Origin of the sequence: Anaerorudis cellulosivorans, assembly GCF_025943985.1 — a bacterium.
GTDB lineage: Bacteria > Bacteroidota > Bacteroidia > Bacteroidales > Dysgonomonadaceae > Anaerorudis > Anaerorudis cellulosivorans.
In genome coordinates, this window is record NZ_JAPCWE010000006.1 from 1 (window position 1) to 115,343 (window position 115,343).

The 115,343-nt window shown below is 39.7% G+C and carries 107 protein-coding genes, 3 tRNA genes, 1 pseudogene and 1 riboswitch (1 of these 112 running past the window's edge); of the genes and pseudogenes, 43 read left to right on the top strand and 68 right to left on the bottom strand.

Going from position 1 to position 115,343, the window contains the following annotated elements; translation table 11 throughout:
* Positions 1-74 precede the first annotated feature (74 nt).
* Positions 75-833 (bottom strand): hypothetical protein, encoded by a 759-nt coding sequence (locus tag OLM34_RS04425; RefSeq protein WP_264405510.1) that lies wholly within the window; start codon positions 831-833, stop codon positions 75-77.
* A 74-nt stretch (positions 834-907) separates the two neighbouring features.
* Positions 908-980, bottom strand: a tRNA-Gly gene (locus tag OLM34_RS04430).
* Positions 981-1,087: 107 nt separating this feature from the next.
* On the opposite strand from OLM34_RS04430, the gene OLM34_RS04435 reads away from it, so the two are divergent.
* Positions 1,088-1,161: transfer RNA gene (locus OLM34_RS04435), tRNA-Pro, on the top strand.
* Positions 1,162-1,217: 56 nt separating this feature from the next.
* Here OLM34_RS04435 and OLM34_RS04440 read toward each other — a convergent pair.
* The 8 genes from OLM34_RS04440 to OLM34_RS04475 form a co-directional block, all read right to left on the bottom strand.
* Positions 1,218-1,682, bottom strand: a complete 465-nt coding sequence (locus OLM34_RS04440) for an Lrp/AsnC family transcriptional regulator (RefSeq protein WP_264405512.1) — start codon at positions 1,680-1,682, stop codon at positions 1,218-1,220.
* 145 nt (positions 1,683-1,827) lie between these two features.
* Positions 1,828-2,514, bottom strand: a complete 687-nt coding sequence (locus OLM34_RS04445) for a 2-C-methyl-D-erythritol 4-phosphate cytidylyltransferase (RefSeq protein WP_264405514.1) — start codon at positions 2,512-2,514, stop codon at positions 1,828-1,830.
* An 11-nt stretch (positions 2,515-2,525) separates the two neighbouring features.
* Entirely contained in the window at positions 2,526-2,717 is a 192-nt protein-coding gene (gene xseB / locus OLM34_RS04450; protein WP_264405515.1) for an exodeoxyribonuclease VII small subunit, read from the bottom strand.
* Positions 2,717-4,030 carry an exodeoxyribonuclease VII large subunit gene (gene xseA / locus OLM34_RS04455; RefSeq protein WP_264405516.1) on the bottom strand — a complete coding sequence of 438 codons (1,314 nt, stop codon included), beginning with the start codon at positions 4,028-4,030 and terminating at the stop codon, positions 2,717-2,719. The genes xseB and xseA overlap by 1 nt, the downstream gene beginning before the upstream one ends.
* Before the next feature lie 5 nt (positions 4,031-4,035).
* Complete coding sequence (locus OLM34_RS04460; RefSeq protein WP_264405517.1) at positions 4,036-5,682, bottom strand: S8 family serine peptidase; 1,647 nt, start codon at positions 5,680-5,682, stop codon at positions 4,036-4,038.
* A gap of 26 nt (positions 5,683-5,708) precedes the next feature.
* A complete protein-coding gene (locus OLM34_RS04465; RefSeq protein ID WP_264405518.1) occupies positions 5,709-5,915 on the bottom strand; it encodes a DUF3309 family protein in 207 nt (68 codons plus the stop codon).
* 49 nt (positions 5,916-5,964) lie between these two features.
* Positions 5,965-7,458, bottom strand: coding sequence for an aminoacyl-histidine dipeptidase (locus tag OLM34_RS04470; RefSeq protein WP_264405519.1), 1,494 nt, complete (start codon positions 7,456-7,458; stop codon positions 5,965-5,967).
* 9 nt (positions 7,459-7,467) lie between these two features.
* A complete protein-coding gene (locus OLM34_RS04475; protein WP_264405520.1) occupies positions 7,468-8,484 on the bottom strand; it encodes a lysylphosphatidylglycerol synthase transmembrane domain-containing protein in 1,017 nt (338 codons plus the stop codon).
* 185 nt (positions 8,485-8,669) lie between these two features.
* On the opposite strand from OLM34_RS04475, the gene rsmA reads away from it, so the two are divergent.
* Together rsmA and corA are read left to right on the top strand one after the other, a co-directional pair.
* On the top strand, positions 8,670-9,473 hold the full coding sequence (gene rsmA / locus OLM34_RS04480; RefSeq protein ID WP_264405521.1) for a 16S rRNA (adenine(1518)-N(6)/adenine(1519)-N(6))-dimethyltransferase RsmA: 804 nt from the start codon (positions 8,670-8,672) through the stop codon (positions 9,471-9,473).
* A 34-nt stretch (positions 9,474-9,507) separates the two neighbouring features.
* Positions 9,508-10,452: a magnesium/cobalt transporter CorA gene (gene corA / locus OLM34_RS04485; protein ID WP_264405523.1), complete on the top strand. Its 945-nt coding sequence runs from the start codon at positions 9,508-9,510 to the stop codon at positions 10,450-10,452.
* Between the two features lie 9 nt (positions 10,453-10,461).
* Here the strand turns inward: corA and OLM34_RS04490 are convergent, their stop codons facing one another.
* From OLM34_RS04490 to trpS, 3 genes are all read right to left on the bottom strand, one after another.
* Complete coding sequence (locus tag OLM34_RS04490) at positions 10,462-11,337, bottom strand: GNAT family N-acetyltransferase (protein ID WP_264405524.1); 876 nt, start codon at positions 11,335-11,337, stop codon at positions 10,462-10,464.
* Between the two features lie 64 nt (positions 11,338-11,401).
* Complete coding sequence (locus OLM34_RS04495) at positions 11,402-12,307, bottom strand: DUF2156 domain-containing protein (RefSeq protein ID WP_264405526.1); 906 nt, start codon at positions 12,305-12,307, stop codon at positions 11,402-11,404.
* A gap of 96 nt (positions 12,308-12,403) precedes the next feature.
* Positions 12,404-13,393, bottom strand: coding sequence for a tryptophan--tRNA ligase (trpS, locus tag OLM34_RS04500; protein ID WP_264405527.1), 990 nt, complete (start codon positions 13,391-13,393; stop codon positions 12,404-12,406).
* A gap of 636 nt (positions 13,394-14,029) precedes the next feature.
* Here trpS and OLM34_RS04505 point away from each other — a divergent pair.
* The 5 genes from OLM34_RS04505 (at position 14,030) to priA (ending at position 20,710) form a co-directional block, all read left to right on the top strand.
* Positions 14,030-14,686, top strand: a complete 657-nt coding sequence (locus OLM34_RS04505; protein WP_264405528.1) for a succinate dehydrogenase cytochrome b subunit — start codon at positions 14,030-14,032, stop codon at positions 14,684-14,686.
* A gap of 54 nt (positions 14,687-14,740) precedes the next feature.
* A complete protein-coding gene (locus tag OLM34_RS04510) occupies positions 14,741-16,684 on the top strand; it encodes a fumarate reductase/succinate dehydrogenase flavoprotein subunit (protein ID WP_264405530.1) in 1,944 nt (647 codons plus the stop codon).
* An 18-nt stretch (positions 16,685-16,702) separates the two neighbouring features.
* Entirely contained in the window at positions 16,703-17,458 is a 756-nt protein-coding gene (locus tag OLM34_RS04515; protein ID WP_264405532.1) for a succinate dehydrogenase/fumarate reductase iron-sulfur subunit, read from the top strand.
* 189 nt (positions 17,459-17,647) lie between these two features.
* The gene (locus OLM34_RS04520) at positions 17,648-18,271 is read left to right on the top strand and encodes a porin family protein (RefSeq protein ID WP_264405533.1); all 624 of its coding nucleotides are present in this window, start codon (positions 17,648-17,650) and stop codon (positions 18,269-18,271) included.
* Positions 18,272-18,277: 6 nt separating this feature from the next.
* A complete protein-coding gene (priA, locus tag OLM34_RS04525; protein WP_264405535.1) occupies positions 18,278-20,710 on the top strand; it encodes a replication restart helicase PriA in 2,433 nt (810 codons plus the stop codon).
* An 87-nt stretch (positions 20,711-20,797) separates the two neighbouring features.
* On the opposite strand, the gene OLM34_RS04530 is transcribed toward priA, so the two are convergent.
* Together OLM34_RS04530 and OLM34_RS04535 are read right to left on the bottom strand one after the other, a co-directional pair.
* Positions 20,798-22,366, bottom strand: coding sequence for an Rne/Rng family ribonuclease (locus OLM34_RS04530; protein ID WP_264405536.1), 1,569 nt, complete (start codon positions 22,364-22,366; stop codon positions 20,798-20,800).
* A 285-nt stretch (positions 22,367-22,651) separates the two neighbouring features.
* Complete coding sequence (locus OLM34_RS04535) at positions 22,652-22,939, bottom strand: HU family DNA-binding protein (RefSeq protein WP_264405537.1); 288 nt, start codon at positions 22,937-22,939, stop codon at positions 22,652-22,654.
* Positions 22,940-23,271: 332 nt separating this feature from the next.
* Here OLM34_RS04535 and mutY point away from each other — a divergent pair, with 332 nt between their 5' ends.
* The 7 genes and pseudogenes from mutY to rplI all read left to right on the top strand — a co-directional run bounded on the left by mutY (position 23,272) and on the right by rplI (position 28,210).
* Positions 23,272-24,342 (top strand): A/G-specific adenine glycosylase, encoded by a 1,071-nt coding sequence (gene mutY / locus OLM34_RS04540; RefSeq protein WP_264405539.1) that lies wholly within the window; start codon positions 23,272-23,274, stop codon positions 24,340-24,342.
* 81 nt (positions 24,343-24,423) lie between these two features.
* Positions 24,424-24,861, top strand: coding sequence for a single-stranded DNA-binding protein (locus tag OLM34_RS04545; protein ID WP_264405540.1), 438 nt, complete (start codon positions 24,424-24,426; stop codon positions 24,859-24,861).
* Between the two features lie 141 nt (positions 24,862-25,002).
* Entirely contained in the window at positions 25,003-26,295 is a 1,293-nt protein-coding gene (gene gldE, locus OLM34_RS04550) for a gliding motility-associated protein GldE (RefSeq protein WP_264405541.1), read from the top strand.
* Positions 26,285-26,914, top strand: a complete 630-nt coding sequence (locus tag OLM34_RS04555) for a 4'-phosphopantetheinyl transferase family protein (RefSeq protein ID WP_264405542.1) — start codon at positions 26,285-26,287, stop codon at positions 26,912-26,914. The genes gldE and OLM34_RS04555 overlap by 11 nt, the downstream gene beginning before the upstream one ends.
* Positions 26,915-27,057: 143 nt before the next feature.
* Positions 27,058-27,399 (top strand): annotated as a pseudogene (rpsF, locus tag OLM34_RS04560) (30S ribosomal protein S6); the annotation flags it as partial.
* An 83-nt stretch (positions 27,400-27,482) separates the two neighbouring features.
* Positions 27,483-27,749, top strand: a complete 267-nt coding sequence (rpsR, locus tag OLM34_RS04565; protein ID WP_264405543.1) for a 30S ribosomal protein S18 — start codon at positions 27,483-27,485, stop codon at positions 27,747-27,749.
* A gap of 17 nt (positions 27,750-27,766) precedes the next feature.
* Positions 27,767-28,210, top strand: a complete 444-nt coding sequence (gene rplI / locus OLM34_RS04570; protein ID WP_264405545.1) for a 50S ribosomal protein L9 — start codon at positions 27,767-27,769, stop codon at positions 28,208-28,210.
* 78 nt (positions 28,211-28,288) lie between these two features.
* Here rplI and OLM34_RS04575 read toward each other — a convergent pair whose 3' ends face one another.
* The 3 genes from OLM34_RS04575 to pta form a co-directional block, all read right to left on the bottom strand.
* The gene (locus tag OLM34_RS04575; protein WP_264405546.1) at positions 28,289-29,497 is read right to left on the bottom strand and encodes an acetate kinase; all 1,209 of its coding nucleotides are present in this window, start codon (positions 29,495-29,497) and stop codon (positions 28,289-28,291) included.
* A 139-nt stretch (positions 29,498-29,636) separates the two neighbouring features.
* Positions 29,637-30,611 (bottom strand): 3-hydroxyacyl-CoA dehydrogenase family protein, encoded by a 975-nt coding sequence (locus tag OLM34_RS04580; RefSeq protein ID WP_264405547.1) that lies wholly within the window; start codon positions 30,609-30,611, stop codon positions 29,637-29,639.
* A gap of 60 nt (positions 30,612-30,671) precedes the next feature.
* Positions 30,672-31,688, bottom strand: a complete 1,017-nt coding sequence (pta, locus tag OLM34_RS04585) for a phosphate acetyltransferase (RefSeq protein ID WP_264405548.1) — start codon at positions 31,686-31,688, stop codon at positions 30,672-30,674.
* A gap of 178 nt (positions 31,689-31,866) precedes the next feature.
* Here pta and mnmA point away from each other — a divergent pair, with 178 nt between their 5' ends.
* Positions 31,867-32,931, top strand: coding sequence for a tRNA 2-thiouridine(34) synthase MnmA (gene mnmA / locus OLM34_RS04590; RefSeq protein WP_264405551.1), 1,065 nt, complete (start codon positions 31,867-31,869; stop codon positions 32,929-32,931).
* Between the two features lie 62 nt (positions 32,932-32,993).
* On the top strand, positions 32,994-34,214 hold the full coding sequence (gene hflX / locus OLM34_RS04595) for a GTPase HflX (RefSeq protein WP_264405553.1): 1,221 nt from the start codon (positions 32,994-32,996) through the stop codon (positions 34,212-34,214).
* 11 nt (positions 34,215-34,225) lie between these two features.
* Here hflX and OLM34_RS04600 read toward each other — a convergent pair whose 3' ends face one another.
* The 3 genes from OLM34_RS04600 to kdsA form a co-directional block, all read right to left on the bottom strand.
* Positions 34,226-35,626, bottom strand: coding sequence for an aspartate kinase (locus OLM34_RS04600; protein ID WP_264405554.1), 1,401 nt, complete (start codon positions 35,624-35,626; stop codon positions 34,226-34,228).
* A gap of 65 nt (positions 35,627-35,691) precedes the next feature.
* Positions 35,692-36,267 (bottom strand): Maf-like protein, encoded by a 576-nt coding sequence (locus tag OLM34_RS04605; RefSeq protein WP_264405555.1) that lies wholly within the window; start codon positions 36,265-36,267, stop codon positions 35,692-35,694.
* A complete protein-coding gene (gene kdsA, locus OLM34_RS04610; protein ID WP_264405557.1) occupies positions 36,264-37,058 on the bottom strand; it encodes a 3-deoxy-8-phosphooctulonate synthase in 795 nt (264 codons plus the stop codon). The genes OLM34_RS04605 and kdsA overlap by 4 nt, the downstream gene beginning before the upstream one ends.
* 189 nt (positions 37,059-37,247) lie before the next feature.
* On the opposite strand from kdsA, the gene OLM34_RS04615 reads away from it, so the two are divergent.
* On the top strand, positions 37,248-37,961 hold the full coding sequence (locus OLM34_RS04615; protein ID WP_264405558.1) for a 2-phosphosulfolactate phosphatase: 714 nt from the start codon (positions 37,248-37,250) through the stop codon (positions 37,959-37,961).
* On the opposite strand, the gene OLM34_RS04620 is transcribed toward OLM34_RS04615, so the two are convergent.
* The 3 genes from OLM34_RS04620 to OLM34_RS04630 are packed head-to-tail and all read right to left on the bottom strand — an operon-like array spanning position 37,962 to position 39,554.
* Positions 37,962-38,366: an RNA-binding S4 domain-containing protein gene (locus OLM34_RS04620; RefSeq protein ID WP_264405560.1), complete on the bottom strand. Its 405-nt coding sequence runs from the start codon at positions 38,364-38,366 to the stop codon at positions 37,962-37,964.
* 27 nt (positions 38,367-38,393) lie between these two features.
* Positions 38,394-38,957 (bottom strand): aminoacyl-tRNA hydrolase, encoded by a 564-nt coding sequence (gene pth, locus OLM34_RS04625; RefSeq protein ID WP_264405562.1) that lies wholly within the window; start codon positions 38,955-38,957, stop codon positions 38,394-38,396.
* Positions 38,958-38,978: 21 nt separating this feature from the next.
* The gene (locus OLM34_RS04630; RefSeq protein ID WP_264405563.1) at positions 38,979-39,554 is read right to left on the bottom strand and encodes a 50S ribosomal protein L25/general stress protein Ctc; all 576 of its coding nucleotides are present in this window, start codon (positions 39,552-39,554) and stop codon (positions 38,979-38,981) included.
* 230 nt (positions 39,555-39,784) lie between these two features.
* On the opposite strand from OLM34_RS04630, the gene nusB reads away from it, so the two are divergent.
* The 8 genes from nusB to argS all read left to right on the top strand — a co-directional run bounded on the left by nusB (position 39,785) and on the right by argS (position 49,144).
* Positions 39,785-40,711: a transcription antitermination factor NusB gene (gene nusB, locus OLM34_RS04635; RefSeq protein WP_264405564.1), complete on the top strand. Its 927-nt coding sequence runs from the start codon at positions 39,785-39,787 to the stop codon at positions 40,709-40,711.
* A gap of 25 nt (positions 40,712-40,736) precedes the next feature.
* Positions 40,737-41,051, top strand: coding sequence for a preprotein translocase subunit YajC (yajC, locus tag OLM34_RS04640; RefSeq protein WP_264405565.1), 315 nt, complete (start codon positions 40,737-40,739; stop codon positions 41,049-41,051).
* Between the two features lie 21 nt (positions 41,052-41,072).
* Positions 41,073-42,059 (top strand): YbbR-like domain-containing protein, encoded by a 987-nt coding sequence (locus OLM34_RS04645; RefSeq protein ID WP_264405567.1) that lies wholly within the window; start codon positions 41,073-41,075, stop codon positions 42,057-42,059.
* 12 nt (positions 42,060-42,071) lie between these two features.
* Complete coding sequence (gene coaE / locus OLM34_RS04650; protein WP_264405568.1) at positions 42,072-42,662, top strand: dephospho-CoA kinase; 591 nt, start codon at positions 42,072-42,074, stop codon at positions 42,660-42,662.
* 217 nt (positions 42,663-42,879) lie between these two features.
* Positions 42,880-43,083, top strand: coding sequence for a winged helix-turn-helix domain-containing protein (locus OLM34_RS04655; protein WP_264405569.1), 204 nt, complete (start codon positions 42,880-42,882; stop codon positions 43,081-43,083).
* A 155-nt stretch (positions 43,084-43,238) separates the two neighbouring features.
* Positions 43,239-44,462 carry a C45 family peptidase gene (locus OLM34_RS04660; protein ID WP_264405570.1) on the top strand — a complete coding sequence of 408 codons (1,224 nt, stop codon included), beginning with the start codon at positions 43,239-43,241 and terminating at the stop codon, positions 44,460-44,462.
* Complete coding sequence (locus OLM34_RS04665; RefSeq protein WP_264405571.1) at positions 44,459-47,290, top strand: FAD-binding and (Fe-S)-binding domain-containing protein; 2,832 nt, start codon at positions 44,459-44,461, stop codon at positions 47,288-47,290. Before OLM34_RS04660 ends, OLM34_RS04665 begins: the two co-directional genes overlap by 4 nt.
* A gap of 60 nt (positions 47,291-47,350) precedes the next feature.
* Positions 47,351-49,144, top strand: coding sequence for an arginine--tRNA ligase (argS, locus tag OLM34_RS04670; RefSeq protein WP_264405572.1), 1,794 nt, complete (start codon positions 47,351-47,353; stop codon positions 49,142-49,144).
* A gap of 123 nt (positions 49,145-49,267) precedes the next feature.
* On the opposite strand, the gene OLM34_RS04675 is transcribed toward argS, so the two are convergent.
* From OLM34_RS04675 to OLM34_RS04720, 10 genes are all read right to left on the bottom strand, one after another.
* On the bottom strand, positions 49,268-51,598 hold the full coding sequence (locus OLM34_RS04675; RefSeq protein ID WP_413777190.1) for a glycoside hydrolase family 3 N-terminal domain-containing protein: 2,331 nt from the start codon (positions 51,596-51,598) through the stop codon (positions 49,268-49,270).
* A gap of 39 nt (positions 51,599-51,637) precedes the next feature.
* A complete protein-coding gene (locus OLM34_RS04680) occupies positions 51,638-52,888 on the bottom strand; it encodes a glycoside hydrolase family 5 protein (RefSeq protein WP_264405573.1) in 1,251 nt (416 codons plus the stop codon).
* Between the two features lie 20 nt (positions 52,889-52,908).
* Positions 52,909-54,090: a glycoside hydrolase family 16 protein gene (locus OLM34_RS04685; protein WP_264405574.1), complete on the bottom strand. Its 1,182-nt coding sequence runs from the start codon at positions 54,088-54,090 to the stop codon at positions 52,909-52,911.
* Between the two features lie 51 nt (positions 54,091-54,141).
* Positions 54,142-55,257 (bottom strand): family 16 glycosylhydrolase, encoded by a 1,116-nt coding sequence (locus OLM34_RS04690; RefSeq protein WP_264405575.1) that lies wholly within the window; start codon positions 55,255-55,257, stop codon positions 54,142-54,144.
* Positions 55,258-55,326: 69 nt separating this feature from the next.
* Entirely contained in the window at positions 55,327-56,829 is a 1,503-nt protein-coding gene (locus OLM34_RS04695; RefSeq protein ID WP_264405577.1) for a PKD domain-containing protein, read from the bottom strand.
* A 31-nt stretch (positions 56,830-56,860) separates the two neighbouring features.
* Positions 56,861-58,393 (bottom strand): RagB/SusD family nutrient uptake outer membrane protein, encoded by a 1,533-nt coding sequence (locus tag OLM34_RS04700; RefSeq protein ID WP_264405579.1) that lies wholly within the window; start codon positions 58,391-58,393, stop codon positions 56,861-56,863.
* A 19-nt stretch (positions 58,394-58,412) separates the two neighbouring features.
* On the bottom strand, positions 58,413-60,185 hold the full coding sequence (locus OLM34_RS04705; protein ID WP_264405581.1) for a SusC/RagA family TonB-linked outer membrane protein: 1,773 nt from the start codon (positions 60,183-60,185) through the stop codon (positions 58,413-58,415).
* A complete protein-coding gene (locus tag OLM34_RS04710) occupies positions 60,175-61,920 on the bottom strand; it encodes a SusC/RagA family TonB-linked outer membrane protein (protein ID WP_264405583.1) in 1,746 nt (581 codons plus the stop codon). The genes OLM34_RS04705 and OLM34_RS04710 overlap by 11 nt, the downstream gene beginning before the upstream one ends.
* A gap of 222 nt (positions 61,921-62,142) precedes the next feature.
* Positions 62,143-63,138, bottom strand: a complete 996-nt coding sequence (locus tag OLM34_RS04715) for a FecR family protein (protein ID WP_264405585.1) — start codon at positions 63,136-63,138, stop codon at positions 62,143-62,145.
* 66 nt (positions 63,139-63,204) lie between these two features.
* The gene (locus tag OLM34_RS04720) at positions 63,205-63,780 is read right to left on the bottom strand and encodes an RNA polymerase sigma factor (RefSeq protein WP_264405587.1); all 576 of its coding nucleotides are present in this window, start codon (positions 63,778-63,780) and stop codon (positions 63,205-63,207) included.
* Positions 63,781-64,011: 231 nt separating this feature from the next.
* On the opposite strand from OLM34_RS04720, the gene OLM34_RS04725 reads away from it, so the two are divergent.
* Positions 64,012-65,067, top strand: a complete 1,056-nt coding sequence (locus tag OLM34_RS04725) for a substrate-binding domain-containing protein (RefSeq protein WP_264405589.1) — start codon at positions 64,012-64,014, stop codon at positions 65,065-65,067.
* Between the two features lie 46 nt (positions 65,068-65,113).
* On the opposite strand, the gene cbiB is transcribed toward OLM34_RS04725, so the two are convergent.
* From cbiB to OLM34_RS04795, 14 genes are all read right to left on the bottom strand, one after another.
* Positions 65,114-66,064: an adenosylcobinamide-phosphate synthase CbiB gene (gene cbiB / locus OLM34_RS04730; protein WP_264405591.1), complete on the bottom strand. Its 951-nt coding sequence runs from the start codon at positions 66,062-66,064 to the stop codon at positions 65,114-65,116.
* On the bottom strand, positions 66,064-67,083 hold the full coding sequence (locus tag OLM34_RS04735; protein WP_264405593.1) for a pyridoxal phosphate-dependent aminotransferase: 1,020 nt from the start codon (positions 67,081-67,083) through the stop codon (positions 66,064-66,066). The genes cbiB and OLM34_RS04735 overlap by 1 nt, the downstream gene beginning before the upstream one ends.
* Positions 67,080-68,540 (bottom strand): cobyric acid synthase, encoded by a 1,461-nt coding sequence (locus tag OLM34_RS04740; RefSeq protein ID WP_264405594.1) that lies wholly within the window; start codon positions 68,538-68,540, stop codon positions 67,080-67,082. The genes OLM34_RS04735 and OLM34_RS04740 overlap by 4 nt, the downstream gene beginning before the upstream one ends.
* Before the next feature lie 6 nt (positions 68,541-68,546).
* Positions 68,547-69,089, bottom strand: coding sequence for an alpha-ribazole phosphatase (gene cobC, locus OLM34_RS04745; RefSeq protein ID WP_264405595.1), 543 nt, complete (start codon positions 69,087-69,089; stop codon positions 68,547-68,549).
* Complete coding sequence (gene cobS, locus OLM34_RS04750) at positions 69,055-69,819, bottom strand: adenosylcobinamide-GDP ribazoletransferase (RefSeq protein WP_264405597.1); 765 nt, start codon at positions 69,817-69,819, stop codon at positions 69,055-69,057. Before cobS ends, cobC begins: the two co-directional genes overlap by 35 nt.
* Positions 69,816-70,826: a nicotinate-nucleotide--dimethylbenzimidazole phosphoribosyltransferase gene (gene cobT, locus OLM34_RS04755; protein WP_264405598.1), complete on the bottom strand. Its 1,011-nt coding sequence runs from the start codon at positions 70,824-70,826 to the stop codon at positions 69,816-69,818. Before cobT ends, cobS begins: the two co-directional genes overlap by 4 nt.
* A 22-nt stretch (positions 70,827-70,848) precedes the next feature.
* Positions 70,849-71,364, bottom strand: coding sequence for a bifunctional adenosylcobinamide kinase/adenosylcobinamide-phosphate guanylyltransferase (cobU, locus tag OLM34_RS04760; RefSeq protein ID WP_264405600.1), 516 nt, complete (start codon positions 71,362-71,364; stop codon positions 70,849-70,851).
* On the bottom strand, positions 71,352-71,741 hold the full coding sequence (locus OLM34_RS04765) for a DUF4430 domain-containing protein (protein WP_264405602.1): 390 nt from the start codon (positions 71,739-71,741) through the stop codon (positions 71,352-71,354). Before OLM34_RS04765 ends, cobU begins: the two co-directional genes overlap by 13 nt.
* Positions 71,742-71,754: 13 nt before the next feature.
* Complete coding sequence (locus OLM34_RS04770) at positions 71,755-73,878, bottom strand: TonB-dependent receptor plug domain-containing protein (RefSeq protein WP_264405604.1); 2,124 nt, start codon at positions 73,876-73,878, stop codon at positions 71,755-71,757.
* A 142-nt stretch (positions 73,879-74,020) separates the two neighbouring features.
* Positions 74,021-74,212: riboswitch (cobalamin riboswitch) on the bottom strand.
* Positions 74,213-74,345: 133 nt separating this feature from the next.
* On the bottom strand, positions 74,346-75,164 hold the full coding sequence (locus OLM34_RS04775; RefSeq protein WP_264405605.1) for an ABC transporter ATP-binding protein: 819 nt from the start codon (positions 75,162-75,164) through the stop codon (positions 74,346-74,348).
* Complete coding sequence (locus tag OLM34_RS04780) at positions 75,161-76,177, bottom strand: FecCD family ABC transporter permease (protein ID WP_264405606.1); 1,017 nt, start codon at positions 76,175-76,177, stop codon at positions 75,161-75,163. The genes OLM34_RS04775 and OLM34_RS04780 overlap by 4 nt, the downstream gene beginning before the upstream one ends.
* 18 nt (positions 76,178-76,195) lie before the next feature.
* Positions 76,196-77,014 (bottom strand): ABC transporter substrate-binding protein, encoded by an 819-nt coding sequence (locus OLM34_RS04785; protein WP_264405607.1) that lies wholly within the window; start codon positions 77,012-77,014, stop codon positions 76,196-76,198.
* Positions 77,015-77,034: 20 nt separating this feature from the next.
* Positions 77,035-77,685 (bottom strand): Dph6-related ATP pyrophosphatase, encoded by a 651-nt coding sequence (locus tag OLM34_RS04790; RefSeq protein ID WP_264405609.1) that lies wholly within the window; start codon positions 77,683-77,685, stop codon positions 77,035-77,037.
* A 203-nt stretch (positions 77,686-77,888) separates the two neighbouring features.
* Positions 77,889-78,566 carry a Crp/Fnr family transcriptional regulator gene (locus tag OLM34_RS04795; RefSeq protein ID WP_264405610.1) on the bottom strand — a complete coding sequence of 226 codons (678 nt, stop codon included), beginning with the start codon at positions 78,564-78,566 and terminating at the stop codon, positions 77,889-77,891.
* Between the two features lie 127 nt (positions 78,567-78,693).
* Between OLM34_RS04795 and OLM34_RS04800 the strand changes: the two genes are divergently transcribed.
* The 7 genes from OLM34_RS04800 to OLM34_RS04830 all read left to right on the top strand — a co-directional run bounded on the left by OLM34_RS04800 (position 78,694) and on the right by OLM34_RS04830 (position 84,401).
* Entirely contained in the window at positions 78,694-79,260 is a 567-nt protein-coding gene (locus OLM34_RS04800) for a DsrE/DsrF/DrsH-like family protein (protein ID WP_264405612.1), read from the top strand.
* A 78-nt stretch (positions 79,261-79,338) separates the two neighbouring features.
* Positions 79,339-79,590 carry a sulfurtransferase TusA family protein gene (locus OLM34_RS04805; RefSeq protein ID WP_129593770.1) on the top strand — a complete coding sequence of 84 codons (252 nt, stop codon included), beginning with the start codon at positions 79,339-79,341 and terminating at the stop codon, positions 79,588-79,590.
* Positions 79,591-79,618: 28 nt separating this feature from the next.
* A complete protein-coding gene (locus OLM34_RS04810) occupies positions 79,619-80,035 on the top strand; it encodes a hydrogenase iron-sulfur subunit (RefSeq protein WP_264405614.1) in 417 nt (138 codons plus the stop codon).
* Positions 80,035-81,339 (top strand): CoB--CoM heterodisulfide reductase iron-sulfur subunit A family protein, encoded by a 1,305-nt coding sequence (locus OLM34_RS04815; protein ID WP_264405616.1) that lies wholly within the window; start codon positions 80,035-80,037, stop codon positions 81,337-81,339. The genes OLM34_RS04810 and OLM34_RS04815 overlap by 1 nt, the downstream gene beginning before the upstream one ends.
* On the top strand, positions 81,336-83,060 hold the full coding sequence (locus OLM34_RS04820; RefSeq protein WP_264405617.1) for a CoB--CoM heterodisulfide reductase iron-sulfur subunit A family protein: 1,725 nt from the start codon (positions 81,336-81,338) through the stop codon (positions 83,058-83,060). Before OLM34_RS04815 ends, OLM34_RS04820 begins: the two co-directional genes overlap by 4 nt.
* Positions 83,061-83,067: 7 nt before the next feature.
* Positions 83,068-83,346 carry a winged helix-turn-helix domain-containing protein gene (locus tag OLM34_RS04825; protein ID WP_264405619.1) on the top strand — a complete coding sequence of 93 codons (279 nt, stop codon included), beginning with the start codon at positions 83,068-83,070 and terminating at the stop codon, positions 83,344-83,346.
* Positions 83,346-84,401 carry a 4Fe-4S dicluster domain-containing protein gene (locus OLM34_RS04830; protein WP_264405620.1) on the top strand — a complete coding sequence of 352 codons (1,056 nt, stop codon included), beginning with the start codon at positions 83,346-83,348 and terminating at the stop codon, positions 84,399-84,401. Before OLM34_RS04825 ends, OLM34_RS04830 begins: the two co-directional genes overlap by 1 nt.
* Before the next feature lie 367 nt (positions 84,402-84,768).
* On the opposite strand, the gene OLM34_RS04835 is transcribed toward OLM34_RS04830, so the two are convergent.
* The 3 genes from OLM34_RS04835 to OLM34_RS04845 form a co-directional block, all read right to left on the bottom strand.
* Positions 84,769-84,842 (bottom strand) — tRNA-Ile (locus OLM34_RS04835).
* 530 nt (positions 84,843-85,372) lie between these two features.
* Complete coding sequence (locus OLM34_RS04840) at positions 85,373-87,244, bottom strand: 4-hydroxy-3-methylbut-2-en-1-yl diphosphate synthase (RefSeq protein WP_264405621.1); 1,872 nt, start codon at positions 87,242-87,244, stop codon at positions 85,373-85,375.
* 38 nt (positions 87,245-87,282) lie between these two features.
* A complete protein-coding gene (locus OLM34_RS04845; RefSeq protein ID WP_264405623.1) occupies positions 87,283-88,011 on the bottom strand; it encodes an MBL fold metallo-hydrolase in 729 nt (242 codons plus the stop codon).
* A 269-nt stretch (positions 88,012-88,280) separates the two neighbouring features.
* Between OLM34_RS04845 and OLM34_RS04850 the strand changes: the two genes are divergently transcribed.
* The 4 genes from OLM34_RS04850 to OLM34_RS04865 are packed head-to-tail and all read left to right on the top strand — an operon-like array spanning position 88,281 to position 91,333.
* Complete coding sequence (locus OLM34_RS04850) at positions 88,281-89,141, top strand: enoyl-ACP reductase FabI (RefSeq protein ID WP_264405624.1); 861 nt, start codon at positions 88,281-88,283, stop codon at positions 89,139-89,141.
* 30 nt (positions 89,142-89,171) lie between these two features.
* Positions 89,172-89,780: an L-threonylcarbamoyladenylate synthase gene (locus tag OLM34_RS04855; protein ID WP_264405625.1), complete on the top strand. Its 609-nt coding sequence runs from the start codon at positions 89,172-89,174 to the stop codon at positions 89,778-89,780.
* 18 nt (positions 89,781-89,798) lie between these two features.
* Complete coding sequence (locus OLM34_RS04860) at positions 89,799-90,827, top strand: S41 family peptidase (RefSeq protein ID WP_264405626.1); 1,029 nt, start codon at positions 89,799-89,801, stop codon at positions 90,825-90,827.
* On the top strand, positions 90,824-91,333 hold the full coding sequence (locus OLM34_RS04865) for a S41 family peptidase (protein WP_264405627.1): 510 nt from the start codon (positions 90,824-90,826) through the stop codon (positions 91,331-91,333). Before OLM34_RS04860 ends, OLM34_RS04865 begins: the two co-directional genes overlap by 4 nt.
* A 9-nt stretch (positions 91,334-91,342) precedes the next feature.
* On the opposite strand, the gene OLM34_RS04870 is transcribed toward OLM34_RS04865, so the two are convergent.
* Complete coding sequence (locus tag OLM34_RS04870; RefSeq protein ID WP_264405628.1) at positions 91,343-91,708, bottom strand: hypothetical protein; 366 nt, start codon at positions 91,706-91,708, stop codon at positions 91,343-91,345.
* Positions 91,709-91,746: 38 nt separating this feature from the next.
* Positions 91,747-92,733: a tRNA dihydrouridine synthase DusB gene (dusB, locus tag OLM34_RS04875; RefSeq protein ID WP_264405629.1), complete on the bottom strand. Its 987-nt coding sequence runs from the start codon at positions 92,731-92,733 to the stop codon at positions 91,747-91,749.
* A 469-nt stretch (positions 92,734-93,202) separates the two neighbouring features.
* On the opposite strand from dusB, the gene nadA reads away from it, so the two are divergent.
* Positions 93,203-94,147 carry a quinolinate synthase NadA gene (gene nadA, locus OLM34_RS04880; protein WP_264405630.1) on the top strand — a complete coding sequence of 315 codons (945 nt, stop codon included), beginning with the start codon at positions 93,203-93,205 and terminating at the stop codon, positions 94,145-94,147.
* Between the two features lie 80 nt (positions 94,148-94,227).
* Positions 94,228-95,331, top strand: coding sequence for a redox-regulated ATPase YchF (ychF, locus tag OLM34_RS04885; RefSeq protein WP_264405631.1), 1,104 nt, complete (start codon positions 94,228-94,230; stop codon positions 95,329-95,331).
* 3 nt (positions 95,332-95,334) lie between these two features.
* On the opposite strand, the gene OLM34_RS04890 is transcribed toward ychF, so the two are convergent.
* The 3 genes from OLM34_RS04890 to polA all read right to left on the bottom strand — a co-directional run bounded on the left by OLM34_RS04890 (position 95,335) and on the right by polA (position 99,441).
* Positions 95,335-96,114: a radical SAM protein gene (locus tag OLM34_RS04890; RefSeq protein ID WP_264405632.1), complete on the bottom strand. Its 780-nt coding sequence runs from the start codon at positions 96,112-96,114 to the stop codon at positions 95,335-95,337.
* A gap of 11 nt (positions 96,115-96,125) precedes the next feature.
* Positions 96,126-96,575 (bottom strand): YqaA family protein, encoded by a 450-nt coding sequence (locus tag OLM34_RS04895; RefSeq protein ID WP_264405688.1) that lies wholly within the window; start codon positions 96,573-96,575, stop codon positions 96,126-96,128.
* Between the two features lie 73 nt (positions 96,576-96,648).
* The gene (gene polA / locus OLM34_RS04900) at positions 96,649-99,441 is read right to left on the bottom strand and encodes a DNA polymerase I (protein ID WP_264405633.1); all 2,793 of its coding nucleotides are present in this window, start codon (positions 99,439-99,441) and stop codon (positions 96,649-96,651) included.
* Positions 99,442-99,532: 91 nt separating this feature from the next.
* Between polA and OLM34_RS04905 the strand changes: the two genes are divergently transcribed.
* The gene (locus OLM34_RS04905; RefSeq protein ID WP_264405634.1) at positions 99,533-100,507 is read left to right on the top strand and encodes a polyprenyl synthetase family protein; all 975 of its coding nucleotides are present in this window, start codon (positions 99,533-99,535) and stop codon (positions 100,505-100,507) included.
* Between the two features lie 70 nt (positions 100,508-100,577).
* Here the strand turns inward: OLM34_RS04905 and OLM34_RS04910 are convergent, their stop codons facing one another.
* From OLM34_RS04910 to OLM34_RS04950, 9 genes are all read right to left on the bottom strand, one after another.
* Positions 100,578-101,018 (bottom strand): Hsp20/alpha crystallin family protein, encoded by a 441-nt coding sequence (locus OLM34_RS04910; RefSeq protein ID WP_264405689.1) that lies wholly within the window; start codon positions 101,016-101,018, stop codon positions 100,578-100,580.
* A 168-nt stretch (positions 101,019-101,186) separates the two neighbouring features.
* Positions 101,187-102,056, bottom strand: a complete 870-nt coding sequence (deoC, locus tag OLM34_RS04915) for a deoxyribose-phosphate aldolase (protein ID WP_264405635.1) — start codon at positions 102,054-102,056, stop codon at positions 101,187-101,189.
* 11 nt (positions 102,057-102,067) lie between these two features.
* Positions 102,068-102,421: a nucleotide pyrophosphohydrolase gene (locus tag OLM34_RS04920; protein WP_264405636.1), complete on the bottom strand. Its 354-nt coding sequence runs from the start codon at positions 102,419-102,421 to the stop codon at positions 102,068-102,070.
* 1 nt (position 102,422) lies between these two features.
* On the bottom strand, positions 102,423-102,875 hold the full coding sequence (gene dtd / locus OLM34_RS04925) for a D-aminoacyl-tRNA deacylase (RefSeq protein ID WP_264405637.1): 453 nt from the start codon (positions 102,873-102,875) through the stop codon (positions 102,423-102,425).
* Between the two features lies 1 nt (position 102,876).
* Positions 102,877-104,673, bottom strand: coding sequence for an excinuclease ABC subunit UvrC (gene uvrC / locus OLM34_RS04930; protein WP_264405638.1), 1,797 nt, complete (start codon positions 104,671-104,673; stop codon positions 102,877-102,879).
* A 49-nt stretch (positions 104,674-104,722) separates the two neighbouring features.
* Complete coding sequence (locus tag OLM34_RS04935) at positions 104,723-105,253, bottom strand: adenine phosphoribosyltransferase (RefSeq protein WP_264405640.1); 531 nt, start codon at positions 105,251-105,253, stop codon at positions 104,723-104,725.
* 54 nt (positions 105,254-105,307) lie between these two features.
* The gene (gene mnmG / locus OLM34_RS04940) at positions 105,308-107,182 is read right to left on the bottom strand and encodes a tRNA uridine-5-carboxymethylaminomethyl(34) synthesis enzyme MnmG (protein ID WP_264405641.1); all 1,875 of its coding nucleotides are present in this window, start codon (positions 107,180-107,182) and stop codon (positions 105,308-105,310) included.
* Positions 107,183-107,343: 161 nt separating this feature from the next.
* Positions 107,344-107,763: an rRNA maturation RNase YbeY gene (gene ybeY, locus OLM34_RS04945; RefSeq protein WP_264405643.1), complete on the bottom strand. Its 420-nt coding sequence runs from the start codon at positions 107,761-107,763 to the stop codon at positions 107,344-107,346.
* 44 nt (positions 107,764-107,807) lie between these two features.
* Entirely contained in the window at positions 107,808-109,040 is a 1,233-nt protein-coding gene (locus OLM34_RS04950; protein ID WP_264405644.1) for a nucleoside recognition domain-containing protein, read from the bottom strand.
* Positions 109,041-109,147: 107 nt separating this feature from the next.
* On the opposite strand from OLM34_RS04950, the gene OLM34_RS04955 reads away from it, so the two are divergent.
* Complete coding sequence (locus OLM34_RS04955; RefSeq protein ID WP_264405645.1) at positions 109,148-109,903, top strand: helix-hairpin-helix domain-containing protein; 756 nt, start codon at positions 109,148-109,150, stop codon at positions 109,901-109,903.
* 134 nt (positions 109,904-110,037) lie between these two features.
* On the opposite strand, the gene OLM34_RS04960 is transcribed toward OLM34_RS04955, so the two are convergent.
* The 3 genes from OLM34_RS04960 to OLM34_RS04970 form a co-directional block, all read right to left on the bottom strand.
* Entirely contained in the window at positions 110,038-112,671 is a 2,634-nt protein-coding gene (locus tag OLM34_RS04960; RefSeq protein ID WP_264405646.1) for a valine--tRNA ligase, read from the bottom strand.
* A gap of 83 nt (positions 112,672-112,754) precedes the next feature.
* Entirely contained in the window at positions 112,755-113,984 is a 1,230-nt protein-coding gene (locus OLM34_RS04965) for an exo-beta-N-acetylmuramidase NamZ family protein (RefSeq protein WP_264405647.1), read from the bottom strand.
* Positions 113,985-113,986: 2 nt separating this feature from the next.
* Positions 113,987-114,382 carry a MerR family transcriptional regulator gene (locus OLM34_RS04970; RefSeq protein ID WP_413777191.1) on the bottom strand — a complete coding sequence of 132 codons (396 nt, stop codon included), beginning with the start codon at positions 114,380-114,382 and terminating at the stop codon, positions 113,987-113,989.
* A gap of 144 nt (positions 114,383-114,526) precedes the next feature.
* Between OLM34_RS04970 and alaS the strand changes: the two genes are divergently transcribed.
* Positions 114,527-115,343: the start of an alanine--tRNA ligase gene (alaS, locus tag OLM34_RS04975; RefSeq protein WP_264405649.1), read on the top strand. It continues 1,802 nt past the right edge of the window; only the first 817 of its 2,619 coding nucleotides appear in the window; its start codon is at positions 114,527-114,529; the stop codon falls past the right edge of the window.

Consider the following 115,343-nt stretch of genomic DNA (forward strand, 5'->3'; position numbering starts at 1 on the left):
TATTTTTACAATATATAAGCTGTTTTCTTGGATATATGACAAAATGGTTGATTTTCGAAGAATTTGCTATCTTCTTAAATCACCGGATTTTGACCGGAAAGTGGGTGGACATGCTCCGGATTATCCAATGTAGAATGAAAAAGAGAATAACTCGTAAAATGAACTCTTCCATCATCGATGCGAAATTCCATTGCAAAATCCTGCACCTTATCAAAAACGGGTTCTGCAACAACTCCTCCCTGATTATTTATAACACGTTTACACCAATCTTGTTGTTTATCGGTGATACCTCCTTTAATCCACACAAGACCTTTACCACTTCCGGAGAAAGGCATTTTCAGCACTTTGTCTCCATTATCAGAAGAAAGAAATTTCAATACATCGTTTATTTCGGTAAAATAATGAGATTCTCCACAAAAGAATGGATGCTCTGCTTGTAAATCCGTTAACAATCGAACAGCATTCTGACGACTCGAATATTCTCGAATTCGTTCTAACTCATCCAATGATGGTAAAGATGCAACATCCATACCTGCATCGATCAACTTCTTTCGCAAAGAAGGATTCCATCCCCATGGAATTACATTCTCACGGGAGAAAGAAGAGAGGTCAGAAAAAGAAATTAAGGAAACATCGAGCGAGAACACCTCTTTTATTCGATCTAAGAAATCCCTATTATAACGATCCTCAGCAATAATTGTTGATCCATCCCCGGCATACCACATCGGCAAAATGGCCAAATCGTTTGCCATTTTCCATGCAGAAGCCGGTGGTGTGTAGAAAGGGTTAAAATTGGCTAGTGCAAGATCGTTTTCGGGATTAAAATAAAACATGAAAAGATTCTTTGTTGCAACTAAAAAAACCGCCGAACAGGAGATAAACCCGTAAGGCGGAAAAAAATTCATTGAGCGGCAAACGAGACTCGAACTCGCGACCCTTAGCTTGGGAAGCTAATGCTCTACCGACTGAGCTATTGCCGCATTTCATTGTGCAAATATAACAGATTTTATTATTCAATGGATAACTTCCGAGTAGTTTTTATCGTTTTTTCTACAAAAAAATAATTATCTTTGCATACTCAAAAGATCGGGATGTAGCACAGTTGGTTAGCGCGCCACGTTCGGGACGTGGAGGCCGGGTGTTCGAGTCACCTCATCCCGACAAAAAGCGAAAATCGGATTGACTTTCGCTTTTTTTTGAATATTTTATCGATCGGTTTACGCTTCTTTTATAATTGGTACTTCTCTTTTAATACTCTGACTCAACGAAATCATCGTTTCTGTTGCAACTACGCCGGGTATTTCCTGAATACGGTTATTGAGCAAATCCATCAAGTGCTCATTATCGCGAGCATAAAGCTTGATAAGCAACGTATAGGGCCCGGTGGTAAAATGGCATTCTGTCACTTCCGGAATTTTTTCAAACTCGGGTATGACATTTTTATACATTGAACCTTTTTCGAGTTTAACACCGATATATGCACTTGTGGCGTAACCCAGAACCTTAGGATTTACATTGTATCCCGATCCAGTAATCACATCGTTTTCAATCATCCGTTGAACACGCTGATGGATAGCTGCGCGTGAAACGCCACACTGTTCGGCTACATCGCGGAAAGGGATGCGGGCATTTTGAGAAATAATTTCTAAAATCTGCTTATCTAATTTATCGATTTTCCCCATAGGAATAAATTTTTACCATGAATAACTTTCAAAAATAATAAATTTCTTTCAGAGATTGACATTTTGAAAATAAATTTTCAAGAAAAATCGATTTTGTATATGAAAAAACGACGATTTAAGGGAATTTGAAAACAAAAAACAAAAATCATCGGCCTCTTTCCAAAAAGAAAGAAGCCCATTTCATATCAAAAGCGGTGGTTATTTTTATATTTTCTTCATTCCCATCTACTAAATGTATTTCGATGCCATATTCTTCTGCAACAGAGGCATCGTCTGTAAAATAAGACCGATAATCGACATTATAGGCTTGCTTCAATAGATGCGCCGGAAAAACTTGAGGCGTCTGAACCAATTTTATCGAATTACGATCGATAGGTTTACTACTCCCGTCTGGAGCAATAATTCGAACACTGTTTTTTTCATCTACCACCGGAATTGCACCGCACTCAAAAAGAGAAGATTCTCGAAAACAACGGTCAATAACCTCAGGTGAAACAAACGGCCTTGCAGCATCGTGAATGGCGACAATTTCATCATCAGAAACAATCGATAAACCGTTTCTTACCGAATGAAAACGGGTTTCCCCTCCTTCAACCGTGACTACCGGAATGGTAAAATGATATTTTTTGCATAGGTTGTCCCAAAGTGAATAATAATCGCGAGGAAGCACAACCACAATTTTCATTTGACGATTGCATGCATAAAAAACCTCGATAGTATGCATCAGCATGGGTTTATTCCCAATAAGCTGAAACTGTTTAGGCACCTCACCCCCCACACGTAACCCTTTACCACCGGCAACGATGATTGCACTATATTTTTCGAATGTCATTTTTAGTGCTGTTAATCAATATCATCCAATAATTTCTGCAACTCCTCGTCGGTTTTTGTCAATTTTTCTTTACAAAAAGCAATAAGTTCCGATGCACGCTTAACCTTTTCAGTCAATGCATCCACATCCAGTTCACCCGATTCGATAGCCGCTACTATAGCTTCGAGTTCTTTCTTAGCTTCTGAATACGTTAGTTTCTCCATTATTCCTTCAATTTTTTTACTTGTGATACTATTTTCCCATTCCAAAACAACGTTTCAATCAGCTCATCGATCTGTAATTTTTCAGCAGAGGTTATAATCTTTCCGGCTTTCATAGTGATGGTATAACCCCGCTTCAAAATATTTTCCGGGGAAACCATCCGAATATACTGTTCGCTAACCAAAAGCGTTTGCTTTTCGTTTTGTAATCGCTGTTCCAATGCATGTCGAAATCGCAGATTACGCTGTTGTTCTTGTTGTTGTAATAATTGGATCATCCGATTAACAAAATGTTTAAGTCTGAAAGCCGTTTGTCCGATTAAAGCCGATTGATCGCGCATGAATGCAGTGGAAAAATGATAAACTTCTTTCGACAATACAGACAACCTGAATTTTTCACGCTGTAAAAAATCCCTACTTACCGCTACCAATCGTTTTTCCAAATCTATCAATTCAGCGAAAGATTTGGCAACATGACCCACAAAAAACTCAGCAACCGCAGTTGGAGTTTTCGCACGCGTATGCGAGACAATATCCAACACAGTGACATCACGCTCATGCCCAATACCTGAAACTATAGGTAAAGGAAACTGAGCACAATGAGTTGCCAGTAAATATGAATCGAAACAATTTAATTCAGAAGTAGCCCCTCCACCACGTATTATAGCTACGGCATCAAATAAATGCCGGTATGCATATATCTTTTCTAATGCAGCAATGATAGAAACTTCACTTTTTTCTCCTTGCATGACGGCAGGAAAAAGTTTGGTATAAAAGACCAGTCCGTACGGATTTTTTGCCAACTGATCACAGAAATCCTCATAACCTGCCGCAGTGGGTGAAGAAATAACGGCAATACGATTGCATAATTCGGGCAGAGTCAACTCCTTGTTCAACGTCAGCACTCCTTCTTCTTCCAATCGCTTCAACACCAGCAAGCGATTTTTTGCCATTTCGCCCAAAGTAAAGGTAGGATCGATATCCACCACATTCAGAGAGAAGCCATAAATTTCATGAAAATCCACGCTCACACGTACCAGCACTTTTAATCCCGAAGTAAACGGTTGTCCTGTTTCTCCTTCGAAATAGGTTGACAACATTTGGAAAGTGTTTGCCCAAATCATTCCTCTGGCACGAGCAAGAATTACCTGCGTTACCGGATCTTTTTCAATGAATTCGAGATAACAATGCCCATTTTGATTTCGCCTCACATCACTCGTTTCTGCCCGTACCCAATAGGTATCGGGAAAATTCTTACGAATAGTATCACGAACAGAACGGTTGAGTTCAGACAAAGACAACGATGATTTTTGCATATAAATCATAATTTTATACGAACAACGTATTGATCTAATGGAGTATCGATGACAAAATGGATAAACTTGTTCCCTTTGCGAACTTTCTCGGGCAAATAAAACATAACTGAATAATTTTCATCAACCGGTAAGCCTGTAATTTTAATTCCATCTTCATCAAGCATATTCACTCGGTATGAATCGTTTCTGAACTGCGGATCTAAAAGCGTCAGCACATAATTTTTACCCCCTTGATCAGGTCCAACAGCAAAATACGCATTTATTACTTTTTTATCAAAAGCATTTACTGTTTTCAATACTTCTTTCATCGCTTTCCCGAAATCGAGAATACCATAACCGTAAATCGTATCGGGAAGTGCATATCGGCTGGACGAACGCTTCACAATATCCACCAACTCATTCCTGTTCAGCAGAGGATTAATAGACCATAACGATGCAATAAGTCCGGCAAGAAAAGGCGAAGAGAGAGAAGTACCGTTAGTCATTCCGATTATGCCGTCACTGCCAATAGTAATGGTCCCAGATCCCACAGAAACCAAATCGGGCTTGATTCGTCCGTCTGCTGTGGGTCCTGCAGAACTGAACGGAGCGATTACACTATCTGTTCTTATGGCACCAATAGCCAATATATTTTCAGCATCGGCCGGGACGGTAATTTTTCCCCAAGGTTTTTTTCCCTCATTACCCGCACTCGCAATCACCAACATGCCTTTCTCAAAGGCTTTATTGGCAGCCGATGTCATAAGCGATGTTTTCCCGTCGAGCTGAAGATGAGAATAACTTAACGTTTTGTCGTCGAAATCGTTATATCCGAGAGAAGTATTTATCAAATCCACACCCACACTGTCGGCATATTCAATAGCCGCAACCCAGAAATCTTCTTCCACAGGAAATTCGGTTTTACTGTCTTCCGAACGAAACAGCCAATAATTTGCCTTAGGAGCAGACCCCATCATCAGGTCAGGTTGATCAACGGCCATCGTGGAAAACACTTTTGTGCCATGATCATTAGCCGAAAAAATATTACCTGTAGGAACAAAATCGCGGTATCCGAAAAGGTTTACATCATCAAAATAAGGAATCACATCACAATTGGTGAAACCTGCATCAATTATGCCCACATGCATTCCCTTTCCCTGAAATCCGGCTTTTATCATTGCCTCGGCATTATGTACGCTGAATTGTTTTTCGGTAAAACCAAAATAATTATGAAAATCGGGTTCATCTTCACAACGAATTCTTCCAAGACGAGGTCGCATGAAATTAAAATGATGGGTTACTTGACCTCTCCACACATATTTCACGGAATCGACAAATGGCAACGATTTTATCCGATCGATGGATGCACTATCGCAAAGTTGAACCACGCAGGTATTAAACCATCTGCTTTTCGATACAATTTTTCCACCCTCTTTTTCTATGCTGCCGAGGTATTCGTTTGAAACCGGAAAATCCAAGGAGTCTACCGCTACGTTTTGACGGGATTTCCGTTCTAAAGATCGCTTCGATAAAAATTTTTCGGGTTGAAATACCGAAAAAGAGTGATCCCCTTTATCGGTAAGATAGACACGAAACATATATTCGAAAGAAGATTGCCCAAACAAAAAAGCGGAATAAATAAAAAATAAAATAGATATAAGCGTACGCGTCATAATTCACTCCTGATTCGAAAAGCAAGTTACTTGAAATTATCCCGAATTTTATGTTTCTTTTTTAAAACGAAATAGAGAATAACGGAAGCAATGAGAGATATCGCAATAATCAGCACATATTCACCCCAATTACCGCTACGCCGATAGCGGGGCAAACTAACAATTGCCATCACAACCGTATAAACAATCAGTATTACAGGCAATAACACATAAGACTTTACTTTATTTTTCACCGCCATCGAATTTTATAATTCTCCCCTCTTTTTTTAAACAACTTGCAAATTAACCGATTTGCTCCAAAACAGAAATCAAATAGTCATACGTGTTTTCTACCGACTCTATTTCAACCGATTCATCGGGAGAATGCGCTCCTTTTATGGTGGGTCCGAAAGAAACAATATCCACTTTATGCCCCATATTCGATTGAATAATCCCGCATTCCAATCCGGCATGAATAACGGATATGATCGGACGTCGTTCAAATTTTTCGAAATAAACTTTTTCCATTGTATGCAACAATTCCGAATCGATATTCGGTTGCCAACCGGGATAATCGCCGCTGATTTCCACTTTGGCTCCGGCCAGTAAAAATACACTCTCAACCGACGAGCAAACCCATTCTTTTCGACTTTCGCAAGAACTGCGAACCATTAATTTAACTTCAATTTTACCTTTTGCAGATGTCACTGCCGCCAAATTGACAGAACTCTCCACTACACCGGGAAAATCGGCCAACATGCTCATTACTCCATTGGGACATCCTTCTATAGCATTAACGATATCATCTTGAATTTCAACAGGTATAAGACTTTTGGGTAATTTCACTTTTTCTGCCTCGAAAATAATCCCTTCTTCAATCCCCCGATACTCCTCATTAAAAAGATCTTCGTATTCTTTCACTAAATCGATCAAATCTTCTGATAGTTGTTCGGGAATAGTGATCACGGCAAATGCTTCCCGCGGAATGGCATTTCGCAACGATCCCCCTTGTATGCTCGACAAACGAGCTTCGTAATTTCTTATCGCATCCTTAAGAAAACGATTTATCAGTTTAATGGCATTAGCCCTGCCTAAATGAATTTGAGCTCCCGAATGGCCACCTTTCAAACCCTTAAGGTTGACTCTGAAAGCAACATCGCCTGCCGCTATTTCCGTATCGTCTTTATATTGAATCGTTGCATTCACATCGGCTCCTCCGGCACAACCCACACATAATTCGCCTTCCTGTTCTGAATCGAGATTAAGCATGAGCGTCCCGTCAAGCAGACCTTTTTTTAAGGAAAAAGCACCATTCATACCCCCTTCTTCATCGACGGTGAAGAGAGCCTCGATAGGTGGGTGCTGCAACGATTTATCTTCAAGAACAGCCATAATCATGGCGACACCGATGCCGTTATCTGCTCCCAATGTTGTTGAACGAGCTCGTACATTTTCTCCATCTATATAAGCGTCAATGGGATCTTTTGTAAAATCATGAATGGTATCCGAATTTTTTTGAGGAACCATGTCCAAATGAGCCTGCAAGATTACCGTCTGTTTTCCTTCAAAACCTTTTGAAGCCGGTTTCCGAATAAGGACATTACCTGCCCTATCTTGAAAAGTCTCCAAATCAAGTGATTTACCGAAATCCATCAAAAATTTGGTCACTTCTTTCATATGTCCTGTTGGTCGTGGAATTAGCGTCAGTTCGTAAAAATGATGCCACACGTTTTGGGGCTTCAGATTCGATATTTCATTTTCAGCCATAAAAAAGTATTTAGTTCGTTCTCTCTCCATTCTGCTCTTCTATTTTTTTAATTCTACCTCAACTATTTGGTGTTGTACCGTTCTTTTCATATAAGGCAATGCCATAATACCAACTACTCCGCATAATATAATCCATACGGATTGAATCGTAAACACAGCCCCTGCAAAAGCCCCCGCTTCTTCGTAACCTACACCCAAAATAACCAACGAAGAAATTACCATAAAATGCCATGCACCTACTCCGCCCTGCACCGGTACTGCAACTCCTACATTACTCATCGTAAAAACAATCAACCCTGCAAGGGGCCCCAACCCTTTCGTAAAATCAAAAGCATAAAAGCAGATATAAAAATACAAATAAAATGAAAACCACACGAGTATAGTATAAAAAACAATCCGTTTTTTCTCTTTCATTTGAGCTACCATTTTTAAATCGCGGATCACACCTTTAAAAAAAATACTCATTTTCTTTACCGGTGAAGCATTTTTGAATACCTTGAATACAACAAAAAAAATAATAACCGAACCAATCAAAATGCCATAAAACCAAACCGAACTGAAAAAGTGTACAATGTTTTCGCCATAATCGGGATTATTCCGAAAATAAGAAATGAAAAAGTCGAGATATAGAATCATACTCAAGATAACAAGTAAAACAGACGCAAGCAGATCGAAAATCTTATCCACCAGATAGGTTTCGAATGCTTTGGAAAATGGCACTCCCTCATAACGGGTAAGTGCTGCACACCTCCAAACATCACCTGCGCGTGGCAACAAAAAATTTACGGCATAATTGCCGAGCGTAGCATAAATAACACTCAGTCGTTTGGGGTGATATCCCAACGAATTTATAAATACCTCCCATCGCAATCCACGAATAATGTTTCCGATAAGTCCGAATATAAGTGAAATGAGAATAAATTCAAGATGTGCATTTTTCACAATTCCCCAAAGCGTATTTATATCAGTATTCCGATACAGAAGCCAAACGATAAGAAGCCCCATAGCAAGCGAAAGAACTGTTTTTAGGATATCTTTCAGGGATTTCGAATTCATATCGTTTCAAATTTGACTTTTATTTTTACTATATATCACTAGAAGAAATTGGTCGTGAAAGCATAACAGCCTTTGAAATAAAACAAACCATCTTCATGTTTTTTAAACACATGGTTTATGCCTGTTTTTTTAATAAAATCCTTACCTTTGCGCCAACAAAGATAAGGATTTTAATTTAATAACGCATGTTGCCGGTAAAGCCGAAGAAAAATCTCGGGCAGCATTTTCTGAAAGACACGGAAATTGCAAAACATATAGCTGAAACGCTCGACGGATTCCCTTTGCTACCTATTCTGGAAGTAGGGCCGGGAACCGGCATGCTTACACGCTATCTCATTGAAAAAAAGCGCAATCTGACTGTCGTTGAGATTGATCGACAATCCACCGCCTACTTGCGCGAACACTTCCCGGAATTAGGAAACAAGATTATCGAGAACGATTTTTTGAAATTAGATCTTGGAAAACTCTATAATAACAGTGCATTTTGTTTAATCGGAAATTATCCATACAATATTTCGTCACAGATTTTCTTCAAAGTCCTCGACAATAAAAACATCATTCCCTGTTGCGCAGGTATGATACAAAAAGACGTGGCCGAACGCATAATTGCTCCTCCGGGAAACAAAACATATGGTATCCTCAGTGTTTTGCTGCAAACATGGTACAATATTGAGTATCTTTTCACGGTGAGTGAACAGGCGTTCATCCCTCCGCCTAAAGTCAAGTCGGCAGTTGTGCGACTCACACGCAACAAGCGAGAGAAGCTCGATTGCAACGAAAAATTGTTCAAATCGGTAGTGAAAACAGGCTTCAACCAGCGGCGCAAAATGCTGCGAAATTCCCTAAAATCGCTACTGCCCGATGAAAGTCGGTTGCCCGATGACCCTTTACTTAATCAACGTCCTGAGCAATTATCCATTGCACAGTTTGAAGAACTTACCAACTTATTGGAGCCACTGGCAAAAGACATCTCATCTAGAGAAAAATAACGGATTTATTCACCGATTAAAACTCAATTAAAAAATGGCCGAAATTAAACTTTTCTATCATAAAGACGGCGTTATCAGAGTAAGCCGCAGCCTTGATTTTTTAAAATCGACACCCATTCAAAATTTTTTGTGGATTGATCTTATCGACGTGGATGAAGAAATAGAAAACGAACTCGAAGACTTTCTTAAAATATATATCCAGGAAGAAGAAGAGATGATCGAGATCGAAATGTCGTCTCGTTACATCGAAACTAACGATACGTTAGTGGTAAATTCCAACTTTCTGTTATCGAATTTCGAAAGTGATCCCGTTTCTTTTATTCTTAAAAACAATATATTGGTAACAGTTCACAGCCAGGAACTCATTTCGTTTCATGAAACCATAAAAAAAATATCAGCCAATCCCAAAAGCTACACGTCCGGAGTCGACGTGCTGGTAGCTCTTTTCGAAACACGGGTCGAATTCGACGCCGATATGATTGAAGACATGACCCAAAAGATCACCCAGCTCAGTAATAGCATCAGCCTTCAAGAAGCGGATGAAGAGCTCCTATCTGAAATCAAAAACCTTCAAGAAAAAACCATGATGCTGCGCGAGAATATTATCGATAAGCAACGAACGGTTTCGAGCATGATTCGCAGCGAATTCATACCGCCCGATCATCAACCCAAACTCAATATGATCATTAAAGATATCAATTCGCTGATCGAACACGTAAAATTCAGTTTCGACCGTCTAGACTATCTGCAAGATACCTTTCTGGGTTATGTAAATGTGGAACAAAACAAAATCATCAAAATATTTACCATCGTTTCTGTTGTTTTCATGCCACCCACACTCATTGCCTCCATTTACGGTATGAATTTTCGTTATATGCCCGAACTCGACAAAAAATGGGGATACCCTTTCTCCATCATCATCATGGTTTTATCAGCCGTTTTTATTCTGCTTTTCTTCAAAAGAAAAAAATGGCTGTAATGCCGGCATTTATTCCAGCATGAAATTCATTTGGGGTTTCTTTTCCGGAAAAAACGATCGCAAAGGTTCATCTTTCAGCGAAGTATGATATCCCAATAAGAGCTGAACTAATTCTCCAACCCCAACTTGGAAAAGGGGATCACGTTCTTTGTAATGTCTTTTGCAGTCTCCTCCTTGAACAACAAAAGTATCGGCATTTTCGGGCAATATAGAATCTTTCACCGAAAGCGAGAAATTTTTGTCACGGTATTGTTGCGCAAAAAAACGCAACAAGGTTTCTGCGTCGATTATCCGAGCCATTCCCATAAGGTTTCGTTTAGGAGGAAATCCAAAAAGAGCAGCCTCCTCCACAATCGACCGAAAATCGTCGAACGATTTCTGCACCGTCACATCCTTTTCTCTGAACCATTCATCAAACTCGCAATAAGCTCCATATAAATCGTCGGGGTGACGAGCAAGCAATTCCTTCAACGAAGGCAACTCTTCCCTGCCCGCATCAAATGCCGGAGCAAAACCAAATCGAGCATAAAAATCCACCAATCCCGCTTCTTGAGGAACCAATAGACTAAGAGGGATATTTCTTTTTCTCATTTCATGAAAAGACTGCTTCAAAAGGGTAGACATATATCCTTTTCTACGGTATTCAGGCAACGTACAAGCTCCCGAAATATAGGCGATGGGAATTTCTCTTCCACAAAAAGAGAACATGTATGGCAACATTTGCAGTGATGCCACAGGTTTGCCGTCTTCAACATACACCAAGGTGTTTTCGTTACGATATTTATCACGGAAATAGATATCCATATATGCCTCAGGATCACCAAAAACAGTTTTCCACATTTGTCGTACCTGAGGCGCTATCGTATTATCGGCATATTTTATCATTTGTAACTCAATTGGCAATTGGGTGATCAGTTGAAAACAAATACTGATATTCAGCCAAGAAAAATTATTTGCTTTTCAACCTTAAAATGTATTTTTCCAACAAAATATCGGGTCGATAAGAAAGTTTCGCTTTACGTAACGATTTAAGTCCCATATCTTCTTCTCTATTGATATAAGTAAAATCACTCGCCTCGTGTTCCACGAATTGCTGATTAATAACAGCATATGCCTCAGGCACATCCTCACTCATCGCCTTCTCTACATGCACATCAAGCGTATCTTCGGTAAGTTTTGAACCAATGGAGAAAGCAATCATCTGCCCTTCAATGCAAATTACACCCCCTCGCAATTCCAAATATTCAAAATTATCGAGCATCATCCGTGTTGCATAATGATCAAACCTAAGCGATAAATCCTTATCTTCACCTTTCTCCTCCATCCATTTTTCCAACATTTGCTTGCACTCCTTCACCAAGTCAGGTCTCCCCGTCAATGATTTATACGACCAATCATACTTTTTTTTGAATCGGTTGACGTAATTTCGTTTACTCTGCAACTTTCGCCCTTTCAAATAGATAAGTTTATCTGAAGTGTAAATATAATCAAATAATTTTCTATCGGATGTTTTACGGAATGCTCCCGGCATCGCCATTTCAATTTCGTTCCACATTTGAGGGGTGACACTTCTTAACTGAAAAGGAGTATCAAATTGAGAAGAATCATCTATCAAGGTTGTTATGGCTCTTTTTAAATCACCCTTCCCAAGAGGTTTAAGATAAGATGTGTTATTTTCATCGTCTTTAAAACGAATCAATAACCAATCGTTATCTATTGTAAATTCAGTTTGATATTTTATTTCCCAACAACATAAATTAGTGAAACAAAATTCGGAAGCCCGATAATTTTGTTGATCCAAAAAAGGCTTAATAAGAGGCTTATCACTAAGTTCCACTTTTTTAAATGATAACATATATAATTTTTTTTGATTTGTTTATACAATAAAAAACAATCGGATATGAAATTTTTCTTTCCGACTGCGTTCCTTAAAATAATAAGTATTGTGTATTTAAAAAGGTTGGAACCCCATAATTTGCCGTACTTCTTTCAGTGTTTTCGATGCACTCTCTCGTGCTTTTTCTGCTCCTTCTGTAGTTACTTTGTGTAAATAAGTATCGTCTTTCTCTATTTCCAAAATGCGTTTACGAATAGGAGAGGTCACTTTGATAATATCCTCAGCAAGTTGCTTTTTCATGTCGCTGTAGCGAATCTCACATTTATTCCAAAGCTCTTCATAATGTTGCACTACTTCGGGCTCTGAAACCACGTTCATAATGGTGAAAAGATTTTCGATATAATCGGGCTTAGGTGAATTGAATTCTTTGGGTCCCGAGTCGGTAAGTGCTTGTTTTACCTTTTTTTCGATCACCTTGGGTTCATCGGAAAGATAAATGGCATTTCCTTCGGACTTTCCCATTTTCCCACTGCCATCCAAGCCGGGAATTTTAATTAATTCTTGCCCAAAATTATAAGCAACGGGTTCTTTAAAATATTCGACACCGTAAAAATTGTTGAACCTGCGGGCAAAACGACGCGTCATCTCCAGATGCTGTTCCTGATCCTTTCCTACCGGCACTTTATCGGCATGATGAATAATAATATCGGCAGCCATCAAGGTAGGATACGTCAGTAAACCGGCATTAATATTATCGGGTTGCTTGCGAGCTTTCTCTTTAAAAGAAGTCGTTTTGGCTAACTCACCCAAATAGGCATGCATGTTAAGATAAAGATACAACTCGGCTATTTCGGGGATATCGCTTTGTAAGTAAATAATCGACTTTTCGGGATCGATACCTGCTGCCAGATAATCGACCAATACATTTTTTACATTTGCATGTAACGATTTGGGGTCGGGATGCGTCGTGAGTGAATGAATATCGGCGATGAAGAAAAAACACTTGTTTTCGTCCTGCATCCGAATAAAATTGCGCAATGCACCAAAATAGTTTCCTAAATGTAAATTTCCCGTTGAGCGAATGCCGCTTACTACTATATCCATAATATCATATTTCGACCAAAGAAAGATCTGTTTTTAATTTCACCATGCAAAGTTACATGATAATTTCCAATTTACACAAAGACCACTAAAAATAACAGAGAGGTGTAAAGTCAACCGGCAAGTGTAAATTTACACTAAATGTTTGTAAAACTCATTTTTTAGTGAATTAAAATCGGATAATACCAAGTCCGTACCAAGGCTGCATCTTCCTCGCTCCAAGTCCGCTCCAAAATTTTGCTTTTTTTACTGCAAATATTCAAGAGGGTTTTATCAATAATCAACGGAATCCGACATTTTTTTCCTTACCTTGATGCAAGCATGAAGCGGACATGAAACATCCACTTAGCAGAATTATAGAATATCGTTCATGAACATAGTAAGCAAAATTCTTTTATCTTCATCCGAATTTTCTAACAGAAAAGGAACAAAATATGATCTTCATTCGCAAAACGCGTTTAACCATAGCTATTTTAACCCTCTTTATGCTCACAGAACACATGTACAATAGGTATAAAGAAAAATTTCTGCAAATAATCCTTTTTATGATGCTTAAAAATGTTTACTTTTGCACGACGATTGAAATCTGTAAAGATTAAAATAGAACAAATACGTACAAATACTTAATTATAAAACTTTATGAGTTGGTTAATAAAATCTTCCATTGGCCGCAAATTCATCATGAGCATTTCCGGCTTATTTATGATTCTTTTTTTGCTTTTCCACATGTCAATGAACTTGGCTTTGGTATTTTCATTGGAAGCCTATGACAAAATTTGTGAACTATTAGGAGCAAATTGGTATGCTATTATCGGGACACTTGTTTTAGCAGCAGGATTTGCCGTGCATATCATTTATGCCATTATGCTTACTTTACAGAACAGAAAAGCCCGTGGCAAAGAACGCTATGAATCCTCAAGCAAAACTCCTACCCAATGGTCGTCCAAAAACATGTTTATACTGGGGCTGAGCATCTTGCTTTTTTTAATTCTTCACTTGTATCAATTATGGTACAATATGCAGTTTAAGGAATTGATTGGTGACCCTACCGCTGTAAGCAAAGGGTCGGAGCTGGTAGTTGGCCTCTTTCAAAATAGTTGGGTAGTGCTCGTCTATCTTGCCGCTTTCGTGCTGTTATGGTTTCACTTGACTCATGGTTTTTGGAGTGCATTACACACCATCGGCTGGAGCAACAAAGTGTGGTTGAAACGCATAAAAGTAATCGGGAATATTTTTGCAACTCTCATCCTGATCGGGTTCTCGATTATACCCATTTACCTACATTTCGCTTATTAAAGTGGCTGTTACCCCGTAATTATCACAATAAGTCAATAACGAAAATTTTCAGATATGAATCAAATAAACTCAAAAATCCCCGAAGGGCCTCTTGCCGAGAAATGGGCAAATTATAAAAACCACCAAAAACTAGTGAATCCTGCCAACAAAAGACGACTCGATATCATTGTCGTAGGTACAGGTTTAGCAGGTGCTTCGGCAGCCTCATCGCTAGGTGAACTCGGATTTAATGTTCTCAATTTCTGTATTCAGGATTCCCCTCGTCGCGCACACTCTATTGCTGCGCAAGGAGGAATAAATGCCGCAAAAAATTATCAAAATGATGGCGACTCCGTTTATCGTTTATTTTACGATACCATAAAAGGAGGCGACTATCGTGCACGCGAAGCCAATGTTTATCGATTGGCCGAAGTTTCAAACAACATCATCGATCAGTGCGTTGCCCAAGGCGTACCGTTTGCTCGCGAATACGGAGGGTTGCTCGACAATCGCTCGTTTGGAGGTGCTCAGGTTTCGCGTACTTTTTATGCACGTGGACAAACAGGGCAACAATTGTTGGTTGGTGCTTATTCGGCATTGAGTCGTGCCATTCATAAAGGTCAGGTAAAACTGTACACCCGCCGTGAAATGCTCGATTTGGTTGTAATTGACGGCCGTGCTCGTGGCATTATCGTGCGCAATCTTGTTACCGGCAAAGTAGAACGTTACGCAGCTCATGCCGTTGTTATTGCAACCGGAGGTTACGGAAACACGTTTTTCCTCTCTACAAACGCCATGAATTCTAATGGATCAGCAGCATGGCAATGCTACAAGAAAGGAGCCTATTTCGCTAATCCGTGCATGACGCAAATCCATCCCACGTGTATTCCCGTTCACGGAGAATTTCAATCGAAACTGACCCTCATGTCAGAATCGCTCAGAAACGATGGGCGCATATGGGTACCGAAGAAAAAAGAAGATGCCGCGGCTATCCGTGCAGGTAAACTAAAACCGACCGACATTAAAGAAGAAGATCGTGACTACTATTTGGAACGCCGCTATCCGGCTTTCGGTAACCTTGTACCTCGCGATGTTGCATCACGCGCAGCCAAAGAGCGTTGCGATGCAGGTTATGGTGTAGGACCCACAGGGTATGCGGTTTATCTGGATTTTTCAGATGCAATTAAACGCTTGGGGAAAAGTGTTATTGAGGAAAAATACGGTAATCTTTTTCAGATGTATCAAAAAATTGTGGATGAAAATCCATACGAAACTCCAATGATGATTTATCCGGCCATTCATTATACGATGGGAGGAATCTGGGTAGATTACGAACTGATGACAACTATACCGGGTCTTTTTGCTATCGGCGAAGCTAATTTTTCAGATCATGGAGCAAATCGTTTAGGGGCTTCGGCACTGATGCAGGGATTGGCAGACGGATATTTTATCCTCCCTTACACCATTCAGAACTATCTCGCCGATCAGATTCAGGTACCACGATTCGATACCAATCGTCCCGAGTTCGATGAGGCAGAAAAAGGTGCCGAGGAACGCATTTCCAAACTCATGAATATCAAAGGGAAATATCCTGTTGACTATTTTCACAAGAAATTGGGACACATCATGTGGGAATACGTGGGCATGTCTCGCAATGCAGAAGGATTGAAATTTGCACTTAAAGAAATTAAAGCATTGAAAAAAGAATTTTGGACCGACGTTCGTATTCCCGGAACAGATGAAACGGTGAATCCCGAACTTGAAAAAGCCCTTCGTCTCGCCGATTTCTTTGAAATCGGGGAACTTATAGCTCTTGATGCTCTTTCACGTGAAGAATCGTGTGGCGGACATTTCCGTACAGAATATCAGACGCCTGACGGTGAAGCACTTCGCAATGACGAAAAATTCTCCTTCGTTTCCTGTTGGGAATATCAGGGCGAAGACAAAGAGCCTATTCTGCACAAAGAACCTCTAAATTATCAATTCGTGGTTCCTCAACAACGTAATTATAAGTCATAAAACAAAAATGATTGTCCTATGGATAAAAATATAAATATTAAACTGAGAATTTGGCGTCAAAAAGGCCCGAAAGAAAAAGGTGCTTTCGAAACCTATGAATTGGAAAATGTTTATCAGGGGAGCTCTTTTTTGGAAATGCTCGATATACTCAATAACAAACTTATATGCGAAGGTAAAGAACCGGTAGCTTTCGACCACGATTGCCGTGAAGGAATTTGCGGCATGTGCAGCCTTTATATAAATGGTCATCCTCATGGACCGGATGAAGATGTAACCACTTGCCAATTGCATATGCGCAAATTTAACGATGGAGATACCATTACTATTGAACCCTGGCGGTCCGCAGGATTCCCCATTATTAAAGACCTTATGGTCGATCGTTCTGCTTTCGATAAAATCATTCAGGCCGGAGGATATGTTTCCGTTAATACAGGTGGTGCTCCCGACGCCAACACCATCCCCATTGAGAAAGATAAAGCAGATGCTGCTATGGATGCAGCCGCCTGTATAGGATGTGGAGCTTGTGTTGCTGCTTGTAAAAACGGATCGGCAATGTTGTTTGTTGCGGCAAAAGTCAGCCATCTGGCACTGCTGCCTCAGGGACGAATTGAGGCAGCTAAACGAGCTAAAGCCATGGTAGCCAAAATGGATGAATTGGGATTCGGAAATTGCACCAATACCGGCGCATGCGAAATTGAATGTCCTAAAAATATTTCCATCACCAATATTGCACGCCTCAACCGTGAATTTTTGAAGGCAAAATTCAAAGATTAAAACTGATATATACCTCATCAAAGCATTTTGTTTCTTCTAAAAGGAGCGAAATGCTTTTTTTATAATAAACAATAGTCTCTATTAACATCCTTTTAGCCTTCTATTTTGTTATATAAGTGCGAATGGATTAAGTTTGACTTAATGAAACCGGTCAATAAAAGCATGTCTTATCAAATAAATTGAATGCATATGAAAAAAATAGTACGTAACACAACAATTATTATTCTGTCTCTGGTTGCTCTGCCGGCCTTTTCACAAATCAGATTTGGAGTAAGAGGGGAGGTGGGACTTAATAATCCTACTCTAAGCAGCGATGTATTGAAAGTTGAGAATATGACGAATTACAGTATCGGCCCCTCTTTCGAAGCCATGTTCCCTATGTTTGTTGCTGATATCGGTATAGATGCTTCACTTTTGTATACGAATAACCGAATGACTGTATCAACAATAGGGAATGAAAATGACTCGGAAAAAATTACCAATCAATACCTTAAATTACCGCTGAATTTGAAAGTCAAATTTGGCATCGGCTTACCTTTGATAAAAATGTATGCCTCAGCCGGTCCTTATGCTGCCTATCTGATTTCGGGAGATCCGATCGATCTCAACGATGCAGTCGAAAATATTAAAGCCAAATCTTTTGAAGCAGGAACCAATATCGGTTTGGGGTTTGAGGTGCTAAGAATACTTCAGGTGGGAGTGAATTATGGCATTAAACTTACCGATAATTATGCAACCGATAAACCCAATTGGGACGATCCGCTGAACGGAAAGACAACGTGCTGGTCGATCTGCGGCTCGATATATTTCTAAAATCGCATGTTTGCCGACGTAATTCTTCCTCTTCCACTCTCCAATACTTTTACGTATGCCGTTCCCGACGAGATGAACGATAAGATTGGTAAAGGATATCGAGTAATCGTACCTTTCGGGAGACGAAAATATTATACAGCTATTGTCGTCGCACTTCATGAAAATGAGCCAAAACATGTCGAAACTAAAGAAATTTGCTCCCTCATCGATTATCATCCCATCGTAAACGAATATCAGCTGAAATTATGGGAATGGATTTCTTTTTATTATCTATCGTCGCTTGGCGATATATACAAAGCGGCAACACCCTCAAAACTCAGAATGGAAAGTGAAACTTGTGTGGAGTTGAAAAAAACGGAAGATGAAAATTTTCCTCTTACTTCTACAGAGAATAATATTATAACCTATTTGCAAAACAAAGGAGCGGCAAAAATATCGGAAATTGAAAAAAACCTGAAAATAAAAAATATTTTTCCCCACATTTATGCACTGACGGGAAAGGGAATTATATCGACCTACGAAACCATAGAACACAAATTCAAACCCAAAACCGAAAAATTTATTTCCCTTAATCGTGAAATACCCGCCAATGATATTCCCGCTCTGATCGGCAAAGCAAAGAAACAACATGTGCTTTTCGAGCAAATCATTACGCTGCTTTCAGAGAAAAATGCTTCATGTATAAGTCGTGAAGAAATATTCAAAGAAACAGAAACAACAGCTTCTGTTCTCGATGGATTAATAAAAAAAAATATTTTATGCCAATTCACCAAAGAAGTAAGCCGCATTGCACCGAAGGTAAACACTACACGAAAACCTTTCCCATTAAGCGAACGTCAACAACAGGCATTTGACGAAATATGCACCTGTTTCGGCAATAAAAACACCTGCTTATTATTCGGGGTTACTTCGAGTGGAAAAACGGAGATTTATATCCATCTTATCGAAAAAATGCTCCTCGAAAAAAAACAAACCCTCTATCTCGTACCCGAAATTGCCCTTACTACCCAGCTCACTCAACGACTAAAAGTTGTATTCGGGGATAAATTGGGTATTTATCACTCGAAAATAAACGATAATGAACGCGCTGAAATTTGGCATAAAATGCTATCGGACAATCCGTACAAAATCGTTATCGGCGTACGTTCTTCCTTATTCCTGCCTTTTCGGCAATTAGGGTTGATCATTGTGGATGAAGAGCATGAAAACAGTTACAAACAACAGCAAGTTGCACCACGTTATCACGCTCGCGATACAGCTATTGTGCTTGCACAAATTTCGGGGGCCAACGTACTATTGGGATCGGCCACACCATCCATAGAATCGTTTTATAACACAAAAAGAGGAAAATACGGCCTTGTCATCCTCTCAAAACGTTTCGAAGAAGTGCTTATGCCGAAAATTATTATTGAAAACACCAAAGAATTGCGTCGAAAAAAGAAAATGAAATCCATTTTCTCTCCCACACTTATTAGCCATATTCAACAAGCGCTGGATAATGAAGAACAAGTCATTCTCTTTCGCAACCGACGAGGATTTGCTCCAAGAATAGAATGCAAACTTTGTGAATGGACACCCAAATGCAAACATTGCGACGTAACTCTCACCTATCACAAATATCGAAACGAGCTGGTATGCCACTACTGTAATAAAGCATATTCTATCCCCGTTGAATGCCCTGTGTGTCACGAAAAAAGTTTAAAATTCATTGGTCAAGGTACAGAACAAGTTGAAGAAGAAATTTCGCGTCTATTCCCGGGAACAAATGTAGCTCGCATGGACACCGATACTACTCATGGAAAATATGCATATGAACGAATCATCTCCGATTTTCAAAATAAAAAGATCCGGATATTGGTAGGTACCCAAATGGTTTCAAAAGGGTTGGATTTCGATAATGTAAGCGTAGTAGGTATTATAGCAGCGGATAGTCTGTTAAATTATCCTGATTTCCGCTCCCATGAGCGCGGATTTCAACTTATGATGCAGGCAAGTGGACGAGCAGGCCGACGAAACAAGCAAGGAACAGTCATTATACAAACCACTCAGCCTGAGCTACCTATTTACCAATTTATTGCCGAAAATAACTATGAAGGTTTTTTCCAAATGCAGCTAGCAGAACGAAAAATTTTCAAATACCCTCCTTTCAACCGATTGATTTCTATTGAATTGAAAGACAAAAACGAACAAAGAGCCGATGCCGCTTCCCTCTATTTTGCCGATATGTTACGCCGCTCTCTTAAAGAGAGTGTACTGGGGCCCAATAAACCGGTTATAAGCAGAATCCGATCGTATTATATCCGAGAAATTCTGCTCAAACCGGAAAATAAATTATCAGCCAAGTTTGTTAGAGACTGTATCCGTCAAACAGAACAACGTCTGCGAGAACAACCTGAATTTAGGTACGTGGTACTTAACTATAATGTGGATCCGGTATAAAATTACTTATTAAAATGCACAAAAAAAAACCGACATTACCATTAGTAATCCGGTTTTTTCCCAAATTTACTCCATTTCATTGGAGCATTATTTCATTTCAATTTCTTCTTTGAGGTCTATTTCGTTTCCGTCTTTATCGTAAAATACATATTCTAAAAATCCGAGACTTTGATCCGGAATTATTTTTAAGTTAACATTGTATTTCTTCTTCCATTGATACTTTAACGAAAATAGTCCTTTTTCAATATACGCTGCCACATAGGGATGAATGTGCAGACTGAATTTCTTCACTTGGAGTTTATTGGCCAAATAATCGATTTTCCCTTCCAGCGTGTCGGTAAACAAAAGGGATGATTTGATTTTTCCTTTACCAAAACAGGTAGGACAGACTTCACTGGTAGCAACTTCCATCTCGGGACGTACACGTTGACGAGTGATCTGCATTAATCCGAATTTACTTAGGGGCAATATGTTGTGTTTGGCTCTGTCGTGAGCCATAAAATCTTGCATCTTGGCCAGCAAGTTGTTTCGATGCTCGCTTTTGGTCATATCGATGAAATCGATCACGATAATTCCACCCATATCACGCAATCGCAATTGGCGTGCAATTTCTTCGGCTGCTGATACGTTTACTTCAAAGGCATTATCTTCTTGACCGAGCGATGATTTGTTTCGGTTTCCGCTATTTACATCGATAACATGAAGCGCTTCGGTATGCTCAATAATCAGATATGCGCCGTTTTTGAATGTGACCGTTTTCCCAAAAAGCTGCTTGATTTGTTTCGTAACGCCAAAATTGTCCATGATAGGCAACGCACCTGTATAAAGTTTGACAATATCTTTTTTGTCAGGTGCAATGACGCCAACATATTCAGCAATTTGTTTAGCTACGTCTTTATCATTAACATAAATATGTTCAAAAGAGGGATTAAAGATATCGCGAAGCAAAGCAACTGCTCGTGCAGTTTCTTCATAAAGAAGTGAGGGCGCTTTTGCCTTCGGCAACTTTTCGCACATATTTTCCCACTTCTGAATTAATAATTTAAGCTCCGCATCAAGTTCAGCAACACGTTTTCCCTCAGCATTGGTACGAATAATCACACCAAAATTTTTGGGTTTTATACTCTGTACAAGTTGTCGTAAACGGGCACGCTCTTCGCGTGATTTAATTTTTTGTGATACCGAAACTCTATCGATAAACGGTATCAGTACCATAAAACGTCCGGCAAAAGAAATTTCAGCGGTCAACCGTGGTCCTTTGGTAGAAATAGGTTCCTTGGCAATTTGCACAAGGATTTCCTGACCTACTTTCAAAACATCAGTTATACTGCCGTTTTTTTCGATATCGGGCTGCAGTTTCATTTTCTGAACCTGCGGTATTTTTTTCTTATTTTCGACAAACTTCTGAAAAGATAAAACCGAGTTAAATTCTGCCCCTAAATCCAAATAGTGAAGAAAAGCGTCCTTTTTGTGTCCTACATCCACAAATGCAGCATTTAGAGCGGGCATCAACTTTTTAACCCGCCCCAGATAGATGTTGCCAACCGTATAAGACTCATCCTGCTTTTCTTTTTGTAATTCTACCAATTTCTTATCCTCCAGAACAGCAATGGTGATCTCTTTGGGTTGAACATCCACAACAAGTTCGCTTACCACAATTTTATTATTTTAAAATGTTTTTTATAAACTTCTATCTCAGAAGAATTCGGTTCTCGCCAGAACCTATTTAAATACATACAAAGAACAAACTTAAGGCAAAAAAGTTTTTAAGTTTGTTCTTGTAATCTATAGAAAAAGTAACTTGGTTACTTTTTCTTCTTATGCCTGTTTTTTCTAAGTCTTTTTTTTCTTTTGTGAACAGCCATCTTATGCCTTTTTCTTTTCTTACCGCTTGGCATACCTTCTCCTTTTTTAAATGGTTATATATATGAATGATTTATATTATTTTTTTCCGCTATCTTTTACTTTAGATACAAAAGTCTTTGCCGGTTTAAACGCCGGAATATTATGCTCAGGAATAATGATAGTAGTGTTTTTGGAAATGTTACGGGCTGTTTTCTGTGCTCTTCTTTTAACAATGAAGCTGCCAAAACCCCTTAAATACACATTTTCATTATTAGCCAACGAATCTTTCACGACATCCATAAAAGATTCCACCGTTGCCAAAACCGACGCTTTATCTATTCCGGTATTTTTGGCAATTTCGTTTACAATATCTGCTTTGGTCATAATACAATTTTTTTTATTAAATTAAAAATAGCGATAGTAATTTTTTGGATTGCAAATATATAGCTTTTTTCCCAAGCTCAAAAATAAAACACAATCATTTTTGTTTTTTTTTGTAATTTGCCTCCATTCCTGCGTTTGAAAAACAGTTTGGCATTTATAATAAACTGAGAAATTAAAGAGATTGAAAATACCCATTATTTTCATCGATAAACTGAACATCAATTGAAGTTAATTCGCTACATTTGCATAAGACTTCACTATTTATTTCACTCTTTCTGAAATTACCAAGACATTTATATAATGCAAATTTCAAACCAATTTACAGATAACAAATGACAGAATCGTTCGACTATTTTGTGATAAGTAAAACGTTGCAATGCTGGTATGAACAAAATAAACGCGAGCTTCCTTGGAGGGAGACCAAAGATCCGTATGCTATTTGGATATCGGAAGTCATTTTACAACAAACTCGTGTGAATCAAGGCTACGATTATTATTTAAGATTTATCCGTCGATTCCCGAATGTAAAAGCGCTGGCGAAAGCATCTGAAGATGATGTGTTGAAACAATGGCAAGGATTGGGATATTATTCTCGGGCACACAATCTCCATGCAGCAGCAAAACAAATAGAAGAAATTTTTCATGGCGAATTTCCAAAAAAATATTCCGACATTCTTTCGCTTAAAGGCATCGGAGAATATACGGCGGCAGCAATCATGTCTATTGCCTATCGCGAACCTTTTGCTGTTATAGATGGCAATGTGTTGCGTGTGATATCCCGCTTGTTCATGATTGAAGAACCTGTCAATAGCGTACGAGGAAAGAAGAAAATCGCAGCGATTGCTCATGCAATTCTCGATCCGCAACATCCCGAAATCCACAATCAGGCCATCATGGATTTTGGGGCAACGCTTTGCAAACCGAAACAACCAAAATGTAACGATTGCCCTCTGCAAGTCCATTGCCTTGCTTTTGCAAAAAATGTTGTTTCGGAGTACCCTGTAAAAAATAAATCAACAAAAATAACAAACCGTTACTTTCACTATTTTCACATCATACACAACGATCATACCTATCTTTGCAAAAGAGAAGCAAATGATATTTGGAAAAATCTATACGAATTTCCGCTGATCGAAACCTCCAAGCCCTCTACTTTTATTGAGTTGCAAAATACAGCATCTTTTACCCGATTATTTGGAGCAAATCACGATATCCTATTCACTCACCAATCCCATGTAAAACATATCCTTTCTCATCAAATCATCTATGCCGATTTTTATAAAGTGGAGATACCGGATTCTGAAAATTTTTCATTACCTGATAAATTTCAAAAAATTCCAGCCGAGTATATCACCGATTTTCCTGTCTCTCGATTGATTCATAAATATATGGAAAATTATTAACGAGAAAGTGTTGCGATTTATGAAACTTTTACTACTTTTGTTTTTACAGGAAAACATTTTTAATTACAAAAATTTTTAGTTATGTCGGTAAACAAAGTTATTTTAATAGGAAACGTAGGTAAGGATCCTGACATTAAGTATTTTGATAATGACAGTGTAAAAGCTAATTTCCCGTTGGCTACGAGCGAAAGAGGTTACACTACTGCTAATGGGACACAAGTACCCGAAAGGACAGAATGGCATAACATCGTCTGTTGGAGAGGTTTAGCCCAAGTTGTTGAAAAATTTGTAAGAAAGGGGACACAAGTGTATATCGAAGGAAAAATCCGTTCCCGTTCATATGATGACCAAAACGGTATTAAACGATATATTACCGAAATCTATGCTGATAATTTGGAAATTTTGAGTCGAAGGAATTCGCCGACAGAAAATGCAAGCAGCACAACAACGGATACTACGTATGTCGAACATAGTGCTGATTTGGAAGAAAATTCAGAGGTAGATGATTTGCCATTTTAAATAAATCATCGTAAATTTGTGGAGAATGTTTTCGAGCTGTTCTTTCAGCTAAATGGCTTTAAAACATTCTCTTTTGTTTCATTTAATTCATTCCACTTGGAGCCTGACTCTTCATCATCTATTATTTCGAATATGTTGGCCATGCAGCCATCAGTATCCGACTATTTTTTGTTTGCTCTCCTTCTTCTGTTTATTTTTGTGAATGCGATTATTTCAGGTTCTGAAGCTGCTTTTTTTAAAGAAAAAAAAGCCGAAAACAAAAATATCCCCCGCCCTTCCCACCAAAACAACATTCGTATCAATTCGTCAGTAAACAAGCCTGAGGAATTACTCACTTCCATTCTTATTGCTTATAATTCACTGAACATAGTTATTTTAGTCCTTACCTTCTATTTGTTGAACAAGCTACCCTATTTTGCAAACCCTACTTTATGGAATTATATAGGAGAAATAGCCATTGCCGCCGGTATAATCCTCATATTTGTGGAGATTATGCCCAAACTTTATGCTTCATCAAACCCAAAAAAATTCTCTGAACGATATTCCTCTTTTATTCAGGCAGTAAATGATACACTATGGCCTATTTCCCATTTACTTGCCAAGTCGAATATCTATGATAAATCTACAATTCAACGAAAACACGAAATTTCGATGGATGAACTTTCCAAAGCACTCGAGATCACCTCGGATGAAAACACACACAAACAAGAAAAAGACATGTTGAAAGGAATCATCCGATTCAAAGATAAAACGGTAAACGATATTTTAGTTTCGCGTGCCGATTTGGTAGCACTTGACATAACCACACCCTTCAAAAAAGTTATCGATTTTATTATTGAAGCAGGGTTTTCGCGAATTCCGGTTTATGAAGGAAATCCCGACTATATTAAAGGCGTTTTATATGTAAAAGACTTGCTTCCTCATCTTAACAAACCGGAAGATTTTCATTGGCAATCGCTTATCAGACCGGCTTATTTTGTGCCGGAAACAAAACAAATAGATGATTTGTTGGAAGAGTTTCGCACCAATAAAAATCACATTGCGATTGTAGTAGACGAATACGGAGGTACAAGCGGCATAGTTACGCTTGAAGATATACTGGAAGAAATTGTAGGCAATATCAGCGATGAATACGATGAAGATAAACCCCTCTATACCATAGCTTCCGACGGTTCTTACATTTTTGACGGGAAAACGCCTTTAGAAGATTTTTTTAAAATCACAGGCATACCTCAAGCTGAATTCATAAATTATACAGAGGAAGCAGAAACACTTGCCGGCCTAATCTTAGAAATCAAAGGAAATTTTCCTAAACGAAAAGAAACGATCGTTTTTAAGAATTACAGATTTCAAGTGGAAGAAATGAATAAACGGCGAATTCTCAAAATACGGTTCATCCCAACCACAAAAAAGGAAAGTAAAGATGCTCATTAGAAATCAACATATCGATGAGAATTGCATTCTTGGTATTTGGGAGATAACGGAATCAAAAGAAGAGCTATTGGCATTGTATCCAAAAAATCTCCAACTGAAAGCCGCAAAACATATCACAAAAATGAAATCCGAAAAACGAATCATTGAGTGGTTATCGGTAAGGCTCATGCTTTTCCTTTTACTGAACGAAGAAAAAATGGTCTATCACAAACTCGACGGTAAACCCTATCTTATGGACAATTCGTATAATATAAGTATCTCCCATACAAACAAATACGCAGCAATTCTCCTTCACAGGTCTAAAAAGGTCGGCATCGATATTGAGGAAATATCGGAAAGAGTGCATAAAGTCGCTTCAAAGTTTATTTCGGAAAGCGAATTTATTGACGAATCTCAAAAATCGATTCACCGTCTTCTCCATTGGTCAGCAAAAGAGACCCTATTCAAACTTATGGATGTCAATGAAATCGATTTTAAGCAACATCTCCATTTAGACAAATTCATTCCCGCTGAACAAGGCATTATAACAGCATCTGAAACCAAAACAAACGAAAAAAAAAGATTCAACATTTTCTATGAAGTTTATCCGACATATGTACTCACATGGAGTATACAATAAAAAACCTAACGAAAACCCGATATAAATTGAATCACAAAAATAATTTAATCTGCACAAACCTTTGAATTTAAGAATTATTGTTATACCTTTGCAGCCTAAATTTCAAATAAAATTTTTTTGAACTAATTAAAAAAACAATTAGCATGAACAATTACGAAACCGTTTTCATTTTAACTCCCGTTTTATCTGATGCTCAGATGAAGGAAGCGGTTGAAAAATTCAAAAACCTCCTTACGGAATTAGGAGCTGAAATTATTAATGAAGAAGACTGGGGATTGCGCAAATTGGCATATCCCATACAAAAGAAAACAACCGGATTTTACCACTTCCTGGAGTTTAAAGCCGAACCGTCAGCGATAGAAAAACTGGAAGTAAATTTCCGTCGCGATGAACGTGTGATTCGTTTCTTGACAGTTAAACAAGACAAATTTGCGTTGGAATATGCCGAGAAAAGAAGAAGCAACAAACAACAGAAGAAACAGGAACCCTTTGCTGCATCAAAAAAAGCAACTCCTGTAATAGAAGAAGAAATAGAAATTGAAACCGAAGAACAAGAGGAGAATTAAAAATGGCTAAACAATCGGAAATCAGATATTTAACTCCACTTGCTGTGGATGTAAAAAAGAAAAAATATTGCCGCTTCAAAAAAAACGGGATCAAATATATCGATTATAAAGATCCCGAATTTCTAAAGAAATTCTTAAATGAGCAAGGCAAAATATTGCCACGCAGAATTACCGGCACATCACTTAAATTTCAGCGTCGGGTTGCACAAGCAGTGAAAAGAGCGCGTCACATTGCTTTGCTTCCGTACGTAACCGATTTAATGAAATAAAAAGGAGAAAATCAATTATGGAAGTAATATTAAAAGAAGATGTACCCAACTTAGGCTACAAGGACGATATTGTGAATGTGAAGGATGGCTATGCGCGCAACTATCTTATTCCACAAGGAAAAGCATACATTGCTACTGAATCGGCAAAAAAAATGCTGGCAGAAAATAAAAAACAGCGTGCACACAAATTGGAACAGCTTAAAGCAGAAGCTCAAGATATGGCCGATAAGATGCGCGATGTAACACTAACGATTGGAGCAAAGACCAGTTCTACCGGAACAATTTTTGGTTCGGTTACCAATATTCAGATTGCCGATGCACTTAAAGAAAAAGGTTTTGAAATAGACCGAAAAATTATTGTAATTAAAGGACCGGTAAAAGAAGTTGGCAACTACACAGCAATAGTGAAACTTCATAAAGAGATTGCCGTTGAAATTCCTTTTGAGGTAATTTCGGAATAATCTTTTCACATATACATAAAACCGCGAAACGATAATTCATAAAAAATCGAGTGGGAGGAAAATCAAATAGTTTTCCTCCTATTTTATTTTCCACCCTACGATTTCCAACGTATCATGAGCAATGGTTAATTCTTCATTTGTGGGAATTACCAGAACTTTCACCTTTGAGGTTGATTTACTGATCAATGCCTCTTTGGCACGAACCGAAGCATTTAATTCTTCATCGAGTTCCAGCCCTAAATATTCCATATTCTTGCAAACCTCGCTGCGGGTTGATGTCTGGTTTTCTCCTACTCCGCCAGTGAATACCAATATATCCAGTCCACCTAAAATGGCAGTATAAGAACCAATATATTTTTTTATACGATAGTTATACATCCGCATTGCCAATTTAGCCCGCTCATTCCCTTGTTCAATGGCCGCTTCTATTTCTCGCATATCCGAAGAAACACCGGAAATACCCAGTACACCCGAAAACTTATTCAATAATCGGGAAACACCTTGTGAACTAAGATGTTCTTTATCCATTATATAAGTAATTACCCCCGGATCTACATCTCCTGATCGTGTCCCCATAATAAGCCCTTCAACCGGAGTCATTCCCATACTTGTATCGATAGATTTTCCATTTTTAATAGCCGTCACCGACCCTCCGTTCCCAATATGCGCCGTAATAATGCGCTGCTCTTCGTAAGGTACATTCAAAAATTCACATGCTCTTCTCGAAACATAACGGTGACTTGTGCCATGAAATCCATAACGCCGGATACCATATTTTTCATAAAGAGAATACGGCAATCCATACATATATGCATAATCGGGCATCGTTTGATGAAAAGCAGTATCGAAAACGGCTACCTGCGGGGTTTTCGGCATAAACTCTGCAATAGCATTTATCCCTTTTAAATTGGGTGGATTGTGCAATGGCGCCAAATCAATACATTCTTTTACCATCTCAATCACTTCATCGGTGATGAGTACACTTTTGTTGAATTTCTCTCCTCCATGAACAACCCGATGTCCAACAGCATCAATCTCTTCAAGCGATCGGATGCAGCCATATTTGTCACTTAAGAGCACACCCAAAATGTATTCAATTCCTATTCTGTGTTCCAAAATCTCACCTTCGAGCATGACTTTTTGTCCATTGGGCAAAGTCAGTTTAAGAAAAGAACCTTTTAGGCCGATCTTTTCTATGCCACCTTGCGCCAGAACGGAATGATTTTCCATGTCAAAGAGTTTATATTTAATTGAAGAGCTTCCGCAGTTTAAAACTAATATTTTCATTTTGCTATTTTTATCCTTATAAACGTTCAAAGAAATGTATCTACTTGAAAGAAAAAGAAGTTTTTAAACAAATTCTTTATGTTGTTTGATTTTTTGTCGAAAAAACAAGAAATGATCAAAGCCCTAGAAACCTTAGCTATTAAAACAATATATTTTCGGCAATGGGCCTTTCCATTTCATCATAAATATAAAATCCTTTTCGTGTGCGAACTCCTAGCTGATGAGAGCGATAAAGTTTCCACAAAATAGGATTGGGTTTATATTTTTTATCTCCATAATCGTTGAACATGGTTTCCATAAGAACAACCAATCGTTCTATGCCAATAATATCCGACAAGCGGAAAATTCCATAACGCTGTCCATAAATAATAGTAAAGGTTTCTTCGATGCTTTTCATTGATGACACCCGTTCCAACAAAATCTCGCATGCTTCGTTGAGCATCGGGACCATCAATCGAAGGCTTACATTTCCATTATTCTCGTTAACTCGGTGAGGAATATAGCCAATTAATTTAGCAAAAATCTCCATTTTTTTGCATACTTCTTCAGAGGTATACATGCCGGTTACAATCTCCAAAATGCGCGCATCAGGATGCGAAACAGGAAAATACAGACTTACACATCTTTCCTTGTGAATTAATTCGGCCGCCAATTCACTAATGATCACCGTAAATCCATTTGTTGCAATAATAGCATCAGGTTCAAGTACCTCTTCCAGTTTTTTGAAAATATTTTTTCTCAACGGGATGCTGCGACGGCCGGTTTCTGAATAACGCGTGCATTCTATCACCAAATCACAGCCTTTGAAATCATCATAATGTAATGTAGGCGTAATTCGATTCAAGATTGCTCTTTTTTCCGATTGAGTCAATCCCCAATTCTCGATACGAGTGTCCATATTCTTGCTGAGCTGACCCATTACATATTCGATCCGCTCGTTGGATTCTTCCATAAAAACGACATCCATCCCTGCAGAAGCAGTAAGATTAATAATGTTTCGCCCTTCTTTTCCCGCACCAACTACCCCAATTTTCGAGAACAACGGTTTATTTTTACGTTGGGTAGTTATATGAAGTCCATATTTTTCAATGGAATCAATAATCAGTTCGCTCATGTTATATTAAAAAATTTTTTTTGTGATAATCAGGAAAGTATATTATTGAAACAATCATTCTTAAGAGGCTGGATTTTTCAATGCAATCGCTTGATTTGCAGTAATAACAACCATTTTGTAAATATCGTCGACCGAACAGCCACGCGACAAATCGTTAACCGGTGCGGCCATTCCTTGTAAAATAGGACCAATAGCTTCAGCATTACCCAAGCGCTGAACCAGTTTATAACCAATATTCCCCGCTTCCAGTGAGGGGAAAATCAGCACATTGGCCTTACCTGCTATAGGGCTTCCCGGAGCTTTTCTCTCGGCTACCGAAGGGACTAAAGCAGCATCCACTTGAAGTTCGCCGTCTATTAGCAGAGAAGGATCCATTTCTTTTGCCAAACGAGTAGCCTTCACCACTTTTTCAATCATCACATGCTGAGCACTTCCTTTAGTAGAAAAACTCAACATCGCAATACGCGGTTCCACCCCCAAAATGCCACGGACAGTTTGAGCCGAGGCAATGGCAATAGTTGCCAATTCTTCAAAAGAAGGATCGGGAATAACGGCACAATCGGCGAAAAGCAGCAATCCATTTTCGCCGCATTCAGGCGTTTGAGTAAACATGAGAAATGCGCCGGAAACCACACTCATCCCCGGTTGAGTTTTAATGATCTGCAACGCGGGGCGTAACACATCGCCTGTAAAATTCAGCGCACCGGCTATTTCACCATCGGCATCACCGTTTTTGATCATTAAACACGCTAAATACAGCGGATCTTCCACCAATTCTGCTGCTTTTTCTGGAGTCATCCCTTTTTTTTGACGAAGCTGGAAAAGAAGATTCGCATAGGCTTCTTTTTTATCGTGGTTTTTTGGGTCGATAATAGTTGCACTTTCAATCTGCTTAAGATTCAATTCCAAAGCTAATGAGTTGATTTCTTTAGGATTACCCAGTAAAATAATATGAGCCACTCCATCACCTATCAACCGATCTGCTGCCTGAATAGTACGTCTTTCGGTACCTTCGGGCAAAACAATACGCTGTTTGTTTGCCTTTGCTCGCGCAATAATGTTTTCCATCAAATTCATAATATATACTATACTTTTTCTAATGACGATTCTTTAAAATAGACGGATTTGCCGGTCTGAATTTCAGTTTACACATACTTTGTTGCAAAAATACGAAAAAAAGACCGAACAAGATTACAAAATGTAAGTGAAAAGATTTGATTCTTATTCGTAACTTTGCAGTGAAAAACAAGCAAAAATGGAAATCGCAGCATTGGTATCTGGAGGAGTAGATAGCTCGGTAGTTGTTTATCGCCTGAAAGAAATGGGTTACGATCCTACTCTTTTTTATATAAAAATCGGGATGGAAGATAAAAATGGATATATTGACTGTCCGGCGGAAGAAGATATTGAAATTGTTTCCTATATTGCAAAAAAATACGGCTGTCGCTTCGAGATTGTATCGCTACAAGACGAATATTGGAATAGCGTTGTTCGCTACACTATCGAATCGGTAAAGCGAGGTTTGACACCGAATCCTGACATGATGTGCAATAAACTGATCAAGTTTGGTTGCTTCGATGAAAAATGGGGGCACCATTTCGATAAAATTGCAACCGGTCATTACGCCACTACCACAGAGATCGATGGTCTCACTTGGCTCTCAACGGCAAAAGATCGTGTAAAAGATCAGACTTATTTTTTGGGTCAAATCAACTATTTGCAGGTTTCACGGCTAATGTTTCCCATAGGAAACTTGCTGAAATCGGAGGTACGTGCTATTGCCGCTCAAGAAAAATTGCCGTCGGCACAGCGAAAAGACAGCCAAGGTATTTGTTTTCTCGGCAAGATCAATTATAACGAATTTATCGAACGCTATTTAGGGAAAAAAGAGGGGTTAATTGTGGAGCTCGAAACCGGGAACATCCTCGGCAAACATCAGGGATATTGGTTTCACACCATCGGACAGCGAAAAGGGCTCGGTTTAAGCGGAGGACCATGGTTTGTAATCAAAAAAGACACTAATCGCAACATTATTTACGTGTCTAAAGGATACAACACACAATATCAATACGGTGATGTGATCGATCTGCAAGGATTTTCTTTTATTACGAAAGATATATGGGGCGATTCTGAAGACGAAAAGGAAATTATGTTCAAAATTCGCCATACCCCTGAATTCACTCCCGGAAAAATTTCTAAAATAGGAGATATCTATCACATTCAATCCGAAAAACCCGTGCAGGGAATTGCAGCGGGACAATTTGGTGTGGTGTATGATAAAGAATGCCGGCTGTGCCTAGGAAGTGGAATGATTATTTGAATAACCGATTTGGCTTTGGTCTAATTTTTGCTTATAATTACCAGGTGAATTTTATGAACCAAATGAAAGATCTTATAATAAACGAAGAAAAGAAACAAAATGCCGTTTTGGTCGGACTTATCACACCCGAACAAAATGAAGAAAAAGTACATGATTATCTCGACGAGTTGGCTTTTCTTGCCGAAACAGCAGGGATAGTTCCGGGAAAACGTTTTATCCAACGATTAGAAATACCCAATTCGGTAACATTCGTAGGGGCAGGTAAGCTTCAAGAAATAAAAGAATATGTTACCAATGAGAATAACAACATCGATACCATCATTTTCGATGATGAGCTTTCTCCCCGACAAATACGAAATATCGAAAAAGAGCTCAAGATTCAGATTATGGATAGAACCGGTCTCATCTTGGATATCTTTGCCATGCGGGCAAAAACAGCTCATGCCAAAGCACAAGTTGAACTAGCGCAATATCAGTATTTATTGCCCCGACTGACACGTATGTGGACTCACCTTGAACGTCAATACGGTGGTGGAGGGACCATTATGCGTGGGCCGGGTGAAACACAATTGGAAACCGACCGACGCATCATTCTCGATAAAATTTCCCGCCTGAAGAAAGAATTGAAAAACATCGATATGCAGAAATCGGTACAACGCAAAAATCGCGGGAAATTGGTACGTGTAGCACTTGTGGGTTATACCAACGTAGGCAAATCCACCCTTATGAATCTGCTTAGCAAATCGGATGTCTTTGCGGAAGATAAACTTTTTGCCACATTGGATACAACCGTTCGAAAAGTAACCATCGAAAACCTGCCTTTCCTTTTATCGGATACCGTTGGTTTTATCCGAAAATTACCTACCGACCTCATCGAATCGTTCAAATCCACCCTCGATGAAGTTCGCGAAGCCGATATCCTCATACACATGGTGGACATCTCGCACCCCGCCTTTGAAGAACAAATGGAAGTAGTAGAAAAAACACTTTTTGATATCGATAACACAGAAAAACCCACCATTATTGTTTTCAACAAAATCGACGCTTTTACGCATGTTCCGCAAAATTCTTACGACCTAACACCAAAAAAAAGAGAAAATTATACGCTCGATGAACTAAAACAAACATGGATGGGTAAATTAAAAGAAAATTGTGTTTTTATTTCTGCCAAAGAAAAAGAAAACATTGAGGAACTAAAATCGATTTTATACAAAAAAGTAAGGGAAATTCACATTACGCGATTCCCCTACAATGATTTTCTTTATCCTGACCCGGAAGAATGAGAGTAAAAAGGCTATTCCAGCGTATGATTGGGTTTTTTGCATAACTCCTCATTCAACGCGATAACGGCTTCTTCATATTTATCGCGAGCGATAATAAACTGCATATTGACCTGCCTGAGCGACTGAGCAAAGCTTTCGATATTAATTCCTCTTTCGTACAATGCTTTTGCAGCTTTATGTAAAAAGCCGGGAATAGCAATGTTGCTCCCCATAGCGCAAACGATAGCCACCGGCACCGCCCTTACTTGATAAAATGAAGCCTTCAACGCCTTTACCAATTCGCGAGACTTTTCATTATCCCAAACAACCATTGTAATTGAATTAGCATCGGTAGATTTCATAATGTAGCTCACATTGAATTTGACAAAATATTCCATTATACGCCCATCGAAACCAACTTCGCCTACCATCATGGGGTCGTGAACTTCAATGGCAACTACTCTTCGGGAGCCGGAGACGATTTCCACCCGCGGTTCGGGCGAAACATAATCGCGCGAAATCAATGTTCCCGGATGTTCAGGGTCAAAGGTATTTTTTATACGAATATTTATTCCGGCCAATTCCAACGGTTTTGCGGCTTTGGGATGAATGGCTTCCATCCCTATATCGGCCAACTGATCTGCAATAATATAGTTGGTATGACCTACAGGAACACTATTCTCAACTCCCACAATTTGGGGGTCGGCACTCGACAAGTGAAATTCTTTGTGAATAACTGCTTCGTCGGCATTTACTTCCACGGCAATTTTACTGAAGGTAACCTCGGAATAGCCACGATCAAAAGCACGCATAATACCCTCAGTGCCTTTGGTATATCCTGTGGCAACACAAATTACTTTACTAAAATCGATTCCGCAAAACTCTTTATGAATGCGTTCGTCGATCGTCAACGGTTCATTATCGTTAAAACCACAGAGATCAATAAAACGTGCATTTATACCGTTGTTATTCAAAATATTAACCGTATTCCACCCAGAATGAGCTTCTCCTATCGATGCTAAAATTTCGCGCGCAGCCAAATAAATATCAGTTCTGTTTACATATCCCGATGCTAGAACTTTGCTGAGACTGAATAAAATCGTTTTTGCCTGATCCACCCGAAAACGAATGAAATCACGAGCCTCTTTCAAATCAAGCCCAATATCGGCAAAACCGTCATTTATCAATAACAACCGCTGACAAAATGCATCCAACGCACTGCTGTAGTCTTCGCCATTAAGAAACTTGTTGTAAATACCCGGCTCACCTGTTTTTTTGTGTTCCAGTAGCCAATTGGTAACATTGTTGTAAGCTGAAACCACAAAAATACGGTTGTACAGCTCATCGCCTTTACGATTCCCTTTTATTATATTTTGCAGCACATCCTGAAATTGCGACATGGATGTTCCGCCTATTTTTTCCACTGTCAACATAGAACTGAATTATCAATTACAAATTAAACGTTATAAAAACCACAAAGATACGGTTTTTTTATTTTTTAGAATTGTTTCAATTCGCGATATAATTTAAAAATGGGCAACCCCATCACATTAAAATACGAACCCTCAATTGTTTCCACTCCAACGTACCCGATCCATTCTTGCACACCGTACGCTCCTGCTTTGTCCAAAGGACTATATTTTTCAACATAATATTCGATTTCTCTGTCTGTAAGGTTGCCAAAAGTCACCCGAGTTTTATCCGAAAAACTAACTTGTTTTTGTTTCGATGTTAAACAAACGCCGGTAATTACCAAATGCGTTTGCCCGGAAAGTTCTCGCAACATGTTCTTGGCATCCTCTTTATCTACGGGTTTACCAAGAATTTTATCATGCAACAAAACGAGAGTATCTGCTGTAATCAGCAATGCGTTTTCATTGAGAAAATCCACGTAAGCATCCGCTTTTTTTCGGGCAAGAAATTCGGCGACTTGTTCCTTAGGAAGATTGCCAGGATACGATTCATCGATATCGGGCAGTGTGTGAATTTCATAATCCACATCGATGCCCGAAAGCAATTCCTTTCGACGAGGCGAATTGGAAGCAAGGATAATGCGATAGTTTGTCAGTTTCATATTGCCTTGCGTATCCTGACCAACTTTGTCAACAAATCTTCTAATTGGTGCAGCGGCAACATGTTTGCTCCATCCGATTTAGCATTTTCCGGTTCGGGATGTGTTTCAATGAACAACCCATCCACACCCGCCGCAATAGCAGCTTTTGCAATGGTTTCAATGAGATGAGGCAGGCCACCCGATACCCCTGATGACCGGTTGGGTTGTTGCAAGCTATGTGTAGCATCCATTACGACAGGGAAACCAAAATTTTTCATTATAGGTATTCCCCTAAAATCAACGACCAAATCGCTATATCCGAACATGGTCCCTCTTTCCGTGAGAATAACATGGTTATTTCCGCTATCAACTACTTTCTGCGCGGCAAACTGCATAGCCTCAGGCGATAAAAACTGTCCTTTTTTGATATTGACAACTCTCCCTGTCTTGGCAGCAGCAATCAGCAATTCGGTCTGACGACACAAAAAGGCAGGAATCTGCAATATATCCACATATTCAGCAGCCATTTGTGCCTCATGCGACTCGTGAATATCGGTAATGACAGGAATATTGAATGTTTCGCGCACGTTACGCAAAATTTTCAACGCCTTCTCATCGCCGATTCCCGTAAATGAATCTACCCTGGAACGATTAGCTTTCCTGTACGAACCCTTAAAGACATATGGTATTGCCAACTTATCGGTAATCGTTTTTATTTTTTCGGCAATCTGCATTGCCATTTCATCGCCTTCAATCACACAGGGACCGGCTAAAAGAAAAAAATTATCGGATTTTAAATACGAAAGATCCATTTTTTGTTTCTATTTAATTTGGACGAAAGATACGAAAAAACGCTTTGTTTTTGTACATTTGCGCCAAGGTCAGTTGTTTTTTCTTGTTCATTATAACACAAAATTAAAACTTTTAACCCAATCATAACGGGATATGTACCTCTATGATTATTTTTGCTTCGTATAGCATTTACTAATTGGATTTTCATCATGATATTGGATATTTGTCTTTCACCTGCTCTTTATCCTTTTTATAAAAAAGAAAACGATACCGTAATCGTTGTCGACATTTTTCGTGCATCCACCACCATGTGTGCAACCTTTGCAAATGGAGCATCGGCCATTATTCCGGTAGCCGACATTGAAGAAGCCAAACGATACAAATCGCAAGGATATCCGGTTGGAGCCGAGCGCAATACCCGAAAGTGCGACTTTGCCGATTTCGGAAATTCACCTTTCGATTATACCCGAGAAAAAGTTGAAGGAAAAGAAATAGTTTTTACCACAACCAATGGCACACACGCCATTAAACTGGCACACGGATGCAAAACTCTGCTTATCGGTGCTTTCTCGAACATTGATGTACTGGCAAAAAAATGCATAGAAATTGGTAATCGGATAGTGGTAATTTGTGCCGGATGGAACAACAGGGTAAATATCGAAGATACCCTTTTCGGGGGAGCTTTTGCCGAAAAACTTTCCGGCGAACATCACATAAAGTGGGATTCGGATGCAGTGAAAATAGCATGGCAACTATGGCAATCTGCCAAACACGATCCGTTGAACTACATAAAAGATTCTGAACACTATCAACGGCTCATCGACAACAAAGCCGAGGGGGATGCTTCTTTCTGCTTACAGCCAAACACCATCAATCTTGTTCCCTATTATGATGGTGTAGAGAAGAAACTAAAAATTTATTAATCATTCCCAAAAATCAAAATCATCAAAATCGAACGATTCGGTAAATTGTTCCAAATCCCGCCGTTCTTTTTTTGTGGGTCGTCCTGTACCTCGCTGTCTGTCTATAAATCCGCTGATTTTGTTAAGCTCCAAAATTTCGTATTGATCGGGAGATGTTATGTTTTCCATATATTGCGGCACAAGTTTGGCCCCCATCCGCTTATCGGTTAAATCAAGCACCTTAAACGAAAATATAACAGGTGGTTTACGTACCTGCACAATATCACCTCTCCTGATTGTACGTGAAGGCTTCACCGTAACGTTCCCAATCATTACACGACCTTTTTTGCATGCTTCCGATGCAATGGAACGGGTTTTAAAAATCCGAACCGCCCACAACCATTTATCGATTCTTACCTCATCCATCGTTTAAATCGAAAACAAAGATAGGCATTATTTATTATTATACAGATTCATGGCAATATCTATTCCGGAAAGACAAAAAGTGCGAATCGCTTCGCACGCTGTTTCTATACGTTCGGGCAGCAATTTCTTCTCTTCATCGGTAAAATCGCTCAACACATAATCAATTTGAGCTCCACGCGGGAACCCATTGCCGATTCCAAAACGAAGCCGGGCATATTGCTGCGTACCCAGCACTTCCTGTATGTGTTTTAAGCCGTTATGTCCACCATCACTTCCTTTGGATTTCAATCGAATGGTGCCAAACGGCAACGCCAAATCATCAACAATAACCAACAAATTATCAATAGGAATTTTCTCCTTTTTCAGCCAATATCGCACTGCATTTCCACTCAAATTCATAAAAGTAGACGGCTTTAAAAGAAGAAGGGATTTATTTTTCAAACGCGTTTCCGCAACAAAGCCATATCGCTTATCCTGAAAAAAAGTATTGGACGCCTTTGCGAAAGCGTCCAATATCATAAATCCTATATTGTGGCGGGTGTTTTCATATTCGGGACCGATGTTCCCTAATCCCACTATCAAATATTTCATTGCACTACATCCTTAAAGGGCCTATTCAGCTTTGGTCGCAGCTTTTGCAGCACGTGTCAGTTGCACACGACAAACCACGGCATTTTTCGCATTCAGGAGTTCTATGCCTTCAAATTCGAGTTCGCCAACCTGTATACTTTTGCCCAATCCTAAATTCTCAACATTAACAACCAGTTCTTCCGGTAATTTGGCAGGTAGCGCTCTCACTTTGAGCTTCCGCATATCGAGTGACAACTTGCCTCCGGCTCTGACACCTTCTGCAAGTCCCTCCAGACGAATAGGAATCTCAATTTCTACAGGAACATTTTCAAATACATGCAAGAAATCAATATGAAGGATGCTATCTTTCACCGGATGAAATTGAATCTCTCTGAGTATAGCCTGCATTTTCTTTTCTCCCAAATCGAGATTTACTAAATAAATCTCAGAAGTATAAATTAAATTGCGGACATCACTGTTTTTTACGACGAAATTCACATTCTCTTCATTGTGCCCACCGTAAACCACACATGGAATAAGTCCTTCGCGACGATATGCCCGCGCAGCTTTTTTCCCAAAATCATCTCTGATTTCACCTTTTAAATCAAATGTTTTCATTTCTAATGTTTGTGTTACTCAAAATAAAGTTTGTTTTTCCTCTTTATTCCCCATCACACGGGATCGTATAAAAAGTGGCGCAAAGGTAGTGATTATCTTTTGATTCCGCAAATTATATTTTGTGTAATTTTTTGAGCTTCTTTATGAAATAATACGGATTACTTTCATCTTTTCTCTTTAGAATACCAAAAAAATATGTATTTTTGCAACGTAAAAAGTTCATTTCAACAATGATTAATCGAGATTTAATTCGTATCCGAATAGTGCAGATTGTATATGCCTGGTATCAGAATTCGAATAACAATCTGAAAAATGCAGAAAAAGAGCTCTTGTTTGGTTTTCAGAAGTCATACGATCTTTATTATTACCTGCTCCTGTTAATGGTAAAACTTACGGATATGTATGAAAGCCGAATCGAAACCAAAAAAAATAAATTTTTGCCATCGGAAGAAGATTTACATCCAAATACTCATCTGATTGATAATAAATTCATTCGTCAGCTCAAAACCAACAATCATTTCATCCATTATCTTAACAATCGCCCGATGTCGTGGAAAGAAAATGAGAATTTTGTTAAAACCCTGCTTGACAATATATTAGAATCGGAAACATATAAAACCTATTCTGAGCTGGAAAATCCGACGTATGATGATGACCGGGATTTTTGGCGGAAAACGTTCAAACAATTCATTTACAATAATGAGGAATTAGATGAAATTCTGGAAGATGAAAGCATTTATTGGAACGATGATGTAGAAATTGTACAAACCTTCGTTTTAAAAACCATTAAACAATTTTCAGAAGAAAATGGAGCAGACCAACCCCTATTGCCCATGTTTAAAGATGAGGAAGACAAACGATATGCCTTAAAATTGCTGGACGAAACCATCTTGAACGAAAAGAAATATCGAAGTTTAATCGAAAAACACATCGATAAATGGGATCTGGACCGTATTGCTTTCATGGATATGATTATTATGCAAGTAGCTGTTGCCGAGATATTATCATTTGAGTCTATTCCAACCCGAGTAACACTAAACGAATATATTGAGATTGCAAAAGCATACAGTACGCCCAAAAGTGGAAGTTTTGTAAACGGGATTCTGGATGCTATAGTAAATGAAATAAAAAAAGACAACCTGATTTTCAAACATTAATATAAACCATTAAATTTTTATTCGTATGAATAGTTTATTACAAGCCGCTCCGGCTGCAAACGGCGGAGGGGGGATGGGGATGACCCTGATTATGATGATAGCCATCATCGCCGTTTTTTATTTTTTCATGATTCGCCCGCAACAGAAAAAACAAAAGGAACTCCAAAAAACACGCGAAGCGTTAAAACCGGGAGATAAAGTGGTTACTGCAGGAGGAATTCACGGACGCATTAAAGAAGTAGGTGATACTTATTTTTTGGTAGAGGTTGCCGATGGTGTTAAAATAAAAGTTGAAAAAGGATCGGTATATGCCAGCCCTTCGGATGTGAATGCCAATTGATTGTTTTTTCCCTAAACCGATATGGATTTTAAAACAGTCATCAATAATTGGAAACAAAAAGTGCGAACATTTTTTTCTACGTTCCCGTGGAAAAATTTGTTCACATTTTTGTTTTTTTTGGTGCTTTCCTTCATCTTTTGGCTGATGCTCTTTTCACAGCGCCATGTCGAGGGTAGTTATCGCATCCCTCTTAAATACACGCATATACCTGAAGACATTGTTTTCGATAATCCTCTGCCGGCATATATCGAAATCAGGGTTGCCGACAATGGCTACCAAATCTTCAAATACGACCTGTCGAAAAAAGATTCCTTAGAAATCAATGTAAGCGAATTTAAAGAAAACAATGTAGATGCCATCCAAGGCAATCAACTTATTCAGCTCATTCGTAATGAATTATCGCCTACTACGCAGCTATTGAGTTATTCTCCGGCCATAATTTCACTAGGTGCATCAAAACTCGAAAGCAAAAAATTACCTGTGGTTTTCGACGGAGAAATTACCACTGCCGGTGGCAACTTGGTTATCGACAGTGTCACTTTTATTCCTGAAACCGTAACAGCCTATGCCTCAAAAAAACAATTGGCACAATTAAATAAGGCCGTTACCGAATATACAGTTTTCGAAAATCTAAAAGCTACTTCACAATTTAAAGTGAAGATTAAAGAAGTCGAAGGCGTCAAATTTGTTCCTAAAGAAATTGATATTGTAATCCTTATCAAGGAATATACAGAGAAAAGTTTCGAAATTCCCATTACCTGTTCCAATTTGCCCAAAAATCTTGACGTCAAGTTCTTCCCTTCTCATGTTAATGTTATTTTTTCGGTAACATTAGAAGAATACAAAAAAATTGCCCCTGAAGATTTTGAAATAAATCTTGACTATAATGAGCTCAAATCTAATCAAGAAGGGAAAATTGAAGTAAAACTCACAAAAAGCCCCGACTCCATCCTGAATCCTCGTTTATCTCCATCGATAGTGGAATTTCTTTTCGAAAAAAAAGAATAACACCTTGCAATCATGATAAAAATCGGAGTCACAGGAAATATCGGCAGTGGTAAATCGGTAGTATGCGAATTGCTCAAAATTCATGGGATTCCGGTTTACAATGCCGACAAAGAAGCTAAAAGATTAAACGATTCTTCTCCGGTAATTCGCGAAAAACTCATCCAACATTTCGGAAAAGAAATTTACGTGGGGGATAAACTCGATAAAAACAAGTTTGCCCAACTCATTTTTAATAACCCCGAAAAACTATCCTTGGCCAATTCAATCATCCACCCCGAAGTAGCAAAGGACTTTGCCGCATGGGTGAAATCGAAAAACAATTACCCGATAGTAGCCTTGGAGGCTGCTATACTCTTCGAAGGAAATTTTCACCACTATGTCGATAAAACCATTACGGTTTTTGCCCCGCTTGAACTCAGAATCGCACGAGCATCGCAACGAGACAACGTTACGATAGAAAAAATAAACGAACGCGAGAAAAATCAAATCCCCGATGAAGAAAAAATAAAAATGGCGGATTTCGTTATTTATAATGATGACAAACATGCATTGATACCTCAGGTTTCAAATTTGCTGAAACAACTCGATCTCAACGAGAAATAATCATGCCTGTGTTATGGTTGTTAATCCCTCTTGGGTGGTGCATATGGATCCTCTTAATACCGGTTATGTCTATTTTTTACGAGCCCTTATATCCCCACTTGCTTTTAGCAAAATGTGCAACAAGCAAATAATAGAAATTATTTTTATTTTTAGATTTAAAATGTAACTTTGCATTCATAGTATTCGAAAAAAATAGCACTTATAATTGATTAAAATTATGGAAGAAATAATTGGAATGAATGCCGGCAAAGTATGGACTCAACTTGACATAGCCGGACGTCAAAACGTGAAAGATTTAAAAAAAGCAACAAAACTGAGAGAAAAAGACTTGTATGCCGCTTTAGGTTGGCTGGCAAGAGAAGGCAAATTATGCTTCGAAGAAGAAGAAAATGGAAAGGAATTATTTGTTAGTCTGAAATAAACCTGTCCGGCATTAAAAGAATTTCCCTATCTCCTTTTAAAAAGACCGGTTTTTTAGAATCAGTTGGGATGTAACCCGAAAATTTTTTAAAAAGCTGCCATTAATGACAGCTTTCTTTTATTTTATTATCTTTACCGCAAATTTAATCCCGTATTATGAAAAAGTTCTTCCCGATTTTCATCCTGTTTTTCGGCATATTGTATAATTACACCTTAGCTTGTACTACTGCCGTAATATCGGGTAAATATACCCCCGATGGAAGAAGTATAATTTGGAAACTGCGTGATTCGGACGAACCCAAAAACAGTATGCGCTACTTTGCCGACGGAATATACCCATACATCGGATTGGTAAATTCAGCCGACATAAAAGGAGAAAATGTGTGGGCAGGAGCCAACAGCGCAGGATTTGCCATTATGAACAGCGCTTCCTATAACGTAAACATAGGAGACGCCACACCATTGAAAGACAAAGAAGGCATTTTTATGAAACTTGCCTTACAAACTTGCGCTTCGTTGGAAGATTTTGAACAATTGCTCGAGACATACCCCAAACCCCGGGGAATAGCAGCAAATTTTGGCGTAATGGATGCTAAAGGCGGTATTGCTTTTTACGAAGTAGACCATTGGAAATGGACAAAATTCGATGCAAACAATCCCCGAATTGCCCCAAAAGGATACATTATCCGCACAAACTATTCCGAAACAGGCACAAATGAAGAAAAACGTGGTTCGATCCGTCGCCAAACTGCGGAAAAAATATTCGCCGAGGCTGCAAAAAAGAATAAACTCAACTATCGAACAGTTATACAGGAATTTTCGCGATGTTTTTATCACCCGGTTTTTGGAATCGATTATCGAAAAAAATACGAAACCAGCCGACCAGAAACTGAGTTTGTTGTATCAGACGATTTCATCACACGGCACAGTTCGGTTTCTACCGTTGTTATTCAGAGCATTAAGCCGAAAGAATTTCCCGATATGACCACCATTTGGGCACTTATTGGTTACCCGGCAACAACCGTAGCCATGCCTTTATGGCTTCGCGGAAACGAAAACATGCCAAAAATTCTTCGGTATGACGCACAAGCTAAAAACAGCCCGTTGAACGAATATGCGTTGGAATGGAAAAAAGCATGTTATCCCGTCAACAATCCCGAAGGATATCATTATCTGAAAATGACCCAATTGGTCAATCCCGACAAAACGGGATACATCCAACTCATTGAACCGTTGGAAAAGGAGCTTTTTGAACTGACGGACGAAAAACTTGCCGTATGGAGAATAAAACCTCCTCTAACCTCGGAAATCGAAAAGTATTACGAATTTCTGAATAGTAAGGTATCTGATTTTTACGCTAATAATGAAATAAAAAAATGACAGACAAACAATTATATTCCAACATAGCGAAACTTTTACCAAAAAGCCAAATTTTCACTGATGAGACTTCGCGACTGGTGAAGGGCACCGATGCCGGTTTGTACAGACTAATTCCAAGAATGGCAATAAAAGTTGATTCGGAAGAGGAAGTAATCCGATTATTGACATTCTGTAATACGAAAAAAGTACCCCTAACATTCAAAGCAGCCGGAACAAGCCTGAGCGGACAAACTATTTCGGATTCTATTCTCATGGAAATCGGTCAAGGATTCGAGTTCTCAAGCATTACCGATAAAGGCTATACCGCCACTTTTGGTTGCGGACTCACCGGTACGGCGGCGAATCGGATGTTGATGCGCTACAAACGCAAGTTGGGACCTAAACCGGCATCCATTGATTCGGCAAAAATAGGCGGAATTATCGGCAATAACTCCAGCGGAATGAGCTACGGAATAAAATACAATTGTTACCATACGATAAAATCCATGCGCATTATTTTTGCCGATGGTTCCCTGCTTGATACCGGAGACAAAGAAAGCTGTCGTGAGTTCACCACTTCTCACCGGGAACTAATTTCCGAAATAGAAGAAATACACCGTCACGCCATTCAAAATGAAAAAATAAAAGACAAAATATCCCAAAAATTTCGCCTGAAAAATACGTGTGGTTATGGAGTAAACTCATTGATCGATTTTGATGATCCTATCCAAATCATTCAGCATCTGATGATTGGCTCGGAAGGTACACTCGGATTTGTTTCGCAAGCCACATTCGCAACCGTTCACGATGCACCACTTAAAGCTGCGGCCATGATCTACTTTCCCAATCTCCGAGATGTATGCGAAGCGATTATTCCGTTGCGTAACTGTGCTGTAAGTGCGGCAGAATTAATGGACAGAAATGCACTTCGCGCAGTGGAAGATCAGGAAGGCATGCCACCGGAACTGAAATCTCTGCCGGCCTATGCAGCCGCACTTCTTATCGATACCTCGGCAGACGATGAAGAAACCCTTCAACGTCAAATGCAAGAAATCGAAACTGCTCTGTCTCACATTAAAACACTATTACCCATAAAATTTACAACCGATACCCATAGGTACAACACCTACTGGAACGTCCGAAACGGGCTTTTTACATCGGCCGCTGCCGGTCGCCCAAAAAACACGGCATCCATTATCGAAGACATTGCTTTCGAAGCCGAAGTCCTCGGTGAAGCACTAACCGATGTACGCAATTTGCTTGTACAATCGGGCTATGCCGATGCGGTAATGTGGGGACATTTACTGGATGGGAATGTACATTTTACCGTATTTCCCGATATCAACTCGCAAGACGGCGTACAAAAATATGCACAGTTCATGCACATGTTGACCGATTTGGTAGTTACAAAACATCACGGAAGCCTCAAAGCCGAACACGGGACGGGAAGGAACATGGCTCCTTTTGTTGAAAAAGAATGGGGAACAGAAATTTATGCATTGATGAAGCGCATTAAAAAAGCCTTCGACCCGAATCTCATCCTTAATCCCGGTGTCATTATAAACGATGATAAGGAAGTTTTTATCAAAAACCTCAAAAATATTCCTGCAGCTAATCCACTTATCGATAAATGCATTGAATGCGGATTCTGCGAAATTCAATGCCCTTCGAAAAACCTTACATTTACTCCGCGGCAACGCATCGTAGCCTATCGCTATTTGGCAGAAAGCGTCCAGACAAGAAAATCGAATAATAAAACCGTTCGGGAACTGGCAAAAAAGATATCGTATCCCTTAGACGAAACCTGTGCAACAGACGGACTTTGCAGCCTTGCTTGTCCTGTAGGTATCAACACGGGAACTCTCATAAAAGAGCTTCGTTGGCAGCACAATAGCAGGTTTTCCAATGCAATAGCTGCCTGGGTTGCCAATCACATGGATAGTGTCACGGCTTTCTTGCGCAGCCTGATGAAACTGCCCCATGCCATTGCAAAAATCATCGGATACAATTCCATGGAAAGTTTCACCCGAGGACTTTACAAAGTAGGCGACGGCATTTTCCCTTTATGGACGCGCTATGTGCCTACAGGAAGCAAGAAGATCGAACGGAACATTTTCCCTGCCACTTCTGCCGAATCGCCAATGGTAGTTTACTTTCCGTCGTGTATCACACGTTCGATGGGGGGACCTGCATATGGCTATGATGATCATCAAGAAGATGTGCCCTCAAGAATGGTTTCGCTACTAAAAAAAGCCAATTACACTGTTATTATTCCCGAAGGAAAAGACCGCCTGTGTTGCGGCATGGCTTTTAGCAGCAAAGGGTTCAAAAAACAAGCTCAAAAAAAGGAAAACGAACTCAACGAAGCCTTACTTAAAGCCAGCCGCAACGGTCAATTACCCATTGTGTGCGACATGAGCCCGTGTCTGCTGCATATGCGCGAAACCCTCGACAGCCGACTGAAGCTTTATGATCAGGTGGAATTCATTCACGATTTTCTTTTGGAAAGACTTCAATTTAACAAACTACCGCTGTCAATAGCCGTGCATGTTACGTGTAGCTCCACAAAGATGAAACTCGAAGAAAAAATGTTGAAAGTAGCATTGCTATGTGCCGAAAAAGTTATCGTCCCCGAAGGCATTACGTGTTGTGGATGGGCGGGCGATCGCGGATTTTTTTATCCCGAACTCAACCATTCGGCATTAGCACCTTTAAAACATTGCATTGGCGATGCAAAAGAAGGCTATTCCAACAGTCGGACATGCGAAATCGGATTATCTGTCAACAGCGGCATTTCATATAAATCACTGGTATATTTAGTCGATAAATCCACCGAACCTCTTTCATAAAGGAAGACTGCTACAAAAATTTTTACTACTTTTGCACTTCAAAACAGCTGCTTAAAGATTATGAATATCGAGAACAAACTTCAAGAGCATATTATCGAAGCAATAAAAGAATTATACAAAGCCGATGTAGACCTTTCCGTGATCACTCTTCAAAAAACAAAGAAAGAGTTTAAAGGGCATTATACGCTGGTAACTTTCCCTTTGTTGAAAATATCGAAAAAAAATCCCGAACAGACTGCTCGAGAAATCGGCAGCTATTTATCCGAAAAATTGCCTTTTATCAGCGAATTTAATGTCATTAAAGGGTTCTTAAACATGTGCGTTTCCTCCCAAATATGGATAGGAGAGCTTGAAGAAATCAACAATAACCCGGATTTCGGATTCACGCCTGTAACGGACAGGTCTCCGCTTTACATGGTCGAATATTCTTCACCCAATACCAACAAACCACTCCATTTGGGTCATGTACGCAATAACCTCCTGGGACATTCACTAAGCGAAATATTGAAAGCCAACGGCATCAAGGTTGTCAAGACTACATTGGTAAACGATCGAGGTATTCATATCTGTAAATCGATGGTAGCATGGAAAAAATGGGGAAACAGCGAAACACCTCAATCATCGGGCAAAAAAGGAGATCATCTGGTTGGGGACTATTACGTACTCTTCGAAAAAAACTACAAAGCCGAAGTTGAAGAACTCATGCAACAAGGCTTGTCGAGAGAAGAAGCCGAAAAAAAATCTCCCCTCATGCAAGAAGCGCGCGAAATGTTGCGTCTCTGGGAAGCCGGCGATCCCGAAGTGATAAGCTTATGGAAAATGATGAACGAATGGGTATATGCCGGTTTTGACGAAACTTACCAACGATTGGGCATCACATTCGACAAAATCTACTACGAATCGCAAACCTACCTGGTAGGTAAAGAAATGGTATTGCGTGGCTTAAAAGAAGGCCTTTTCTACCAAAAAGAAGACGGATCGGTATGGGTTGATCTCACGTCATACGGGCTCGATCACAAATTGTTGCTCCGCGCCGACGGAACATCAGTATACATAACACAAGATATTGGCACAGCCAAACTCCGTTTCGACGACTATCCCATCGATAAAATGATTTATGTGGTGGGCAACGAGCAGAACTATCATTTTCAAGTGCTTGCCATCCTGCTTGATATGCTCGGTTTCAAATTTGGTAAAGGATTGCTGCATTTTTCCTATGGAATGGTTGAACTACCCGAAGGAAAAATGAAATCGCGTGAAGGTACAGTGGTAGATGCCGATGATCTGATCGACGAAATGATCGACACTGCTCGCGAAATATCGCAAGAACTCGGAAAACTAGATGAATGCACACCGGAAGAAGCGGAACAAATCGTAACCATGATCGGCATGGGAGCACTGAAATATTTTATCCTGAAAGTCGACCCCAAAAAGAACATGACTTTCGATCCCAAAGAATCCATCGATTTTGATGGTAATACCGGACCTTTCATCCAATATACCCATGCCCGCATCAAATCCGTTTTGCGGAAAGCAACTGAACAAGCTATTGAACTTCCCGAAAAATTAGATCCATCGACCTCGTTGTCCGAAAAGGAAGAAGGATTGGTGCAATTACTTGCCAATTTTGCCGATATTGTGAAACAAGCAGGAGAGGAATATAATATTTCGCTTATCGCTAACTATGTATACGATCTGGCAAAAGAATACAACCAATTTTACCACGATTTCCCTATTCTGAGAGAAGAAAATCCTGCACTTCGCAATTTTCGTCTTATGCTTTCAAAGAACATTGCTGCCATCATACAGAAAGGCATGTCACTGCTGGGAATCGATGTGCCGGAACGTATGTAAGGGATATTGGGTTAACAAAATAAACATCGACCACTTTATTAAAGGATGGTCGATGTTTTACTGAAAAATGCTATGAACAACATATTCCCCGCCTCTTTAGCGGGAATTTCTTTTTATAATTTCTTACCTGTTTGGTGTATCCCATATTTTTGTTTGCGTGCAGGTTACTTTATCAGCCAAGTTTCCTACCTGAAATTTAAAGTTGCCTGCTTCCAATACCCATTTTCCATCAGCATCTACAAAAGCCAAATCGTTAGCTGCTACTTTCAATGTTACCGTTTTCTTCTCACCGGGTTGGAGATTAATTTTCCGAAATGCTCTTAGGCGACGCACATCGGGTGTAATGGATGCAACCAAATCGTTTGTAAAAAGCATCACCGATTCTTTACCGGCCATCTCACCGGTATTTTTCACGTCAACCGTAACTGAAATGGTATCTCCCGGAACAAAACTTTTCTTGTCGATGGTGAGGTTTGTATACTCAAACGTTGTGTAGCTCAAGCCAAATCCAAAGGGATATTGAACAGCAGTTTCTGCACCGTAATCATATACTCCTTCCATTTTTTGACCGATATTTTGGCAAGGTTTGTGATCATAAGTTATTAGTCCTTGTTCAAATTTCGGATACGTGTATGGGAGTTTGCCACTCGGATTAACATCACCTGTGAGGATATCGGCCAACGCATCTGCCCCATAATTACCGGGTAAATAGAGCTGCACAATGGCCTTCGAGCCCGGTTCAATTTCACGAATAATGCGTGGACGACCTTCATTCAGCACGAGAATAACGGGTTTCCCCGTCTTCTGTAAAGCCAATGCCAGTTGAATCTGATTTTCAGAGAGTGACAATTCATCCAGATTGCCAGGGGTTTCGCAATACGAATTTTCCCCTAAGCAAAGCACAATGTAATCTACTCCTGTTGCAGCAGCTATAGCCTTATGTATTTCGGGTGGATTTTCTTCAAAATACTGTCCGTCCATTTTATACGTCACTCCCGGCTCATATTTCACGTTTGTTTCCCCGAATTTTTTCTGCAAAGCTTCAAAAATAGTATTGTATTGCTGAGCAAATTCTTCCACTTTTTCGCCCTGCCACGAGTAACTCCATCCACCATTGAGTGTGCGCATCGAATTGGCATTGGGTCCTGTAACCAGGAAACGCGCTCCTTTTTTTAGCGGTAAGATATTGTCCTCATTCTTCAGCAACGTAATTGATTCGTCAGCCGCAGCTTTTGCTATAGCTTCATGTTGAGGACTTCCTAAATCAGGGTACTCGGAACGCGACCACGAAGGTCGATCGAACAACCCGAGACGAAATTTCAAACGCAGTACTCTGCGCACAGCATCGTCAATTCTTTTCTGTGAAACCTCCCCTTCCTTAACCAGTTGTACCAATGCATCACAAAATCGCAAATTATAAGGTTCCATTACCATATCGATCCCGGCATTTATGGCAATACGAATAGCGTCTTTATAATCTTTGGCAATATGATCACGAGAAAGCAGATTTTGCACATCAGCCCAATCCGTTACGATTACCCCATCGAAATTTAAATCCTCTTTTAACCATTCGGTAAGCAACCTATAATTAGCATGTCCGTTCACATTGTTGACAATTCCCGAATTAACCATTATGGATAAAGCACCGGCTTCTACAGCGGCACGGAACGGTTCAAAATGTTTCTCGCGAAGATCACTTTCGGTAATCACCGCAGGTGTACGATCTTTTCCCGAATAAGGCACTCCATAGCCCATATAATGTTTCAACGAAACAGCCACATGATTAGGATCGACATGATTGGTATTGTCTCCCTGATATCCGCGAACAGAAGCCAATCCCATTACCTTGGCAAGATAAGGATCCTCCCCAAAAGTTTCCCACTGACGTGGCCAACGCGGATCACGTCCCAAATCGAGGATAGGCGAAAAATTCCACGGAATATTGCTAGCTCTTGTTTCATAAGCCGCAATACGTGAACCCTCCTCCATCAATTCCGGATTAAACGTAGCTGCCATTCCTATTTGTTGAGGAAAAAAGGTTGCCCCTGCTGTATAGGTGACCCCATGAATGGCATCAATCCCGTAAATCACAGGAATTCCTGTTTCTTGTAGGGCTTTTCCCTGAATAATTTTGATGGTATTTTCCCAAACTTCGGTAGTTCTTGCCCTGTTGTTGCTCGTATTCAAAATAGACCCTACCTTATATTTACCGAAAACCGTATCCAACATGGCCGGATCGAGTTCAAAAGGTTCATCGCTGGCGTACACCCCACCGCCTTTACCCAATACATCGATGGTGAATTGCGCCATTTGCCCCACCTTTTCTTCAATGGACATTTTAGAGATCAACTTGCTGATTTTCTGTTCAACCTGCTGATCATCTGTTTTTTTCTGTTCACACCCCATTAAAGAAAGTGAAAGCAGCAAGAGAAATACAAATTTTTTCTGTTTCATTTGATTTATCCGTTTTGATATAAAAATTTTAATTGTTTTTTACGGTTGCATGCCTAATGCTTTTATGTAACCGTCGTTTTTTGAACACTCGACCAATTTACAATTATCAAGCAATTCATTCAATGCATTTCGCACTTTATTTTGGTCAGGTCTGTTTTCGCGAATTTTGGCAAAGCTGCTTCGATCTTTTTTGGTGTATTCCACAACAAGATCCCAATTCTTAGGCTCTTTTATTGAAACCATACAACTGGATTTCAGCATCTTTTTATACGGCCAGAAATGCCATCCCATCAGGTTTCTTTCGAGCAAACGCCGGAATCCTTCAATCCATTCATCCGTATTTTCTCCCGTTTCGCCCATATACATCGGCAAATTCGTTTTTTCTCTGAAATCAAGAAAGTGCTGAATTGAAGCTTGAGTGGTATCTGTCCAATATGTATGACATTCGTACATCATTTTATCATCGAATTTCGGATTGTGGAAAACCAAAAAATTGGTATTCCATTGCGAACCACCCCAGATAACAATATGATTTTTGTCAACTTCTCTAATCGCTTTGGTCGCCTTCATGTAAAGGGGTTCGAGATAATTATTTAGCTCATCTTTGTTATCAAAAAAATGAGCAATGGGTTCATTCAACAAATCATAACCAAGAACGGTAGGCTCACCGGCATAATGTTCAGCAATTCGTTTCCAGATAGAACAAAAAAGCTCTTGACTTTCGGAGCTTTCAAATAACCACGGGTAACCGTAGCTGTCATCGATATTGTCGCCGGTCTGACCTCCTGGCGCAGCATGCATATCGAGTACGACATACAACCCTTCTGCTTTACACCATCGAATAACGTTATCGAGCAGTTCGAATCCGCGATTGGGATTATTGTTTCCCATAAAATCTTCATAGGTAAACAATTTGTAATGAAAAGGGATACGAATGGAATTCATACCTGTTTGACGGATATAACGAATATCGTCTTGGATAATGTAGCTTTTCTGAAATTTTCTCCAGAATTGGTTGACAAAATCCGGTCCTACCATTTCTTTTAAAGCCTGATCGATAAGTCGGTAAGAATTTACATCTTGAAACAGGAACATGTATCCTTCAGGATTTAACCAATTCCCAAGATTGATCCCCTTCATTAAAAATAGTTCCCCTTCGGGAGTAACTAAATTTTGTCCTTTTACAGAAATGAAACCGTTTTTCTCGTGTCTTTCGTTTTGTGCGAATATTGAAGTAAAGGCAAGAGATAAAAGAAAAACAACAAAAAATATTTTACTTGTTCTTATCATAATATGATATCAATCCTAAATTATTGATAAACCCTAAGATAATCAACATACATCGTTGAAGGAGAAGGTGTACTACTGTCTGGATATCCAGGCCAATTCCCTCCAATTGCTAAGTTAAGTATAAAAAAGAAAGGTTTGTGAAACTCTTCAGTACTATTGACACTATTTTCAATATTAGCCTCCATGAATTGAATACCATCCACATACCACTTTATTGACAAAGAATTCCACTCAATTGAATAAACATGGTACTGGGTTACATCCACACTAAAGTTATTCCAATAGTTATTTAGGGTACTCTGTCCCCAGCTTGCATAGCCATTGCAATCCCAATGAATTGTACCATATACCGTATTTTCTGAATTAATATGTTCCATAATATCTGTTTCTCCACAATAGGGCCAACCTACTGAGGCAAAATTTGCACCCAACATCCAAAAGGCAGGCCATAAACCTTTTCCATTTGGCAACTTAATCCGCGCCTCCATTTTCCCATACTTAAATTCACGTTTACCTTGAGTCTTAATACGGGCAGATGTCCAAGTGCTTCCCTGATAGTTTTCACGAAGGGCAGTAATTTTTAGGTTACCGTCTGCAACAGATATATTCTGACTGCGGGATGTGTAATACTGTAATTCATTATTACCCCAACCACCTGCACCAATTTCGCATGTCCAGTTTGATGGATCCAACGAGCTACCATTGAATTCATCAGCCCATATAAGCATGTAATTGGGGGTTGGTTGATCACCTGGACTAATGTTCGAATCATCCCCATAAGTAATACTTGCCCATGTAGATACAGTTGCTAATTCCCCTTGAGGTATACATACCTCCACACCATTGCTATTCTTAAGAACACAAATGTAAATTTTTGCACCAGGCGTGAAAGTCGGATGACTCAGGGTATAAAAATAGGTACCGTCCGAATAATTCATATCCTGTGCCGCGAGGACAAGTCCCTCTCCATTCCCCTCGGATACATACAATCGAACAAAAGTAAACTCGTTACCTGCATAATACGAAACAGTAAGACTGTTTTCCGTCATTCCATTTACATCAATACTCCCATTTGGACCACCTATTGCTGATCGAGTGGTGAGCATGCCAGTAACGCTTCCTGTAGAAGTATCAAGTAACTCATGACTACATGCTCCTAATAGAAGCGCAATAGGAATGATTAAAGCAATTTTTCTTTTCATTTTTAATTCCTCCTAAATTAATAAATTACAATTAATGAAAATCAGATTGTATTATTTACTCTGATAAACCCGAACATAATCAATCTCGTAGGTTGCCGGAAGAACCGTTTCGTCTATGCCTTGTGCACCACCCCAGTTGCCTCCCCAAGCAAGATTAAGTTTTAAATAGAACGGTTTGTCGAAAGGCCATGTATTAATATCGCCTTTCCCATCGTTAAGAAAAGTAAAATAAGGTTCCCCATCGACAAAAGCCGTGATTTTCTCTGCCGTCCATTCCAGTGCGTAAACATGAAACTCGGTCTCCGCATTTTGAATTCTTTTGGAAGCCGTCTTCTGTGTTCCGATGGAGTGATTGTAAGCCATAGTGTGTATGGATGCATGGACTACATTCGGATCGTATCCTACATATTCCATAATATCGATTTCACCGTCGAGCGGCCAATTTTTGAAATCTTTCGGCAACATCCAAAAAGCCGGCCATGTACCTCTTCCGGTCGGCATTAGCAGACGGGCTTCAAAATAGCCGTATTGCCAACTTTTCACTGTATTCATGCGAATGGAAATTACCTCCGTTCCTCTTTTTTTGGCAATAATTTTTAACGTTCCCTCGGTAACTACAGCACAAGTATCCGTACCAATAAAACGATCGATATAATTTTGAAGCTCGTTATTTCCCCATCCGTGAGCCCCGGTTTCAAACCACCAGTTGGTGGTACTCGGCATAGCCGGCTTTCCCTCTTTTTCTCGCGAATCGTTAAATTCATCACTCCACACCAAATTATACCCTTCAGGGACATAATTCTCCTCTTGTCCTTTTTGTTGGGTTATAGTAACCTTTTTAGTAAAAGCATCGTCGGAAGTAAATATAAGTTGAGCTGTCCGTGGTGTTTCGAAAGGATTTTTTAAAACGGTAATCCGTAAACTCGTCTGTCCCGAATGCCCTTTCGTTACAGAAAGCATACACCAAAGCTGGCTAGAAGTAACCGTCCAATCGGCATTTGCCGAAACAATTATACTTTTCGTTTCTCCGGCACCGGAAAATTCTCCGGGTTCAGGATTAAGCGTAATTTCTATCTGTTTTCCCGGCTCGGGCGGTTCAGGTGTTGGATTATCTCCGTCTGAACACGCACCCAACATAAAAGAAGCAATAAGAAATATACTGATCATTTTCTTCATTATCTTAAACTAGTACAAATAAGGCTGCCGCTATTCACGGCAGCCTTATTAATTATTGTTTTATTCGCAAAAAGTAAAATCATCAAAGAAGAACAAACCCTGGCCGGCATGACCCTCTCCGCCAAATTGAATCACAATTTTATCATAATCCTGTCGATCACTTACACTGCTGAAATCAAATTCAAGTTCCAACCACCTATCCATCGTAAGGTCTCTTTTTATGATCTCTGTTTGCGTTTGCCATGCATTATCCCCCATATCGCTGTTTTGCAATTTAACAGCTAACTGCGGACGTAATCTCTTTTCGGTAATCCAATCCCCCGCCACAGCATTTTCCGTTTCATAATCATTATAAGAAGGGATATACACTTTCACACGAATTTTATTCTGCGTGGTCAAATCAAATTTATAATCGGGCGCAGTAAAAGATAAATTGCTATAGAAAGCGGTCGTTTTTTGATAACGATACACTTTATTTGAAGTATTAATGGAAACAGGGGCCGGATTGTCGACAATGCCGCTTAACGGTCCCATATCCTGAGTTACAAAATTAACAGTCAGCTTACCCGATTCAAAATCCTCGAATAAAGGCTTTGCTTTTGGTTCTTTGACTATGGGAGGTGCAGCAACATTCAGCTCTTCCAGACAATAGACAAAAATCCAATCCTGTCCTTCAACCTGATTATCAACCCGCAAAGCCATCACCTTATCCGTTTGATAAATAATTTCGTAATCTTGTGTACCGCAATAATATCCCATGAAAGCATTTCCTGATAAAGTCAACACAGGATATTGTCCGCTTTCATTAATAGAAAAGGTGTAAGAGCCTCCTTCATAAGGGAAAAAGACATCATCGCCACTTGATCCTGTCACATTAAATCCTCCGATTGTAGCAGCCGAAGCCTTTCGCCCATATCCTTCACCTGCAGTTTCTATTATCAAGCGAGCACCATCCTGAATAAAGGTAAACTTGAAATCGTACATTTTCCACATGCTTTTTTCATTAGGCCCTGCTCCCCACCATTCCTGTGAATAACTATTGTGAGGTCCCAACCCAATGTGACCTTTAATATCAAACCCCGTGGCTTGCTTAACTTCTTTTGTAAAATTGTTGTATTGATCAAATACCCATGTTTTTCCATCCGGATCATCAATTCCTCCGGTCAAATTAACATAAGCCGGTGTACTTATCAATCCAAAATCATTCTCAGTTATATGGATTACTTCGCTATGCGAAGCGGAAGAACCATCTGCTGCATACAGGGTAAGCGTAACCGTATAATCTCCTTTCATCGGATAAGAACCTGTTGCTTTATTCCCCCTTGCCGTAGAACCGTTTCCCAAATCCCAAACAGCAGTAACAGGAAAATTTACCTTTGAAGTATTTGTAAAAAGAATTACATTGTTACTGGTAGCGGAAGGTGCTTGAGAAAAAGATACGATATCGGCGGTGACTGTACCTAATTCACCTAATGAATACCTGTTATCTTCCTGAGGACTACATGCTGCAAACATAATAGTTGACAGCAATATCCAAATTCCATTTTTTAATATGCTTTTCATAATTATTTATTCTTTTAAAAATAGAAATGGATCACTTCCAATTTCCATTTTGTTTTAATTCAAACTCTGTTCCTTTCGTTTTTTCCATCTCACCTTGCGGAATCGGCAAATATTTCATCCACTCCTCAAAAGTACGCACAGAATTATGTTCGGAATCATTTTCCGTCAAAACTGTCGGTGCATCGCCCCAACGCACCAAATCCCAGAAACGCATACCTTCACCTAGAAATTCCCGTCGACGTTCCAATTTGATGCTCTCTTCAGTTGCCGGAATAGAACCCAAACCTGCACGTGTACGAATCTGATCGAGACACCCTTGTGCGCTAACACCTTGCACTTCTGCCTGACCATGAATTTTCACTAATTCCACATAATTCAATAATGTTTCTGCATAACGGAAAATGCGTAAATTGTTGCAGTAATTTAAATCGACATCTCCCGGAGGAGGATTGTATCCGACACGTGCTGCATACTTGCGTTGAAATAATCCGGTATTTTGGAAACGAGCCGTGTAAAGTCCGTCATCCCACTTGTTGATCGATCCATCACGGCGTTTATCGCCTTGTTCATACATATCATAAGCTGCCTGACGAACCGGTCCGAAACCCCAACCCCCTTTAAATACACCGTCGGGATCCTTCAAATCGGCAGGTGAAATAAAAGCAGGCAAATTCGTTCCGTAGCCCGACCAAGCATTTCCCCATCCTTTTCCTTCAGGGAGTTGGTTACTTTCGAAAATCGATTCTTTACAGAACTCGTTCTCATCTTTCCACATAGCATCGAAATCTTCAAACAGTTCATATTTTCCGCTTTTGATAATGGTTGCCATATCGTTTGTTATTTGAGCATATCGGGATTGGTCTTTTTGATAAAGAACCACTCTCGCCCTCAACATTAATGCAGCAGCACGTGATACCCGCCCCAAATCGTTTCCTGTAGTTTTCATCGGCAAACGACCTTCAACGCAGGCAAAATCAACATCCTTCATTATTTTATTGTAAATAGAATCGGCCGGTAACTGTTTTGCCATATATGGAGGATCTGAAAGCGGTTTTTCAAAATAAGGAATATTACCCCAAAATTTCCAAAGTAAGTGGACATAATATGCCCGCAAAAAATGAGCTTCTGCCTTAAATTGTTCCAATTTCTCCTCTTTCACATTTACAGCATTATCGCAAGAAATAATCACATTGTTGCAACGAGCCAAACCCGTAAAATAAATGCTCCATAATCCATCGAGAGTAGAAGCTGCCGTAGAAGTAAATTGGGATAATTTGTAAAGTTGTTCCTGGTCACCGGCACTCCCTCCTCCCTTGTACAAATCATCCGAACGAAGGTCCGACATCAACAAAACAGCATTGTAATTGTAGTTTGCATAACTATCAAACAAAAGAATCTGATATGCAGAGGCAAGATTTGACAAAATGGAACCTTCAGTTGCAGGCCCTCCTGACTCCAATTTTTCAGTAGAAGAAGCCGTTAAAAAATCATCACTGCAAGAAGTGACAGAAAGCATGCCAATCAAAACTGCCGTTATGATAGATAATAATTGATATTTTTTCATACTTCAATATATTAAATGATTAGAAAGATATGTTAGCACCAAGATATACTGTCCTTGATTGAGGATAAACACCCCGATCAACTCCAATCCTGGTATAATCGCCGGTAGCAACCTCAGGATCAAATCCGTCATAACCGGTAAAAGTCAACAGATTTTCAGCAGAAATGTATATCCGTAATTGCTGAATCGCTGCTTTTTTTGTCCATGCTACAGGTAAAATATAACCAACTTGTGCTGTTTTTAAGCGCATAAAACTGCCATCTTTGATGTAAAGGTCTGAAGAACGCCAGTTGCCGTTAGGATCGGCACTGGTCATCCGCGGAATTGTATTTGAAGTCCCTTCTCCATGCCAACGTTCTAGTATCCATGATGGACGGTTCATTGCCGGTATATCACCACGCATGGAAAAATCAAACATGTCATTTCCCTGAGTTCCTTGGAAGAAGAAGCTCAAATCAAATCCTTTCCATTCTGCACCAAGCGTCAATCCAAAAGTCCAATCAGGCATACCTTTTCCAATTTTTGTTTTATCATTGTCATCTATTGTGCCGTCGCCATTAAAATCAATAAAACGAACATCTCCAGCTTGGGCTTTAGGTTGATACTTTTGACCTTTTGAATTCACATATCCATCTACCTCTTCTTGATTTTGAAAGATTCCGTCTGTTTTGTAACCATAAAAAAATGGCCACACTTCACCGTTTTTCCCTTTGATAAAACTTCCAAGCCCTGAAGCACCTGCAGTTTCATAAATGGCTTCTCCGGAGGCATTACCCAGCTTTATCAATTTATTCCTCAAATAAGAGGCATTGGCTACCACGTTATATTTAAAATCACCAATTGTCTGCCTCCAACCCAATTCAAATTCGAGTCCCCAATTTTCCATATCGCCAACATTGCCTATGGGAGCACTTTGTCCAACGTAACTCGGTATGGGTTGATCCATTAACATGCCGTTGGTTTCTTTTTTAAAATAATCGAAACTAAAGGTGAGAGCATTGCGTAAAAAGCGGGCATCGAAACCAAAATCGGTTTGTTCGGATTCTTCCCATTTAACATTGGGATTCGGTAAAGCAGAGGGCGAAGTTCCATATTGCATGGTTCCGGTTTTTGTTGCTGTTGCAACAGAATACCCACCTCCAAAATAATAATTTTGCCCCCCATCCATCAATGAAGTATAACGGAAATTACCTATATTTTCATTCCCATTTTTACCCCAACTGAAACGAAGTTTAAATGAGTCAATCCATTCGGGATGATTTTCCTCAAAAAAGGGTTCGTTTAAGACATTCCATCCTATGGATAAAGCAGGGAAAACAGCCCATTTGTTGTTTGGTCCAAATCTTGAAGAACCATCACGACGAACTGTTGCTTGCAGCATGTATCGTTCAGCATAGTTGTAATCTAATCGCCCAAAATAAGAGGCTAATGAAGTGAAATTATACCCACCCGTTCCGCCATAAATACGCTCTTTGTCACGATCAGCGGTAGCGGCATTTATGGTTGCCAAAATCGGGTTAGTTCCCAATAAATCATAGTCGCTTCCCCCAAGTTGTCGATAAGTATATTTTTGTGCCGATTGTCCCAATACAAATGTCAAATTATGTATATCCGAAAACAATTTGTTATACGTAAACACGTTCTCAACCTGCCATTTATATCCCCGATTCATTTGGCTCCATACGGAACTCTGATTTACATCCTTGCCCTGCGTAGCCAGAAAATAGGGATACTCATAGCCATCATCGCCCCAAAAAGCAAGATCAAAACCATAGCTGCTTTTAAATTTCAAACCAGGCAACACGTCTAATTCCCCCCCAAAATGTCCCAACAAATTTATCCGAATTCCAACGGTCCAACCGTGGTTGATTTAACATGGCAACAGGATTAGCAATCTCTTGAAAACCTGCCGGTGGGATAGAAAAGACCCTCCCCTCTTTATCTGTTACTGCATAAGGATGTGCTGCTAGAATGGTTGAAATCGACTGAATATCGGGATCATTCGAAGTCTCAGGGGCATAAACAGGAACACGTGGATTAAAAGCTAATGCACTCCCTAAAACAGAACCATATTCAGAATTAGTCTCGATGCCTGTGGAATTATCTCTAGAATATCCAACATTTACGCCAACCCTTAACTTATTGAAAATATTGCGCTCTTTATCTTCAAACACATTATAGGTTGAATTTGTACGTAAACTCCATCTTTCATAGTTCGATTTTCCATAATTTCCCCCTATAATACCATCTTGACTGAAATATCCCAAGGAAAGAAAATAGGATATTTTTTCTGAATTTCCACTCATGCTAAGTTGATGAGTTTGCACAGGCGCATTATAGTTGAATGTTTCTTCTTGCCAATCAGTACCTTTTCCTGCCATAGCGATTTGATCCTTAGTATATCTCGGTAAATTCCCATCATTAATCTGTGCTTCGTTCATTATTACCATGTATTCTTTAGCATTTAATACCGACTTTTTCTTCCATGGATTTTGCCATCCATAATTAAAATCATAATTAATAACAGGTTTTCCAATCCCTTTTACAACACCCTCTCCTGTTTTCGTTGTAATCAGAATTACACCGTTAGCAGCTCGAGCTCCATAAATTGCAGCTGAAGCAGCATCTTTGAGTACTTCCACGGACTGGATATCGACTGGATTAAGATAATTGATACCGCCATCTACCGGCATTCCATCTACAATATAAAGAGGATCACTATTATTCACAGTGCCAATGCCACGAATACGCACTTTGGATTCTGCACCGGGATGGCCGGAACTTTGCGTTATTTGAACTCCGGAAACTTTTCCTTTCAAAACATCCTCTATTCGAGAAGGTCTTGGCACGTCCAATTCTTCTGCCGTAACCCTACTAATAGCAGCAGTCACAACACTTTTTTTCTGTACCCCATAGCCAATTACCACCAATTCCTCCAGCGTTTTAGCCTCTTCTTCCATCTTAACGTTCAATGTAGTAGGCTCATTAACAGTAAATTCTTGATCGACATATCCGAGATAAGAGAACCGAACTACTGAACCTCTAGGAACAGTCAAAACATAATTACCTTCCAAATCACTTATCGTACCAATCGTTGTTCCCGGCACAAAAATATTGGCTCCAATGATTGGCTCACCATTGACGTCTGTAACCTTACCTCTGATTTGAACTTGATTCTGCTGTGAATTTTGTTGACTTGCAGAGGCTTCTTTCTTAGCCGGTAGGTCAAAAATGTAAATCTTGTTGTCTTTAATCTCGTAACCGATATTACGAGGCAATAACAACTCATCTAATACCTGAGTAAGGTCGGCATCGGCCACGCGAATAGTTACCCGTTCGTTGAGGTTCACCACCTCTTTACTGTAAGCCAATGTGTAACCTGTTTGCTCAGTAATACTCTCCAACACCGTTTTTAAGCTTTTTCGGTTGAAATCCAAACTCACTTTTTGCGCTGAACTTACAGTAAAACTGAACGCCAAAAGAAAGAACAGAATAACCGTACGCTTTTTGTAAAGAATTCTTCCCATGGTTTGTTAATGTATTAAAAATTAAACATAGAGATAAAAATAAACTAACTTCACTTTTAAAATTATTGATGCTTTTAATGAAATTATTTTTTAATAATTTTGGTATTAATTATTACTTTGACACCGCTAATGCGAAAAGGTATTAGTTAAAAAAGGATAAACATCCAAAATATTAAATTAGCTCCGTGAAAGAAAAAATAAAAAATAAAAGTAAAAGGATACTTATCTGCTTTTTGCAACAGTAACTTCCATTATACTTCCTCGAGAGGTAAATTTCACAGGGGCAATTTTTTGCAGTTCGTGCAGTATTTCGGCAATGGTAGTCTGATGTGTTGTAATGGTATACGAATACTCCAATGCTTTCCGATCTTTCACCTCAAAAGAAACACCATATCTTCTTTCCAACATGCGAAGAACTTCTGCGAGGGGAGTATCATGAAAATAGAAAATATTATTTTTCCATAGCGAAAGATTGGTTGATTTTGAAAGATTCCGAACCACCGATTCCCCATTCGTTTTATGGTAAACAAGCTGCTGACCCGGTAAAAGAGAATGCCGATTCCCGGATGTTCGAAACTCAATTTTTCCTTCATCTAATACCACTTCTATTTTCTCTTCATCGTTGTATGCCTTTACATTGAACGACGTGCCCAATACTTTCACACTTGTATTGCCTGCATGAACAATAAACGGACGTTTTTTTGCGGGCGAAACATTGAAATAGGCTTCCCCTTCAACATATACTTGACGTTTGGTCAACCCAAACTTTTGAGGATAACGTATTTTGGTATCTGCATTCAGATAAGCTTCGCTTCCATCCTGAAACAAAATTCGGGCACTTTCACCTCTAGGTATATAAATTTCGGCATACGGAGATTTTCCGAAAAGATCGACTTGGGAATTCAAATATAAACCGAAACCGAGCAAAACAACAAAAGGAATAACAAGGGCTGCCACCCGACAAGAAATACGGACGAATTGTTTTTTCCGAATTTCTCTGTTAATCTTTGATAAAATAATCTCCGATTGAAGAGAAGAAATCGTTTTCTGACCGGTAAATTCATTCTCCATCAAATAGCTATCCCGATCGATCATATCCGACAAAAATTGTTGTCCTTCTATGGTCGAAGAAAACCAATCCACAACACACCGCGCATTTTCTTTGGAAGATGTGCCGTCAATTACTTTTTTTATTGTGTCCTTTCCGGATAAACTCATGAAATCAATGTTCTTTTATAAAATAGACACACAAAACGCAAAAAATATGAGTCAAAACCATTTTTTTCAAAACAACATTAATTTTATTTTTCGAAAATAATTCCTGAGCATTTTTATGGATTCCTGGTAATGCGACTTAACGGTATGTATTGAAATACCCATTCGGTCAGCAATTTCTTGATTACTAATATTTTCTTCCATTTTCATTTTGCAGATTTCTTTTTTTTGGGGAGGAAGCTTCTCGATACCTTGTTTTAATATTTCTGATAGCTGCATTTCTTCGAGTAACGTTGGAAAATCTTCATCAGCTGAAATCTCTTCTTGCGCATTCAAATAATTTATCGAAATCATTTTTTTGTTATCCCGAAAATAATTCAGAATGTAATTTTTGGTCATGGTATAAAGATAATTTTTCAGATTAATCTCTATCTCGATGTGCCGAGTGCTTTCCCATAATTTCACAAACACATGCTGAACGGCTTCCTCAGCTGCTTCCACGTCTTTCAAATAACGCAATGCCAATGAATACAAATAGGAATGATATTTTTGATATATCAAAGCGAAAGCATCGCTATCTCCTTTCTTAATCAAAAGAAACAAGGCATGATCTTCGTTTTGGACGATGGGAAAATTATCTTTCATAACCAAAGATAATAATTTGAAAGTCAAAATATTTTCCAAAAACGAGACAAATATATACATTTCTACCAAACAAATTGCACATTATTTTAATTTTAGGAGTCATGAAATCGTAAATAAATCCATTAATTTGAATTCTGATTCGCGATTTATAAAGCATTATGTTATATTTGCCGAACAAAAAATTATTTGCCGAAGAATACACGAAAGTATTCAAAATATAACAAGGAGAAAATGCAAAAGAAAATTCGGATTAAAGACATTGCAAAATTAGCTGGAGTGTCTACAGGAACCGTCGACAGGGTGCTTCATAACAGGGGGAACGTCTCAAAAGCAGCCCGAAAAGCTGTTGAAGAAGTGTTGGAACAAGTCAACTACAAACCGAATATCCACATCTCCGGGCTCTCCCTGAAAAAAAAATATCAAATCGTTATTACCACACCAACCGTTTCAGAAGGAGAATACTGGGACAGCATTCATAAAGGAATTCAACGCGCTTTGGATGAATATGAAAACATCAATGTTAATTGTCTGATCCAAACCTATAACCAATACGATATCTTTTCTTGTCGCGAAACGTTCAAAAAAATTCTCGATCTTCCTGCTGATGCCGTCATCATCGGCCCCACTTTCAAGAAAGAAACCATCGATCTTGCCTTGGACCTCCATCAACAATCCATCCCCTATGTCTTTGTCGATTCCATGATAGAACAAACATCTCCCTTGGCATTTTATTCATCCAATCACTACACTTGCGGCTACCTGATGTGCAAACTCATCACAGCGATCATGCACAATACATCTGACATTGGCATTCTGCAAGCAGTCAGAATAGGCGATGAAAGTGCCAATACAACCATTTTAAGAAAAAAAGGATTTGATGATTACCTCAAAGAAAAAAAATTGCCCAATCATGTTCATCGCATTCCTTTTTCGGTACTCGAACCCGAAAAGAACGATACTTTGCTGACCGATTTTTTCCATAAGAACAATGCTATTGGGGGAATTGTTGTTTTAAACTCACGAGGAAACGTGATTGCCAATTACCTTGCAAAAAACCACATCAACAGCATCAAGCTCGTTTGTATCGATTTGACGGCACAAAATATTAAAGCGCTTAAAAATGAACACATCGATTTTTTGATAGGTCAGAATCCCGAACGACAAGGATTTATGGCGATGAAAACATTAATCGAATTTTTAATTTATCGAAATCCCATCCAAGTAGAAAACTACATGCCTCTGGATATCCTCACCAAAGAAACCATCGATTATTATCAAGAATTTTAATTTTTGAAAAAAACGTATAGAGCCTGTTTGAGATAAAAAATCTGATCTAATAGAAGAAATACACCACGAACAAAGTAAGTAGTACAAAAAACAAAACAACGCGAAGATTAACTGCAATTGCCTTCATCACATCAAAATGAGATAATACCCTGTTATTTTTGCCTATATAGGGTTTTTCCACAGGTATACCATGATAAATGTTCGTTCCGCCAAACCGACAGTCGAGAATACCTGCCAATGCCGATTCCGGGAAACCCGAATTGGGACTGGGGTGACAATAGGCGTATTTTACCACAAAACGAAAACCTCTTACAGAAGGAGGGAGCACAATCATGAAAAGAGCCGTTAAACGTGCCGGAATATAATTAAAGAAGTCGTCGAGGATGCAGGCGGCAAACCATCCAAAATCCCGATAACGGTCGTTTTTATAACCAATCATCGAGTCCATCGTGTTAATCATTTTGTATGTCATCATTAGTGGAATACCCCCTATAACATAAAAGAACATCGGAGCAATAACTCCGTCGCTGAGGTTTTCGGCAAGCGTTTCAAGAATTGCTGTGCGAATCTGATGAAACGACAATGTAGAGGTATCTCGCCCCACAATCATGCTCAATTGCTTTCGTGCAGCTAATATATCCTTTCTCATTACAAACTTCTCCGCCTTAAGTGCTTCATCAATAAGACTACGGTTGCTAATGCCGTAAAAAAAGAAAACGGAATCAAAAATGATTTTGAATACACCCTGTTCTTTCATCAAAAATTCCATGAGACAGAAAAACCAAAAAACAATGCTTGTCAGCAGAACAGCCGTAAAAATACCTTTGACTTTCCGGAAACTGCCGTTGTTTAATTTTTGATCGAAAAAAACAATCATATTGCCAAACAGCCGAATCGGATGAGGCAACCAACGGGGATCACCCAAAACGGAATCCAGCATCAAACCAAACAACATCGCCCATAAGAAATCAGTACAGGGGGAAAACGAAAAAAACATCAGCCAAAATAATTTTCAAATCCGGCAACAAGTTGTGCATTATTTTCTTCCCCTTGCACAGAAAGACGAAAATGCCAGGGCGATAATCCCCTAAAATTAGAAGCATCCCGGATGAGAATCCTCTGCTTTTCGACAAGAAAATGCTTCAGTTCTGGGGCTGTTCCGGCATTCATTTTTACCAGAAAAAAGGTGCACGCCGAAGGCGATATTTCCAATTGAACGATATGGCTCAGCTGCCGTTGAAGTGCAGCAGATTCGTCACACAACGCGTTTACATCGGGCATAAGGTCATCATAATTGTCCATGATATAAATTCCGGCTTCCTGTGCAAGTGCGTTCACACTCCACGGGATACCCAATGATGATATTCCCGCAATCAATTTTTCGTCGCCAATCAGGTATCCGAGCCTCAAACCCGGAACAGCAAATGCTTTGGTAAGTGAATGTACTGTTACCAAATTGAGAAAGTCTTGTTGCAAAGGCACCATGTTTTCACAAGATGGGCATAATTCGGCATATGCAGCATCGATAATAAACACCGTATCCGGATATCTTTCACAAACGTTTTTGACATTTTCAGACGAAGTAAGTGTTCCGTCGGGATTGTTGGGATTTCCCCACCATACAGTGTCTGTTTCGCTAAAATCGCAACCGAAAAGTTGCGATATCGGTACAAAAGACAATTCATGCCCATACAACCGGCAGGCGTCTTCATACTCCGCAAAACCCGGATAAGCAATGACGGTCTTTTTTTTCGAAAAATAATGTGCCAACAGATAAAATGCTTGTGTAGAACCATTGGTTACAAACACATTTTCCACATTCACGCCATGATGAAGGGCTATCTTACGAACCAATTCACGAGCCTCCGGATCGGGATAATTTACAATCCGGTTCAGTTGTGTACCCAAATAAGCCATAATCTCGGCTGAAGCATTATTATACGCCACATTGGAGCTGAAATCGGCTTTAATTTTGCCACCGAAAGCGTATAAATCGTTGCCGTGTCCGCCAATCATAACTGCATGCTTTGATAAATATATTCCAAATCCACATGATGGCGGATAATCTGTGCCAACCGATCATAACCCGCTTCTTTTCTTGCATTGTAGTCGACTTCCGAATGCAATCCGGGTTTTACCGTTTGCAACACATGATCGATCACACTCCGGTTATCGAAAATACCGTGAATATAGGTTCCCCACGTAAAATCGTTGAGGTAATACCCGTCGCCTTCGCCGTTATCCAATCTGCACAACGGATGATCGCTCTCGGTATATCCGGCATGAATTTCATATCCTTCCCCTCTGCAGGATTCATCGACAAAAGTAAAGCCGACTTGCCGCGTTTTTTTACCCCGGGTAAGAATGGTGGTCACAGGCAGAATACCCAATCCTGGAAGCCATGCGATATCGCCTTCCACTCCTTCAGGATCACTTATCTCCTTCCCCATCATCTGATAACCACCACAGATCCCGTAAACGGGTTTGCCGTCTTGATGATGTTTCAGAATAACTTTCGCCAAACCATTTATGCGCAGCATTTTCAGATCGGATAAGGTGTTTTTCGATCCGGGAAGGATGATAATGTCTGCTTTTACAAGTTCATCGGGAACATCCGTATAAAAAAGATTCACGCCGGAAATTTGTTCCAACATGTTGAAATCGGTAAAGTTGGAAAGATGCTTCAACAAAACCACACCGATATTAATCTCAGAAGGTGAAAAAACCGACAGTTTCTTTTCGAGCATCACCCCGTCTTCCTGTTCGATAAACACATCAGAAAAATACGGTATAACCCCAACCACAGGTTTACCCGTAAGGGCTTCGAGTTTTTTCTTCCCTTCTTCAAACAAGCCGATATCACCTCTGAATTTATTGATGATAATACCTTTCATTGCATTACGCTCCACCGTAGGCAAAAGCAGGACAGTGCCATAAACAGATGCAAAAACACCACCCTTGTCGATATCGGCAACGAGAAATGCAGCCGCTTGCGTTTCCAACGCAACCCGCATATTCACGATATCTTTTTCCCAAAGGTTGATTTCCGAAATACTACCCGCCCCTTCAATAACCATCGGATTGTATACCGATGCAAGACTCCGATACGATTTCATCACTTCTTCGAAAAGGGCATCCCTGTCGGTTTTGTTGAAAAAGTCGTAAGCCGATTTGTTCCCCACGGGCTTGCCGTTCAACATAACCTGCGAGGTACAATGGTTTACAGGTTTCAATAATATGGGATTCATCTCGACTCTGCAATCGATACCACAGGCTTCTGCCTGAACTGCTTGGGCACGGCCGATTTCAAGGTGATCCTTTGTAGCATAACTGTTGAGCGACATATTTTGCGCCTTAAATGGTGCCGGAGCATATCCATCCTGAAGGAAAATGCGACAGAAACCGGTATTAATAACCGATTTACCCACATCGGAACCGGTACCGACAAACATGATGGGTCGTAATCTCTGCATCTGTTTTTATCTGTTTTTATTTGCGGTTATTTCTATTTGTATTACCTGCCCATAAGCTATCGGAGTATCGAATGCTTTTTTTGCCATCCACCCACATAGTAACACCAAAAAAGCACGAATGACACCTGCATGCGTAATGATGAGGATGTTTCCCGAAGTTTGAGGAAGATCGTTTATGAATGCCTGAACCCTTTCCGTCAACCTATCGTTGGATTCTCCGTTTGGACACGTTGCATGCAGATAATCGCCAAACCAGCGTTTCCCCTCTTGCGAAGCAAAAATTTCGTCCCAGCATTTTCCTTCCCAATCACCAAAGTTCATTTCTTGTAGCCGTTCATCGATAATCACCTCCTCGCAAATCTTTTTTGCCGGCAAAAGACATCGCAAGAGAGGACTGCTGAAAGTGCATTCAAAATCGATCCCGCTCAACCGACTTTTCACCTCCTCCCATTCCTGATGAAACGTATTGGCTAAAGGCACATCCTGCATGCCGTAACAAATACCGGACGGAACATCAACTCGGGTATGTCTGACAAGATAGAGCTGCATACACAAAATAAAAACCAACTTCACAAAACTGCTGCAAAGCACCCAGCACATCTCCCGTAAAACCACCAATGCGTTTTTCGACATATCTTTTCAAAAAAGAATAAAGTAAAAAATAAATCGCAACAACACAAATTGTAGTTTGCCAAGATAGAAAAACAAGGGGAAAAGAAGCAAACAAAAGCGCAACGATGCATGTCGTTCTGTCAATATGGTTGCGCGTGTGCATGGCTTTACTGTTCCCGACACGTGCATACTGCGAAGTATTAATCATGACAATGGGCATAAAGCGGCTCGAAGCATGAGCAGCAACCATAACCTTCGGCAACAGGTGTTCATCGATGGAAAGAAAAAGCGAATATTTGGTCAAAAACAACACAATAAGTGCCAAAACGCCATACACCCCAACCGTGCTATCCTTCATAATGTCGAGCACTTTTTCTTTGGTGTTCCCGCCACCAAAACCATCGAAGAAATCGGATAAACCGTCTTCATGAAGTGCACCAGTTGCAAAAACCATGGAAGCAATGCTCCCAATAACCGCTACCGATGATGAAAAGACAGTCAGCAACAATACATATATGGCTCCACCCACAATTCCTACCACAATTCCTACCACCGGAAAATAGCGAAAAGCTTTGGTCTGATTCTCTTCCGAATACTCCAATTTTCCTACCGGTATACGACTGTAAAACCGAAAAGCATGAAAAAGTAGATTAAGCTGCTGTTTCATTGTTCCCCACCTACGCAATATACGTGAGCTTCCTCAAAACTTGCCATTTCATTGAGAAAAACGAGTGCCGATTGCAAAATAGGATAAGCCAATGCCACACCCGTTCCTTCGCCCAAACGAAGATCGAGATGCAAAACAGGATCACCATGCATGTATTCCACCATAGCTTTATGACCACGTTCGTTGGATTGATGACTGAAAATAACGTTATCCGCCACATCGGGTTGCATTTCGTAAGCCGCAAGAAACCCAGAAGACGAAATAAATCCGTCGGCAACAATCACCATATTCAACTTTTTTGCTTCCAAAACAGCACCGCATATCATTGCTATTTCTATTCCACCAAAAGTAGCCAGCGTTTCTAATGGCGTTTTCGGATGGTATTTCTCCGATACTTTTTTCAATACTTCGAATTTGTGTTGCACACCCGCACTGTCCATGCCGGAACCTCTGCCCACACATTCTTCTAAGGGAATCCCGGAAAATTTGTGCAATAGAAGCGACGCCGACGAGGTGTTAGCAATACCCATCTCTCCGAAACCTATGATATTGCTGCCGCGATCGTACTCTTGGCAAACAAACATGGCCCCTTTCTCCATTGCCGTACGGCAAAGTTCCACACTCATGGCCGGTTCATAAAGCATGTTCTTTGTTCCACGGGCAAGCTTGCAATTTTCGATGTCCAACCCTTCGGGGAAATCGTAATCGACACCAGCATCGATCACACGAAGATGAATGCCATGTTGTTTCGAAAAAACATTGATTCCCGCCCCTCCATTCACAAAATTCATAACCATTTGCCAAGTAATTTCTTTTGGACATGGACTCACCCCTTCTTCAACGATGCCATGATCGGCAGCAAAAACAAGGATTGTTGGATATTTAAGCTCGGGGGTAAGCGAATTTTGGATGGTCCCGATCTTGAACGCCAATTTTTCCAATTTCCCCAAAGAACCAAACGGTTTTGTGCGACTGTTGATTTTCCGCTGCAACTCTTCCTGTACCATAATTATCGATTAATTGAATTGATTATACTGATTTTATTTTTAATGGGATACCGGAAACCATAAAGCATACTTCATCGGCCGTTTCCGCAATGTATTGATTCATCCATCCTTGCAGATCGGTAAAATGGCGCGAAATTTCATCGGTTGCATGCACACTCATCCCAATTTCGTTGCTTACCACAATGAGGGTAAAGTCCTGCCGGATGAATCGATTCCATTCGGCTTTGGCTTCTAAGAGCGAGGAGTCGAGATCATACCGATTGTCGTGAAAAATATTGGTCAACCACAACGTAATGCAATCCAATACTACGGTTTTTCCAGACAAATCGTGTGTGCTCAGCTGTTTTTCTTCTTCTAGCGTTGTCCACTTTTCTCCCCGATCTTCTTGATGACGACTGATGCGTTTTTCGAAATCGTCGTCCCAATGTCGGGCTGTAGCCAAATACAAAGGATTGGCAGCATATTTTTCTGCCAACCCTTGTGCATAACGGCTCTTACCCGACCGTTGACCTCCCGTTATGAAGATTATTTTTCGCATCGCGGTTTTTGTACTTTACTTGAACACTCGTCCTTTTTATAAATCCATGTGATTTGCTCACCGGGTTTTACAAAATATCGAAATGCCAATACGTTGACACTTTCACCATTAATCCTGTAGTACCATGCCTTAACACCAACTGTCGCCTTCACATCATTAATAGCCGTTACGAAAATGTAATCTCCGACAGGATGTGTAGTAACCTCGGCACAACTTTGCAAAGCTGTCAATGCGGTCATATTTTCTTCCCATAAGACCTCAAAGGTCTCCTTCTCTTTCACTTCGGAATAATCAATCACGAGAGAAACTTTTTGCTGTGCCTGTAAAGTAAATGCGAAAGCACATACCGAAAAAAGCAAAATAATTTTTTTGTTCATAACCTCTATATTTTTAAAATAAATAGGAAACGTGCCCCATGATACTCCGACCGGGCATATTGTAGCCATCTTTTTCGGTGTAATTCTCATCAAAAAGATTAGCAACGGAAATACCCATGCGGGCATGAGTGCCAAGATTGCAAAATGCAGAATAATCGAAAATCAAGTGTGCAGGATGTTGTAGAATTTTATCGGAAGCACGGTAACCGCCTTTGGCATAATAGTCATCGGAGGTGATGTCGGGACGTATCTCTCCACCCGTCAACCAGTCATTTTCCAATCTATTCCCGATATAACGCGCATTCAGACAGGTGATAAATCCCTTACGATTGTCATAGGTAATACTGAAATTTCCGGTAGTCTTGCGTACGTACAGCATATCTTTTGTAAGAATGCTTTTATTGTTTTCGGCATCGACAGCCACCTCGTCAAAATTGTCGTTGAACAAGTGAGTAACACTTGCATAAAGCTTTAAATTGTATCCGGCATGAAACATTCTTGCTATATTCGAAGAAAAAACAATTTCCAAGCCGTTCATACGGGCATCATCGGCATTCTTATAAGTAATGTAGTCGTTATGAGAGTAGTCGTAGATAATTTTGTTGTTGTAAAAAGCATGAAAACAGGTAACATCCAAGTCGAGTATATCATTGCGAAAAATATTTAACCCTATATCGAACGATGTGGATGTTTCGGCTTTCAGATTTTCGTTGCCTCTATACTGTTTTTTTCCAACCTGGTACATTCCGGCCGTTTTATAGGCATCGGGAACATAAAACGCATTCCCTGCACTGGCATGAATATTAAGCATCGGAAAGATAAAATATTTGATACCCACCGAAGGATTCAAATTTGAATAGCCGGTACTTTTTTTGTCGTTCCCTAAAAATTTGTCGGCCTCCAGGGTAAAGCGGGTATAATTGTACCGCAACCCTGCATTCACGAAAAAATCGTCGCCCTGATATGATCCCTGCACAAAAACAGATGTTGCCAAGTTGGAATGATCGGGACGATAGGGGTTAATTGGGGTTATTTTATCGGAAAAACGTTGCGAGGATACATCGAAAACATCAACATCCATTCCGCTGATCAAGCTAATATTGTTCCACGAATGCAAATCGTTGATTTTTATGCCATATTGCCCGATTTTCTCTTTTGAATCGATAAAAGCTTCATCGGTAGAATTATTGTGATTGTTTTCATCGTATTTCGACGAATACAACGAGCACAATAAGGCATCGTGATCAACCTCCCTTTTAATATCCAGCGAAGCATTGTGTTTGTTGAAATCTTTTTTGCTTAATCCGTAAGAATGCCAATAATTACCGGGAGTTTCAATATCGTTCGATGCAACGAAATCGACGGCAGCATCAGCACTCCACACCTTATCCCATCTGTAATTCAAGCCACCCGTAAACTGATTAATCGAATATCCCGTATTGGTCATCATGCTGCCATACGATTGTTCATCAAGAATTTTTTTGCCCGTTTCGTTAATCGAAAGCAGGTTTTTTGAACCTATACGGTAATCTTTCTCTTGAACTTTTCTTGAAAAGCCAAGCAAAAGACAACTTTTATCCGAGATACTCCCGGAGGCATATCCATTGATATTTGTTTGACCAAAATTTCCTGCATTTATGCTTGCCGAGCCGGTTTGATGATGGTCGGGCTTTCTTGTGACGATATTGATAACGCCACCCATTGCATCAGAGCCATACAAAACCGAATACGGACCCTTCACCACTTCAATTCTTTGCACAAAATCCGATGGTATAGAAGAAAGGTTGGTTGTACCGGCAGGTTTGCCATCGACCAAAACCAGGGTATAATTCCGGTTGTGTGCCGAAGGCGGAAATCCGCGCATTCCAACCGATGCCGATGCTCCGGGATACTGAATAATATCGAGATTGGTTGTCCTTTTCAACAGGTCGGCAACGTTTTCGTTGGGAACCGACAAGATTTTTTGTTTGTCGATAATTTCTATTTTCTGAGGAACCGCCGAAAGCGGCAATTGCATACGGGTAGCCGTAACCACTACTTCTTTAAGGTCATACGACCTTACAACAGTTTCTTGTGCCGACAACGATATGCCGGCAAAACTCAGGGCAAACAAGCCCGAAAAAATTTTTTTGTTCATTTTTTAAAATTTATAGTTAAACCATTCGTATTTAACCATAAACTTTCGAGAGGAAATGGAGATGATGATACAAGGGTGAAATGTTGCTGTATCAACCGCTGTGTTTTTTGAAACACCTCTGCTTTTTTTCCCGAAAGCATATGATAGATGAGGCTTTCGGACAGGTCTTCCGGCTCGTTCCGGTTTTCTGATGCCTTCCCATTCCGTCAAAACGGAACAGTGGCGTAAGGATTCAGAAAACGTTTTGTTGGAACATACGGCTGCGGGTACAGCTTTGGCTTCTTTGCTCGTGCAAACTACCAAATTCCATGATGTCTGAAAGCGGGTGCAAAGTTAATTAATAAAATCAAAGAAATACAGAAAACCATAGAAACATTTTCGCTTTGGTAAAAAAGCGACAGTGGCTCTGTCGATTCGCGACGGTTATGTATTTGCCAAAAAGGGTAGACCCCCTATTTTTAGGTCTCTTAAGGTTTTGTCTTCTCGACAAATTCCTTCATTCGGCGTTCGGAAACGGGGAATACAACCGGATTTCCCGAAACAGGGTTGGTTTCCACAACAACAACGGTTTCGTAAACCTTCTCGATATTCTCATAGGTAAGCACTTCTACCGGATTACCCTTTTCGAATATTCTTCCATTTTTCATCATGACAAGATAATCGCAATACTCTCCGGCCAACGAAAGGTCATGAACAATCATCATCACCGACAACTTCAATTCTTCGTTGAGCCGCTGTATAAGATTCATAAATCGAACCTGATGCGTGATATCCAAATGCGAAGTGGGTTCATCCAGCAATAGCAGTCGCGGATTTTGCGTCAATGCCGACGCAATGCTTGCCATCTGCCGTTCGCCTCCGCTAAGGGCTGCCATGGATTTATCTTTCAATCGGTAGGTATTGGTCAGATGCATATAGTGGTGAGCAATCTCGACGTCTTCTTTTTTGTCGAAAAACTGAAACTGTTTTCTGTAAGGCATCCTGCCCATCAGTACATATTCTTCGACCGTGATGTCGGCAACTTCCGTAAATTGCGATACGATAGCCACTTTTTGAGCTTTCTCGCGAAGCGATAATTCGGAGAAGTCTTTGCCTTCGAAATAAACAGCGCCTTTGTGAAGAGAAAGATCCCCTGAAATGCCCCGAAAGAGTGTCGTCTTCCCCGAACCGTTTGGTCCTACAATGCCGGCAAAAATGCCTTCGGAAAGCGAAAAGTTGATATCGTTGATATAAAAACCACTCTTATATCCGCACGATACGTTATCGAGAACAAGCAATTCTTTCATCTTTGCACAAATTTGGAGTGTTTTTCGGAACGACTCAGCAACACGATAAAAACGATGCCACCTATAATGCCTGTAATGACACCTATCGGAAGCTCATTAGGAGCAATAATCGTACGGGCTGCCACATCGCACAAAATCAAAAACACACTCCCGCTCAAAAATGAGGCAATGAGTTTGATGCGATAATCCGATCCTACCCACAATTGAACGATATGGGGAATCACCAATCCCACAAATCCTATAATTCCGGCCACCGATATGCAAGCACCCGTAAGAAGAGAGGTAAGGATGAAGAGAATCCGGATGGTTGTACCTGAATCAACACCCAAATGACGGGCATTTTCTTCGCCCAGACGCAAAGCATTTAGGGGCATGACAAAAATATAAGAAACGAGCAAACATGCCACAGATAATATAACTACCAACCCAATCATCGCATTGTTGGACTCATTGAGTGATCCCATCGTCCAAAAAACAATACCATGAATATTCTCAGCCGACGTTACCGACATAAGAAACATCATAAGCGAGGAAGATATAAAACTTATCATAACCCCGATAAGCAGCATGCGGTTGATTTCGAGCATTCCCCTTCTTGTGCTTAAAGCATAAACGAGAAAGATGGTTGCCAGAGCACCGATAAATCCCGCAAGCGGCAGGAAAAGAGCATTTGCTAAATGCAGTCCTGCCACGATGGCAAAAGTTATACCCAACGATGCGCCACCCGAGATACCTAAGGTATAGGGTTCAACCAGCGGATTGCGATAAATCCCCTGCAAAATGGCTCCTGAAAGGCTCAACCCGCCGCCAACAGCAAAGCCCAACAATGTGCGAGGAATGCGAATATAAGAAAGCACGCCGTATTCCATACTGTCTTTATCGGACAAAACAGAGAACATATCTCGAAAGGGAATGGATACTTCACCAACGCTCAGCGATAGCAGGAAGGCAAAAAATACCGCTACCAACAGCAGTAACACATGCATGCTCCATGATAATGTCTTTTTGTCCATTTTGCAAAGGGTTTGATGTTATTGCCCGAGGATCTTTTGCTGCAAAACTTCCATCGTTTGCACAAAAGTGATCGGGGTAGGTTGACATGCCAAGTCGGAATCGACGATAAATATCCGGTTATTCCTTGCCGCATTCAGATTGGGATATTTACTCCAGATTTTTTTTTCTTCCTCGCCCACAATGCCCATTGTAGCAATAAAAATATAATCCGGATTTTTTGCAATAACGAATTCTCTTCCCACTGTACCGTGTGTGAGATCTTTGGCAATATTCTCTCCGCCAAGAAATCGGATATAGTCATCCATAAACGTGTTTGGAATAACTGCAAACAAAGGATCGGCACCAATTTGAAAAAATACCTTAGGCGTCCCCTTCCATTTTATTTTTGCAGTAATGTCGCTGATTTTTCGCTTGCTCCCTTCTACGATCGCCAGGGCTTTTTCGTTCTGTCCAACAAGCAGACCTAAATGCACAAACTGATCGCAAATACCGGCAAACGATGTGGGCGATTCGAATATTTCCACCCGGATACCAAATTTTCGCAATGTTTCGATGTCCTTCGGATCGGTCAATCCGGCAACTACTACAAGGTCGGGTTTTAAGCTGATTATTTTTTCGAGGTTGGGCTTAACGGCAGAAGCAACAATGGGCTTACGGTCTTTTTTTGCCGCTTCGCAATAGCTGGTGCATCCCACAAGGTTGTTTTGAGCCTCAAGGTAATACAAACTTTGCGTAAGTGAAGGTGCCAAAGAAACAATTCTTTTGTACGTTTTTTGGGCAAAAGAACATACCCATACAGCAATAAACAACGCCGTAGCGAGAAATTTCATTTTCATATTGATGAACATAAGCTAAGTCATTTAAGTTGCAAAAAACAACAATCGCCGTCTTCAATCACAACACCGGTTTCAAAAGGTACCGCCTCATTGAATATCGGTCCGTCGAAAACAAAGGTATGATATTCTCCATTTTCCCCACAAACATCAATGCCGTGAACATGATGCAAATCATTCAAAAAAACATGATCAATCGTTCTGCCCAGGAACCTCACGTCCATCCTGTTTTTCTCTACGGCAACAACCACGGCTTTGAACCCATCTTTGATAAAATTCCTCACAAGGTAGCCCGGGTCTTCTCCCCAAAGCGGAAAAAACGCCTTGATTTTCAGCTCACTACACACCGATTCTATCCATTTCCTGTGTGCCTGAAGATAAATATCTCCGAAAATCCCTGCATCAACGCCATCCGCTTTTAATCGAGTAATGATTTTTTTCGAATTATTTTTATACTGTTCTCGTGAGGTGGGATATTGAACAAGAGGAATGCCCATTTTTTCGGCTTGCCGACGAATCATGTCATTGCTTATTCCGTGCGAACGCGACCTGTCACTGTTTTCATCTGTCATGTTCAATAAACACAAAACCTCATTGTCCTGTTCGTTGAGAAAACGGTAGAGGGCATTCATACAATCTTTTCCCCCACTCCAAGAAATAAAACCTTTCATCATTATTTGCAAAGTTAATTATTATACGAGAAGGATAGAAAAAAATGGAATTACTGACTTTTCATGGACACATAGTTAAGCATAGAAAGCTTATTTTTGTGTAATAAGAAAAAACATGGATTTCTTTATCGACTGCAAAAATACATGATCATTCCCAATCCACGCAACAGCCGGTAAAAAAAATCGAATTATAGAGGTTCACCACTTTATCCGTTCTGCGAAATCAATTGCAGTGAATATTTGTTCAAAATCTCTATTTTTCTTCCTTCCATGCGGATGATCCCATCATTCATCAATTCGGATAAAAGCCTGTTCACGCTTTCGCGACTGGCATCTACCAGATTGCCGAGATCCGATTGAGAAATGGGTAAAACGAATTCAGTCGACTCGAAAACGTTTTCCGACAAATCAAGCAAAACATCAGCCAGATTGCCTCGCGTTTGCTTTTGAGTGCGGTTGGCACACCTGCGATAGCTTTCGAGTTCGCTTTTGCATAACTCGAGAATGATATAGGACGAAAAGTCTTTGTTTTCTTCCAATACACGTTTAAAGATATTCAGATCGATAAAGCAAACTTCGGAATCCTGCACAGCGGTGACGGAATATTGATTGATTTTATCGCCTATCGTGGTCGGCAAACCCAAATAGGTAGGTGCTTTGGCCAAACGCACGATCTGTTCGTGATAAGGTCCCGCGATATGAATTTTGACCAATCCCCTTTTCAGGAAAACTACGTTGGTCGAAAACATTCCCTGTTTGATGATGGGATCACCTTTCTGAAATTGCACTATGGCATGATTGCTTTCAAGCTGTTCCAATTGACAGCTTTTGAGCGCCTGCATCGATTTCATGACGCAGGCACAATTGAGGCATTCGTTTTTCATACGACAAAGATATCGAAAAAGTGATACATATCACAAAATATTGTATGATTGTGCACGTCATAAAAAGAATTTAATAAAGAAATATTTCCTTATTTCGCATCGTATTCATCCACTAAAAATCAACAACATGGAAAAATTGGGAGAAATAAGCATGGAAAAGCTTTTGGCGGAACTCGAAACCCTGAAGGCTCAAACCTCACGAATGGAAAATTCGCGGAAAGATCAATTGTCTATCGCCATTGTTTCGGGTGATATGGATAAAATATTGGCCGGAATGATCATATCGCTGGCTGCCGCGGCTATGGACACACAAGTAAAACTGTTTTTTTCGTTTTGGGCATTGGCGGCTTTGCGCGATCCCAAAAAGAAAGCCAAGGGGAAAGATTTTATTTCGAAAATGTTCGGATTCATGCTTCCCAAAGGACGCAACAAACTGAAACTTTCCAGACTCAACATGTGTGGAATGGGGCCCATGATGATCAAAAGTCTGATGAAAAAACAGGGCGTAATGTCGCTCGACGAAATGTTCAAGGAAGCAGCCGAGCTCGGAATCGAAATCACGGTGTGCGAAATGTCGATGCACCTGATGGGCTTCAAGAAAGAAGAAATGATCGATTATCCCAATCTCCGATTTGCTGGAGCAACCACTTTCGTTGCTGATGCAGGCGAAAGCAGTATGCAATGGTTTATTTGAACGTTCCCAAAAAAATTCACATAAAATATTCATCTCATTTCCTCGACAAAAAGGGGAAACCCATAAAAAATAAATATTATGACAACAGAAGAATTGAAAGGATTAAAAGTAGCCAAATCGGTAGATGCACGCGGGACTGCCTGTCCGGGACCGCTTTTGGAAGCAAAAAAAGCTATCGGAACCATAAATGTGGGCGACGTGATGGAAGTATTGTCGGCTGACGAAGGCACAAAAATCGATATCCCGAAATGGTGCACCAAACAAGGACATGAATTTCTCGGATCAATTGACGAGAATGGATATTTCAAAGTTTATCTGAGAAAAAAATAACCCCAACATCGAAAAAAACTGTTTCGAAATGTCGGATTCCTTCAAAAAGAACGCAAAGATACTCGTATTCTCCACCGAAAAGATTTCGGATCCCGCCATCGACATGGCGGGATTGCTTAAACTGCACTATCCGCCTACGGTTTATACCATCACCGTTCCGTGTTCGAGCGGAATAAAACCGTCGTGGATTATGCATGCCTATGAAAAAGGCTTCGACGGAGTTTTCATCGCTGCCGACGGCACCGATTGTATTTTCGGCGAATCGTGTACCGAAAAAACCGGAAACATCGTGGCCATGACGCACGAAAAAATGAAAGAAAAGAAAATCGATCCGGCGCGTTTGCGCATGGCTGCCCTGTGTTCGGTTTGTAGCGAGGCCTTTGTGAAACAAATGCGCAGTTTCAACGATTATCTGATAAAAACCATCCATTCAAACAGCAATTAATGGAAGAACGGCAAATTATCGAGTACGATGCTTTGGTAATCGGCGCAGGAATTGCAGGAGGAGAAGCTGCTATCAATCTTGCAAACACCGGCTACAAGGTGCTGCTGGTGGAAAAAGATCATTCGCTTGGCGGGAAAATGATTTTGTTGAGTAAGGTTTTCCCGACCCTAGATTGTGCCGCATGCATCACGACTCCAAAAGTATCGGAAATAGCTCGACACAATAATATCACCGTTTTCACCGAAAGCGAGGTAACCCACATCGCGAAAAAAGGCGACAACGATTTCGTTGCACAAATCATGAAAAAACCACGTTATGTAAGAGTGGAAGACTGCACAGCATGTCAACTGTGCGAAAAAGCCTGCCCAGTGAGCGTTCGAGACGAATATCAATTCGGGCTCATCGGTCGCAAAGCGGCTTTCATTCCATTCAGCATAGCCAATCCCAAAGCGGCGGTCATCGATATCGAAAACTGCACGCTGTGTGGCGCTTGCGAAAAAGCCTGTCCTACGCATTGCATCGACTTTACGATGGAAACGGAATACTATGAGCTTCACGCCAAAACGGTCATCCTCGCCACAGGCTTCAATCTTTTCGATCCGCTCGAGATACCCCGCTTCGGTTACGGTCAATACAAAAACGTAATCACGTCCATGCAGATGGAACGCGAAATTGCTCCGACACGACCCTACAACACGATTTTGCGACCGGGCGACGGTAAAGTGCCCGATCGCATCGCTTATGTGCTCTGCACCGGTTCGCGCGACAACACCATTGGCAACCCTATCTGCTCTCAAATTTGCTGCATGTACTCCATGAAACAGGCTCAATTACTAATGGGCGCTCTCCCGATGGCCGATATTACGATTTATTACATCAACATTCGATCTTTTGGTAAGGGATTTGAAGAATTTTATCAACAAGCCAAAGGAATGGGCGTGAATTTTGTGAAAGGTAAAATCGGCAAAATCACCGAGAAAGAAAACGGAAATCTTATTCTGCGTTACGAAGATATAGCTGAAGGAGTGGTGAAGGAAGCCGAACACGATATGGTAGTGCTTTCGGTAGGTGTAAAATCAAATCCTTCGGCAGGAAAAATATTCGACGGCAATTCGCTCAAACTCGATCCGCTGCAGTTTGTGGCGCAACAAGATTTCTTAGGCAGTCCGGCCAAGACCAGTATCGACGGCGTTTTTGTTGCCGGTACGGCATCGGGACCGATGGACATCCCCGATTCCATCCTTTCGGCCGGTTCGGCATCGTCGGAAGCAATCAGTTACTTAACCCGGTATCAAAGCTTATGAAAGAAAGATTAGGCGTTTATATTTGTCATTGCGGCGGAAATATTTCCGACTATGTGGATGTAGAAAAAGTACGCGCTGCCATTGAACACGAGGAAGGTGTGGTGTTTGCTAAAACCACGATGTTTGCCTGTTCGGATACCAACCAGACCGATATGGTGCAGGATATTCACGAACACAATCTCGACGGAGTGATTGTGGCTTCGTGTTCACCCAAATTACATCTCACCACCTTTCGCAATGTTACCGAACGGGGTGATTTGAACAAATACACGTATGTCCACGCCAATATTCGCGAACAGGCTTCGTGGGCACATTCAGACGACAAACTCGGAGCAACCGAAAAAGCCATTCATCTGGTAAAGGCAGCCATTGCCAAATCGCGATATGCCGATCCGCTGTTTCCCAATCAGTTCGAAGCCGAAAAAACCATTGCCGTCATCGGTGGGGGAATTGCCGGAATGAAAGCGGCCCTGTCGCTGGCCGAAAAAAAATCGAATGTGATCCTGATCGAAAAGGGAAACCGACTGGGAGGTCACACTGCCGAATGGGGCAGTCTGTTTATGACCGATGAAAAAGGGTTCGAATTGACGACGCGTATCGAGAACGATTTGCGAAAGTATAACAATGTAACCATTCTGACAGGTGAGGAGGTTATCGATACTAAAGGAAGTATTGGCAATTTCGAGTTGAAAATTCGCAGGCAACCGCAGAAAGAGGACGATCCGATGGAAATCATGGAATTGCACGTTGGATCGATTGTGGTAGCAACAGGCTACGATCATTATTTGCCTAAACAAGGGGAATATGGATTCGGAACAAACGAAACTGTAATCACTTTACCCGAATTTAAACAATTGGTCGATAAATCTACCAGCAAATCATTAGAGTTCAAAGGCAAGAAAATCAACAATATTGCTTATGTCTATTGCGTTGGTAGCCGTCAGAGTGAAGGCGAAAACACGTATTGTTCGCGTTTTTGCTGCACTTCCGTGATTCATACGGCCATCGAAGCCAAAAAGAAATTCAAGGGCATTCAAAATATTCATCTTACGCGGGGCATCCGCACCTATGGAAAGCAGGAGCTGCTGTATGCCGAATCGCTACAAATGGGCGATGTGTATCTGGAATTCGATGAACACACGCTTCCCGAAATTCACACTGAAGACAAAAAAACGGTCGTAACAGTGAAAGATATTCTTTCGGCCGGAAAGGAGATGGAAATGGAAGTCGATTTGGTGGTACTTGTAACCGGAATGGTGCCGCGAGCCGATCAATCTATTGGTTCGATGCTTAAATTGCCGAAAGGCAGAGATCGATTTTTCAACGAAATTCACATGAAGCTCCGACCGGTGGAAACCGTGATCGATGGCGTAACCATTGCCGGAACCTGTCAAGGGCCGAAAAACATCAGTGAATCTGTGAATTCTGCGCTTTCTGCTGCAACAAAATCGTTTTCATATATCAGTAAAGGGACACTCGAAACAGAACCGATTATCGCCAAAATTGACCAGGATGCATGCTCTTGGTGCGACAAATGCAGCAACGCCTGTCCGTTCGATGCTATCGAACAGATAGAGATGGGAGGAAGAACGGTTGCATCCGTCAACCCGATAGTGTGCAAGGGATGTGGCATGTGTACCCCCGTTTGTCCGGTAGATGCCATCAACCTGATCGGTTATACGAGTGAAGAAATAATGAGTATGATTGATGCTTTAGCTTAACAAAATTATGGAAATAGAAATCGGAAAAACCACCAAATATCTTCGGGACAAGCAAGGTGTTCCCGATAGTGCAAAAGAAAAACTCAAAGAGTTCAATCAGATCAAAAAGGCCATCGTTGAAGCACTTAAAGAGCATGAAATGACAATTCCGCAATTGGCCGAAAAACTGCAAATGTCCAAACCCGACGTTGCGTATCATCTACTCACGTTGGTGAAATATGGTGTGGTAGCCATTGGCGAAATCGACGATATGGATGAATATTTTTCGTATAAACTGGTAAAATAATGGCAACAAAAATCAATCCCGGGTTTTCGAAAGAACTAAAAAAATACGGTGCCGTAAATATGAACGCGTGCTACAATTGCGGAACTTGTACCGCGGTATGTTCGCTTTCCACCACCGACGATTCTTTCCCTCGCGAAATGGTTCGGTACAGTGCACTGGGGCTCGAAGAAGACATCAAATCGTCACTCAAACCATGGGAATGCTATTATTGTGGTGAATGCACCGCTAATTGTCCACAAACAGCCAATCCGGGAGAACTGATGATGTCGCTCCGCCGATGGCTTACCGCGCAATACGATTGGACGGGGTTGTCAGGACTGCTCTATCGTTCGCTCTCCTCCACCATTGCTGCATTATTGCTGGTGTTAGCCGGCGTTCTGTTATTTGCCAATTCTGTAGATTTCAATGCCGAACGCATGCTCCACATCGGGCACTATTTCGAAATGACTGCTATCGGGGCAGTACTTCTGGTGATTTTTCTACCTAACTTGTTGCGAATGTGGTACTTCACCATCGTCAAGCCAAAGGTGAAAGCTCCTTTCAAAAATTATGTAACAGCACTGAGCGATCTGCTGGTTCACATGTTCACTCAAAAACGATACAAAGAATGCGACGGCGACGTCCATTTCCGATGGCTCGAGCATTTTGTTCTCGTGATTGCCTACCTGTCGCTGCTTTTCACAACGGTTTTCCTCAACTGGTTCGGCTCTCAAAGCATTTTTGTGATCGTGCTGGGTTACGTCGAAAGTTTTCTGATATTTGTGGTAACAATCGATTTCGTGGGGAGTCGCATCAAGAAAAACAAATCGCTCAACCAGTTTTCGCAACCATCTGACTGGTTGTTCGTGATATGGCTTTTGTTGATGGGGGTTACCGCTTTTTTGGTCAGATTATTCATCGATTTGGGACTGATCGAAACCCAACAGTGGATGTACATCATTCACCTGACGGTATTGGCACAATGGGCGCTCATTATCGTGCCTTTCGGCAAATGGACGCATTTTCTCTATCGCTCATTTGCCATGTATTTTTTGAAAATCAAAAGCATGCAATAAAAATCATTGCAACTCTTAATTCCGCAACGAAATATTAATTCAAAGAAGCAAAGCATTGATAAAAAAATTTGAGTGAAATCATGAAAATAGCAATTTAATTTGTGTACTGAAATATTCGTCCTTTTTAGAAATAATTGACTTGAAAATCATGGGATACCCAAAAAATAGCCTTAAAACATTTGCAACAAAGAATAAAAGCATAGCTATAACTTATAACCTTACGTTATTTATCATGGAAACCGTTAAAAAAATCATGGAAAACACGTTTTTTATTTCAATCAATTTATGGGAGTAAGGTAACATTGGGGAAGGTTGTATTTTTAAAAAAATAACTACTTGAATATTAAGCAGTTATTTATATAAATTGTGGTCCCACTTGGACTTGAACCAAGGACTCCCTGATTATGAGTCAGGTGCTCTAACCGACTGAGCTATGGGACCCTGCTTTGAAATTTTCTCCAAAAGCGGATGCAATATTACAACTTTTTTCGAAAATAACCAAAAAATAGTGCCAATTCACCCCATTTTTCGAGTACCGGATTTCTCTCTCGTACCTTTCGTTCTCAGGCATTGGGGTATTGGCTCATCAACGTTTTTGTTCGATTTACCAGCTAAGACAACATGCAGAGAAAAATACCCCGCATTCGGGTTAACGAATTTTTAGGTCGATAGATGGGTTTTACCCGTCATTTGTCACTTCTTCTTCGCTCCTCCTTCGCTCTTCCTTCGCTTCAAAGCAGGGACGAGAACACGGGATTTGGTAAAACCGGTGTAAGACAAACCTACTTCTTTGCCGCATGTAGAGCGGGATACAGAGGAGTGGACAGAGCGAACTTTATGCAAAGATGATGCGAGGCCGATGCAAGCATGGAGCGAGGAAGGTGCAGCCTTGGTACGGACTTGGTGCGGAGATGGTGCAGTGATGAATGTGTCTTGTCCTGAAATAAGTTTACAATAAATGTAAACAAAAATCAGGACGATACACTTTGTTTTTCGTCCGGTTCCACCCAATCGCCGCTTTCTTTAATAAGCCGAATTAATCGGTCAACGGCCTGATCGGCCGGAATATTCTTTTCTACGAGTTGCTGCTTTTTGTAAAGTGATATTTTCCCGCGCTCTGCACCAACATAACCATAATCGGCATCAGCCATCTCTCCGGGACCGTTGACAATGCAACCCATTATGGCTATTTTTAAATTTTTCAGGTGTGACAACGCATTCTTTACCAACGTCACCGTTTCCTGCAAATCGAACAAGGTGCGTCCACATCCGGGACATGAAATAAATTCCGCTTTGCTCATCCTCAAACGCGCCGCCTGCAAAATGCCAAAAGCATAAGCGTCAACATCTCTTGTATCAATTTTCCCGGTATTGCTCAGCATGATTCCATCGCCAAAGCCATCCAGCAGCAGTGTGCCCAAATCTGCACCGGCCTTTACCTGAAGATCTTCCGAATCATCTTCGGTATATTCTCGATGGATAATCACCGGATTCTTGCAATCTTCGCGCAAGAATTGATGAAAAAATGCCCGCTGCTCTCCCACTCCATTCACGTGTGAAGTTTCAAGCACAATCACAATATCTCTTGCGCTTTTAAGCAACCTGAGCGTTTCTTGCGTCAGCTCGGGATACGAAAGTTTCAAAAACTTTACAGATGCCTCACACCTTTCCATTTCAAGTATGTTTTCATGCGTGAACAAGGGGAACTGCCCATCCTTGTTTTCCCACCCCTCACGATAATCGATAATGGCTTTCATCCCTGTCGGAAAACTGAGAGGAAGCCGTTCGCCTACATACACATAATCGGGAACAAATTGTGGATGAAGGCGCATGTCTCCGGTTTTGCTGCGATCGGAAATAACCGGAGACACAAAATCGGCACCGATTTTTCCCACGGCATTACTCCTTCTGCGTTCGGGTGAAAATGGCGAAAAGCCCTTATACGGTTCGGCATCGATAGCTTTGTGCCCGGCTCGTTGCGCAATGTAATCGACCAACTTACGGGCTACCGGTATTTCATATTCGGGATCTTCACTCAACGAAACGCGAACCGTATCCCCTATCCCGTCAGACAACAAGGCACCAATGCCTACTGCCGATTTTATGCGTCCGTCTTCTCCGTTACCCGCTTCAGTTACTCCCAAATGCAAAGGGAAATGCATATCTTCTTTGTCCATCCTGTCTACCAGCAACCGCACAGCCTTTGTCATCAATAACGTATTGGATGCTTTGAGTGAAATCACAACGTCGGAAAATCCTTCCTCCACAGCAATGCGAAGGTACTCCATGCAAGATTCCACCATACCCTCGGGTGTATCGCCGTAGCGGCTCATGATGCGGTCGGACAGCGAACCGTGGTTTACACCGATTCGGATAGCTGTCCCGTATTCCTTACAAATATTTAGAAAAGAGATAAATTTAGAACGAATATGCGCTATTCCTTGGGCATACTCTTCGTCTGTGTATTCCTTTTGTGAAAAAGTTTTTTGTCTGTCGGCAAAATTACCTGGATTAATGCGCACTTTTTCTACAATTTTTGCTGCTGTTTCCGCCGCTTTCGGGTTAAAATGAATATCGGCCGAAAGAGGGATAGTGTATCCTTTTCTGCGTAATTCGCCTTTTATATTCCGAAGATTCTCGGCTTCGCGTACGCCCTGTGCTGTCAAACGGATTAAATCGGCACCTGACGCAATGATACGTTGGCACTGGGCTACACATGCTTCCGTATCCAGCGTATTGGTATTGGTCATTGTTTGAATGGCGATGCGATGATTTGCTCCAAGGGTGAGATTGCCGATATGTACATCGACGGTAGGGCGACGATGATAGTTGAAATAATCCATTGAAATTAATTTTACTGCAAATTTAGTACAAATCCGGGTCAATAGAGTCGAAACGATTGTCCGGGATGAGTTATTGCCAAATAGGTACATCCGTGTTTTGAGGCATATTTCTCAAAAGCATTCGCTTTATCGTAACATTCGCCAAAATGCATCGGCAAAAAATAATCGGTTCGGATGCGTTCGACAAACTGCTCGGCACCTCGCATATAGTTACGCCCCAATCGGGGATCGATAGGAAACATCGCCACATGGATATGATCGGTTCGTTCGGCAAGAAGTTCCAGCTCACAAAGAAAATTGTTTTCATAGGTTAAGGCTTCTTTTTTCGAAACCTCTTCATTCCAATGCCAATTGTTGAGATCGCCGGCATGAAAAAACCATAGATCATTGTGCTTAAACAGGAACGAATTTCCCACATCAGTCGACCCGAAAGCTTCAATTCGGATATGCTCATCCTCATAAACATCCTCTTTATCCAAATAATACGCATCTTTGAGTGATGTTTTTTGGCTAAGCAACAATTCTTTCGAAAAAATATAATGAATGTTTGGTTTTTGCTCTTTCCATAACAGTATCTCAGGATTAAAATGATCGGAGTGGGAGTGGGTGCATACGACGTAAAGGTCTTCTTTTTTATTCAGCAAATAATCTTTTACGCAATAATCGCCATATTCCGGATCGATAACATCGCTGTGATAATCGATAATCACAGAAAAATCGTCGAAAGTTACGGCATACCCACTATGAAAAATATACGTTACAATCATATTCCGATGCATGGATAAAAACACAATCCCTTATTTATAATAACAATTTTTGGCCGAAATGTTCATCCCGGTTTCTATAAAATTTGGTAAAACAAATCTAACCTGCGTTAGGTGAAATTTGCGCCACCCGGAGCAAAACAATCCCTCATACAACATATTTTGACTTCAAATGTTTATCGAATGCACATTTTTTGTACTTTTGTGCAGTTTATATTCAATCAACTCCTTTTTTAACCATAAGGAGCTTAGCGAAAATAATAATAAAAAGAATGAGTCACAATTTATTAAAAGGTAAACGCGGCATCATTTTCGGCGCACTAAACGAAATGTCCATCGCATGGAAAGTTGCCGAAAGAGCTGTTGAAGAAGGCGCTGTCATCACGCTGTCGAACACGCCTGTTGCCGTACGTATGGGCGATACCCTTAAGTTGGGGGAAAAATTAAACGCTGAAATTCTGCCTGCCGACGCTACCAATGTTGAAGACCTGGAAATGGTATTTTCAAAATCGATGGAAATACTGGGCGGGAAAATCGATTTTTTGTTGCACTCCATCGGTATGTCGCCAAATGTGCGCAAAAAACGTCCGTATGACGATCTCGATTACGATCTGATGATGAAAACGCTCGATATTTCAGCTATTTCGTTTCACAAGATGCTGCAAGTAGCCAAAAAAATGGATGCTATTGCAGAAGGAGGATCAATCCTTACACTTTCTTACATTGCAGCGCATCGCACGTTTTTCGGCTACAACGATATGGCTGATGCCAAAGCACTGCTCGAATCCATAACACGCAGTTTCGGGTATATATACGGACGAGAAAAAGGGGTACGAATCAATGCTATTTCCCAATCTCCTACGTTGACAACTGCAGGTAGCGGAATTAAAGGGATGGAAGATTTGATGGATTTTTCGGAAAGAATGTCACCACTCGGCAATGCCAATGCCGACGATTGCGCCGATTATTGCATCGTGATGTTTTCCGACTTAACCCGAAAAGTGACCATGCAGACGCTTTACAACGATGGTGGATTCTCCAGCATGGGAATGAGCCTCAGAGCAATGAAACGATACAGTAATAACGAAATCGAAGAATTTAAAAACGAAAAAGGAGAAATTTCATATGGATAATCGGCATATTTTTTTACTTTTGTAGCTGTTATGCTGATAAAAATTTATCCCGATAATCCCAACCCTCGTGAAATAGAGAGAGTTGTTTCTGTTTTACGCGACGGTGGAATAGTCATTTATCCCACCGATACTCTTTATGCAATCGGCTGTGATGCTTTAAATGTGCGTGCAGTAGAGAAAATTTGTGATTTAAAGGGAATCAATCCTCAAAAACACAATTTGTCCATTATCTGCAACGATTTGAGTAATATCAGCGAATATGCCAAAGTAAGTACTCCTGTTTTTAAACTCATGAAAAAAAACCTGCCCGGACCCTTTACTTTTATTCTTCCGACAACTTCATCTCTGCCCAAAATATATAAAAGTAAAAAAACGGTGGGTATCCGTGTTCCCGACAACAACATTATTCGTGAAATTGTAAAACAGTTGGGGAATCCGGTTTTAAGTACATCGGTTAAAGACAAAAACGATGAAGTTGAATATACTACCGATCCCGAACTTATCCACGAAAAATGGGAAAATTTTGCCGACATTGTCATCGATGGAGGTTATGGGGGAATCGAGCCTTCAACGGTAGTCGATTGCACAACGGATGAACCTCAAATTATTCGTGAAGGAAAAGGTATTTTAATCTTATAATATTATTTCAAAATCAGAATGAAAAAGCATTTCATACCGTTCTTTGTGGTGATGGGTTTGGCATTATCCTTCTCCGGCTGCTCAAAAGACGAACCTTCAACGGTGAAGGAAAATCTCAACATCGTTAGGCAGTTTGTGTATGACGGTATGTCTTTATATTATTTGTGGGCTCCCTCTATGCTCGATAAAATACCTCCCCGACTAAATATTGATCCCGTTGACTATTTTGAAAGCCTGCTTTACCCGATAGATCGCGAACGCGGCTGGTCGTGGATCACGGATGACGTTGAAGAATTGCTGGCCGATTTTGAAGGCGAATCAAATAATGCTTTTGGTTTTTCGCCTACACTTTTATGGACTGATGAAACAAAGACAAACCTCATTGCCGTAATAAAATATGTCTATCCCGATACACCTGCATATGAAGCAGGATTGAAAAGAGGGGATATTATTATACATATCAACGGCGAGCCAATCACTTCATCCAATTATTTGACTCTTTTTGGGTCCAACGCACCGGTTACTTTTAAGGTTTTCGATCAATTTTATAAAAACCCTCATGATATATCCATTACTCCTCGAAAAATTAATACCGATCCTGTGCTTTATACACACGTTTACCACTATCCCGAACAAGGCAAAAAAATTGCCTACTTGTTTTATGCCGAATTCATAAGCAATTACAATAAAAGCCTATTCAATGCCTTTTCTAAATTTAATCGGGAAGGGGTTACCGATTTGATTGTTGATCTGAGGTATAACCCCGGAGGCGATATCTCTGCAGCTACTTATCTGGGTTCACTTATTGCTCCTCGAACCGAAGTTGAAAACAAATCGGTATTTACCATATTGTCGTATAATCCTTGGATAAATGCTTTTTTTGATGAAGAAGGGATCAGTAGAAGCGATAGTTTGGGCGTTTACAGAGAAGAAGTTGAATCTAATCCGTTGGATGCTAATCTTAATTTAAACAACGTGTATATTCTGGCCACCAACTTCACCTATTCAGCATCGGAACTTACTACATTTTGTTTAAACCTTATATGAAGGTAGTTCACGTGGGAGACAGTACGGGAGGAAAATACACCGCCTCATGGACCATTCATGCGTATAATACTTTTCCTGATAAAAACGGTTACAACAGAACGATGCCGGTCTATGATGAAAGCGATTTATCTGAAGAAGAAAAATTTTCGCTGAAGAATTGGGCTATGCAACCCATTGTTGCCAAATATACAGATAAGAATGGTACTGATTTTGTCGATCAAGGATGCTTGATTCCGGATTATCCGGTTGCTTCTCAAGAAAACAACCCATCAGCATGGGTAGCTATAGGCGATTCAACCGATTATTTGCTCTCTAAGGCAATTTCGTTGATTACCGGTCAACCCACGCAATCCGTGCCTTTATCGACAAGAAGTATCCCTGAAATAAAAATGAAGCCCTCGGGACTTTCTTCTCCAAAAGAAGAAAGGATCCGGCAGTCGGTAAACCTGGACCATATCCCGTTTACACCTGCCGATCTCAGAAAATTACGTGAATCAAAAAAATAATCCATTGCTTTATTTTTCTACCCTCACCGGGATTTTTTTTATTCTTCCACCCAAAATAGCATCGTATCGTATATATTGATCACGAGAAAGAATTTTTTGTAAGTCGGCTTTTCGATTTTCTTTCAACTTTTTTATTCGTTTTCCCGAATGACAAAAACAACAGTTTTCGGCTCTCTGAACATCGAGCAAAAATTTCAGTTCAATCTCTTTTAATTGCGACGCCTGACTATCGGTAAAACCAATAATCTGTTGCATTTCGTCAACCATATTTTCTACATATTCCGAAAAAACCTGCTGCGTAATGGTTGGTTTCTGTGCCGACACAGAACCAAATACAAAAATCATCAAAATAAATAATAAAGACTTCTTCATCATGCCATTTTATTGTAAGACGATTATCATTCTCAATTTGTTTAATCGAGATGAAACTTTTCGGGTATTTCATCCAATAGGGTAAAAAGTTCTTCAAGCGTATTTGCCCGAAGCATGGCAATACGTGTCTGCCTAAAATCCGGAATCCCTTTAAATAGGGGAGTAGCAGCCAAATGACGGCGACTATGTAAAATGCCACGACGCTCATCTAATCGCTGTACACTTTGCAATATCTGCTGCTTAAGTACATCTAAATACCAACGGAAAGTTTCGGGCGGTAATTTTTCTCCTGTTTTTAAATAATGTTTTACCTCACGAAATATCCATGGACGACCAAAAGTTGCACGCCCAATCATAACGGCATCTACTCCTGTTTCTTCAAAACGTCGTTTACATACTTCGGGTGAATCGATATCTCCATTACCAATAATTGGTATTAGCATACGCGGATTGGATTTTACTTCCTTTATCAACGCCCAGTCCGCTTCTCCGTTATACATTTGCGAGCGTGTACGACCATGGATAGTTAATGCAGCTATGCCGCAATCCTGTAACTGTTCAGCCAATGTTACAATGATTTTGGAATCTTCATCCCATCCCAAACGGGTTTTCACGGTTACCGGCTTTTTCACGGCATTCACTACTTTTTGGGTGATTTCCAACATTAACTCGGGCGTTCGGAGCATGCCTGCTCCTGCGCCTTTACCGGCCACTTTTTTTACAGGACATCCAAAATTAATATCGATAATATCAGGATCGGCTTCTTCGCATATTTTGGCAGCTTCAGCCATTGCATCGGGATCGCGACCGTAAATCTGAATAGCCAACGGCCGCTCTTCTTCACAAATGCTTATTTTTTGAAGCGTTCGTTCCACATTACGCACCAAAGCGTCGCTCGAGACAAATTCGGTATAAACCATATCTGCTCCAAATTTTTTACATAACAGCCTGAAACCAATATCGGTTACATCTTCCATTGGTGCGAGAAACACTGCATAGTCCTCAAATTCTATATTCCCAATTTTCATTATTTATTTCAACCAAAATCTTCATACAAATGTACCACAGGTTTTCAAAGGTGCAAAAAAAATACATGTTGATAATTTGTTGATGAATCGTCGATAATTATTCGAAAACTTCTTTTTGAAAATCGATAACAAATATGATTATAAAAAATACGCAATTTGAAGGTAATAATTATCCATTTTCTTAAACATCCTATACAGAGGTTTTCAACCGATAAAATCAATAAAAAGAGAATAAATTATTAACTTTGCATATTATCAACCGTTTTTGATAACGTTTATAATTTAAAGATTTTCAAAGCAAATACTTCCGAAATTTTGTTCATAATTAGAGATAAGTCGTTATGAATTGTTGATATATTTTTTACTGATAAAAAGAAGAAAAGTAATCAACATTATCAACAACCATTCATCATTATCTTTATTATCTGTTTTGAAAAAGTTATAATATAATAATAACGCAAATAAGAATATGGAAAAAGGAAAAATTATTGAAAATATAAATAGGCTCAGGAAAGAAAAAAATGCCGTTATTTTGTCGCATTTTTACCAAACTTCCGATATTCAGGATATTGCTGATTTTGTGGGCGACAGCCTCGCTTTAGCACAATGGGCAGCTAAAACTACTGCAGATGTTATTGTTTTATGTGGCGTTTATTTTATGGGTGAAACGGCAAAGATTCTTTGTCCGGATAAACGTGTTTTCATTCCGGATGGAGAAGCCGGATGTTCGTTGGCCGATAGCTGTCCTGCAGAAGAATTTCAACAATTTATAAATAAATACCCCGATCATACGGTTATTTCATATGTAAATACCTCAGCAGCTGTAAAAGCTTTGACCGATATTGTGGTTACTTCTTCGAATGCTGTACAAATCGTTCAATCGTTACCTCTAAACGAAAAAATTATTTTTGCTCCGGATCGCAATTTGGGTGATTATATCAATAAATTAACCGGTAGGAAAATGGTGTTGTGGGATGGAGCTTGTCATGTTCACCAGCAATTTTCGATCGAACGGATTATCGAATTGAAAAAACAATATCCCGATGCTTTATTGCTTGCTCATCCTGAATGTCCGGCTTATATAAGACAAATAGCCGATCATATTGGTTCTACATCCTCTATGTTGAAATTTGCGAAAACTTCGGATAGAAAATGCTTTATAGTGGCAACAGAATGGGGTATTTTGCATCAGATGAAGAAAGAGAATCCTGAAAAGGTTTTTATTCCTGCTCCTCCCGAAGACGTTACATGTGCTTGTAATACGTGTTTTTACATGAAAAAAAATACGCTTGAAAAAATCTATTCATGCCTGGAAAGCGAAACACCGGAAATTTTCATAGATGAGGGGATTAGGGTAAGAGCTGTGAAACCCATTAAGAGAATGCTTGAAATTTCGGCAAAATACGGACTCTAGGTTTATTCATTCTCAAGGTATAATCTTTTTGAACACATATTTTTGTTATCTTTACAGTTTAAAATAAAACAAAGTAACATATGTCACTTCAATGTGGAATTATAGGTCTTCCTAATGTAGGAAAATCTACACTTTTCAATTGTTTGTCGAATGCCAAAGCTCAGGCAGCCAATTTTCCATTTTGTACTATCGAACCCAATATCGGAGTTATCACTGTTCCTGATGAGCGATTAAATAAGTTGGCTGAACTTGTTCATCCGCAAAAAATCGTTCCGACAACTATTGAGATTGTCGATATTGCCGGATTAGTAAAAGGTGCGAGCAAAGGTGAAGGTCTCGGAAATAAATTTCTTTCCCATATTCGTGAAACGGATGCTATTATTCATGTATTGCGTTGTTTTGATGATGAAAATGTCAGCCATATGGATGGAGTGGTGGATCCTGTTCGTGATAAAGAAATCGTTGATACGGAATTGCTATTGAAAGACCTCGAAACGATTGAATCGAGAATAAATAAAGTTGAAAAACAAGCTAAAACAGGAGGGGAAAAAGATGCTAAAGTTGCTTTTGAGGTTTATCGTAAAATTAAAGAGTCATTATTACGCGGTGAACCGGCTCGTACCGTAAATTTCGAAACGAAAGACGAAGAAAAGATTGCACACGATTTATTTTTACTTACGGCAAAGCCGGTGCTTTATGTGTGTAATGTGGATGAGTCTGCAGCAATTACGGGAAATGCGTATGTAGATACTTTTAAGAAAGCCGTGGAGAATGAAAATGCTGAGGTTTTGGTAGTAGCTGCCAAGATAGAGTCGGAGATAGCCGAATTGGATACATATGAAGACAGACAGCTTTTTTTATCGGAATTAGGATTGGAAGAATCCGGTGTAAATCGTTTGATTAAAGCGGCTTATAGACTTTTAAATTTACAAACTTTTTTTACCGCCGGCCCTCAGGAAGTTCGTGCATGGACATTTCATAAAGGATGGAAGGCACCGCAGTGTGCCGGTGTAATCCATTCCGATTTCGAAAAAGGTTTTATACGAGCTGAGGTAATAAAATATGACGACTATATTGCTTATAAATCAGAGACTGCTGTGAAAGAAGCAGGAAAAATGTATATAGAGGGAAAGGATTATATAGTTGAAGATGGTGATGTTATGCATTTTCGGTTTAATGTATAATCATTATCCTGCAACATTTGTTTTTATTCCCAGTTGTTTTACTCTTTCTGCGATTTTCTTTAGATCTTCAAGAGGGACTTTTTTAAGCTGTTTCGTCGGTGTTTGCCGATCAATGGTATAAATCATTACCTCGCGTGGGTTCATCTCTCTAACGAGCTCTAACCATGCCGAAACTTCTTTTTCTGTTGTATTATCAATCTTGTTGCCCTCAAATTCACCTCGAAGAAACATGGTTTGGAGAATAAAGTTTCCATTAAACTTTTTATATAATTCTACTTGCTTTGATACACTATATTGAGGTGAATTTGGTCTATCGATAATTCTGACGGTTGCATCAAAGGCTGAGTCGAGTTTCAGAATGGGTTCATCAACTTTTTTTAGTGCATCAAATACCTTTGTTTTAGTGAGATGCATACCATTTGATAAAACACTGATTTTTACGGTAGGGTAGTAAAGGTTGCGCAAAAACAGGGTATCTTCTATTATTTCGGCGAATTTCGGATGCAAGGTGGGTTCCCCATTTCCCGCAAAAGTAATAACGTCGAGTTTTGCGTTTTCTTTACGTAATGATTGCAATTTATCTTCCAGCGCTGCTTTTATATTTTCTCTTTCAGGTAAATGTGTATTGGTGCGGAAATCTTTATTGAATCCGCATTCACAATAAATACAATCGAATGAGCATAATTTACCGTCATACGGCAAAAGGTTTATTCCTAACGAAATTCCCAATCTTCTGCTGTGAACGGGACCATATACAATTTCATGAAATAAAATCGTTGACATATACATTTTTTTTAAAACCACGAAAAAAGTTGTTCTGTTCCGAATCCGACTACGATATATCGTAAAAATTTACCCATCGTCATCGAAATAGCTACTTTCCATAAATTAGCCCTCATGAAGCCTAATGCAACAATTATGGCATCTCCTACGGCAGGAACAAAAGCAAAAAACCCCATTATGGATCCCTTACCTTGAAGCCATTGTTGCGTTTTGTCGATTTTTTCTTTTTTTATACCGAAATATTTTTCGATCCATTCCGTTTTTCCCAGTGATCCTACCCAATAAGCTGTCAATCCTCCAAGCGTATTGCCCAAGGTTGCTATGAAAATGCATGTCCATATATCCAATCCTGCTGCAATCAATCCTGCGAATACGACTTCAGAACTGAATGGCAATACTGTGGCTGCCAAAAAAGAAGCGATAAACAATCCGATATATCCCCAATTTAATAAGAATTCGATCATAGATGATTTTGTCTATTTTCGTGAATACACTTTTTTGCTTATGGACATTTTTTTATTTTCACTGGTAGTATCAGTGAGCTTCCAGCCAATTTGCACCGTTGTTACAATCGGTTTTAAGAGGAACGATGAGGGGATAGGCGTTTTCCATTTCATAAACGACTATTTTTTTTACTTCTTCCAATTCGTTCATCGGGACATTGAAATCCAGCTCATCATGAACCTGCAGAATCATTTTAGACTGATAGCCTCCATCAGTAAGACATTTATGAATTCTGTTCATGGCTACTTTGATAATATCGGCTGCACTTCCTTGTATGGGAGCATTTATTGCATTTCGTTCGGCATATCCGCGCACTACGGCATTCTGAGAATTGATATCCGGCAAAAAGCGTTTTCGTCCGAAAATAGTTTCAACATAACCTTGTTCTCTTGCTCTGGCAATACTTTCGTCAATGTAGCGTTTAACGTCAGGAAATGTCTCAAAGTATTCGTCTATTAATTTTTTTGCTTCATTTCGAGGGATTCCCAATCGTTCGGATAAGCCGAATGGGGTGATACCGTAAATTATTCCGAAATTGGCTGTTTTTGCTTTTCGTCGCATATCGGGGGTAACACTTTCAATAGGAATTTTGAATATTTTTGATGCTGTTGCCGCATGAATGTCTTGTCCTTTATTGAATGCTTCCACCATATTTTTGTCTTTACTCAGATGGGCCATAATGCGTAGTTCGATTTGCGAATAATCAGCCGAAAGAAACGTACATCCTTCATCCGGAATAAATACTTTGCGAATTTCTTTTCCTCGCTCGTCGCGGATTGGAATATTTTGGAGATTGGGATTACTGGAACTTAATCGGCCGGTCGAAGTTATGGTTTGATTAAACGAAGTATGAATTTTTCCCGTTTTAGGATTGATGAGCTGGGGAAAGGTTTCGATATATGTACTGAGAAGTTTTTTAAGACTACGTTGTTCCAAGATTTTTTCGATAATGGGGTGTTTGGATCGAAGTTTTTCTAGTTCTTCTTCACTTGTGCTGTACTGTCCTGTTCTTGTTTTTTTTGGGTTATCGATAATTTTCAATCGATCAAAAAGTACTTCTCCTATTTGTTTTGGTGAATTAACGTTGAACTCAATACCGGCCATTTCTATGATTTCTTTTTCGATTTGCTTCATTTCTTTTCTGAATTCTTCGGCTAATTGTTCCAATGCATTTAGATCTAGTCTGACCCCGGTCCACTCCATGTCTGCCAGCACATAAATAAGCGGGGATTCAATTTCATTAAAAAGTTTTTCAAGGTTGTTCTCACGGAGTTCTTTTTCGAGAATATTTTTCAGCTTCAGCGTAATATCGGCATCTTCTGCTGAGTATTCACAGACGATTTCGTGATCGATATTCCGCATATTTTTTTGATTTTTTCCTTTTGGCCCAATTAGTTCATCAATATGGATGGTTTTATAATTCATATAAATTTTAGCCATATAATCCATACCATGTGGTATTTCGGGATTAATAAGGTAATGGGCAATCATTGTATCAAATAGTGGTCCTTTTACCCGGATATCGTAATTACGCAATTCCAGAATATCGTATTTTATATTTTGTCCAATTTTTTCAATTTTCTCATTTTCAAAAAATGGTCTGAAAATATCTACTTGCTGTTGTGCTTTTTTCTGATCGGCATCGATGGGTACGTAGAATGCTTCACCTTCTTTATATGCAAATGATATCCCAACCAGTTCGCTTATGAGTGGGTCCATACCTGTTGTTTCAGTATCGAAGCATACCGATTTTTGAGCACAAATTTTATTGCAAAGTTCTGTTAGTTCTTTTTCGTTCTTTACTATTCGGTAAGTATGCTGTGTTGTACGAATATCGGAAACATTATTTGAAGGGGTGAGTGCTTCCGTTATATGATTTTCGCTTTTTGTCGCTCCTTCTTCGAAAAGTACGCCTTGAACGGGTTTTTTCGTTTCATTTTGTGAAGTTTCGTTTTTAATTACTCGTGTTAACAATGTTCTGAATTCTAATTCTTCAAAAATTTTTTTCAGTGCATTTTCATCGATTTCTTTTCGTTCGAAATCTTCGATTTTTACTTCAACAGGTACATCGGTTTTAATGGTAGCAAGAAATTTTGAGAAAAGAATCTGATCCTTGTATTCTTCAATTTTATTTTTTATAGATCCTTTCAGTTTATCGGTGTTTTCAAGGAGATTTTCTACTGAACCAAATTCTTTGAGCAGTTTTTCTGCTGTTTTGGGACCTATTCCCGGACATCCGGGGATATTATCGGAAGCATCTCCCATTAATGCTAATAGATCGGTCATTTGCATAGGGTGGGAGAGCGAATATTTTTCCATTACTTTTTTCTTGTCAAGAATATCGAAATCGTTGCTCCCATATCTGGGTTTGTATATAAATATTCCGTCATCGACAATTTGTGCATAATCTTTATCGGGAGTCATCATATATACTTCTATTCCTTGTGCTGCCATTTTTTTCGCAATGGTTGCGATTACATCGTCTGCCTCATATCCGGGGATTTCCAATATAGGGATATTGTAGGCTTTTAGAATTTCTTTAATTATAGGAATTGATGCTTTTATATCTTCAGGAGTCGCTTCGCGTTGTGCTTTATATTCTTCGTATTCTGTATGTCGGAAACTCGGTGTGGGTGAATCAAATACAACCGCAATGTGTGTAGGATTTTCTTTTCTCAATATTTCTTCCAGTGTATTAACAAAACCGAATATAGCCGAAGTATTTTGTCCTTTGGAGTTTATTCGCGGATTTTTGATGAATGCATAGTATGCCCTGTATATAAGCGCATATGCATCGAGGAGAAATAACTTGTTATTATTCATATTAAAAATTCTTTTCAAGAGACTGTAAAGTTACAAATAAATGTTGCTCCAAAGGGAATAATTTCTAATTTTGTATTGTAAGATGGAAGGTATGAATCAAAATCAAGTAGTCAACGATTTTCTACGAGAAGAATTATCTCAATTCAATATATATTTAAAACGTTCTATTCGGAATGACAATCCTCGTATATCGACAATCGTTGATTATATGTTCCGAACAGAGGGGAAGCATATTCGTCCTGTATTGGTTTTTCTTACTGCAAAGGCTTGCGGTAAGATTTCGGATGCGACATATCATGGGGCTGTCACGGTTGAATTGTTACATATGGCAACTTTAATTCATGATGATGTGGTCGACGAATCCAAAATTCGTCGTCGTCAGCCATCTGTGAATGCGGTTTTTGATAATAGACGTGCAGTGTTGGTAGGTGATTACTTTTTATCGTCTGCCTTACGTGAAAGCATAAAAACTCAACACCATGAAATTATTGAAATTATTGCAGAATTAGGTCTAAAACTGGCTGAAGGTGAGTTAAATCAATATGCTATGGCGAATGATTTTTTGATCGATGAATCCGAATATTTTCGCGTAATCAACAATAAAACAGCTTCTTTATTGGAAGCCTGTACCAAAATAGGAGCTATCACCGGCGGAGCTGATAGAATTACCATTGATATGTTTGCTCTTTTTGGCAAGTATTTGGGTATTTGTTTTCAGATTATGGACGATATTTTTGATTATTTCAATGCAGATATTGGTAAACCTACCGGCAATGATATTCGTGAAGGAAAGATCACTTTACCGTTGATTTATGCATTTCGACACGCTCCTGAAAATGTTTCACGTAATATGTTCGATATTGTTGTCAATCAAGATTATTCATTGCAAAATATCGATCAATTGATCGGGTTTGCTAAAGAGTACGGAGGTGTTGAATATGCCTATCAAAAAATCGACGAATATTTACTCAAAGCAAAAGAAACAATTGCGAATTTTTCATTCAACGATGAATCGAAATTGCTCATAAATCAATTGTTACTCTATTTAAGAGATAGGCATTACTAAATATATCTTATTGATTAATAAAAAAAGACATTCATCTGCAGATGAATGTCTTTTTTTTCAAGAAAAGCAATTATTTAATATCGATTACTTTTTCTTTCTTAGCTTCTTCCTTACTTTCTTTTGTTTTTGGTATAGTAATGTGTAAAACACCATTTTCAGTTTTAGCTGAAATTTTGTCTTTATCTACATTGTCGGGTAGCAACAATGTTCTCAAGAAGTTAGTGTAAGAAAATTCACGTCTTAAATAATTGCCTTTCTTGTCTTTTTCTTCGGTTTCTTCTTTCTTTTCAAACGAGATCTGGAGTTGATCATCGTCAACAATCTTGATTTTGAAATCATCTTTCGTTAATCCCGGTGCAGCAACTTCTACCAAAAATTCATTATCGTTTTCGATAATGTTAATTGCCGGAACTCTTGCGTTTACCGATTCTAACCATTCATTCCCGAAAAAGTCGTTGAAAATACTCGGGATGCTTGGTAACCAATTTTCAATTCTTCTGGTAGGTAACATAGCTTTTTTCTCCTTTCTTTTCATGTTTATTATTTTATTTTATTTGCGATGTGTATTAATCGCTTCGCATTATGTATAACAAAATATATGCCAATTTGTTTTTGTCGATTTTGCGTATTGTTGAATTTTCCGGTTTGCTGTGTTACTTTAACTGGGAATGCGATAAATTTATTTATTGATTTTATCTACTAATATATCCGCCAATTTGCTTGTGCCAATTCTGAATAATTCTTTGTTGCACCATTCATTGCCCAATATGGTTTTTACAATTGTGTAATATTTTACGGAATCTTCTATGGTGGATATTCCTCCTGAAGCTTTGAATCCAACTCTCTCTTTTGTTTTGTCATAATATGACTTTATGGCAGTACATATGAGATATGCCGCTTCAGGAGTAGCTCCTTTATATCCTTTTCCCGTTGATGTTTTTATGAAATCTGCTCCTGAATATAGGGCAAGAATCGATGCTTTATAGATATTCTTTGCCGACTCTAAAGCACCTGTTTCAAGAATAGTTTTCATACGTGCTTCATGACAGGCGAATTTGATTTCGGTTAATTCATCGCACATTTCTTCGTATTCTTCGTTTAAAAATAGCCCTACATTGATGGGTATGTCAATTTCGTCTGCTCCTTGAGCTACTGCGAGAGCTGCTTCGGCAATTTTTACTTCCGTAAATGTTTGTCCGGAAGGAAATCCACCTGATACACATGCTATATTCACATTTGCAGTAAGAGCCTCTTTCACTGTTTCTACAAAATTTGGATATACACATATCGATGCAACATTATCGATTTCCGGATTCGAGCCTTCAAAATCATTCACCTTTTGTGTCAATTTCCATATATGTTCCTTTGTATCCGTTGTATTTAGTGAAGTCAGATCAAGGCATGAGTAAAGGAGTTTGTAGGTATTCAGGTTGTCATTTTCTGCAAAATTTTCCGAAATAAGTTGGTTGACTTTTTCAGTTACCTGTTTGTCTGTCAAATCGAACGGATGATTTTGCAATGCTGTTTGATATTTACTTGGTATATGCATGAAAACTGATTTTATATATTATTAATATTGTTATGTTTTGTATTTAATTTCTTATTTTCTTTGTGTCTTTTGGCATCTCTTTTTGTTTTTTTATCGATATTTTTTTGAAACGCCTCTTCTAAGTTAATACCTGTTTGGTTTGCCAGGCAGATCAGCACCCATAAAACATCTGCCATTTCATCTGCCAAATTATTTTCGAGATCCGTTTTTTTAAACGATTGTTCACCATATGTTCTGGCAATTATGCGAGCAACCTCACCAACTTCTTCAGTCAATATAGCCATGTTGGTTAGTTCGCTAAAATAGCGTACTCCATATGTTTTAATCCATTTGTCAACTTCTAGTTGTGCTTCTTTTATTGTCATTTCATTCTCGGTTTTTAGAATCGATCCATATGGTAACCGGTCCATCGTTAACTAGCGATACTGTCATATTTGCCCCAAATATCCCTGTTTTTATTTCCTTATTCATCAATTGAGAAAGTTTTTCACAAAATTCTTCATAGATGGGTATCGAATGATTGGGTTTTGCTGCACGAATATAGGAAGGTCGATTCCCCTTTTTTGTACTTGCATGCAAGGTAAATTGCGAAACGACGAGAATTTCACCATCAATATCGATTACCGATTTGTTCATGATCCCCTTTTCATCATCAAATATACGCAGATTAACCGTTTTTTTGCATAAATAGTCTATATCTTTTTCGCTATCCGTATCTTCAATTCCTACAAATACTAATAATCCTTTTTCTATTCTGCTTTTTTCCTTTTGATCAACAGTCACGGATGCTTCCGTTACTCGCTGGATTAAAATACGCATTTCATTTTTTATTTTTAAAGTGATTGATAATAATTTTCCCTTTAGCTAATCCTATCTGACTGATGATTTCCTCATCTGATGCTTCTTCTATTCGTTTTGTACTTTTGAAGTGAGCGAGGAGCTTCTTTTTTGTTTGAGGTCCTATTCCTTTTATAGTGTCAAGTTCGGATGCAATTTGCGTTTTACTTCTTTTGTCTCGATGAAATGTGATTCCGAAGCGGTGTGCTTCGTCTCGTAATTGTTGGATGAGTTTCAATGTTTCTGAATTTTTATCCAAATACAATGGAACCGGATCATCAGGGAAATAAATTTCTTCCAATCGCTTTGCAATGCCTATTATGGCAATTTTTCCGTACAAACCAATTTTTTGAAGCGATTCTACGGCAGCATTTAATTGCCCTTTACCACCATCTATTACAATGAGTTGGGGTAGGGGAGCGCCCTCGTTAAGCAGCCGAGAATAGCGTCTATGAATTATCTCTCGCATTGATGCATAATCATCGGGACCTGTAACGGTTTTAATGACAAAATGCCGGTAGTCTTTTTTGGATGGCTTTGCTTTTTTAAACACCACACATGCTGCTACTGCATTTGTACCTTGTATGTTTGAGTTGTCAAAGCATTCAATATACCATGGAATTTCTTTTAATTGTAGATCTTTTTGTATAGTTTTCAAAATTCGTGTTGCTCGCTGGTCGGGATTTAGCATTTCTGTTTTTTTCAGTTTGTCTATTTTGTATTGCTTGACATTTTTTTGAGATAATTCAAGCAATTTTTTTTTGTCACCTCGTTGTGGTATCGTGAACTCGACATTATGTAACGCAATATCCGGTATAAAGGGTACAATTATTTCTTTTGATTCACTGCCGAAGCGTTGTCGCATCTCAATGATACCCATACCCAGAAGCTCTTCGCTGCTTTCTTCGAGTTTTTTTTTGTATTCAAATGTATATGCTTGATTAACAGACCCGTTTACAATATGTAGATAATTGATATAGGCTGAGTTTTCATCGTCTTCATACCCAAATACATCGATATTATAGTTGATATTGCTCACAATCAATGATTTTTCCCTGAAATTTCGTATGTGTACATATTTTTCTTTCAGTTGTTGTGCTTCTTCAAATCTCAGTTCTTCTGCATATTGTTGCATTTCTTCTTCTATTTTTTTTTCTATTGTAGATACGTTACCTTTTAGGATTTCTGTTATTTCTGCAATATTTTTATTGTACTCTTCTATGGATTGTAACCCTTCACATGGTCCATTGCATCGCTTGATATGATATTCAAGGCATACGTTGAATTTTCCCGAAGCAATGTTTTCGGGAGTAAGATTTAATCTGCATGTGCGTATTTTGTACACTTTCCTGAATATATCCAATAACGAATTAACGGATAAAACAGATGAATAGGGGCCAAAGTATCGAGAACCATCTTTAACTATTTTTCTTGTTTTATATACTCGAGGGAAGTCTTCGTTTTTAATAACAATGTAAGGATATGTTTTGTCATCCTTTAGCATTACATTGTAGCGAGGTTTTAATTCTTTTATCAGATTATTTTCCAAAAGGAAGGTATCTTCTTCTGAATCTACGACAATATATCTAATTTGATGAATATTTTTTACAAGAATTCTTGTTTTAGGATTTTCATGATATTTATTGAAATAGGATGACACGCGTTTTTTTAAATCTTTGGCTTTACCCACATAGATTACTTTCCCTTTTTCATCTATAAATTGGTAACATCCCGGACTGTGAGGTATAACTTTTAATGTATTTTGTATTTCTTGTGTCATGGAGTAGTATATGTTCTCTCTTTACTATTTACTATAATGAATAGTTTAATTAGATTTCAAATTTTAGAATTGAATCAATCTCAACATCATCATTAAATAGTGCCCTCCCATTTAATTTTTCGAGTTCAATCAAAAAGTTAATATAGATTTTTTTTACCCCCAATTTTTTTACTAATCGATATGCTGCAGCCATTGTTCCTCCTGTTGCAAGAAGATCGTCGTGGAGCAACACGATATCGTTTTCGTTTAATGCGTCTTTATGTATTTGAATAATGTCTTCTCCGTATTCCTTGCTATATTTTTCTTCGATTGTTTTATACGGTAGCTTTCCAAATTTTCGTATTGGGACAAAACCCGCATATAGTCGGATAGCTGTAGCAGGACCCATAAAAAATCCTCTTGATTCTATTCCTGCTACTTTTGTAATCCCTTTATCTTTGTATCGGTCATACAATATATCGGATAATCCCCTTAAATATTCGGCTGATTGAAATAATGTAGTAATGTCTTTAAATTGTATTCCTTTTATGGGAAAATCGGGAATATTGCGTACAGCTGCCGTTAATGTTTGAATATCCATTCGTGTAAATTATTATTGTGATTGTATTAAATGTTTCACGTGGAACATTTTAAATCATCGTCCCATCAATACAAGCAGAATTGAAATATCATTAGGCGAAACTCCCGGAATTCGACTGGCTTGAGCTATGGTTTCAGGGTTGATTCGTGTTAGCTTTTGTCTTGCTTCAGTTGATAGTGATTGAATTTCGTTATAGTTGAATTTATCTTTTATTCGAATATCTTCCAATCGTTTTATTTTATCGGCCATGATACGTTCTCGTTCGATGTATCCTCCATATTTTATGGTAATGTTGGCTGCTTCTATAATTTCCTCTTTTCGGTCTTTTATTGAGTCTAAAACCTCTCTGAGTGGTGCTATCTCATTAGCAAGGGTTTCAATTTTTATATGCGGGCGTAAAAGCAAATCGATGAGCTTAGTTCCTCTTTTGAGCGGTGTTGTCCCTAAGGATTCCAAAAAAGGATTGATTCGATCGGCTTTGATAGAAAAATGAGATACAAAATCAACCAGTTTTTCTATTTCTGATTTTTTCTTTGTAAAGAGTTGCATTCTTTCCGTTGTTGCTAATCCTACGTCAAATCCCTTTTGAGTGAGTCTTTCGTCCGCATTATCTTGGCGTAGTAGAATGCGATATTCCGCACGGGAAGTGAACATACGGTAAGGCTCATCTACTCCTTTTGTAATCAGATCATCGATAAGAACGCCAATATATGATTCATCTCTGTGCAAGACAAAAGGATTGCCTCCATGACAGTTTATATGGGCATTGATTCCCGCAATTAATCCTTGTCCTGCAGCTTCTTCATATCCTGTGGTTCCATTGATTTGGCCTGCAAAAAATAAATTTTTTATCAGCTTAGTTTCCAACGTCGGATAAAGTTGTGTCGGATCAAAGAAATCGTATTCGATAGCATATCCCGGCCGAAAAATGTGTACATTTTTAAATGCCGGTATACGCTGCAATGCCTTCAATTGAATTTGCAAGGGTAGGGATGAAGAGAATCCATTTAAATAGTACTCGTTTGTGGTTTCCCCTTCCGGCTCAAGGAATAACTGATGACTTGTTTTTTGTGCGAATGTTACAATCTTTGTTTCAATGCTGGGACAATAGCGGGGGCCAATGCTTTTTATTTGTCCATTATATAATGGAGAATCTTTCAATCCTTCGCGCAATGCTTCATGAACAGATTCAGAAGTGTACGTAATCCAGCAGCTTCGTTGTTTCAGTCGACGTTCAACAGAGGGCAAGTAAGAAAATTTGTGAAAATCGTTCTCGCTTTTCTGTTCTTCCAAAAGAGAAAAATCAACACTTCTTCCATCTATTCTTACCGGCGTTCCGGTTTTCATCCTATCGGTTTTAAAACCGATCGATTGAAGTTGTTCCGTTATTCCGTAGGATGCAGGTTCCGATATTCTTCCTCCTCCGATTTGGACTTTACCGATATGAATCAATCCACTCAAAAAAGTTCCGCTGGTGAGTACAACAGATTTGGCAAAAAATTCTACTCCCATGCGAGTTTTGACACCTGCGACTGCTCCATTTCTGAATATGAATTCAATGACGGTATCTTGCCACATATAGAGATTGGGGGTGTTTTCGATAATTTCACGCCATGTACTGATGAATTTCATCCTGTCGCTTTGAACACGAGGACTCCACATGGCAGGTCCTTTTGAACGGTTCAACATGCGAAATTGTATAGCAGTTTGGTCGCTAACGATACCCATGTATCCCCCCAAGGCATCAATTTCGCGTACGATTTGTCCTTTAGCAATGCCTCCTACAGCAGGATTGCAGCTCATTTGTGCGATTTTGTTCATATCCATGGTGATGAGCAATGTTTTCGATCCTAAGTTTGCTGCGGCCGTAGCTGCTTCACATCCGGCATGTCCTGCTCCTACAACAATTATGTCGTAATTAATATCCATTTCGTATTTAAGAAATATGCAAAGGTACTAAAAAAGAAAATGTTATCCGTATAACTTTATGTTAATGGGGAATAACAAAAATAAAATAAAATATATTTTATTCGATTGATTATAAATTAGATAGGTTAGATTATTTTTGTAATTCTATTATTTTTGGACATTCAGAAATCGAGCATGCTTAATGCCTCTTCCTCAGCTTTTCTCATTTCTTTTATTTCGTCTTCCGATTTATCTTTTAACCCACAAAGATGAAGGATTCCATGAATGATGACACGATGTAATTCTTCGTCATAAGGAGTTTGATATTTTTGTGAATTGGACAAAACCGTATCAAGGCTAATAAAAATATCCCCTGCTATTTTATTTTTCTCAGAATAATCGAAAGTAATGATATCGGTATAAAAATCGTGATTAAGAAATTGTTTGTTTACTTCTAAAATTTTTTCGTCGGTACAAAATAAGTAACAAATATCACCGATTTGTTTCCCGTATTTGTCGGCTATCGATTTGATCCATTTTGTTGTTGTTCTTTTTTTTATTTTCGGGAAGTCGATGTTTTCTGCTTGAAAAGTGATTGCCATTTTTAATTTTATTTAGATGATTAAACGTGCTTTATTTGCTGTTTTTATTCAAAGAACAAGTAGGAAACAAAAATCGCCACTATAACTCCGGTTAAATCGGCCAGAAGTGCATAAGGGACAGTATAGCGCGAATTTTTTATGTCAACCGATCCGTAATAAACAGCCACAATATAAAATGTCGTGTCAGTTGCACCCTGAAGGACCGCAGATAAGCGGCCGGCAAAGGAATCGGCTCCAAATGTTTTCATTGCATCAATCATCATTCCGCGAGCTCCGCTTCCGCTAAGGGGTTTCATCAGTGCCGTAGGCATACCATCAACCCAGCGCGTGTCGAGACCGGTAAATGCCACTATATTTCGAAGCCCTTCCATTAAAAAATCCATGGCTCCTGATGCGCGAAAAACGCCTACCCCAACCAGAATGGCAATCAGGTAGGGAATGATGGTAACCGCTGTTTTAAATCCCTCTTTGGCTCCATCGATAAAGGCTTCAAAAATATTGATTTTCTTTCTCATCGCTTTCAAAATGAAAGTAACGATGATGGTGAGTAAAATGATGTTTGCTACAAGCCCGGAAATGATATTGATTTTTTCCTGTGGCATAGAATGAAAAACAAAAATTGTCCCCCCAATAATCGCCGTGATACCTCCGAAAAATCCTATAATGGCTTTGTTAAAGATGTTGATCCCCTGTTTCAGGCAAACGGCTATTACGGCGACGAGGGTGGCGGCAAACGTTGTTATCATGATCGGGATGAATACATCTGCAGGATTGGCAGCACCCATTTGTGCGCGGTACACCATGATGGTGACAGGAATAAGGGTAAGCCCTGAAGCGTTCATTACAAGAAACATGATCATGGGGTCGGATGCTTGTTTTTTCTTCGGATTGATTTCTTGCAATTCCTTCATCGCTTTCAATCCAAACGGAGTAGCTGCATTATCGAGTCCCAACATGTTGGCTGATACGTTCATCAGTATCGAGCCAAAGGCAGGATGGTCTTTGGGAATATGAGGGAATAATTTTGAAAACAATGGAGCTGCAGCCCGAGAAAATAGTTCTATCATACCTCCTTGTTCTCCAATTTTCATTACACCGAGCCACAGTGAAAGCACACCGGTCAGGCCCAAAGAAATTTCGAAACCTGTTTTGGCCGAGTCGTAACTTGAATTCATGATTTCGGTAAAAACATTTACATCGCCAAAAAAAATCAGTTTCACTAAAGCTACGGCAAAAGCAATGATAAAAAAAGCAATCCAGATGTAATTTAAAATCATAATTAGGTCAGTTTTCCGGGAAAATCTGTTTTCAAAGTTACAATTTATCATAAACTGACAAAATAAGAAACATTTATTTTCTATCTTTATCGTTTCGAAAACTTTAAATGATGAGCTGGAAAGACTTTTTTTATTACCATAGAATGGAAAGGGTTGCCATTATTCTTTTATTGATTCTGATTGTGTTGACCATTGTAATGAATGAAATATTGAAGAAGAAGAATAATGAGAATAGTGTTCTTATACGGAACGATTCATTAGTAGAAGAGTTTGATCAATTTCATCGTTTATTGAAGGATAGAGAGTCTGTTGCTTATCCTACAATTGAAAATGAATCCAATCGCCAATATTATGTCGGGAACAGAAGGAATAATGAACGACGATTGAAGTCGGATGGATTTTCAACGCATTCCGATAAAAATTCATCTTTTGGAAATTCTTTTTCAGGAAGTATAAAACTTGCCGAAGGCGAAACCATTTTGTTAAATGAAAGTGATACTACTGACTGGAAAAAAATTCCCGGCATTGGCAGTACATATGCTTCGCGCATTGTAAAATATCGGGATTTACTAGGGGGTTTTGTTACCGTAGATCAACTGAGAGAAGTTTACGGTATTGACGATGAATTATTTGCTAAAATATATCCTTATCTGAAAGCTGATGGGAAATACACAAAAATAGCCGTGAATACGCTTGAATTTAAGGAACTTCTTCGACATCCCTATCTCAATTACAAACAGGTGAAAGCTATTTTTGATTTACGCCGGCGAAAAGGGAATGTTTCATCCATTAATGAATTGGCAATGCTCAACGAATTTACTGCTGAAGACATTGAACGATTAAATCCCTATTTGGAATTTTGAGTTTCGATAGGTTTCATTCCTGCGAATAATTATGTGGCATTTTTTACTCCCTGTTCTTACAAAAACATAGCCCGCAACAAGGCGGGCTGAATTTGTGCAAGTGAAATTTTGATCTTTTTGTGTGTAACTGTTTTTTACTTTTCTGATATTGTTTTTTCGAGAGCAGCAATATTTTCTTTCAAAAGAGCGATTTTGCTTTCGGCGTCGGCTTTTTTCTTGCGCTCGTTTTCCACAATTTCGGGCTTAGCATTTTGTACGAACCGCTCATTGGTTAGTTTTTTCATCACCGATTGCAAGAACCCATTCTGATATTCAAGTTCAGCCTTCAATTTTTTTAATTCGGCTTCTACATCCGTTTTATCGAACAGAGGAATCGAAAACTCGGTAGTTCCTACAAGAAATCCGACAGCTCCCGGTTCTTTTTCCTGAACTTTTTCGATAGAGGAGAGATTCCCCATTTTTATGATTACACTGTCATATGTGCCTTCATAATCTCCGGTATACTGAAGAGGAAGTTTTTCTTTGTTTGGAATATTTTTTTGCAAACGGATAGTACGTATCCCCGAAATAATTTCTTTCACTTTTTCGAAATCTGTCAGTAGTACTTCATCAAAAGGTTGACTTTCAGGAAGATAAGCAATCATGATACTGTCACCTTGTTTGCGTTCGTACAATGCCTGCCACAGCTCTTCGGTGATAAAAGGCATAAAAGGGTGGAGAAGGCGTAAGAGTGCATCAAAAAAAGCAAGCGTAGCATCATAGGTTTTTTGGTCGATGGGTTGTCGATATGCCGGTTTGATAATTTCGAGATACCAGGAAGAAAATTCCTCCCAAAAAAGTCGGTAAACTACCATCAATGCTTCCGAAAGGCGGTATTTTGAGAACAGATCGTCCAACTCGACAATCGCTTTGGAAAGTATGTTGTCGAACCAGCGAATAGCAATCGATGCGGTAGCGGGTTGAGGAATATTGTCCATTACTTTCCATCCTTTCACCAAACGAAATGCATTCCATATTTTGTTGTTAAAATTACGACCTTGTTCGCAAAGCGATTCGTCGAACAACAGATCATTACCCGCGGGAGTGGTGAGTAACATGCCCATCCGCACGCCGTCGGCACCATAGGTATTGATTAATTCGATGGGGTCGGGTGAATTTCCCAGTTGTTTGGACATTTTTCGTCCTGCTTTGTCACGAACGATGCCTGTGAAATAAACATTTTCGAAACATTTTTCGTTTCGAAATTCATATCCGGCCATAATCATTCGGGCTACCCAAAAGAAAATAATGTCGGGACCTGTTACCAGATCGTTGGTGGGATAATAATAGTTAATATCCTCATTGTCGGGATGAAGAATTCCATCGAAAACGGAAATCGGCCACAACCATGATGAGAACCACGTATCGAGCACATCTTCGTCCTGACGTAAATCATCGATCGAAAGGGGGTAATCTACCATTTTCAATGCTTTTTGATATGCTTCTTCTTTGCTCTCAGCCACAACAAATCCACCTTTCGGCAGATAGTAGGCCGGTATCTGATGACCCCACCATAGTTGCCGGCTGATGCACCAGTCTTTAATATTCTCCATCCAGTGTCGATACACATTTTTGTATTTCGGAGGGTAGAACTTGACAACATCGTTCTCTACGGCTTCAAGAGCCGGTTTAGCAAGATCCTTCATTTCGAGAAACCATTGCATGGAGAGTTTGGGTTCAATGGGTACGTTTGTCCTTTCAGAAAAACCAACCTTGTTGGTATAAGGTTGGTTTTTTTCAAGCAATCCTGCCGCTTGAAGATCTTCGACGATTTTTTTGCGTGCAGCAAATCGATCCATTCCGGCATACATGGCACCGTGTTCGTTTAGGGTTCCGTCAGGGTTGAAAATATCGATGGCAGGAAGATGATGTTTTTCTCCCAGCATATAGTCGTTGACATCGTGAGCGGGGGTGACTTTCAGACAACCTGTGCCGAATTCCATATCTACATATTCATCTTCAATAACAGGGATGACACGGTTGATAAGCGGAACAATTACTTTTTTCCCTTTCAAATGAGCGTTTTTGGGGTCGTCGGGATGGATGCACATTGCTGTATCACCCATAATGGTTTCAGGTCTTGTGGTTGCAACCACGGCATACTTATCTTCCCCCTCTATTTTGTAGCGCAGATAATAGAGCTTGCCTTCCTGTTCTTTATAGATTACTTCTTCATCAGAGAGTGCGGTAAGAGCTTGGGGATCCCAGTTGACCATTCGCACACCGCGGTATATTTTCCCTTTTTCATATAAGTGACAAAAGGCTCTGATAACACTTTTGGAACGTATTTCATCCATGGTAAAACAGGTTCTATCCCAATCGCAAGAAGCACCCAGCTTTTTCAGCTGCTCAAGAATGATACCCCCGTGTTCAAAGGTCCATTCCCACGCATGTTTTAAAAACTCTTCGCGGGAAAGATCCGTTTTTTTGATCCCTTGGGAAGCAAGTTTAGCTACTACTTTTGCTTCAGTAGCAATTGAGGCATGGTCGGTCCCTGGTACCCAACATGCATTTTTTCCCTGCATGCGCGCACGGCGAATCAAAATATCCTGAATAGTATTGTTAAGCATGTGACCCATATGCAGAATTCCGGTCACGTTTGGTGGAGGGATTACGATCGTATAGGGTTCACGGTTATCGGGTTCTGAATGAAAATATCGGTTTTCCAACCAATAGCGGTACCACTTCTCTTCTACTTCGGACGGATTGTATTTACTTGCTATCTCCATAAATCTTTCTTTTTGAATCGCAAAGGTATGAAAAAATGCGTTTCATTGAAGCGCATTTTCTTTTTTACGGACACCTTAAGACTTTATTCCTCATAAAGGAGATAGGGCTTACGTTGTTCTTTGAAGTTCTGCACATCATTAACCCATTTTGCCTTAATCTCTTTGGCTGATTTGCCTGAGATGATATCTTTTCGAACGTAATCCACACCAACCAATTTTTCAAAGAAAGGAGTAAAAAATGATTCGCCAATTTGCAAATTGTTGTAAGCATCGATGATCCAAGATAAGTCTAAACCGTTTTTTTGAATTTGTTCGTCGGGAATATTTCGAAGGTCAATGCCATAACATTTTTGATTGAGAAAAGGAGGGTTTTTAGCTCCCGGAATGCTTCTCGGAATGAAGTAGAAAGTAGATCCTTTATAATTCGGATGTCCATAAACCTGAAACGGAAATGGAGTTCCCCGGCCTAAACTCATCACGGTTCCTTCAAAAAAGCAGGTTGAGGGATAGAGATAAACAGCGTGCATATTGGGCAAGTTGGGTGAAGGGGGAACGGGCAACTCGTATAACGTTTGATGGGTATAATTCTCACATGGAATAACAGTCACGTCGCAAGTACGACCATTGGGCAGCCATTTTTCACCATTGATCATTAGAGCCAGTTCACCTAGCGTCATGCCGTGGACCACCGGAATCGGCAGCCATCCCACGCCCGATTTGTACTTCATATCCAGTAGAGGCCCATCCACATAAAAGCCATTTGGATTGGGCCGGTCTAGTACGATCATTTTTTTTCCTGAGATTGCACAGGCATCCATCATGCGTGCCATTGTGATGTAATACGTATAAAAGCGAGTTCCAACATCCTGTAGATCAAATACAAGCACGTCGAAACGATTCATCTTTTCTGAAGAAGGTTTTTCGCCTTCCGCTCCATATAGTGACCAAATGGGAATACCTGTTTTTTTATCAACAGAATTGGCTACATGTTCTCCTGCATCTGCTGTTCCTCTAAAACCATGTTCCGGTGAAAAAATACCGACGATATCGAAATGGTTTCGTTTCAGCAGATCCATCAGATGTTCTTTTCCCACCATACCGGTTTGATTAGATAAAATGGCTATACGTTTTCCTTGAAGTAACGGAAAATACCGATTGGTTTGTTCAGCTCCAACTTTAATCCTTACGCATTTTTGAGTGGATGTTATGGAGGTTATACGTAAAATTGGGTTGATGTTGACTTTTCTTGTTGTGGACTGTAATAAAATCGGTAAGAAAAGAAAAAGGAAAAAAGGGATATGAATTTTTTTCATTGTCAAATTTCAGGTTTGGTTTTGGAATATTTTTGTTGTTCATGTAATTGGTAGAATTCTTCTTCAATCGAAACCAGTTCATTTTTTATGTTTTGCAAGCGTTCCAATAATTCAATGCGTTTTTCCTCATCATCTTTTTTCGATTTCAGTGCCTGACGAGCTCCTTCCAATGTTAATCCATTTTCCTTAACGAGATGATACACTATACCCACTTGTCGGATATCTTCTTTTGTGTACTGACGTGTTCCTCCGGCTGTCTTTTTGGGATTGATATTATCGAATTCTTTTTCCCAGAAACGTAAAAGAGAAACATTTACGGCAAAATGATCGGCGACTTCCTTAATTGAATAGTAAAGGCGTTTATCGGTAAAATCGATTGGTTTCCGTCGTTTTCCCATTTGAAAAATTATTTTTTGTATTAGAACTTTCTCTTTGTTACCGTTATTAACAAGATAATAAGTTCAACATGCAACAAAAATAAACTTTTTGCCGTAATTTTGCAAACGGAATTTAAACAGAAAAAAATCCTATTTTTCATTTTTATGATGACTTCAAAAGAAATACGTCAATCGTTTAAAGATTATTTTGCATCCAAAGGACATCAGATTGTGCCATCGGCCCCGATGGTAATCAAGGATGATCCCACTCTGATGTTTACCAATGCGGGGATGAACCAATTTAAAGATATTATCTTGGGCAATGCGCCTGTAAAATACCGTCGTGTGGCCAATGCGCAGAAATGTCTTCGCGTGAGTGGTAAACACAATGATTTGGAAGAAGTAGGACACGATACTTACCACCACACCATGTTCGAAATGTTGGGCAATTGGTCTTTCGGCGATTATTTTAAAAAGGAAGCCATTGAATTTGCATGGGAATACCTCACAGAAATTTTGAAACTCGATAAAGATCGTTTATATGTCACCGTTTTTGAAGGCAGCCCCGATGAAGGTTTGCTTCGTGATTCCGAGGCGGCTGAACATTGGTCGCGATATTTACCTGCAGAACGCATAATTGATGGAAGCAAGAAGGACAATTTTTGGGAAATGGGTGATACCGGTCCATGTGGTCCTTGTTCTGAAATTCATATCGATATTCGTTCCGAAGAGGATCGAAAGAAAGTAAATGGATTATTGCTCGTGAACAAGAGTCATCCGCAAGTGATCGAAATCTGGAATCTAGTCTTTATGCAGTACAACCGTAAGGCTGATGGGTCACTGGAAGAGTTACCGGCAAAGGTGATCGATACGGGTATGGGTTTCGAAAGGCTCTGTATGGCTGTTCAGGGGAAGACTTCGAATTACGATAGCGATATTTTTCAGCCGCTCATTCAAAAAATAGGAGAGTTAAGTCGGTCCC

Coding starts and splice junctions, on each gene's coding strand:
- OLM34_RS04425 (WP_264405510.1), bottom strand. CDS start 833: ATGTTTTATTTTAATCCCGAAAACGATCTTGCACTAGCCAATTTTAAC.
- OLM34_RS04440 (WP_264405512.1), bottom strand. CDS start 1,682: ATGGGGAAAATCGATAAATTAGATAAGCAGATTTTAGAAATTATTTCT.
- OLM34_RS04445 (WP_264405514.1), bottom strand. CDS start 2,514: ATGACATTCGAAAAATATAGTGCAATCATCGTTGCCGGTGGTAAAGGG.
- xseB (WP_264405515.1), bottom strand. CDS start 2,717: ATGGAGAAACTAACGTATTCAGAAGCTAAGAAAGAACTCGAAGCTATA.
- xseA (WP_264405516.1), bottom strand. CDS start 4,030: ATGCAAAAATCATCGTTGTCTTTGTCTGAACTCAACCGTTCTGTTCGT.
- OLM34_RS04460 (WP_264405517.1), bottom strand. CDS start 5,682: ATGACGCGTACGCTTATATCTATTTTATTTTTTATTTATTCCGCTTTT.
- OLM34_RS04470 (WP_264405519.1), bottom strand. CDS start 7,458: ATGGAGAGAGAACGAACTAAATACTTTTTTATGGCTGAAAATGAAATA.
- OLM34_RS04475 (WP_264405520.1), bottom strand. CDS start 8,484: ATGAATTCGAAATCCCTGAAAGATATCCTAAAAACAGTTCTTTCGCTT.
- rsmA (WP_264405521.1), top strand. CDS start 8,670: ATGTTGCCGGTAAAGCCGAAGAAAAATCTCGGGCAGCATTTTCTGAAA.
- corA (WP_264405523.1), top strand. CDS start 9,508: ATGGCCGAAATTAAACTTTTCTATCATAAAGACGGCGTTATCAGAGTA.
- OLM34_RS04490 (WP_264405524.1), bottom strand. CDS start 11,337: ATGATAAAATATGCCGATAATACGATAGCGCCTCAGGTACGACAAATG.
- OLM34_RS04495 (WP_264405526.1), bottom strand. CDS start 12,307: ATGTTATCATTTAAAAAAGTGGAACTTAGTGATAAGCCTCTTATTAAG.
- trpS (WP_264405527.1), bottom strand. CDS start 13,393: ATGGATATAGTAGTAAGCGGCATTCGCTCAACGGGAAATTTACATTTA.
- OLM34_RS04505 (WP_264405528.1), top strand. CDS start 14,030: ATGAGTTGGTTAATAAAATCTTCCATTGGCCGCAAATTCATCATGAGC.
- OLM34_RS04510 (WP_264405530.1), top strand. CDS start 14,741: ATGAATCAAATAAACTCAAAAATCCCCGAAGGGCCTCTTGCCGAGAAA.
- OLM34_RS04515 (WP_264405532.1), top strand. CDS start 16,703: ATGGATAAAAATATAAATATTAAACTGAGAATTTGGCGTCAAAAAGGC.
- OLM34_RS04520 (WP_264405533.1), top strand. CDS start 17,648: ATGAAAAAAATAGTACGTAACACAACAATTATTATTCTGTCTCTGGTT.
- priA (WP_264405535.1), top strand. CDS start 18,278: ATGTTTGCCGACGTAATTCTTCCTCTTCCACTCTCCAATACTTTTACG.
- OLM34_RS04535 (WP_264405537.1), bottom strand. CDS start 22,939: ATGACCAAAGCAGATATTGTAAACGAAATTGCCAAAAATACCGGAATA.
- mutY (WP_264405539.1), top strand. CDS start 23,272: ATGACAGAATCGTTCGACTATTTTGTGATAAGTAAAACGTTGCAATGC.
- OLM34_RS04545 (WP_264405540.1), top strand. CDS start 24,424: ATGTCGGTAAACAAAGTTATTTTAATAGGAAACGTAGGTAAGGATCCT.
- gldE (WP_264405541.1), top strand. CDS start 25,003: ATGCAGCCATCAGTATCCGACTATTTTTTGTTTGCTCTCCTTCTTCTG.
- OLM34_RS04555 (WP_264405542.1), top strand. CDS start 26,285: ATGCTCATTAGAAATCAACATATCGATGAGAATTGCATTCTTGGTATT.
- rpsR (WP_264405543.1), top strand. CDS start 27,483: ATGGCTAAACAATCGGAAATCAGATATTTAACTCCACTTGCTGTGGAT.
- rplI (WP_264405545.1), top strand. CDS start 27,767: ATGGAAGTAATATTAAAAGAAGATGTACCCAACTTAGGCTACAAGGAC.
- OLM34_RS04575 (WP_264405546.1), bottom strand. CDS start 29,497: ATGAAAATATTAGTTTTAAACTGCGGAAGCTCTTCAATTAAATATAAA.
- OLM34_RS04580 (WP_264405547.1), bottom strand. CDS start 30,611: ATGAGCGAACTGATTATTGATTCCATTGAAAAATATGGACTTCATATA.
- pta (WP_264405548.1), bottom strand. CDS start 31,688: ATGAATTTGATGGAAAACATTATTGCGCGAGCAAAGGCAAACAAACAG.
- mnmA (WP_264405551.1), top strand. CDS start 31,867: ATGGAAATCGCAGCATTGGTATCTGGAGGAGTAGATAGCTCGGTAGTT.
- hflX (WP_264405553.1), top strand. CDS start 32,994: ATGAAAGATCTTATAATAAACGAAGAAAAGAAACAAAATGCCGTTTTG.
- OLM34_RS04600 (WP_264405554.1), bottom strand. CDS start 35,626: ATGTTGACAGTGGAAAAAATAGGCGGAACATCCATGTCGCAATTTCAG.
- OLM34_RS04605 (WP_264405555.1), bottom strand. CDS start 36,267: ATGAAACTGACAAACTATCGCATTATCCTTGCTTCCAATTCGCCTCGT.
- kdsA (WP_264405557.1), bottom strand. CDS start 37,058: ATGGATCTTTCGTATTTAAAATCCGATAATTTTTTTCTTTTAGCCGGT.
- OLM34_RS04615 (WP_264405558.1), top strand. CDS start 37,248: ATGATATTGGATATTTGTCTTTCACCTGCTCTTTATCCTTTTTATAAA.
- OLM34_RS04620 (WP_264405560.1), bottom strand. CDS start 38,366: ATGGATGAGGTAAGAATCGATAAATGGTTGTGGGCGGTTCGGATTTTT.
- pth (WP_264405562.1), bottom strand. CDS start 38,957: ATGAAATATTTGATAGTGGGATTAGGGAACATCGGTCCCGAATATGAA.
- OLM34_RS04630 (WP_264405563.1), bottom strand. CDS start 39,554: ATGAAAACATTTGATTTAAAAGGTGAAATCAGAGATGATTTTGGGAAA.
- nusB (WP_264405564.1), top strand. CDS start 39,785: ATGATTAATCGAGATTTAATTCGTATCCGAATAGTGCAGATTGTATAT.
- yajC (WP_264405565.1), top strand. CDS start 40,737: ATGAATAGTTTATTACAAGCCGCTCCGGCTGCAAACGGCGGAGGGGGG.
- OLM34_RS04645 (WP_264405567.1), top strand. CDS start 41,073: ATGGATTTTAAAACAGTCATCAATAATTGGAAACAAAAAGTGCGAACA.
- coaE (WP_264405568.1), top strand. CDS start 42,072: ATGATAAAAATCGGAGTCACAGGAAATATCGGCAGTGGTAAATCGGTA.
- OLM34_RS04655 (WP_264405569.1), top strand. CDS start 42,880: ATGGAAGAAATAATTGGAATGAATGCCGGCAAAGTATGGACTCAACTT.
- OLM34_RS04660 (WP_264405570.1), top strand. CDS start 43,239: ATGAAAAAGTTCTTCCCGATTTTCATCCTGTTTTTCGGCATATTGTAT.
- OLM34_RS04665 (WP_264405571.1), top strand. CDS start 44,459: ATGACAGACAAACAATTATATTCCAACATAGCGAAACTTTTACCAAAA.
- argS (WP_264405572.1), top strand. CDS start 47,351: ATGAATATCGAGAACAAACTTCAAGAGCATATTATCGAAGCAATAAAA.
- OLM34_RS04675 (WP_413777190.1), bottom strand. CDS start 51,598: ATGAAACAGAAAAAATTTGTATTTCTCTTGCTGCTTTCACTTTCTTTA.
- OLM34_RS04680 (WP_264405573.1), bottom strand. CDS start 52,888: ATGATAAGAACAAGTAAAATATTTTTTGTTGTTTTTCTTTTATCTCTT.
- OLM34_RS04685 (WP_264405574.1), bottom strand. CDS start 54,090: ATGAAAAGAAAAATTGCTTTAATCATTCCTATTGCGCTTCTATTAGGA.
- OLM34_RS04690 (WP_264405575.1), bottom strand. CDS start 55,257: ATGATCAGTATATTTCTTATTGCTTCTTTTATGTTGGGTGCGTGTTCA.
- OLM34_RS04695 (WP_264405577.1), bottom strand. CDS start 56,829: ATGAAAAGCATATTAAAAAATGGAATTTGGATATTGCTGTCAACTATT.
- OLM34_RS04700 (WP_264405579.1), bottom strand. CDS start 58,393: ATGAAAAAATATCAATTATTATCTATCATAACGGCAGTTTTGATTGGC.
- OLM34_RS04710 (WP_264405583.1), bottom strand. CDS start 61,920: ATGGGAAGAATTCTTTACAAAAAGCGTACGGTTATTCTGTTCTTTCTT.
- OLM34_RS04715 (WP_264405585.1), bottom strand. CDS start 63,138: ATGAGTTTATCCGGAAAGGACACAATAAAAAAAGTAATTGACGGCACA.
- OLM34_RS04720 (WP_264405587.1), bottom strand. CDS start 63,780: ATGAAAGATAATTTTCCCATCGTCCAAAACGAAGATCATGCCTTGTTT.
- OLM34_RS04725 (WP_264405589.1), top strand. CDS start 64,012: ATGCAAAAGAAAATTCGGATTAAAGACATTGCAAAATTAGCTGGAGTG.
- cbiB (WP_264405591.1), bottom strand. CDS start 66,064: ATGTTTTTTTCGTTTTCCCCCTGTACTGATTTCTTATGGGCGATGTTG.
- OLM34_RS04735 (WP_264405593.1), bottom strand. CDS start 67,083: ATGATTGGCGGACACGGCAACGATTTATACGCTTTCGGTGGCAAAATT.
- OLM34_RS04740 (WP_264405594.1), bottom strand. CDS start 68,540: ATGCAGAGATTACGACCCATCATGTTTGTCGGTACCGGTTCCGATGTG.
- cobC (WP_264405595.1), bottom strand. CDS start 69,089: ATGCAGCTCTATCTTGTCAGACATACCCGAGTTGATGTTCCGTCCGGT.
- cobS (WP_264405597.1), bottom strand. CDS start 69,819: ATGAAACAGCAGCTTAATCTACTTTTTCATGCTTTTCGGTTTTACAGT.
- cobT (WP_264405598.1), bottom strand. CDS start 70,826: ATGGTACAGGAAGAGTTGCAGCGGAAAATCAACAGTCGCACAAAACCG.
- cobU (WP_264405600.1), bottom strand. CDS start 71,364: ATGCGAAAAATAATCTTCATAACGGGAGGTCAACGGTCGGGTAAGAGC.
- OLM34_RS04765 (WP_264405602.1), bottom strand. CDS start 71,741: ATGAACAAAAAAATTATTTTGCTTTTTTCGGTATGTGCTTTCGCATTT.
- OLM34_RS04770 (WP_264405604.1), bottom strand. CDS start 73,878: ATGAACAAAAAAATTTTTTCGGGCTTGTTTGCCCTGAGTTTTGCCGGC.
- OLM34_RS04775 (WP_264405605.1), bottom strand. CDS start 75,164: ATGAAAGAATTGCTTGTTCTCGATAACGTATCGTGCGGATATAAGAGT.
- OLM34_RS04780 (WP_264405606.1), bottom strand. CDS start 76,177: ATGGACAAAAAGACATTATCATGGAGCATGCATGTGTTACTGCTGTTG.
- OLM34_RS04785 (WP_264405607.1), bottom strand. CDS start 77,014: ATGAAAATGAAATTTCTCGCTACGGCGTTGTTTATTGCTGTATGGGTA.
- OLM34_RS04790 (WP_264405609.1), bottom strand. CDS start 77,685: ATGATGAAAGGTTTTATTTCTTGGAGTGGGGGAAAAGATTGTATGAAT.
- OLM34_RS04795 (WP_264405610.1), bottom strand. CDS start 78,566: ATGAAAAACGAATGCCTCAATTGTGCCTGCGTCATGAAATCGATGCAG.
- OLM34_RS04800 (WP_264405612.1), top strand. CDS start 78,694: ATGGAAAAATTGGGAGAAATAAGCATGGAAAAGCTTTTGGCGGAACTC.
- OLM34_RS04805 (WP_129593770.1), top strand. CDS start 79,339: ATGACAACAGAAGAATTGAAAGGATTAAAAGTAGCCAAATCGGTAGAT.
- OLM34_RS04810 (WP_264405614.1), top strand. CDS start 79,619: ATGTCGGATTCCTTCAAAAAGAACGCAAAGATACTCGTATTCTCCACC.
- OLM34_RS04815 (WP_264405616.1), top strand. CDS start 80,035: ATGGAAGAACGGCAAATTATCGAGTACGATGCTTTGGTAATCGGCGCA.
- OLM34_RS04820 (WP_264405617.1), top strand. CDS start 81,336: ATGAAAGAAAGATTAGGCGTTTATATTTGTCATTGCGGCGGAAATATT.
- OLM34_RS04825 (WP_264405619.1), top strand. CDS start 83,068: ATGGAAATAGAAATCGGAAAAACCACCAAATATCTTCGGGACAAGCAA.
- OLM34_RS04830 (WP_264405620.1), top strand. CDS start 83,346: ATGGCAACAAAAATCAATCCCGGGTTTTCGAAAGAACTAAAAAAATAC.
- OLM34_RS04840 (WP_264405621.1), bottom strand. CDS start 87,244: ATGGATTATTTCAACTATCATCGTCGCCCTACCGTCGATGTACATATC.
- OLM34_RS04845 (WP_264405623.1), bottom strand. CDS start 88,011: ATGATTGTAACGTATATTTTTCATAGTGGGTATGCCGTAACTTTCGAC.
- OLM34_RS04850 (WP_264405624.1), top strand. CDS start 88,281: ATGAGTCACAATTTATTAAAAGGTAAACGCGGCATCATTTTCGGCGCA.
- OLM34_RS04855 (WP_264405625.1), top strand. CDS start 89,172: ATGCTGATAAAAATTTATCCCGATAATCCCAACCCTCGTGAAATAGAG.
- OLM34_RS04860 (WP_264405626.1), top strand. CDS start 89,799: ATGAAAAAGCATTTCATACCGTTCTTTGTGGTGATGGGTTTGGCATTA.
- OLM34_RS04865 (WP_264405627.1), top strand. CDS start 90,824: ATGAAGGTAGTTCACGTGGGAGACAGTACGGGAGGAAAATACACCGCC.
- OLM34_RS04870 (WP_264405628.1), bottom strand. CDS start 91,708: ATGATGAAGAAGTCTTTATTATTTATTTTGATGATTTTTGTATTTGGT.
- dusB (WP_264405629.1), bottom strand. CDS start 92,733: ATGAAAATTGGGAATATAGAATTTGAGGACTATGCAGTGTTTCTCGCA.
- nadA (WP_264405630.1), top strand. CDS start 93,203: ATGGAAAAAGGAAAAATTATTGAAAATATAAATAGGCTCAGGAAAGAA.
- ychF (WP_264405631.1), top strand. CDS start 94,228: ATGTCACTTCAATGTGGAATTATAGGTCTTCCTAATGTAGGAAAATCT.
- OLM34_RS04890 (WP_264405632.1), bottom strand. CDS start 96,114: ATGTCAACGATTTTATTTCATGAAATTGTATATGGTCCCGTTCACAGC.
- polA (WP_264405633.1), bottom strand. CDS start 99,441: ATGAATAATAACAAGTTATTTCTCCTCGATGCATATGCGCTTATATAC.
- OLM34_RS04905 (WP_264405634.1), top strand. CDS start 99,533: ATGAATCAAAATCAAGTAGTCAACGATTTTCTACGAGAAGAATTATCT.
- OLM34_RS04910 (WP_264405689.1), bottom strand. CDS start 101,018: ATGTTACCTACCAGAAGAATTGAAAATTGGTTACCAAGCATCCCGAGT.
- deoC (WP_264405635.1), bottom strand. CDS start 102,056: ATGCATATACCAAGTAAATATCAAACAGCATTGCAAAATCATCCGTTC.
- OLM34_RS04920 (WP_264405636.1), bottom strand. CDS start 102,421: ATGACAATAAAAGAAGCACAACTAGAAGTTGACAAATGGATTAAAACA.
- dtd (WP_264405637.1), bottom strand. CDS start 102,875: ATGCGTATTTTAATCCAGCGAGTAACGGAAGCATCCGTGACTGTTGAT.
- uvrC (WP_264405638.1), bottom strand. CDS start 104,673: ATGACACAAGAAATACAAAATACATTAAAAGTTATACCTCACAGTCCG.
- OLM34_RS04935 (WP_264405640.1), bottom strand. CDS start 105,253: ATGGATATTCAAACATTAACGGCAGCTGTACGCAATATTCCCGATTTT.
- mnmG (WP_264405641.1), bottom strand. CDS start 107,182: ATGGATATTAATTACGACATAATTGTTGTAGGAGCAGGACATGCCGGA.
- ybeY (WP_264405643.1), bottom strand. CDS start 107,763: ATGGCAATCACTTTTCAAGCAGAAAACATCGACTTCCCGAAAATAAAA.
- OLM34_RS04950 (WP_264405644.1), bottom strand. CDS start 109,040: ATGATTTTAAATTACATCTGGATTGCTTTTTTTATCATTGCTTTTGCC.
- OLM34_RS04955 (WP_264405645.1), top strand. CDS start 109,148: ATGATGAGCTGGAAAGACTTTTTTTATTACCATAGAATGGAAAGGGTT.
- OLM34_RS04960 (WP_264405646.1), bottom strand. CDS start 112,671: ATGGAGATAGCAAGTAAATACAATCCGTCCGAAGTAGAAGAGAAGTGG.
- OLM34_RS04965 (WP_264405647.1), bottom strand. CDS start 113,984: ATGAAAAAAATTCATATCCCTTTTTTCCTTTTTCTTTTCTTACCGATT.
- OLM34_RS04970 (WP_413777191.1), bottom strand. CDS start 114,382: ATGGGAAAACGACGGAAACCAATCGATTTTACCGATAAACGCCTTTAC.